The organism is Amycolatopsis eburnea, from assembly GCF_003937945.1.
GTDB lineage: Bacteria > Actinomycetota > Actinomycetes > Mycobacteriales > Pseudonocardiaceae > Amycolatopsis > Amycolatopsis eburnea.
In genome coordinates this window covers 1-102,937 of the sequence record NZ_RSEC01000009.1, presented here as the reverse complement: position 1 = coordinate 102,937, position 102,937 = coordinate 1, and the positions used below count along the sequence as shown (strand labels likewise).

The 102,937-nt window shown below is 71.7% G+C and carries 91 protein-coding genes; 52 read left to right on the top strand and 39 right to left on the bottom strand.

Annotation, left to right across the window (positions count from 1 at the left end; genetic code table 11):
- Nucleotides 1-420 precede the first annotated feature (420 nt).
- Together EIY87_RS02910 and EIY87_RS02905 are read left to right on the top strand one after the other, a co-directional pair.
- Complete coding sequence (locus EIY87_RS02910) at nucleotides 421-1,209, top strand: alpha/beta fold hydrolase (RefSeq protein WP_125306102.1); 789 nt, start codon at nucleotides 421-423, stop codon at nucleotides 1,207-1,209.
- Entirely contained in the window at nucleotides 1,206-1,964 is a 759-nt protein-coding gene (locus tag EIY87_RS02905) for an SDR family oxidoreductase (protein WP_125306101.1), read from the top strand. Before EIY87_RS02910 ends, EIY87_RS02905 begins: the two co-directional genes overlap by 4 nt.
- Here the strand turns inward: EIY87_RS02905 and EIY87_RS02900 are convergent.
- Nucleotides 1,949-3,496, bottom strand: coding sequence for an IS1634 family transposase (locus EIY87_RS02900; RefSeq protein WP_125306108.1), 1,548 nt, complete (start codon nucleotides 3,494-3,496; stop codon nucleotides 1,949-1,951). The genes EIY87_RS02905 and EIY87_RS02900 overlap by 16 nt on opposite strands.
- 153 nt (nucleotides 3,497-3,649) lie before the next feature.
- On the opposite strand from EIY87_RS02900, the gene EIY87_RS02895 reads away from it, so the two are divergent.
- From EIY87_RS02895 to EIY87_RS02875, 5 genes are all read left to right on the top strand, one after another.
- Entirely contained in the window at nucleotides 3,650-6,247 is a 2,598-nt protein-coding gene (locus EIY87_RS02895) for a bifunctional FO biosynthesis protein CofGH (protein ID WP_191983925.1), read from the top strand.
- A 43-nt stretch (nucleotides 6,248-6,290) separates the two neighbouring features.
- Nucleotides 6,291-6,824, top strand: a complete 534-nt coding sequence (locus tag EIY87_RS02890; RefSeq protein ID WP_225439653.1) for a DUF4232 domain-containing protein — start codon at nucleotides 6,291-6,293, stop codon at nucleotides 6,822-6,824.
- 140 nt (nucleotides 6,825-6,964) lie between these two features.
- The gene (locus tag EIY87_RS02885) at nucleotides 6,965-7,795 is read left to right on the top strand and encodes a HalD/BesD family halogenase (protein ID WP_191983924.1); all 831 of its coding nucleotides are present in this window, start codon (nucleotides 6,965-6,967) and stop codon (nucleotides 7,793-7,795) included.
- Between the two features lie 19 nt (nucleotides 7,796-7,814).
- Nucleotides 7,815-8,636, top strand: a complete 822-nt coding sequence (locus EIY87_RS02880; protein ID WP_125306098.1) for a class I SAM-dependent methyltransferase — start codon at nucleotides 7,815-7,817, stop codon at nucleotides 8,634-8,636.
- Nucleotides 8,633-10,390 carry a choline/carnitine O-acyltransferase gene (locus EIY87_RS02875; RefSeq protein WP_191983923.1) on the top strand — a complete coding sequence of 586 codons (1,758 nt, stop codon included), beginning with the start codon at nucleotides 8,633-8,635 and terminating at the stop codon, nucleotides 10,388-10,390. Before EIY87_RS02880 ends, EIY87_RS02875 begins: the two co-directional genes overlap by 4 nt.
- Nucleotides 10,391-10,697: 307 nt before the next feature.
- Here the strand turns inward: EIY87_RS02875 and EIY87_RS02870 are convergent, their stop codons facing one another.
- Both EIY87_RS02870 and EIY87_RS02865 read right to left on the bottom strand, forming a co-directional pair.
- Nucleotides 10,698-11,621, bottom strand: coding sequence for an alpha/beta hydrolase fold domain-containing protein (locus tag EIY87_RS02870; protein ID WP_125306096.1), 924 nt, complete (start codon nucleotides 11,619-11,621; stop codon nucleotides 10,698-10,700).
- The gene (locus tag EIY87_RS02865; RefSeq protein ID WP_125306095.1) at nucleotides 11,618-12,400 is read right to left on the bottom strand and encodes a class I SAM-dependent methyltransferase; all 783 of its coding nucleotides are present in this window, start codon (nucleotides 12,398-12,400) and stop codon (nucleotides 11,618-11,620) included. The genes EIY87_RS02870 and EIY87_RS02865 overlap by 4 nt, the downstream gene beginning before the upstream one ends.
- 146 nt (nucleotides 12,401-12,546) lie before the next feature.
- On the opposite strand from EIY87_RS02865, the gene EIY87_RS02860 reads away from it, so the two are divergent.
- The 6 genes from EIY87_RS02860 (at nucleotide 12,547) to EIY87_RS02835 (ending at nucleotide 21,113) form a co-directional block, all read left to right on the top strand.
- Complete coding sequence (locus EIY87_RS02860) at nucleotides 12,547-14,814, top strand: discoidin domain-containing protein (RefSeq protein WP_125306094.1); 2,268 nt, start codon at nucleotides 12,547-12,549, stop codon at nucleotides 14,812-14,814.
- A gap of 86 nt (nucleotides 14,815-14,900) precedes the next feature.
- On the top strand, nucleotides 14,901-15,908 hold the full coding sequence (locus EIY87_RS02855; protein ID WP_125306093.1) for a LacI family DNA-binding transcriptional regulator: 1,008 nt from the start codon (nucleotides 14,901-14,903) through the stop codon (nucleotides 15,906-15,908).
- Nucleotides 15,909-16,318: 410 nt separating this feature from the next.
- Nucleotides 16,319-17,695, top strand: coding sequence for an ABC transporter substrate-binding protein (locus EIY87_RS02850; RefSeq protein WP_125306092.1), 1,377 nt, complete (start codon nucleotides 16,319-16,321; stop codon nucleotides 17,693-17,695).
- A complete protein-coding gene (locus EIY87_RS02845; protein ID WP_125306091.1) occupies nucleotides 17,673-18,638 on the top strand; it encodes a carbohydrate ABC transporter permease in 966 nt (321 codons plus the stop codon). Before EIY87_RS02850 ends, EIY87_RS02845 begins: the two co-directional genes overlap by 23 nt.
- Entirely contained in the window at nucleotides 18,635-19,504 is an 870-nt protein-coding gene (locus EIY87_RS02840) for a carbohydrate ABC transporter permease (RefSeq protein WP_125306090.1), read from the top strand. Before EIY87_RS02845 ends, EIY87_RS02840 begins: the two co-directional genes overlap by 4 nt.
- A gap of 31 nt (nucleotides 19,505-19,535) precedes the next feature.
- Entirely contained in the window at nucleotides 19,536-21,113 is a 1,578-nt protein-coding gene (locus EIY87_RS02835; RefSeq protein WP_125306089.1) for a glycoside hydrolase family 13 protein, read from the top strand.
- A 59-nt stretch (nucleotides 21,114-21,172) separates the two neighbouring features.
- On the opposite strand, the gene EIY87_RS02830 is transcribed toward EIY87_RS02835, so the two are convergent.
- Nucleotides 21,173-22,507 (bottom strand): LVIVD repeat-containing protein, encoded by a 1,335-nt coding sequence (locus tag EIY87_RS02830; RefSeq protein ID WP_125306088.1) that lies wholly within the window; start codon nucleotides 22,505-22,507, stop codon nucleotides 21,173-21,175.
- A gap of 104 nt (nucleotides 22,508-22,611) precedes the next feature.
- Between EIY87_RS02830 and EIY87_RS02825 the strand changes: the two genes are divergently transcribed.
- Both EIY87_RS02825 and EIY87_RS02820 read left to right on the top strand, forming a co-directional pair.
- Nucleotides 22,612-24,060: a peptide ABC transporter substrate-binding protein gene (locus EIY87_RS02825; RefSeq protein WP_125306087.1), complete on the top strand. Its 1,449-nt coding sequence runs from the start codon at nucleotides 22,612-22,614 to the stop codon at nucleotides 24,058-24,060.
- The gene (locus EIY87_RS02820; protein ID WP_125306086.1) at nucleotides 24,057-24,626 is read left to right on the top strand and encodes a nucleotidyltransferase domain-containing protein; all 570 of its coding nucleotides are present in this window, start codon (nucleotides 24,057-24,059) and stop codon (nucleotides 24,624-24,626) included. Before EIY87_RS02825 ends, EIY87_RS02820 begins: the two co-directional genes overlap by 4 nt.
- 102 nt (nucleotides 24,627-24,728) lie before the next feature.
- Here the strand turns inward: EIY87_RS02820 and EIY87_RS02815 are convergent, their stop codons facing one another.
- On the bottom strand, nucleotides 24,729-25,607 hold the full coding sequence (locus EIY87_RS02815) for a LysR family transcriptional regulator (protein ID WP_125306085.1): 879 nt from the start codon (nucleotides 25,605-25,607) through the stop codon (nucleotides 24,729-24,731).
- A gap of 70 nt (nucleotides 25,608-25,677) precedes the next feature.
- Between EIY87_RS02815 and EIY87_RS02810 the strand changes: the two genes are divergently transcribed.
- Entirely contained in the window at nucleotides 25,678-26,682 is a 1,005-nt protein-coding gene (locus EIY87_RS02810; protein WP_125306084.1) for an SDR family oxidoreductase, read from the top strand.
- On the opposite strand, the gene EIY87_RS02805 is transcribed toward EIY87_RS02810, so the two are convergent.
- The gene (locus EIY87_RS02805; protein WP_125306083.1) at nucleotides 26,679-27,413 is read right to left on the bottom strand and encodes an SDR family oxidoreductase; all 735 of its coding nucleotides are present in this window, start codon (nucleotides 27,411-27,413) and stop codon (nucleotides 26,679-26,681) included. The genes EIY87_RS02810 and EIY87_RS02805 overlap by 4 nt on opposite strands.
- Before the next feature lie 21 nt (nucleotides 27,414-27,434).
- Here EIY87_RS02805 and EIY87_RS02800 point away from each other — a divergent pair, with 21 nt between their 5' ends.
- Nucleotides 27,435-28,064 (top strand): class I SAM-dependent methyltransferase, encoded by a 630-nt coding sequence (locus EIY87_RS02800; RefSeq protein ID WP_191983922.1) that lies wholly within the window; start codon nucleotides 27,435-27,437, stop codon nucleotides 28,062-28,064.
- Nucleotides 28,065-28,110: 46 nt separating this feature from the next.
- On the opposite strand, the gene EIY87_RS02795 is transcribed toward EIY87_RS02800, so the two are convergent.
- From EIY87_RS02795 to EIY87_RS02785, 3 genes are all read right to left on the bottom strand, one after another.
- A complete protein-coding gene (locus EIY87_RS02795) occupies nucleotides 28,111-30,015 on the bottom strand; it encodes a S8 family serine peptidase (RefSeq protein WP_125306082.1) in 1,905 nt (634 codons plus the stop codon).
- A 121-nt stretch (nucleotides 30,016-30,136) separates the two neighbouring features.
- Nucleotides 30,137-31,024, bottom strand: a complete 888-nt coding sequence (locus EIY87_RS02790; RefSeq protein ID WP_125306081.1) for an NADP-dependent oxidoreductase — start codon at nucleotides 31,022-31,024, stop codon at nucleotides 30,137-30,139.
- A gap of 22 nt (nucleotides 31,025-31,046) precedes the next feature.
- A complete protein-coding gene (locus tag EIY87_RS02785; RefSeq protein WP_125306080.1) occupies nucleotides 31,047-31,619 on the bottom strand; it encodes a nucleotidyltransferase family protein in 573 nt (190 codons plus the stop codon).
- Between the two features lie 22 nt (nucleotides 31,620-31,641).
- Between EIY87_RS02785 and EIY87_RS02780 the strand changes: the two genes are divergently transcribed.
- A complete protein-coding gene (locus EIY87_RS02780; protein WP_125306079.1) occupies nucleotides 31,642-32,082 on the top strand; it encodes a GNAT family N-acetyltransferase in 441 nt (146 codons plus the stop codon).
- Here EIY87_RS02780 and lpdA read toward each other — a convergent pair.
- From lpdA to EIY87_RS02765, 3 genes are all read right to left on the bottom strand, one after another.
- On the bottom strand, nucleotides 32,072-33,463 hold the full coding sequence (gene lpdA, locus EIY87_RS02775; protein WP_125306078.1) for a dihydrolipoyl dehydrogenase: 1,392 nt from the start codon (nucleotides 33,461-33,463) through the stop codon (nucleotides 32,072-32,074). The two genes, EIY87_RS02780 and lpdA, sit on opposite strands and share 11 nt — an antisense overlap.
- Nucleotides 33,464-33,512: 49 nt before the next feature.
- Nucleotides 33,513-34,277: a lysophospholipid acyltransferase family protein gene (locus EIY87_RS02770; RefSeq protein WP_125306077.1), complete on the bottom strand. Its 765-nt coding sequence runs from the start codon at nucleotides 34,275-34,277 to the stop codon at nucleotides 33,513-33,515.
- A 77-nt stretch (nucleotides 34,278-34,354) separates the two neighbouring features.
- The gene (locus EIY87_RS02765; protein WP_125306076.1) at nucleotides 34,355-34,759 is read right to left on the bottom strand and encodes a nitroreductase family deazaflavin-dependent oxidoreductase; all 405 of its coding nucleotides are present in this window, start codon (nucleotides 34,757-34,759) and stop codon (nucleotides 34,355-34,357) included.
- Between the two features lie 217 nt (nucleotides 34,760-34,976).
- Between EIY87_RS02765 and EIY87_RS02760 the strand changes: the two genes are divergently transcribed.
- From EIY87_RS02760 to EIY87_RS02715, 10 genes are all read left to right on the top strand, one after another.
- Complete coding sequence (locus EIY87_RS02760) at nucleotides 34,977-36,017, top strand: LacI family DNA-binding transcriptional regulator (RefSeq protein ID WP_125306075.1); 1,041 nt, start codon at nucleotides 34,977-34,979, stop codon at nucleotides 36,015-36,017.
- 82 nt (nucleotides 36,018-36,099) lie between these two features.
- Entirely contained in the window at nucleotides 36,100-37,233 is a 1,134-nt protein-coding gene (locus EIY87_RS02755) for a dihydrodipicolinate synthase family protein (RefSeq protein ID WP_125306074.1), read from the top strand.
- Entirely contained in the window at nucleotides 37,233-38,045 is an 813-nt protein-coding gene (locus EIY87_RS02750) for a sugar phosphate isomerase/epimerase family protein (protein ID WP_125306073.1), read from the top strand. Before EIY87_RS02755 ends, EIY87_RS02750 begins: the two co-directional genes overlap by 1 nt.
- 325 nt (nucleotides 38,046-38,370) lie before the next feature.
- Nucleotides 38,371-39,042, top strand: a complete 672-nt coding sequence (locus tag EIY87_RS02745) for an IclR family transcriptional regulator (protein ID WP_125306072.1) — start codon at nucleotides 38,371-38,373, stop codon at nucleotides 39,040-39,042.
- A gap of 47 nt (nucleotides 39,043-39,089) precedes the next feature.
- The gene (locus EIY87_RS02740) at nucleotides 39,090-39,800 is read left to right on the top strand and encodes a response regulator transcription factor (protein WP_125306071.1); all 711 of its coding nucleotides are present in this window, start codon (nucleotides 39,090-39,092) and stop codon (nucleotides 39,798-39,800) included.
- Nucleotides 39,801-39,802: 2 nt separating this feature from the next.
- Entirely contained in the window at nucleotides 39,803-41,122 is a 1,320-nt protein-coding gene (locus EIY87_RS02735; RefSeq protein ID WP_125306070.1) for a sensor histidine kinase, read from the top strand.
- A gap of 74 nt (nucleotides 41,123-41,196) precedes the next feature.
- A complete protein-coding gene (locus EIY87_RS02730; protein ID WP_125306069.1) occupies nucleotides 41,197-42,588 on the top strand; it encodes an amino acid permease in 1,392 nt (463 codons plus the stop codon).
- The gene (locus EIY87_RS02725; RefSeq protein WP_125306068.1) at nucleotides 42,585-43,325 is read left to right on the top strand and encodes a carbon-nitrogen hydrolase family protein; all 741 of its coding nucleotides are present in this window, start codon (nucleotides 42,585-42,587) and stop codon (nucleotides 43,323-43,325) included. Before EIY87_RS02730 ends, EIY87_RS02725 begins: the two co-directional genes overlap by 4 nt.
- Nucleotides 43,322-45,013, top strand: a complete 1,692-nt coding sequence (locus EIY87_RS02720; RefSeq protein WP_125306067.1) for a flavin monoamine oxidase family protein — start codon at nucleotides 43,322-43,324, stop codon at nucleotides 45,011-45,013. The genes EIY87_RS02725 and EIY87_RS02720 overlap by 4 nt, the downstream gene beginning before the upstream one ends.
- A gap of 250 nt (nucleotides 45,014-45,263) precedes the next feature.
- The gene (locus EIY87_RS02715) at nucleotides 45,264-45,911 is read left to right on the top strand and encodes a TetR/AcrR family transcriptional regulator (protein ID WP_125306066.1); all 648 of its coding nucleotides are present in this window, start codon (nucleotides 45,264-45,266) and stop codon (nucleotides 45,909-45,911) included.
- A gap of 126 nt (nucleotides 45,912-46,037) precedes the next feature.
- Here the strand turns inward: EIY87_RS02715 and EIY87_RS02710 are convergent, their stop codons facing one another.
- A complete protein-coding gene (locus EIY87_RS02710; protein WP_125306065.1) occupies nucleotides 46,038-46,763 on the bottom strand; it encodes a TetR/AcrR family transcriptional regulator in 726 nt (241 codons plus the stop codon).
- 67 nt (nucleotides 46,764-46,830) lie between these two features.
- Here EIY87_RS02710 and EIY87_RS02705 point away from each other — a divergent pair, with 67 nt between their 5' ends.
- Nucleotides 46,831-47,697, top strand: coding sequence for an alpha/beta fold hydrolase (locus EIY87_RS02705; protein ID WP_125306064.1), 867 nt, complete (start codon nucleotides 46,831-46,833; stop codon nucleotides 47,695-47,697).
- 81 nt (nucleotides 47,698-47,778) lie between these two features.
- Nucleotides 47,779-48,168: a hypothetical protein gene (locus EIY87_RS02700; protein WP_125306063.1), complete on the top strand. Its 390-nt coding sequence runs from the start codon at nucleotides 47,779-47,781 to the stop codon at nucleotides 48,166-48,168.
- A gap of 173 nt (nucleotides 48,169-48,341) precedes the next feature.
- Here the strand turns inward: EIY87_RS02700 and EIY87_RS02695 are convergent, their stop codons facing one another.
- Entirely contained in the window at nucleotides 48,342-49,184 is an 843-nt protein-coding gene (locus EIY87_RS02695; protein ID WP_125306105.1) for an SGNH/GDSL hydrolase family protein, read from the bottom strand.
- A 111-nt stretch (nucleotides 49,185-49,295) separates the two neighbouring features.
- Between EIY87_RS02695 and EIY87_RS02690 the strand changes: the two genes are divergently transcribed.
- Nucleotides 49,296-50,537: a PucR family transcriptional regulator gene (locus tag EIY87_RS02690; protein WP_125306062.1), complete on the top strand. Its 1,242-nt coding sequence runs from the start codon at nucleotides 49,296-49,298 to the stop codon at nucleotides 50,535-50,537.
- Between the two features lie 116 nt (nucleotides 50,538-50,653).
- On the opposite strand, the gene EIY87_RS02685 is transcribed toward EIY87_RS02690, so the two are convergent.
- The 5 genes from EIY87_RS02685 to EIY87_RS02665 are packed head-to-tail and all read right to left on the bottom strand — an operon-like array spanning nucleotide 50,654 to nucleotide 56,510.
- Nucleotides 50,654-51,172 (bottom strand): pyridoxamine 5'-phosphate oxidase family protein, encoded by a 519-nt coding sequence (locus tag EIY87_RS02685; protein WP_125306061.1) that lies wholly within the window; start codon nucleotides 51,170-51,172, stop codon nucleotides 50,654-50,656.
- A gap of 2 nt (nucleotides 51,173-51,174) precedes the next feature.
- Entirely contained in the window at nucleotides 51,175-52,158 is a 984-nt protein-coding gene (locus EIY87_RS02680; protein WP_125306060.1) for an LLM class F420-dependent oxidoreductase, read from the bottom strand.
- The gene (locus tag EIY87_RS02675) at nucleotides 52,155-53,342 is read right to left on the bottom strand and encodes an acetyl-CoA acetyltransferase (protein WP_125306059.1); all 1,188 of its coding nucleotides are present in this window, start codon (nucleotides 53,340-53,342) and stop codon (nucleotides 52,155-52,157) included. Before EIY87_RS02675 ends, EIY87_RS02680 begins: the two co-directional genes overlap by 4 nt.
- Nucleotides 53,343-53,346: 4 nt before the next feature.
- Nucleotides 53,347-55,038: a class I adenylate-forming enzyme family protein gene (locus EIY87_RS02670; protein WP_125306058.1), complete on the bottom strand. Its 1,692-nt coding sequence runs from the start codon at nucleotides 55,036-55,038 to the stop codon at nucleotides 53,347-53,349.
- Nucleotides 55,035-56,510 (bottom strand): carotenoid oxygenase family protein, encoded by a 1,476-nt coding sequence (locus EIY87_RS02665; protein ID WP_125306057.1) that lies wholly within the window; start codon nucleotides 56,508-56,510, stop codon nucleotides 55,035-55,037. Before EIY87_RS02665 ends, EIY87_RS02670 begins: the two co-directional genes overlap by 4 nt.
- A gap of 139 nt (nucleotides 56,511-56,649) precedes the next feature.
- On the opposite strand from EIY87_RS02665, the gene EIY87_RS02660 reads away from it, so the two are divergent.
- Nucleotides 56,650-57,606: a winged helix-turn-helix transcriptional regulator gene (locus EIY87_RS02660; protein ID WP_125306056.1), complete on the top strand. Its 957-nt coding sequence runs from the start codon at nucleotides 56,650-56,652 to the stop codon at nucleotides 57,604-57,606.
- A gap of 71 nt (nucleotides 57,607-57,677) precedes the next feature.
- Nucleotides 57,678-57,863: a DUF5302 domain-containing protein gene (locus EIY87_RS02655; RefSeq protein WP_004559232.1), complete on the top strand. Its 186-nt coding sequence runs from the start codon at nucleotides 57,678-57,680 to the stop codon at nucleotides 57,861-57,863.
- 71 nt (nucleotides 57,864-57,934) lie between these two features.
- Here EIY87_RS02655 and EIY87_RS02650 read toward each other — a convergent pair whose 3' ends face one another.
- Nucleotides 57,935-58,855 carry an MBL fold metallo-hydrolase gene (locus EIY87_RS02650; RefSeq protein WP_125306055.1) on the bottom strand — a complete coding sequence of 307 codons (921 nt, stop codon included), beginning with the start codon at nucleotides 58,853-58,855 and terminating at the stop codon, nucleotides 57,935-57,937.
- Nucleotides 58,856-58,939: 84 nt separating this feature from the next.
- Here EIY87_RS02650 and EIY87_RS02645 point away from each other — a divergent pair, with 84 nt between their 5' ends.
- On the top strand, nucleotides 58,940-59,884 hold the full coding sequence (locus EIY87_RS02645) for a LysR family transcriptional regulator (RefSeq protein ID WP_125306054.1): 945 nt from the start codon (nucleotides 58,940-58,942) through the stop codon (nucleotides 59,882-59,884).
- A 60-nt stretch (nucleotides 59,885-59,944) separates the two neighbouring features.
- Here the strand turns inward: EIY87_RS02645 and EIY87_RS02640 are convergent, their stop codons facing one another.
- The 5 genes from EIY87_RS02640 to EIY87_RS02620 all read right to left on the bottom strand — a co-directional run bounded on the left by EIY87_RS02640 (nucleotide 59,945) and on the right by EIY87_RS02620 (nucleotide 64,823).
- The gene (locus tag EIY87_RS02640; protein WP_225439648.1) at nucleotides 59,945-60,763 is read right to left on the bottom strand and encodes a serine hydrolase; all 819 of its coding nucleotides are present in this window, start codon (nucleotides 60,761-60,763) and stop codon (nucleotides 59,945-59,947) included.
- Nucleotides 60,760-61,833, bottom strand: coding sequence for a Glu/Leu/Phe/Val dehydrogenase dimerization domain-containing protein (locus tag EIY87_RS02635; RefSeq protein ID WP_125306053.1), 1,074 nt, complete (start codon nucleotides 61,831-61,833; stop codon nucleotides 60,760-60,762). The genes EIY87_RS02640 and EIY87_RS02635 overlap by 4 nt, the downstream gene beginning before the upstream one ends.
- 193 nt (nucleotides 61,834-62,026) lie before the next feature.
- On the bottom strand, nucleotides 62,027-63,220 hold the full coding sequence (locus EIY87_RS02630) for a kynureninase/PvdN C-terminal domain-containing protein (RefSeq protein WP_125306052.1): 1,194 nt from the start codon (nucleotides 63,218-63,220) through the stop codon (nucleotides 62,027-62,029).
- On the bottom strand, nucleotides 63,217-64,011 hold the full coding sequence (locus EIY87_RS02625; protein WP_125306051.1) for a tryptophan 2,3-dioxygenase: 795 nt from the start codon (nucleotides 64,009-64,011) through the stop codon (nucleotides 63,217-63,219). Before EIY87_RS02625 ends, EIY87_RS02630 begins: the two co-directional genes overlap by 4 nt.
- Nucleotides 64,008-64,823, bottom strand: a complete 816-nt coding sequence (locus tag EIY87_RS02620; RefSeq protein WP_125306050.1) for a PaaX family transcriptional regulator — start codon at nucleotides 64,821-64,823, stop codon at nucleotides 64,008-64,010. The genes EIY87_RS02625 and EIY87_RS02620 overlap by 4 nt, the downstream gene beginning before the upstream one ends.
- Before the next feature lie 48 nt (nucleotides 64,824-64,871).
- On the opposite strand from EIY87_RS02620, the gene EIY87_RS02615 reads away from it, so the two are divergent.
- Genes EIY87_RS02615 through EIY87_RS02600 form a run of 4 tightly spaced genes read left to right on the top strand, consistent with a single transcriptional unit; the run spans nucleotide 64,872 to nucleotide 68,641 of the window.
- Nucleotides 64,872-65,624 (top strand): creatininase family protein, encoded by a 753-nt coding sequence (locus EIY87_RS02615; RefSeq protein ID WP_125306049.1) that lies wholly within the window; start codon nucleotides 64,872-64,874, stop codon nucleotides 65,622-65,624.
- Nucleotides 65,617-67,128 carry a benzoate-CoA ligase family protein gene (locus EIY87_RS02610; RefSeq protein WP_125306048.1) on the top strand — a complete coding sequence of 504 codons (1,512 nt, stop codon included), beginning with the start codon at nucleotides 65,617-65,619 and terminating at the stop codon, nucleotides 67,126-67,128. The genes EIY87_RS02615 and EIY87_RS02610 overlap by 8 nt, the downstream gene beginning before the upstream one ends.
- Nucleotides 67,125-67,817, top strand: a complete 693-nt coding sequence (locus EIY87_RS02605) for an SDR family NAD(P)-dependent oxidoreductase (protein WP_125306047.1) — start codon at nucleotides 67,125-67,127, stop codon at nucleotides 67,815-67,817. The genes EIY87_RS02610 and EIY87_RS02605 overlap by 4 nt, the downstream gene beginning before the upstream one ends.
- Nucleotides 67,814-68,641, top strand: coding sequence for an enoyl-CoA hydratase family protein (locus tag EIY87_RS02600; RefSeq protein ID WP_125306046.1), 828 nt, complete (start codon nucleotides 67,814-67,816; stop codon nucleotides 68,639-68,641). Before EIY87_RS02605 ends, EIY87_RS02600 begins: the two co-directional genes overlap by 4 nt.
- A gap of 145 nt (nucleotides 68,642-68,786) precedes the next feature.
- Here EIY87_RS02600 and EIY87_RS02590 read toward each other — a convergent pair whose 3' ends face one another.
- The 4 genes from EIY87_RS02590 to EIY87_RS02575 are packed head-to-tail and all read right to left on the bottom strand — an operon-like array spanning nucleotide 68,787 to nucleotide 72,175.
- A complete protein-coding gene (locus tag EIY87_RS02590) occupies nucleotides 68,787-69,704 on the bottom strand; it encodes an SMP-30/gluconolactonase/LRE family protein (RefSeq protein WP_125306044.1) in 918 nt (305 codons plus the stop codon).
- A 10-nt stretch (nucleotides 69,705-69,714) separates the two neighbouring features.
- Nucleotides 69,715-70,371: a histidine phosphatase family protein gene (locus EIY87_RS02585; RefSeq protein WP_125306043.1), complete on the bottom strand. Its 657-nt coding sequence runs from the start codon at nucleotides 70,369-70,371 to the stop codon at nucleotides 69,715-69,717.
- The gene (locus tag EIY87_RS02580; RefSeq protein ID WP_125306042.1) at nucleotides 70,371-71,426 is read right to left on the bottom strand and encodes a phosphotransferase family protein; all 1,056 of its coding nucleotides are present in this window, start codon (nucleotides 71,424-71,426) and stop codon (nucleotides 70,371-70,373) included. The genes EIY87_RS02585 and EIY87_RS02580 overlap by 1 nt, the downstream gene beginning before the upstream one ends.
- On the bottom strand, nucleotides 71,423-72,175 hold the full coding sequence (locus EIY87_RS02575) for an SDR family oxidoreductase (RefSeq protein WP_125306041.1): 753 nt from the start codon (nucleotides 72,173-72,175) through the stop codon (nucleotides 71,423-71,425). The genes EIY87_RS02580 and EIY87_RS02575 overlap by 4 nt, the downstream gene beginning before the upstream one ends.
- A gap of 358 nt (nucleotides 72,176-72,533) precedes the next feature.
- On the opposite strand from EIY87_RS02575, the gene EIY87_RS02570 reads away from it, so the two are divergent.
- From EIY87_RS02570 to EIY87_RS02560, 3 genes are all read left to right on the top strand, one after another.
- Nucleotides 72,534-73,457 carry a hypothetical protein gene (locus EIY87_RS02570; RefSeq protein ID WP_125306040.1) on the top strand — a complete coding sequence of 308 codons (924 nt, stop codon included), beginning with the start codon at nucleotides 72,534-72,536 and terminating at the stop codon, nucleotides 73,455-73,457.
- Nucleotides 73,458-73,852: 395 nt separating this feature from the next.
- Nucleotides 73,853-74,179: a PadR family transcriptional regulator gene (locus EIY87_RS02565; protein WP_225439647.1), complete on the top strand. Its 327-nt coding sequence runs from the start codon at nucleotides 73,853-73,855 to the stop codon at nucleotides 74,177-74,179.
- A 1-nt stretch (nucleotide 74,180) separates the two neighbouring features.
- On the top strand, nucleotides 74,181-75,047 hold the full coding sequence (locus EIY87_RS02560) for an HD domain-containing protein (protein WP_125306039.1): 867 nt from the start codon (nucleotides 74,181-74,183) through the stop codon (nucleotides 75,045-75,047).
- 5 nt (nucleotides 75,048-75,052) lie between these two features.
- Here the strand turns inward: EIY87_RS02560 and EIY87_RS02555 are convergent, their stop codons facing one another.
- A complete protein-coding gene (locus EIY87_RS02555; RefSeq protein ID WP_125306038.1) occupies nucleotides 75,053-76,687 on the bottom strand; it encodes an acyl-CoA synthetase in 1,635 nt (544 codons plus the stop codon).
- A gap of 152 nt (nucleotides 76,688-76,839) precedes the next feature.
- On the opposite strand from EIY87_RS02555, the gene EIY87_RS02550 reads away from it, so the two are divergent.
- On the top strand, nucleotides 76,840-78,528 hold the full coding sequence (locus EIY87_RS02550) for a bifunctional 3'-5' exonuclease/DNA polymerase (protein WP_125306037.1): 1,689 nt from the start codon (nucleotides 76,840-76,842) through the stop codon (nucleotides 78,526-78,528).
- A 367-nt stretch (nucleotides 78,529-78,895) separates the two neighbouring features.
- Here EIY87_RS02550 and hrpA read toward each other — a convergent pair whose 3' ends face one another.
- The 3 genes from hrpA to EIY87_RS02535 all read right to left on the bottom strand — a co-directional run bounded on the left by hrpA (nucleotide 78,896) and on the right by EIY87_RS02535 (nucleotide 84,423).
- Nucleotides 78,896-82,780 carry an ATP-dependent RNA helicase HrpA gene (gene hrpA / locus EIY87_RS02545; protein ID WP_125306036.1) on the bottom strand — a complete coding sequence of 1,295 codons (3,885 nt, stop codon included), beginning with the start codon at nucleotides 82,778-82,780 and terminating at the stop codon, nucleotides 78,896-78,898.
- Between the two features lie 103 nt (nucleotides 82,781-82,883).
- Nucleotides 82,884-83,141 carry a hypothetical protein gene (locus EIY87_RS02540; RefSeq protein WP_125306035.1) on the bottom strand — a complete coding sequence of 86 codons (258 nt, stop codon included), beginning with the start codon at nucleotides 83,139-83,141 and terminating at the stop codon, nucleotides 82,884-82,886.
- A 118-nt stretch (nucleotides 83,142-83,259) separates the two neighbouring features.
- Nucleotides 83,260-84,423 (bottom strand): lactate 2-monooxygenase, encoded by a 1,164-nt coding sequence (locus EIY87_RS02535; RefSeq protein ID WP_125306034.1) that lies wholly within the window; start codon nucleotides 84,421-84,423, stop codon nucleotides 83,260-83,262.
- Between the two features lie 110 nt (nucleotides 84,424-84,533).
- Here EIY87_RS02535 and EIY87_RS02530 point away from each other — a divergent pair, with 110 nt between their 5' ends.
- The 3 genes from EIY87_RS02530 to EIY87_RS02520 all read left to right on the top strand — a co-directional run bounded on the left by EIY87_RS02530 (nucleotide 84,534) and on the right by EIY87_RS02520 (nucleotide 88,898).
- Nucleotides 84,534-85,694 (top strand): saccharopine dehydrogenase family protein, encoded by a 1,161-nt coding sequence (locus EIY87_RS02530; protein ID WP_125306033.1) that lies wholly within the window; start codon nucleotides 84,534-84,536, stop codon nucleotides 85,692-85,694.
- A 127-nt stretch (nucleotides 85,695-85,821) separates the two neighbouring features.
- On the top strand, nucleotides 85,822-87,906 hold the full coding sequence (locus EIY87_RS02525; RefSeq protein ID WP_125306032.1) for a M4 family metallopeptidase: 2,085 nt from the start codon (nucleotides 85,822-85,824) through the stop codon (nucleotides 87,904-87,906).
- A 77-nt stretch (nucleotides 87,907-87,983) separates the two neighbouring features.
- Nucleotides 87,984-88,898, top strand: coding sequence for a hypothetical protein (locus EIY87_RS02520; protein WP_125306031.1), 915 nt, complete (start codon nucleotides 87,984-87,986; stop codon nucleotides 88,896-88,898).
- 71 nt (nucleotides 88,899-88,969) lie between these two features.
- On the opposite strand, the gene EIY87_RS02515 is transcribed toward EIY87_RS02520, so the two are convergent.
- Both EIY87_RS02515 and EIY87_RS02510 read right to left on the bottom strand, forming a co-directional pair.
- Entirely contained in the window at nucleotides 88,970-89,815 is an 846-nt protein-coding gene (locus EIY87_RS02515; protein ID WP_125306030.1) for an SDR family oxidoreductase, read from the bottom strand.
- Complete coding sequence (locus tag EIY87_RS02510) at nucleotides 89,802-91,274, bottom strand: flavin-containing monooxygenase (protein WP_125306029.1); 1,473 nt, start codon at nucleotides 91,272-91,274, stop codon at nucleotides 89,802-89,804. The genes EIY87_RS02515 and EIY87_RS02510 overlap by 14 nt, the downstream gene beginning before the upstream one ends.
- Nucleotides 91,275-91,340: 66 nt before the next feature.
- Between EIY87_RS02510 and EIY87_RS02505 the strand changes: the two genes are divergently transcribed.
- The 3 genes from EIY87_RS02505 to EIY87_RS02495 all read left to right on the top strand — a co-directional run bounded on the left by EIY87_RS02505 (nucleotide 91,341) and on the right by EIY87_RS02495 (nucleotide 93,841).
- A complete protein-coding gene (locus EIY87_RS02505) occupies nucleotides 91,341-91,931 on the top strand; it encodes a TetR/AcrR family transcriptional regulator (protein WP_125306028.1) in 591 nt (196 codons plus the stop codon).
- Nucleotides 91,932-92,326: 395 nt separating this feature from the next.
- Nucleotides 92,327-93,166: a chitosanase gene (locus tag EIY87_RS02500; RefSeq protein WP_125306027.1), complete on the top strand. Its 840-nt coding sequence runs from the start codon at nucleotides 92,327-92,329 to the stop codon at nucleotides 93,164-93,166.
- A 39-nt stretch (nucleotides 93,167-93,205) separates the two neighbouring features.
- The gene (locus EIY87_RS02495; RefSeq protein ID WP_125306026.1) at nucleotides 93,206-93,841 is read left to right on the top strand and encodes a L,D-transpeptidase family protein; all 636 of its coding nucleotides are present in this window, start codon (nucleotides 93,206-93,208) and stop codon (nucleotides 93,839-93,841) included.
- Here the strand turns inward: EIY87_RS02495 and EIY87_RS02490 are convergent.
- The 3 genes from EIY87_RS02490 to EIY87_RS02480 are packed head-to-tail and all read right to left on the bottom strand — an operon-like array spanning nucleotide 93,831 to nucleotide 95,980.
- Nucleotides 93,831-94,817, bottom strand: coding sequence for a PHP domain-containing protein (locus tag EIY87_RS02490; protein WP_125306025.1), 987 nt, complete (start codon nucleotides 94,815-94,817; stop codon nucleotides 93,831-93,833). The genes EIY87_RS02495 and EIY87_RS02490 overlap by 11 nt on opposite strands.
- A 9-nt stretch (nucleotides 94,818-94,826) precedes the next feature.
- Nucleotides 94,827-95,330 (bottom strand): metallophosphoesterase family protein, encoded by a 504-nt coding sequence (locus tag EIY87_RS02485; protein WP_125306024.1) that lies wholly within the window; start codon nucleotides 95,328-95,330, stop codon nucleotides 94,827-94,829.
- Nucleotides 95,327-95,980: a GntR family transcriptional regulator gene (locus EIY87_RS02480; protein WP_125306023.1), complete on the bottom strand. Its 654-nt coding sequence runs from the start codon at nucleotides 95,978-95,980 to the stop codon at nucleotides 95,327-95,329. The genes EIY87_RS02485 and EIY87_RS02480 overlap by 4 nt, the downstream gene beginning before the upstream one ends.
- Nucleotides 95,981-96,057: 77 nt before the next feature.
- Here EIY87_RS02480 and araD point away from each other — a divergent pair, with 77 nt between their 5' ends.
- The 3 genes from araD (at nucleotide 96,058) to EIY87_RS02465 (ending at nucleotide 100,922) form a co-directional block, all read left to right on the top strand.
- The gene (gene araD, locus EIY87_RS02475; protein WP_125306022.1) at nucleotides 96,058-97,770 is read left to right on the top strand and encodes an L-arabinonate dehydratase; all 1,713 of its coding nucleotides are present in this window, start codon (nucleotides 96,058-96,060) and stop codon (nucleotides 97,768-97,770) included.
- A 128-nt stretch (nucleotides 97,771-97,898) separates the two neighbouring features.
- Nucleotides 97,899-99,680, top strand: coding sequence for a VanW family protein (locus EIY87_RS02470; protein ID WP_125306021.1), 1,782 nt, complete (start codon nucleotides 97,899-97,901; stop codon nucleotides 99,678-99,680).
- 51 nt (nucleotides 99,681-99,731) lie between these two features.
- Nucleotides 99,732-100,922, top strand: coding sequence for an MFS transporter (locus tag EIY87_RS02465; RefSeq protein ID WP_125306020.1), 1,191 nt, complete (start codon nucleotides 99,732-99,734; stop codon nucleotides 100,920-100,922).
- Between the two features lie 138 nt (nucleotides 100,923-101,060).
- On the opposite strand, the gene EIY87_RS02460 is transcribed toward EIY87_RS02465, so the two are convergent.
- Nucleotides 101,061-101,306, bottom strand: a complete 246-nt coding sequence (locus EIY87_RS02460) for a hypothetical protein (protein WP_125306019.1) — start codon at nucleotides 101,304-101,306, stop codon at nucleotides 101,061-101,063.
- Nucleotides 101,307-101,515: 209 nt separating this feature from the next.
- Between EIY87_RS02460 and EIY87_RS02455 the strand changes: the two genes are divergently transcribed.
- Complete coding sequence (locus EIY87_RS02455; protein ID WP_125306018.1) at nucleotides 101,516-102,790, top strand: GGDEF domain-containing protein; 1,275 nt, start codon at nucleotides 101,516-101,518, stop codon at nucleotides 102,788-102,790.
- Nucleotides 102,791-102,937: the final 147 nt, after the last annotated feature.

The following is a 102,937-nucleotide window of genomic DNA, read 5'->3' as shown; positions in this document are numbered from 1 at the left end:
CTTGCTCTCAAAGGAAACCCCGACGAGGGGGTTTCAAATATAAGCTCTACTGGCTTAGTTCACTAGCACACTGTTGAGTTCTCAAGCAACACACCCCGAGTCGCGCCGCCGTCAAGCGGCCTTACTCGAAGCGAGTTATTTCTAGCAGTTTTTGTGGGCCACCCACTCAATCGCTTCTGCGAGAGCTTGGTTCGTGTCCCCGCCGCCCGGTTTCCCTGGCGACTTGGAGAACTTTACATGCCCCGAAAGGGCCCGAAACAGGGGGGTCCCTTAACAAGATCAGCGCAGGTCAGACCCCATGACGAAGCCCGTCCACGGCCCAGTCTGCCCCGAACCGCCCGGGAGCGCCAGGCAAGAACATTGCTCCGAGTACATTGCACCGTATTGCACCGCGTCAGTGCTCCGCTTAGCGTCGGCGGCATGAACCTCGCGCACGACGACCTCGGCCCGCGGGACGGGCAGCCGGTCCTGCTGGTCCACGGCCACCCCTTCGACCGCTCCCTGTGGCGCCCCCAGGCCGAGTACCTGGCCGGCCGCGGCTACCGGGTGGTGACCCCGGACCTCCGGGGCTACGGCGACTCGAGCACCGGCGACACCACGACCGGCCTCGACGTCTTCGCGAACGACCTCGTCGAGCTGGCCGACCGGCTCGGGCTGGACCGCTTCGTGCTCGGCGGCCTCTCCATGGGCGGCCAGATCGTCATGCAGCTGATGACGGACCACCCGCAGCGGGTGCAAGCCCTCCTACTCGCCGACACCTTCGCCGGCCTCGACACCCCGGCGGCCAAGCAGGCCCGCTACGACACCGCCGCGAGGATCACCGAAGAGGGCATGGAGCGCTACGCCGACGAGCTGCTCCCCAAGATGATCTCGAAGCAGACCCGCGCGACCAGGCCCGACGTCGAAGCCCACGTCCGCCGCATGATGCGCGAGGCGCCGAAGGAAGGTGCCGCGGCGGCGCTCAGGGGACGCGCCGAGCGTCCCGACTACGTGCCGGTGCTCAAGGACATCGACGTTCCCACGCTGGTCGTCGTCGGCAGCGAGGACGAGTTCACGCCGGTCGCCGACGCCGAACTGATCCACCGGGAGATCGCGGGTTCGACCCTGGTGGTGGTCGAGGGCGCGGGCCACCTGCCTAACCTGGAGCGCGAGACCGAGTTCGACGACGCCCTCAGTGCGTTCCTGACCGGAAAAAGGTTCACCCCATGACCCAGCAGACCGTGTTCGTGACCGGCGCCAGCGCCGGCTTCGGCGACGCCATCGCGCGCCGGTTCGTCGCCGAGGGCGCCCGCGTGATCGCCGTCGCCCGCAGCGAGGACAAGCTCGAGAAGCTGGCCGGCGAGCTGGGCGACGCCGTCCTCCCGCTCACCCTCGACGTCAGCGACCCCGAAGCGGTCCGGCAGGCCGTGAACGACCTCCCGGACGACTGGAAAAGCGTCGACGTCCTGGTCAACAACGCCGGCCTCGCCAAGGGCCTCGAGCCCGCGCACAAGGCCGACCTGGACGACTGGGACCAGATGATCGCGACCAACGTCCGCGGCCTCGCGCACGTCACCCGCGCGCTGCTGCCCGGGATGGTCGAGCGCGGCCGCGGCCACGTCATCAACATCGGCTCGATCGCCGGCACCTACCCTTACCCTGGCGGCAACGTCTACGGCGCGACCAAGGCGTTCGTCCACCAGTTCAGCCTCAACCTGCGCAGCGACCTGCACGGCACCGGCGTGCGCGTCACCAACGTCGAGCCCGGCATGGTCGGCGGCACCGACTTCTCGAAGGTCCGCTTCGACGGCGACGCGGCGAAGGCCGAGAAGGTCTACGAGGGCACCACCCCGCTGACCGCCGAAGACGTCGCCGAGTCCGTCTACTGGGCGGCCAGCCAGCCGGAGCACGTGAACATCAACGTCATCGAGCTGATGCCGGTGGTCCAGAGCTTCTCGGCGCTGCAGATCTACCGCGAGAGCTGAAACAGGTCCAGCAACGCCTGCTGACCCGGCTCGGGCGAGGTCAGCAGGCGCTTGGTGCGCGGCCGCCCGCCGGTGGACGGGTAGCGCAGGACCAGCTCGCCGATGCCCGCGAGCTGGTCCAGCAGCTCCCGCACCGACAGGTTCATCCCCGCCCGGTCGGCCTCGCGCCGCATCAGGTGCGTCACCGTCGCGGCGAGCACCGAGACCAGGCCGTGCGCGGCGATCCGCTGCCGCGTCCACTCCCAGCGCGGGGTCGGGCCGGTGACGGCGGGCCCGGTCAGCCAGCGGAACGTCGACTCCAGGTGGGTGCGCGCGCGGTAGGCGGTGACGACGTCGCCGATCGGCCAGTCGCGGTCGGTGACCAGCACCTGCTTGCCGAAGAACTCCTCGTCCAGGCGGGCCAGCGCGGCCGGGTCGATCCGCCGTTCCAGCCGGATCTCCCCCGGCCGGTTGCCGCTGAGCACGGCGGTGAGCACGCGCTCGATGCGCCGGCCGCGCGTCACCCGGCCCAGCTCGGCGTGCACCTGCGCGCGGTCGCCGCGGTGGGTGCCCGCGGCCAGGGCCCCGGCCAGGCCGTCCAGCTCGCGGGTCGCGGTGGCCAGCTCGTCGGCGAACGCGCGGGACTGCGCCGCGTGCAGCGTCGCCGAGTGCGTCAGGATCACCCGCCGCCGGACGCCGTCGACCACCGCGTGCGTGTCCAGCGCGGTGAGCCCGGCGAACCGCTCGGGGTCGACGCGCTTGCGGGCGGACGCGGGCTGGGTCAGCAGCTCGGGGTGGTCGGTCAGCGGGAGCGAGCCGACGAACCCGCTGCGTGAGCCGAGGTCCAGCTGGGCGGCCTGGCCGGCGTGGAAGACGAGCGTCGCCGGGCCCAGCCCTTCGGTCAGCGCCGCGAACGTCGGCGCCGTGCCGTCGTCGCGCCGGTACAGCCGCGAGGACAGCGGGATGGCACCGTCGCGGGTCACGCGCAGGCCGACGCCGGCGAGCACCTCGCGGCACGCCGAGGGCAGCGTGCAGTCGGCCGGCGCGAACACCGCGAACTGCGGGACGTCGACCGCCAGCGCCTCGTGGTCGTCGAGGGTGGCGAGGACGGCGGTGGCGACCGCGTCCTCGATCCCGGCGACGCGCTCGGGCGTCAGCCGGTCCAGCGCCCGCCACGCGCCGTCCACTGTGGACAGCCGGGGGCGCACGAGATCCGCCGCCGCGCTCGTGGCCCACCACTCGCCGATCGGCGTCTCCGGCGCGGTCGCGCGGTGCAGCACCGCGACGGCCAGCGTCGATCCCAGCGACGGCTTCGAGCGCACGACGTCGTCGACGCGGCGGACGAAGTCCAGCCGGGACAGCGTCGCCCACACCGCCGCGACGTCGCCGTACGTCCGGTGCGAAGCCGAGGCCGGTTCGCCGCCCGGGACGGCACGGGCGATCTCGTCGGCCGTGCCGAGATAACGCTGCGTCACCACCCGGGGCTTGCCGTCGACCCGGGCGGACTCCGCCAGGTAGTAGTACGTCCGGCCGCCGATCTTCTTGCCGACCACAGATGCCACCCTTTAGGTAATACACGCCGAACCGGTGATCGACAACCCACCGAGCGCGCTGACCTGCGACGACGATCACGTTCGCGTCCAACCCCAGCCAGGTGCGGAACGCACACTGGCTGGTCGCGCGAGGACGGTCCTAGCGTGGGTGGAATGGGACCCGAACCCGACGCCACCACCCCGACCGCCTCCGCGATGCGCCGCGCGCTCGCCCGGGCACGTGACGGGAAGACACTGGACGTCACCGAAGCGGCCGTCCTGCTGCACGCCCGCGGCGACGACCTCACCAAGCTTTCCGAGTACGCCTCCCGCATCCGGGACGCCGGCCTGGCCGAGGCCGGGCGCGCCGGCATCATCACCTACAGCCGCAAGGTGTTCATCCCGCTGACCCGGCTGTGCCGCGACCGCTGCGGCTACTGCACGTTCGTCACGGTGCCGGGCCGGCTCGAATCGCCGTTCCTCTCGCCGGACGAGGTGCTCGACATCGCCCGCAAGGGCGCCGAGATGGGCTGCAAGGAAGCCCTCTTCACGCTCGGCGACCGGCCGGAGGACCGCTGGAAGGCCGCGCGCGAGTGGCTGGACGCGCACGGCTACGACGACACGCTCTCCTACGTCCGCGCGATGGCGATCCGCGTCCTCGAAGAGACCGGCCTGCTGCCCCACCTCAACCCCGGCGTGCTGACCTGGCAGGACTTCCAGCGGCTCAAGCCGGTCGCGCCGTCGATGGGCATGATGCTGGAGACCACCGCGACCCGGCTGTGGAGCGAGAAGGGCGGCCCGCACTACGGCTCGCCCGACAAGGATCCCGCGGTCCGGCTGCGGGTGCTCGAAGACGCCGGGCGCAGCTCGGTGCCGTTCACCACGGGTGTCCTGATCGGCATCGGCGAGACGTTCGAGGAACGCGCGGACGCGCTGTTCGAGATCCGCAAGGTCGCCAAGACCTACGGCGGCATCCAGGAAGTCATCGTGCAGAACTTCCGGGCCAAGCCGGACACGAAGATGCGCGCGACGCCGGACGCCGACCTCGAAGAACTCGCCGCGAACATCGCCGTCGCACGGCTGGTGCTCGGCCCGAAGATGCGCATCCAGGCGCCGCCGAACCTGATCGGCAGCCAGTACGACCTGATGATCCGGGCCGGCATCGACGACTGGGGCGGCGTCTCGCCGCTGACCCCGGACCACGTCAACCCGGAACGCGCGTGGCCGCAGATCGACGAGCTGGCCCGCCGCACCGAGAAGGCCGGCTTCGAGCTGAAGGAACGGCTGACGATCTACCCCGAGTACGTCAAGGCCGGCGAGCCGTGGCTAGACCCGCGGATCACGCGGCACGTCGCCGCGCTCGTCGACTACGACACCGGGATGGCGCGCGAAGGCGCGATGCCGGTCGGCATCCCCTGGCAGGAGCCGGACGGCGGCTGGCAGGAGTCCGGCCGCACCGACCTGCACACCGAGATCGACACCAGCGGCCGCACCGAAGACCGCCGGAGCGACTTCGACTCGGTGTACGGGGACTGGAAGGAGATCGGCGACCGGATCAAGACCGGGCCGGCCAAGTTCGACACGGACATCCTGGAAGCCTTGCGCAGCGCGGAAAAGGACCCGGCCGGGCTGTCCGACGACGCCGCGCTGGCGTTGCTGCACGCGGACGGCCGCGAGCTTGACGCGTTCACGAAGCTCGCCGACGACCTGCGCCGCGAGACCGTCGGCGACGACATCACGTTCGTCGTCACGCGGAACATCAACTTCACCAACGTCTGCTACACGGGTTGCCGCTTCTGCGCCTTCGCCCAGCGTCGCACCGACGCCGACGCGTACACGCTCTCGCTGGAGCAGGTCGGCGACCGCGTCGACGAGGCGTGGGCCGCGGGCGCGACCGAGATCTGCATGCAGGGCGGCATCCACCCGGACCTGCCGGGCACCGCGTACTTCGACCTCGCGGCCGAGGTCAAGCGCCGTCAGCCGGGCATCCACCTGCACTCCTACAGCCCGATGGAGGTCGTGAACGGCGCTTCGCGGACCAACCTGTCCCTGCGCGACTGGCTGATCGCGGCGAAGGAGTCCGGCGTGGACTCGCTGCCCGGTACCGCGGCGGAGATCCTCGACGACGACGTCCGCTGGGTGCTCACCAAGGGCAAGCTGCCGACGTCGGAGTGGATCAAGGTCGTCACGACCGCGCACGAGGTCGGGCTGCCGACGACGTCGACGATGATGTACGGCCACGTCGACACGCCGTCGCACTGGGTCGCGCACCTCAAGCTCCTCGCGCGGCTGCAGCGCGAGGGCCTGGAGAAGCACGGCAAGCGCGGGTTCAGCGAGTTCGTGCTGCTGCCGTTCATCCACCAGAGCGCGCCGATCTACCTGGCCGGCCTCGCCCGGCCCGGCACGACGCTGCGCGAGAACCGCGCGGTGCACGCGCTGTCCCGGCTGCTGCTGCACGGCATGATCGACAACATCCAGAGCTCGTGGGTGAAGCTGGGCGAAGAAGGCAGCCGCGCGGTGCTGCAGGGCGGCGTCAACGACATCGGCGGCACGCTGATGGAGGAGACGATCAGCCGGATGGCGGGCGCGTCGAACGGGTCCTACAAGACGATCAGCGACATGCGCGCGATGGTCGAGCCGCTGGGTCGCCCGCTGGTGCAGCGGACGACCGGGTACGGGCGGCCGAGCGCCGAACGGCTCGCCGCGGCGGAGGCTTCGGACGGCGTCGCGACGGCGGTGCGCAAGCCGCTCCTGCCGCTGCTGACCCCGTGAGGCGGCGGGCGCCGGGAGACCGGCGCCCGCTAACCTCCGGCGCATGGGGGTTTATCGCATAGTGCCGTTGTTCGTGCTCGCGTTCCTGGCCGGCTGCGACAGTCCGCCGCCGCCCGCTCCGGTGCCCACAGTGACACCGAGCCCGAGCCCGACCTACGCGCCGCCGCCGTCGAGCGGGCTGTCCCTTTCGGTCGGACCGGTCGAAGCCGGCCTCGGGCACCGCGCCAGCGTGCTCACGCTGACCAACCGGGACACCCGCCCGCGGAAGGTCACCGGCTACCCGGACCTGAAAGTCCTGGCGGGTGACGGAACGCCGCTGGACGTCAAGGTCGAGCACGGAACTTCGTACTTCGCGCGGGACCTCGGACCGCAGGACCTGACCGTCCAACCCGGCGCGACGGTGGTGGCCGTGCTCGCCTGGTCGGCCACCGTCACTTCCGGCGACACGCGCACGGGTGCGGCAATCTCGGTCGTCCCCGTCCCCGGCGAACCTGAGCAAAAGCAGCCCCTCGACACCGACCTGGGCACCACGGACACCGTCACGCTCAGTTCGTGGGCGGCCGGAATCGGCGGCTGATGACTTTGTGTCACCGCTCACAAACGCCCGGGTGAGCGGTCGCGATCTGTGCTAACTCTTTCCTTTCACGACCAGGGCAAGCACCGAAGCTTCACCTGCCGAAAGGGACTTCGTTGAGCACCTCCGTGGATACCTTGGGCATGGTCGACACCGAGCGCTACCCGCTCACCGAGCCGGGAAGCGCTGCCTGGCGGGCCGCCGTCGACCGCACGCGCGCGGACCTGGCCGAGGTCGGCTGCAGCGTCCTCGCCGACTTCATCCGGCCGGAACTGCGGGAGGTCCTGCGCACCGAGTGCGCCGAACTCGAACCGCACGCCTACACGAAGATCGAAAAGGTCAACGCCTACAACACCGCGATCGACGAGCCGCTACCCGAAGACCACCCGGGCCGGACGATCATGGAACGCGGCAACGCCTTCGTCGCGCGCGACCGCATCCCCGCGTCGTCGCTCATCGACCGGCTCTACACCAGCCCGCTGTTCCAGCGGTTCGTCGCCGACTGCTTCGGCCTGCGGGAGCTGCACGAGCTGGCCGACCCGCTCGCCGGGCTGACGCTCAACGTGATCGCGCCCGGCCGCGCGCACCCGTGGCACTTCGACACGAACGCCTACACCGTCAGCATGCTGACGCAGGCCGCGGAAGCGGGCGGCACCTTCGAATACTGCCCGGGCATCCGGTCCACGACGGACGAGAACTTCCCCGCGGTCCGCGCGGTGCTCCGCGAGGACGGCACCCACCCGGTCCGGCGCCTCGACCTCCGGCCGGGCGATCTCCAGCTCTTCCAAGGTCGCTTCGCCTTGCACCGGGTCAGTACGGTGGAGGGCGCGATCGCGCGGCATTCCGCGATCTTCGCCTACAGCGAGCGCCCGGGGGTGATCGGCAGCGCGGAGCGGACCAGGCAGCTGTTCGGCCGGACCCTGCCCGTGCACGTCACCGGACGCACCGTCCGCGGCGACGAACTGCTCGACTGAGAGATCAGGAGCCTGGCCCGTGCCCTTCGACTCGACCGGCAAGATCTCGTTCGACCACATCTACACCGCACCCGACCCGCGCCCGTTCTTCGGGACGCTGCGGCGCGTCGACTACCACATCCCGCAGCTCGCGAAGCCGTACTTCGCGAAGCTGATCGCCGAACACCCCGCGGAACGGCCGACCGTGCTCGACGTCGGCTGCTCCTACGGGGTCAACGCGGCGCTCGTGCGCTGCGACGCCACGATGGACGACCTGTACGCCCACTACACCGACCCGGCCGTGACCGCGCTGGACCACGCGTCGCTGCTGGAGGCCGACCGGCGCCGGATCGTCGACGACGGCGGCCCGCGCTTCTACGGTCTGGACGCGTCCGCGCCCGCGCTCGAATACGCGCTGTCCGCCGGCTTCCTCGACGAGGCGATCCACGCCGACCTCGAGCGCGAGGACCCGGACAGCACCCAGCGGAAGCTCCTCGACGACGTCGACCTCGTCGTCTCCACCGGCTGCGTCGGCTACGTCACCGAGAAGACCATCTCGCGGATCGCGCGCGGCGCGCGGCCCTGGATGGCGCACTTCGTGCTGCGGATGTTCTCCTACGAGCCGGTCGCCGACAGCCTGGCCGAGCTGGGCTACGAGACCGCCGAAGTCGGCGGGGTGTTCCGGCAGCGGCGGTTCGCCTCCGCCGAAGAGCAGGCCCAGATCCTCGATACCCTCGACGCCGTCGGCGTCGACCCGGCCGGGCTCGAGTCCGAAGGGTGGCTCTACGCCCGGTTGTTCGTTTCCCGTCCCGAAGGCGCGGACGCCCTGGCCGCCGCGCTCGAAACCCGCGAAGAAGGATGATCGTGAGCAGTCCGGACTGGTCCACCCGCACCTTCGGCAACGAGGAGCGGCTCCCCCGCGTCCCCGTGCCCACGCTGGAGGACAGCGGCCGCCGCTTCCTCGAGTGGTGCGCCCCGCTGCTGACCCCGGACGAGCTGGCCGAAACCGAAGCGGCGCTCGCGGAGTTCCTCGCGGGTCCCGGGCCCGAACTGCAGGCCGCGCTCGAGGAGTACGACCGCTCGCCCGGCGTGCGCAGCTGGCTCGACACGTTCTGGCCGTACCGCTACCTCGGCCGTCGTGACCGGATCGCGCTCAACGCCAACTTCTTCTTCCTGTTCCAGGATTCGCCGCTGGGCCAGGTGGAACGCGCGGCCGAGCTGACCGCGTCCGCCGTGGACTACAAGCTGAAGCTCGACGAGGAGCAGGTGCCGCCGGTGCTGCTGCGCGGCGTGCCGCAGTCGATGGTGCAGCACAAGTACCTGTTCTCGGCGACGCGCATCCCGGGCCAGGTGCTGGACACCGCGCGCACGCCGTACCGCGAAGGCTGGGAAGGGCCTTCTCGGGAGCGGCACATCGTCGTGTTCCACCACGACACCCCGTTCCGGATGGACGTCATCGCCGGCGACGGCCGTCCGTACTCACCGGCGCAGCTGGCGGAAGGGCTGCGCGCGATCCTCAAGGACGACCGCGTCGCCGAGGTCCCGGCCGGCCACTTCACGACGAAGGCGCGCGCGGAGTGGGCGGACTCGCGGACGGCGCTGATCGACGCGGGCAACGCGGCCGCCCTCGAGACGATCGAGACCGCTTTGTTCTGCCTGTGCCTCGACGACTTCGCGCCGTCGGACACCCTGGAGGCGAGCGACCGGCTGCTGTACGGCGACAACCGCTGGTACGACAAGGCCGTGTCGCTGATCGTGTTCGAGGACGGCACCGCGGGGATCAACGTCGAGCACTGCGAACTCGACGGCACCACGATCCTCGGCTTCACCGACGCGCTGCTGAGCGGCACGCGGGCGGACCGCGAGCCGGCCACAGGGATCCCCGGGTACGAACCGGTCGAATTCACGCTGACCGACTCCCTTCGCGAGGACGCGCTCGCGGCCGGGATCGCGTTCCGGGCGTACGCGGACGCGACGGCGACGCAGACGGTGTCGTTCGACTTCGGGGCGAACCGGGCCAAGCAGCTGGGGATGTCGCCGGACGCGTTCGCGCAGATGGCCTACCAGCTGGCGCACCGCCGCGCGAAGGGCCTGACGGGGGCGACGTACGAGTCGATCGCCACCCGCCAGTTCCAGAACGGCCGCACCGAGGCGATGCGGGTCGTCACGCCGGAGGTCGTGCGCTTCGCCGACGTCCTGACCGACCCCGCGGCGTCCGCCGAGGAGAAGCGCACCGCGTTCCGCGCGGCGGCGGAGAAGCACGTCGCCCGCGCGAAGGAGTGCCAGGCCGGGGACGCGCCCGAGCAGCACCTGTGGGAGCTGCAGCTGATCGGGAAGCGCCGCGGGGACACTTCGGAGCCGGCCCTGTATTCGTCGCCGGGCTGGCTGAAGCTGCGCGACGACTACCTGAGCACCAGCTCGGCGCCGTCGGTCAACATCCAGTACTTCGGGTTCGGCTCGACGAGCCCGCAGTGCATCGGCATCGCGTACGTGCTGCTGCCGGACCGCTGGAACATCTACCTGAGCACGCCGAAGCACGTGTCGGCGGAGATGCACCGCTTCGCCGACGAGCTGGCGATCGCGGTGCGGGAACTGCAGGAGCTACTGGCCGAGTAGGCAAGCGCCCCAATGGGGTCTTCTCAGTAGCGGCTGGGTGAGCGCGGGCGTGCCGGGGGCCCGGTCGGCTGCGGCTGCGCTGGCGTCTTGAATGAGTCATTCAGGACGTGGGAGGTCCTGAATGACTCATTCAAGACATCACCACCCCACCGCGACGGGGGACGACCGGGGTCGCGAGGCAACGCGGGCCCGGCCGGACCTCACCATGGCAATCAGCGCGGCTACCAAGAAAACCCCAATGTGGCGTTGGTTGCGTCCAACGCACCGAACGCCACATTGGGGCGCTTGAGGCGGGGCCGTGCGGGAGCTACTGGCCGAGTAGGCGGTGCAGCCACGTCAGCCGGGCGGCCCGCGCCGCCCGGCTGATGCGCGCTTTCGGGGCCAGGGAGTCGAAGCCGTGGAAGCCGCCCGGCCACACGTGCAGCTCCGCCTCGCCGCCCGCCTGCCAGAGCCGGGACGCGTACGTCACCACCTCGTCGCGGAACGTCTCCGCCGTGCCGACGTCCAGGAACGCTGGGGGCAGGCCGGACAGGTCTTCCGCGCGGGCCGCGGCGGCGTACGGCGGGACGTCGGCCGTGCCGCGGCGGTCGCCGAGGTACGCGGTCCAGCCGACGTTGTTCGCCGTGCGGTCCCACAGACCTCGGCCGTCGAGCTCGATCGCCGACGGGGTGTCGTTGCGGTCGTCCAGCATCGGGCAGAGCAGCAGCTGGCCGGCGAGCGCCGGGCCGCCGCGGTCGCGGGCCAGCAGCGCCGTGGCCGCCGCGAGGCCGCCGCCCGCGCTGATGCCGCCGATCAGCAGCCGGCCCGGGACGTGCTCGGCCGCCCAGCGCAGACCGGTGTAGCAGTCCTCGACCGGCGCCGGGTACGGGTGCTCCGGCGCCAGCCGGTAGCCCGGCGAGACGACGGTCAGGTTCGCCTCGCCCGCCCAGTCCAGCAGGTTCGGCACGTCCGCGCCGAGGTGGCTGCCGACGATCGTGCCGCCGCCGTGGACGTAGTAGAGGACGCCCGCGCTCGACGCCGGTGCCAGCACCAGCAGCGGGACGTCCCCCGCGTGCTCCTCCGAAACCCGGTACGCCGGGTACGCGGCGGCCAGCTCCTCGACCGTCTTGTGCTCCGCGGCGTTCAGCTCGCGGCGGGCCGGGATGTCGGCCGCGGACGCCAGCGGCGGGCGCAGGGCCCGGAGTTCCTCGACGACCGGCGCCAGCTCCGGGTCGAACGGCGGCGGCGTCACGCGGCCGGGTCCGAGACCACGAGCACCAGCGAGCCGTCGAACGACGGCTGCTCGCGCAGCTTCCCGTAGCGGCGGTCCCACGTGCCGTCGTCGAGGTCGTGTTGCAGCTCCGCGGCGAAGCGGTGGTGCACGCGGTCGTCGACGAAGCTCCACGCCGAGCACGACAGCCGCGCGCCCGGGTCCAGCAGCCGTTCGGGCCGCGCGTAGTAGGCCTCGTTGAAGCCGTCGGTGCAGTCGCTGGGGATGGGCACGCCGATGACCGACGTGTGCCCGCCCAGGCCGTCGGCGATGTCGTCGACCGACGGGTAGCGCCGGGCCTCGGTCTCGATCACCTCGGGCGCGTAGTCGAGCAGCCAGAAGCGGCGCAGCAGCGCCGGGTCGCAGGTGAGGATCGCGACCGGGCCGCGGGTCACGCGGCGCACTTCCTTCAGCCCGGCCCACAGGTTGTTCCACTGGTGCACGCTGAACGTGCTCATCGCGCCCTCGAACGCGCGGTCTGGGAACGGCAGCTTCTCGGCGACGGCGTCCACCGCGGGCGGCAGGCCCGCCGGCCGCTGCGCGCGCATCGACGCCGACGGCTCGACCGCGGTCACTTCCCGGTCTTCCGGCTCGTACGCCCCGGCGCCCGCGCCGACGTTGAGCACGGTCCGCGCGTCGCCCAGCGCGTCGAGGAGGTACTGGCCGATGCGCGGGTCCGGCTTGCGGTAATCGGTGTACACGCCACCGATCGCGCCGTAGTCCGCGTCCCCTGCGCTGCCGTCGGCGCGTCGCTGGCTCATGCCCAGAAACTATCAGCGCGCCCGCAGTCGTCAGAAGCTGTCGCAAATTTGCGTAAGTTCGTTCATCTATTGCGGTTTCTTGTCCGAGATTCGTATGATCCCCGTCACAGAGGTCCCCACCTGCTGCGGAAAGGCCAGTGCCGCCCATGTCTCCCAGCTCTGTCTTCAACGCGCCCGAAAAGGCGAGGTACGGCGCGTTCGCCGCCGCCGTCCTCGCCGCCGCCGGACTCACGATCGCCGCCGCACCCGCGGAAAGCACGGCGCTCGGGGCCGGTCGCGGCGCCAGCGTCCCCTTCCTGGAACAGGAAGCCGAAACCGCCGCCACCAACGGCTCGGTGATCGGCCCGAACCGCGCCGCCGGCACCCTCGCCGGCGAAGCGTCCGACCGGAAAGCCGTGACGCTCTCCGGCCAGGGCCAGTACGTCGAGTTCACGCTCACCGCACCGGCGAACTCGATCGACTTCCGCTACAGCGTCCCGGATTCGGTGACCGGCACGATCTCGCTGTACGTCGGCGGGACGCACGACCGGGACATCGCGCTGACGTCGAAGTGGGCCTGGTACTACGGCTCGTACCCCTTCACGAACAACCCCGCCGACGGCCACGCGCACCACTTCTACGACGAAACCCGCGCGCTGCTCGGCACGTCGTACCCGGCCGGTACCAAGATCAAGCTGCAGGTCGACGCCGGCGATGTCCCGGCGACGATCGACCTCGCCGACTTCGAGCAGGTCGGCGCCGCGGCGACGCGGCCGGCCGACTCGGTGTCCGTCACCGACTACGGCGCCACCGCGGGCGACACGAGCGACGACGCGAGCGCGTTCGACTCCGCCGTGGCGGCCGCGAAGAGCCAGGGCAAGGAGGTCTGGATCCCGGCAGGCACCTTCACCCTCGGCCACCACATCACCGTCGACCAGGTGACGATCCGCGGCGCCGGGCCGTGGTACTCGGTGCTCACCGGCCCGCGCGCCGGGATCTTCGGCAAGGGCGAACCGGCGAGCTGCGGGACGCCGACGTACCCGGGCAACCCGGCCGTGCCCGGCACGAGCAGCGCGGTGACGCTCTCCGACTTCGCGATCATCGGCCAGGTCGACGCCCGCGTCGACTGCGACCAGTCCAACGCGATCGGCGGCGCGCTGGGCGGCGGCTCGGTCGTGCGGAACCTGTGGCTGCAGCACACGAAGGTCGGGCTGTGGCTCGACGGGCCGTTCGACGGGCTCACCGTGTCCGGCAACCGGATCCTCGACCAGACGGCCGACGGGCTGAACCTGCACCAGGGCATCAGCAACGCCGTGGTGACGAACAACTTCCTGCGCAACACCGGCGACGACGGCCTGGCGATGTGGTCCGAGCACGACGCCGACCACCACAACACGTTCTCCTTCAACACGGTGCTGCTGCCGATCCTCGCCAACAACATCGCGATCTACGGCGGGCACGACAACACCGTGTCCGACAACGTCGTGGCCGACAACCAGGACCAGGGCGGCGGCATCCACATCGCCAACCGGTTCAGCGCGGTGCCGCTCTCGGGCACCACGACGGTCGCGCGCAACACCGCGATCCGCACCGGCGTGCTCGATTCGAACTGGCAGTTCGGCGTCGGCGCGCTGTGGTTCGACGGCCGCGACTCGGCCATCACCGGCCGCGTCGACGTCACCGACCTCGACCTGCAGGACAACAACTACGAGGCCATCCAGTTCATCGACGGCGCCACCACGGACGTGCACTTCGACGGCGTCCGGATCACCGGCGCCGGGACGTTCGCCTGGCAGCTGCAGTCGAAGCCTTCAGGTTCGGTGAAGAACGTCGTCGCGACCGGGATCGGGCGCGCGGGTGTCTACAACTGCCTGGGCCCGGACGCGCTGGCGGGCCTGGCCGACCAGGGCGGCAACTCCGGCTGGACGACGACGTTCTGCGGCTCGTGGCCGTCGCCGGTGTACGGCTCGGACAACGGCGGCACGACCACGCCGCCGCCGACCACCACGCCCCCGAGCGGCAACCTCGCCCTGCGCAAGACCGTCAGCGCGTCCGGCTCGCAGGGCGGCTTCCCGCCGGCCAACGCGGTCGACGGGAACGCGAACTCCTATTGGGAGAGCGCGAACAACGCGTTCCCGCAGACGCTGACGGTGGACCTCGGCGCGGCGGCGTCGATCACCAAGGTGACGTTGAAGCTGCCGCCGTCGTCGGCATGGGGCGCACGGACGCAGACGGTGACGATCTCCGGCAGCACGGACGGCGGGACGTACACGACGCTGGTGGGATCGCGTGGCTACGCGTTCGACCCGGCTTCCGGCAACACGGCGTCGGTGTCTTTCCCGGCGACGTCCCAGCGTTTCGTGCGCCTGACGTTCACCGGCAACACCGGCTGGCCCGCGGGCCAGGTGTCCGAGTTCGAAGTGGCGGCTTCGTAGCCCGGCGTCCGGCAAGTCCGTACCGGTGGATGACACCGGTACGGACTTGTCATACTTTTGCGCCCGGTTGCTGTAAAGTTTCACCTATGACGCGTCGTCTTGCCGAAGTCGCCCGCCAGGTCGGGGTCAGCGAAGCCACGGTCAGCCGGGTGCTCAACGGCCGGTCCGGGGTGTCCGCGAGCACTCGCGCCGCCGTGCTCACCGCGCTGGACGTGATGGGGTACGAGCGGCCCACCCAGCTGCGCGGGGAGCGCGCCCGGCTGGTCGGGCTGGTGCTGCCCGAGCTGCAGAACCCGATCTTCCCGGCGCTGGCCGAGATCATGGGCAACGCGCTCGCCCAGCAGGGGTTCACGCCGGTGCTCTGCACGCGGACCGCGGGCGGGGTGTCCGAGGCGGAGTACGTCGAGCTGCTCCTGCAGCAGCAGGTGTCGGGCGTGGTGTTCGCCGGCGGGCTGTACGCGCAGGCGGACGCCGTCCACTCGCACTACCACCACCTCGTCGAGCGGCGGCTCCCGACGGTGCTGATCAACGCGGCGGTCGAGCACCTCGGCCTCCCGCAGGTGTCGTGCGACGACGCCGTGGCCGTCGAGCAGGTCGTCGGGCACCTGAGCTCGCTGGGGCACGAGAAGATCGGCCTGGTGCTGGGGCCGTCGGACCACGTGCCGTCACAGCGCAAGCTGGCGGCGTTCCAGTCGTACGCGGCGAAGCTGGGGTTGCCGGTACTGGACGAGCTGGTCGAGCACGGCATGTTCTCGATCGAGGGCGGGCACGCGGCGGCGGCCCGCCTCTACCCCCGCGGCGCGACGGCGGTGCTGTGCGCGAGCGACCTGCTGGCGCTGGGCGCGGTCCGGGCGGCGCGGCGGCAGGGGTTGTCGGTGCCGGAGGACATCTCGGTGGTGGGTTACGACGACTCGGCGTTGATGAACTGCACGGATCCGCCCCTGACGACCACCCGCCAGCCGATCGAGGCGATGGGCCGCGCGGTGGTGGAGCTGCTGGTGAAGCGCATCAACGGCGGTGAAGTGGCGGCGGAGGAGCTGCTGTTCGCGCCGGAGCTGGTGGTCCGCGGCTCGACGGCCCGCCGCACCACCTGACCCCCGGCCTCAAGCGCCGATTGCCTCGTCGAGGTCCGGTCAGAAGTCGGGCAGCACGGCCGCTCCAGCCATCCGCGATGTCATGAAAGGGTCGTTCACCTCGTCCGACGACATAAACGACCCTTTCATGACATCCCCGCGACGCACGCGCTCACCCAGCCGCTACTGAGAAATCCCCCTTGGGGCGCCACGGCCCCGCCCTGCTGAGCGACGGGTTCCGGACCCGTCGCTCACTTCGGCGTGCCCGCTGCACAGCGCCTTGCGCACCCTCCCGCCCTGCCGGGCACCAGCCAGCCGCAGCCTGTTCGTAAGTTGCAACTTCTCGTCGGGTTATTGCGTCGATCTGGTCCACCCCTTTATGGTGACCGCAATCACGTGACAGCCGTCGCGACCCCGAGAAGAGGCTTGAGATGAGCAGTCCCTGGTCCCGAACCGTGTCCCGCCGGATGTTGTGCCTGCTCACCGCGGGCGGCCTGGCGCTCACCCTGGCCGCCTGCGGTGACGGCGACAACGCCGCGCAGAGCGGCGGGAAGGTGAAGATCACGGTCACCGGGCAGCCGCCGACCAGCCAGCCGTTCGAGCGCGGTGTGTTCGACGCCGACGTCAAGGAGTTCGAGGCGGCCCACCCGAACATCGACATCGAGCCGCACGAAGGCTTCATGGACCCGAAGACCTTCTCCGCGAAGCTCGCCGGCGGGCAGCTCGAAGACGTCTACTACGTCTACTTCACCGACCCCGCGCAGATCATCGCGCGCCACCAGGCCGCCGACATCACGGAAGCCGCGAAGAGCGTTCCGCACGTCAACGACATCAAGCCGGAACTGCTCGACAACTTCCGGGACGCGAACGGCAAGCTCTACGGCCTGCCGACGATGAACTACACGATGGGTCTCGTCTACAGCAAGCCGCTGTTCCAGAAGGCCGGCCTCGACCCGGACAAGCCGCCGCAGACGTGGGACGAGGTCCGCGAAGCCGCGAAGAAGATCTCCGCGCTGGGCAACGGCGTCGTCGGGTACGCCGACTACAGCAAGAACAACCAGGGCGGCTGGCACCTGACCGGCTGGCTCTACTCGATGGGCGGCGACATCGCCCGCAAGGACGGCGACAAGTGGGTCGCCGACTTCAACAACGACAAGGGCAAGAAGGCCCTCCAGTACCTGCACGACATGCGCTGGACCGACAACTCGATGGGCGCCAAGCAGCTCCTCGAAGCCACCGACGTGCAGCGCATGATGGGCTCCGGCCAGCTCGGCATGTACATGGCCGCCCCGGACAACGTGCCCGTGCTGGTCAAGCAGTTCAACGGCAAGTACGAGGACTACGGCATCGCGGGCATGCCCGGCGGCCAGGGCACCCTCCTCGGCGGCGAGGGCTACATGGTGAACCCGAAGGCGTCGCCCGAGAAGATCAAGGCCGGCCTCGAGTGGATCCAGTGGAAGTACCTGAACCCGGACCGCTTCGAGAAGCACATCCAGCAGTACGTCGACGGCAAGCAGCCGGTCGGCCTGCCCGCCGAGCCGACCCCCGACGTCTGGACCGGCGCGGTCCGCGAGCAGCAGCTGGCGCTGAAGGCCAAGTACGCCAACGTTCCCGCGCAGAACTTCCAGTCCTACGTGGACACCACCAGCAAGATCAAGGGCAGCATCGAGCCGCCGAACGCGCAGCAGATCTACGCCGCGCTCGACAGCGTGATGCAGGCCGTCCTGACCGACCAGAACGCGAACATCGACCAGCAGCTCTCGTCCGCCGAGTCGAAGGTCAACAGTGTCCTCGCCCAGGTCAAGTAGCCTCCTCGCCTGGCCCGCGGCGAAACCGTCGCGGGCCGGGCGCCCGGCCGCCACTGGGGAGAACACCAAACTCCGCCGCAAGCTCAAGGAAAACCTCACCGCGTACGGCCTGCTGTGCGCCGCACTGGTGGTGTTCGCCCTGTTCTCGTGGTACCCGATCGTGCGTGGCGTGCTGCTGAGCTTCCAGCAGGTCGACTTCGTCAACGCGCCGACGTGGGTCGGGTTCGACAACTTCGCGAAACTGTTCGAGGACCCGCTGTTCGGCGTCGCCTGGCGCAACACGCTGCTGTTCACCGGGCTGGCGCTGGTCTTCGGGTTCGCCGTCCCGTTCCTGACCGCGGTGCTGCTCAACGAGATCCGGCACGCGAAGGCGTTCTTCCGGCTCGCCGTCTACCTGCCGGTGATGCTGCCGCCGGTGGTCACGGCACTGATGTGGAAGTGGTTCTACGACCCGGGTCCCGGCCTGTTCAACTCCGCGCTCGGCGCGGTCGGCCTGCCCGGCGGTCAGTGGCTCGACTCCAGCGGCACCGCGATGCTGTCGCTGGTCTTCGTCTCGACGTGGGCCAACATGGGCAGCACCACGCTGATCTACCTGGCCGCGCTCGGCACGATCCCCGGCGAGCTCTACGAAGCCGCGGAACTGGACGGCGCCGGGCTGTGGAAACGGTTGCGGCACGTCACTTTCCCGCAGACGCGGTTCGTCCTGCTGGTGCTGCTCCTGCTGCAGATCGTCGCGACCATGCAGGTGTTCACCGAGCCGTACGTGATGACCGGCGGCGGGCCGGACGACTCGACGGTCACCGTCCTCCTGCTCCTGTACCGCTACGCCTTCGTCTACAACGACTTCGGCTCGGCGAGCGCGATGAGCCTGCTGCTGTTCGTGGCGCTGGGCGTGTTCTCGGCGTGGTACGTCCGGCTGACCCGGAAGGCGGACCAGTCATGAGGACCCTCGTTTCGCCCAGCGCGCTGCGCAGCCCGCGCGGAAAAGTCGTCTACGGCGTCGTGTTCGCGTGCACGCTCCTGATCTTCATCCTCGCCTTCATGTTCCCGCTCTACTGGGCGGTGACGGGCGCGATGAAGTCACCGCAGGAACTGGCCGCGACGCCGGCGACGCTCGTCCCGCACGAGTGGCACCCGGAGACCTTCGGCGACGCGTGGAGCCAGCTGAGCCTGGGCAAGTACTTCCTCAACACGCTCGTCGTCGCCGGCGGCGCGTGGCTGGCGCAGCTGGCCATCGACGTCCCGGCCGCGTTCGCGCTGTCGAAGCTGCGCCCGAAGTTCGGCAACGTCGTGCTCGGGCTGATGCTGGCGACGCTGATGCTGCCGGCGACGGCGCTGCTCGTGCCGACGTACGTGACGGTGACGGACCTGCCGCTGCTGCACCTGAACCTGATCAACTCGCCGACGGCGGTCTGGCTGCCCGCGGCGGCGAACGCGTTCAACATCTACCTGCTGAAGCGGTTCTTCGACCAGATCCCCGACGAGCTCATCGAAGCGGCGCGCATCGACGGCGCCGGGCCGGTGCGCACGCTCTGGCGGATCATCCTGCCGATCTCGCGGCCGATCCTGGCCGTGGTCTCGATCCTCGCGGTCGTCACCGCGTGGAAGGACTTCATCTGGCCGCTGCTGGTGTTCCCGGACACCGAAAAGCAGACGCTCTCGGTGATGCTGCAACGGGTGGCGATCGACATGCCGCTCAACGTGCTCGTCGCCGGGATGGTGCTGGCCAGCCTGCCGATGGTGGCGCTGTTCCTGGCGTTCCAGCGGCAGATCCTCGCCGGGCTGACCGCCGGCAGCATCAAGGGCTGACCTTTCCACAACAAACAGGAGGGGCACTTTCGTGACCGACAAGACCGGCTGGTGGCGGAGCGCGGCCATCTACCAGATCTACATCCGCAGCTTCGCGGACGGCAACGGCGACGGCATCGGCGACCTCGCCGGCGTCCGCGCCCGGCTGGACCACCTGGCCGACCTGGGGATCGACGCGATCTGGTTCACGCCGTGGTACCCGTCGCCGATGGACGACGGCGGCTACGACGTCGCCGACTTCCGCGACATCGAGCCGTTGTTCGGCACGCTCGGCGAGGCCGAAGAGCTGATCGCCGAGGCGCACGCCCGCGGCATCCGGGTGATCATCGACATCGTGCCCAACCACGCCTCCGACGAGCACCGGTGGTTCCAGGCCGCGCTGGCGGCGGGCCCGGGATCGCCGGAGCGGCAACGGTTCTGGTTCCGGCCCGGCCGCGGCCCGGACGGGTCCGAGCCGCCGAACAACTGGAAGTCGCGCTTCGGCGGCTCCGCGTGGACGCGCGTCCCGGACGGCGAGTGGTACCTGCACCTCTACAGCTCGCGCCAGCCCGACTTCAACTGGGACAACCCGGAGATCCGCGCGGAGTTCGAGGACGTGCTGCGGTTCTGGTTCGACCGCGGGGTCGACGGCTTCCGCATCGACGTCGCCGACGGGCTGGTCAAGGACCCGCGCCTGCCCGACGTCGAAGAGGGCGACGAGACGCCGTTCTCCGACCAGGAGGGCCTGCACGAGATCTACCGCTCGTGGCGCAAGATCACCGACAGCTACCCGGGTGAGCGGGTGCTGGTCGGCGAGATGTGGCTGGAGGACATGTCGCGGGCCGCGCGCTACCTGCGCCGCGACGAGCTGCACTCGGCGTTCAACTTCGACTTCCTGGTCTGCCCGTGGGACAGCAAGCGCTTCCGCGACGTCATCGACCGGACGCTGAAGGCGCACGACGAGGTCGGCGCGCCCGCGGCGTGGGTGCTGTCGAACCACGACGTCACGCGGCACGTCACGCGCTACGGCCGCGAGGGCGACACGGGTTTTTCGTTCGCCAACCGGCTGCACGAGCTGCCGGTGGACCTCGAGCTGGGCACCCGGCGGGCGCGGGCGGCGGCGCTGCTGACGCTGGCCCTGCCCGGCGGGTTGTACGTCTACCAGGGCGAGGAGCTGGGGCTCTGGGAGGTCCTGGACATCCCCGACGAGCTGCGCCAGGACCCGGTGTGGGCCCGCACGAACGGCGCCGACCCCGGCCGCGACGGCTGCCGCGTCCCGATCCCGTGGTCGGGTGCTGCGGCACCGTTCGGCTTCGGTCCGGGTGGGACGTGGCTCCCCCAGCCGGCTGCCTGGCGGGACTACACGGCGGAAGCGGAGGCGGCGGACCCGTCGTCGATGCTGTCGCTGTACCGGGAAGGCCTGCGCCTGCGGCGGGACCTCCCCACCGGCGCGCTGGAGTGGCTCGACCTCGGTGAGGGGGTGCTGGCGTTCCGGATCGGCGCGGAGTTCACGTTCGCGCTGAACTTCTCGGACTCCCCGATCCCGCTCCCCGCCGGAGAAATCCTGCTGACCAGCAACCCTGTCGACAGCGAGCTGCCCACAGACACCGCGGTCTGGCTCCGCTCCTGAAAGCCGTGAAGGCCTCCTTACCGGCTCTTATGACCGGTAAGGAGGCCTTCACGGAATTGCTACTTCGTCAGCTGCAGGACGTCTACGCCGCGGGTGTTGTCCGCGACGTAGACGTACTTGCCGTGCCAGTACGGGGCCCACGCGCTCGCGTCGCCCGGCCGGTAGTACGCGATCTGCCGCGGGTTCGTCGGGTCGCTGACGTCGAGGAACCGCGTGCCCTGCGCGTAGAACGACTGCACCAGGATCTTCCCGCGGACGTCGAAGTAGTGCGCGGAGCAGTCGTCCGACGCCGGGTCGCTGCCCTCCTGGCCGTTGACGCTCCAGGTGCCGACGCTCTCCAGGCGGAACGGCTGCGACGGCGTCGAACGCCAGCCTTCGCCGTTGTACGAGCCCTTGAGCGACGAGATCGTCAGGACGCCGTCGCCCGCGCAGCCGTCGACGAAGTTCTCCTCCGTCGCGTAGATCAGGTCCTGGCCGCGCCAGGCGCCGTCGCCGACGCGGTGGCCGGCCGGGTGGAAGCTGTTGTGCATGAACCTCGACGGCGCCGCTGTCTCGGCGATGCCGCCGCCGGCGTACGGGATCGGCTCGTGCGCGGTGGCGCGGCGGACCTTCCCGGCGACCGGGTCGCGGTGGATCCCGGAAGTCCAGTAGCCGCGCACGCCGCCGCGGCCGGACACCCAGGCCACGCCGTTGTCGTCGACCTGGACGTCGTGCACGTAGTCGGTCTTGCCGTCGTTGCGGGCCAGCTCGATCGGCTCCGGGTCGACCTTCGGGTGCTTCGGGTCGCGGATGTCGGTGACCCAGATCGGGCGGCCCCCCCAGTCGGCGGGCTGGTCGTCGGCCTTCGCCGGGCCGCCGGTCCAGAGGTAGCGGCAGCCGTCGACGCAGCTGGTGGTGTGGCCGGCGGGCACCTTGACGTAGCTGAGGATCGCCGGGGCCTCGGGCTTCGAGACGTCGACGACGTAGATGCCGGACTCGCCGGTGTGCGTGGTGCCGCCGTACGCGCGCGGGTCGCGGGAGAGGAACACCAGCTTGCGGTCCTGGTCGACCTCGGTGTCTTCGGTCTCCCAGAGGCCCGGCAGGCTGACCTGGCCGACCAGCTTCGGCGCGGCCGGGTCCTTCGTCAGGTCGTAGACCTTCAGCCCGAACTCGCCGGACACGACCATGACGTCGCGGCGGCCGTAGTCGAGGAAGTTGATCGAGATGGCGCCGGCCGCGTCGGGGACGTTGCCGACGGCCTTGACGTTCTTGATCGCCCCGGGGTCGCCCAGCGTGCGGGCGGCGGGGGTGGCGGGTTTGTCGTCCTCGCCGCAGGCGGCGGCCGGGAGCCCGGTCGCGACCAGCGTGGCGCTGACGGTGACGGCGGCGAAGCACGACCGCAACCAGGTGCGCACGCGAAACCTCCCAGAACGCTCGAAGCGTGACCACGGGAACGCTACGACGGAGATCAACCGGACACAACCGTCTTTTGTTGGCTCTTGGCTGGTAGGACTGGCGCATGCGTTTGCTCGCCCTGCTCGCCGTCCTCGCCCTCGCCGTCACGGGCTGTTCCGGTTCCGACGCGGCCCGTCCCGGCGTGCTGTCCGTCGGCATCCGGGAGCCCGCGACGCTGCTGCCCGCCGACCTCGCCGACCAGGCGGGCCGGCTGGTGACCGGCGCGCTGTGGACCCCGCTCGCCGACTACGACGCGGCGTCCGGCAAGGTCACGCCGCGCGCGGCCGAGTCGATCGAAAGCACCGACCGGGTGCACTGGACGGTCAAGCTGCGGCCCGCGACCTTCCACGACGGCACCCCGGTGACCGCCCGGTCCTACGTGGACACCTGGGCCGCGATCGCCGCGGCGCACTGGGTTTCCTCCCCCGTGCTGACGAAGCTCCTGCGCGCCCGCGAGATCACCGCGCCCGCGCCGGACACCATCGCGCTGACGCTCGACCGCCCGTCCGGCCAGGTCCCCGCGCTGCTTTCGGCGCCGGGCCTGGTGCCGCTGCCGACGTCGGTGCTCACTTCGCGTGACTGGAACGGCTTCGCCAAGGCGCCGGTCGGCAACGGCCCGTACCGCTTGGACGGCGGCTGGCACCCGGGTTCGGGCGGCACGCTCAAGCGCGTCGGCGCCGGCAAAACCGAGGAGATCGAGCTGCGCGTCGGCGAGCCGGGCGCCCAGTACGACGCGGTCAAGGCGGGCACCCTCGACCTCGCGACCGAGGTACCCGGCGATCGGCACGAAGCCATGCACACCGACTTCGGCGCCGACCGCCACGCGACGTGGGCGCTGCCGCAGGCGGGCTACCTGGCGTTCCCGGTGGCGAACCCGCGGTTCGCCGACGCGACGGTCCGCCACGGCTTCGCCCTCGGCGTGGACCGGGCGGCGCTGGAGGCGGGCCCGCTCGCGCACCAGGTCGACCCGGCCAAGGCCCTGCTGCCCCCGGCGGACGCGCCGGGCGAGCGCTCCGGCACGTGCCGCCCCTGCAGCTTCGACGCGGCGGCGGGCAAGGCCCTCCTGAAGCAAGCGGCCTTCCCCGGCGGCGCGACCGTCTACTTCGGACCCGGTGCGGAGGCGTGGACACGGACGCTGGTGGTCGGACTCCACAAAGCACTGGACGTTTCCGTGACGGCGCAAGCGTCCCCGAACACCGGCCCGCTCGACGGACCGTCCACCTTGGACGTCAAGCTGGCGACGGCGAGCCCGTACGAGCTGCTGTCGACTTTGGCCTCGGAGTCGGGGTACGCCGACGCGGTCTTCCGCCAGAACCTGGCGCTGGCCGACGCCGCGGCGACCCCGGAGGAGGCGGGCGAGCTGTACCGGCTGGCGGAGAACCAGCTGCTGCGCGACCTGCCGGTGGCCCCGCTGTGGTCGGGCCACGGCCACGCGGTCTGGTCGGCGCGCGTGCACGACGTGGCGACGACGCCGTTCACCGGCCCGGTGCTGACCGGGATCGCGGTCTCGTGACCTGGGACCCGGCCACGCCGGCCGAAGTGGCGGCGCTGTTCTCGCGGGTGACGGCGCCGTGGTGGATCGCGGGCGGCTACGCGATCGAATTCGCCGTGGGACGGGAGTTCCGCGAACACGCCGACGTCGACGTCCTGTTCCTGAGGCGCGACCAGGCGGCGGTGCAGGCGGCGCTCCCGGCGTGGGAGTGGTGGGCGGCCGACCCGCCCGGCACGCTGCGGCCGTGGCGCCCCGGCGAGGTCCTGCCGCCCGGGGTCGACGACGTCTGGTGCCGCCCGGGACCGTCGGCGCCGTGGCGGATCCAGATCATGCTCGACGAGACCGAGGGCGACGAGTGGGTCTCCCGCCGCGACCCCGCGGTGCGGCGGGCCGTCGCCGAGCTGGGTGCCGTCACGGCGGACGGGATCCCTTACCTGGCCCCGGAAGTGCAGCTGTTCGTCAAGTCCCGGGGCGTCCGGCCGAAGGACGAGCAGGACTTCGCCGCGGCGTTGCCGGTGCTCGACGCGGCTCAACGCCGCTGGCTGGCGGACGCCCTGCCGGACCACCCCTGGCGCGCCCGCCTCTAGCCCGCGCCCGAGCGCCCCAAGGTGGCCTTGGTTGCGTCTGACGCACCGAAGGCCGCCTTGGGTGCGTCTGACGCACCGAAGGCCACATTGGGGCGCTTGGGGCTAGACCGTCGCGTGCTCGGTGAGGGTCTCGATGAACGCGCTGGTCAGCGGGTCCGGCGTCCCGCGCGTGTACGCCGCCAGCGTCCGGCGGACCGGCACGCTCGGGCGCAGCACGCGCCCCTCGAAGCGGGCGGGCAGGACGTTCGCGGGGACCAAAGCCGGGCCGAGGCCGGCCGCCGCCAGGGTGGGCGCCGCCGCCGTCTGCTCGGTGCGGACCGCCGCGCGGGGGCGGAAGCCCGCCGCCGCGCAGGTCGCGTCGACCAGCTCCGCCAGGCCGTTGCCCGGGGCGTAGTGCACCCACGCGCAGTCCGCGAGCGTCGCCAGGTCGACCACGCCCGTCTCGTCGTCCTCCGAAGCACCGTCGGCGGGCAGCACGACGACGAACTCCTCGACGCCCAGCTCCCGCACCGGCCCGGGCCAGTCCGCCGGCCGCGGCCCGAGCGCGACGTCGGCTTCGCCCGCGGCCATCGCTTCGCGCAGCTCGTCGGCGTGCCGGAACTCGATCAGCCGGACGTCGACCTCCGGCCTGTCGCGGCGCCACACACGCAACGCGGGCGGCAGCACGCCGAGGCTCACCGAGTAGACCGTCGCGACCTGCAGTTCGCCCGCCGTCGTCCCGGACGCGAGCCGGGCGGCGCAGCGCGCGCGTTCGGCGTCGGCCAGCGCCGCCCGCGCGTGCGGGAGCATCGCCCGGCCCATCGGCGTGAGCCGGACGGCGCGGGGCAGCCGTTCGAGCAGCGGCCCGCCGAGGCCGCGTTCGAGCGCGCGCATCTGGTGCGACAACGCCGGCTGCGTCACGTGCAGCTGCTCGGCGGCGCGGGTGAACGAGCCGGTGTCGACCACCGTGACCAGGTATTCCAGCTGCCGCAGGCTTGTCATGAACTCAGTTCATCGAATTGGTGACAAGGATGCCTTGGACTTATCCACCACGCCGGGCGAGCCTGGGATCATGAAGCGCAAGACAGCACTCGTCGCCGGAGCCAACGGGATCATCGGCCGGAACCTCGTCGAACACCTGCGAGCGGACGGCGGCTGGGACGTCCTCGGCCTGTCCCGCCGGAGCGGTCTGGCCGTCGACCTGCTCGACCCGGCCGACACCCGGGCCAAGGTCGGCGCCCTGACCGGCGTCACGCACCTCTTCTACGCGGCGTACCAGGACCGGCCGACGTGGGCGGAACTGGTCCCGCCGAACCTGGCGATGCTGACGAACCTGGTCGAGGCCCTGGACCCGGCGGCGCTGGAGCACGTCAGCCTGATGCAGGGCTACAAGGTCTACGGCGCCCACCTCGGCCCGTTCAAGACCCCGGCGCGCGAAACCGACGCGGGACACATGCCGCCGGAGTTCAACGTCGACCAGCAGCAGTTCCTCGAACGCCGCGCGGGCTCGTGGACGTGGTCGGCGATCCGGCCGTCGGTGGTCGGCGGCACGGCGCTGGGCAATCCGATGAACCTGGCGCTGGCGATCGCGGTGTACGCGTCGATCTCGAAGGAACTGGGCGTGCCGCTGCGGTTCCCGGGCAAGCCCGGCGCGTACGACAGCCTCCTGGAGATGACCGACGCCGGGCTCCTGGCCTCGGCCACGGTCTGGGCGGCCGACCGCCAGGGCCCGTTCAACATCGCGAACGGCGACCTGTTCCGCTGGCGCGAACTGTGGCCGAAGCTGGCCGCGTACTTCGGCCTGGAAACCGCTCCGCCGCTACAGATGTCCCTTGTGGACGTCATGGCCGACAAGGCTCCACTGTGGACTTCGATGGCGGCCCGCCACGGGCTTTCCCCGTCCTACGAGCAGGTTTCCACGTCCTGGGCGTTCGCCGACTTCGTGTTCGGCTGGGACTACGACGTGTTCGCGGACACGTCGAAGTCGAGGCGGGCCGGGTTCCACGAGTACGTGGAGACGGAGCAGATGTTCTACCGGCTGTTCGACGAGTTCCGGAAGGCGCGGGTGATCCCCTAGCCGCGGCCGATGAACGGCATCGTCGTCGCCGTGACGGTGAGGAACTGGACGTTTGCGTCCAGCGGCAGCCCCGCCATGTACCGGACCGCGTCGGCCACGTGGCGGACGTCGAACGTCGGTTCCGCGAGGACCCGGCCGTCCGCCTGGGGGATGCCCGCCGCCATGCGTTCGGTCATCTCCGTGGCTGCGTTGCCGATGTCGATCTGGCCGCAGGCGACGTTCCAGGCGCGGCCGTCCAGCGAGATCGAGCGGGTCAGGCCGGTGACCGCGTGCTTGGTCGCCGTGTACGCGACGCTCGCGGGCCGCGGCACGTGAGCGGAGATCGAGCCGTTGTTGACGATCCGGCCGCCGCGGGGGTCCTGGTCCTTCATCAGCCGCACGGCCTGCCGGGCGCAGAGGAACATCCCGGTCAGGTTGACGTCCACGGTCCGCTTCCAGTCCTCGACGGACAGGTCGGCGATCGTCCCGGCCGCGCCGATGCCGGCGTTGTTGACGAGCAGGTCGAGCCGCCCCCAGGCGTCCCGGACAGCCGCGAACAGCGCGTCGACCGACTGCTCGTCGGCGACGTCGGTGGGGACGACGAGCGCGCTCTCGAAGCCCTCGGCGGTTTCCTCGAGGGCGGCGGCGCGGCGTCCGGCCAGCGCGACGGACCAGCCGTCCTCGAGCAGCGCCCGCGCCACCGCGCGCCCGATCCCCGAGCCGGCCCCGGTGACCACCGCCGTTTTCGCCATTCCGCCTCCTAGACTGCTCGCATGGGACTTCGCGAGAGATTCCGAGCGGGGCTCGCCCGGCAGCTCGGCCACCCTAGCGGCCTGCGGGGGCGGGTCGTCGGCGCGATGCTCAACCGCCGCAACCGCGAGGCGGTGGAGAAGGCCGTCGCCGCCCTCGGGCTGACCGGCGGCGAAACCGCGCTGGACATCGGGTTCGGCGGTGGCCTCGGGCTCCGCCTGCTGCTGCCGGCCGCCGCGCGCGTGCACGGCGTGGACATCTCGGCGACGATGCTCGAGCGGGCCCGGGCGACCTTCCGCGAGGAGCTGGCGGCCGGGCGGCTCGTGCTCGACGAGGGCTCGATGACGGCGCTGCCGCTGGCGGACGGCTCGGTCGACGCGGTCGTTTCGACGAACACCATCTACTTCGTCGAGGACCTCGACGCCGCGCTCGCCGAGGTCGCGCGGGTGCTCGCGCCCGGTGGGCGGTTCGTGCTCGGCATCGGCGACCCGGACCTGATGGCGCGGGTGCCGATGCTGACCGACAACGGCTTCCGCATCCGGCCGGTCGCCGACGTCGAAGCCGCGCTGGCCGCCGCCGGGCTGAGCTTGCGCAAGCACGAGCGGTTCACCCACGGCGGGCTCGGCTTCCACCTCCTGAGCACCGCGAAATGACGAAGAGGGCCCGGCGCGTGCCGGGCCCTCTTCGCGGAACGGAACCTTACTTCGGCTGGACACCCAGCGCGGCCAGGGCCGGGCCCGCCATGATCACGCCGGTGCCGGTCACGGTGTCGAAGCCGGGCGTGCCCAGGTCGATCGCCGAGGACACCAGTGCCGAGCGGATCTGCGCCGGGGTCGCCGTCGGCTTGCCCGAGAGCAGCAGGGCCGCGATCGCCGCCGCGTGCGGGGCCGCCGCCGACGTCCCGAAGAACGGCTGGAAGCCGGCCACCGAGGTCGCTACGCCGTCCGCCGCCGTGATGTCCGGCTTGTTGCGGGTCGTGCCGCCGGTCGAGGAGACGTTGCCCGGGGTGATCGCCGTGCCGTCGGCGTTGTAGAACAGCTTGCGCTTGCCGTCGGAGGAGAACCGCTCCCACTTGCTCGAAGCGGTGTACAGGCCCGGGTACGGGCCGGCCGGGTTGGCCGGGTCACCGGTCTCCAGCGGGCGGCCGAACGCGGCCGCCGCCGGGGCCGCCGCGACGCTGAACGCGTTCGCCGCCGCCGAGTGGCCGTTGGTGACACCGTTGGTGCTGAAGACCTTCAGCGAACCGGAAGCCACGAAGCGGCCGCGGATGACGTTCAGCGCGATGAACCGGTCGGCACCGCTGTACTTGACGACCGCGACCTTGTAGCCCGAGCCGGTGGTCGGCACGCTCGCGATCTCGTACGGGTTCTGCGAGCCGGACTGGCCGTTCTCGCTGGAGGCCACGACGCTGCCCGACGAATTCAGGATGAACAGGTCGTAGTCGTTGGCGGACTTGCCCCACGGGTCGGACCAGAACAGCGTCACCGGCTTGCCGAGCGAGCCGGCCGAAAGCGCGTCGAAGTTCTGCGTGGTGCTGCTCGGGTCGAAGTCGTGCGGGGTCCCGGTGACGCCGCTGATCTTCGTCGGCGAGGCGCGGAAGTCGCCTTCGTAGTACCCGCTGGTGCCGTCGGTCGCGTTGCCCGAGTTGCCGGCCGAGGAGAAGTACAGGACGCCGGCCGCGGTCACGTCGTTGACCGCCTGCGCGACCTGCGTGTCCTGGAACGGCGACTCGTCGAAGTAGGAGACGTCGTCGACGATGATCTGGCACTTGCCGGTGGTGCGCAGCGCGCGGATGTTCGCGGCGAAGCTGGCCTCGCTGGTGAACGCGGTGGCGAAGCCGAGAGTGGCGTTCGGCGCAAGGTCGTGGATGATCTCGAGCATCGCGGTGCCCTCGTCGCCGCTGCCCTTCTGGCCGGACAGCACGTCGACCGCGGGCAGTTCGCCGGCGCTCTGCGACTTCGCGAGCGAGTCGACGCCGTCGGAGAGCACGCACACCTTGACGCCGGAACCGCTGACGCCGTAGGTCGTGCGGGCGGCGTCGGCGCCGTGCGCCTTGTCCCCTTCGGACACCTGCGTCGCGGCGGCGGCCTTCGCGGCCACGGCCTGGCGCAGGTCCCGGTTGCCCGGCTCGCTCCAGGTGGTGGCCTGCGCCGCGGGCTTCACTTCGGCGACGTCGGCGCGGCCGGCGATCGCGTCCACCGCGGACAGCGGCAGGTCGGCGCGGACGGCGCCGTCGGGCGCGGTGTAGCGGACGGTGCCGCCGGCGGCCCGCACCGCGTTCGCGACGGCCTTGCCCGACGCGGCGATGTCGACCGCGACGGTGCCGGCGCCGCTGACGCCCACGCCCGAGCGGTAGTCGGGCAGCTTCGCGGCCAGCGACCGGTCGGCCCGCAACCGCTTCTCGACGACCAGCTGGCTCGATTGCTTGCGCTCCGCGGGGCTCAGGCTCTTCTTGATGCTCTGCAGGGCGCTGATGCCGGCCTCGGTGCGCGCGGTCGCCGCGTCCACCGTGGACGGCTGCGCCGCCGAGACGCCCGTGGTCAGCAGCAACGCGCCGACCGTCAGCGGAGCCGCGTGCGCGGCAACCCGGCTGAATCTCACCATCGATGTCTCCCTGTGATCCTCGGTCACTCGACCGGGTGTAATGGGGAGAATCTAAGGAGTGACTGAGCGGGGAACCACCGACCAAAGTCTGAATCGCGCGACCGTCCACATCCTGGAACGGTCAGGGAAACGTGAGAACGATTTTTCCCCGCCCGTGCCCGGTCTCGATTTCCCGGTGGGCCGCGGCCGCCTCGGTGTACGGATAGGCGCGGCGCACGTGGAAGCGCAGATCCCCCTTGGCGTACAGCGCGGCCAGCTCGGCGAGACGCGCGGCGGAGCGTCCGGACTTCGAGACGAGCACCCCGAGTTCCGCGGCTCGTTCGTGCTCGACCAGCGTGAGGATCCGCGACCGGTCCTTCACCAGTTCGAGTGAGAGGTCGAGCGCTTCGCCGCCCGCACCGTCGAGCACGACGTCGACGCCCAGCGGCGCCACCCGCTCCTTGAGCCCTTCGCCGTACACGACGGCGGTGGCGCCCAGCGACCGGACGTAGTCCTGATTGGACGCACTCGCGGTGCCGACGACCTCGGCCCCCGCGAGCCTCGCGAGCTGAACGGCGGCGGTCCCGACCGAACCGGCGGCGCCGTGCACGAGCAGCGTCTCCCCCGCCCGGAGTTTCAACGCCTCCAAGGCGATCGACGCGGTCTGCGTCCCGGCGGTGAACCCCCCGGCGACCTCCCACGGCATCTCGGGCGGCTTCGGGGTGACGTCGGAGGCGGGCACGACGATGTACTCGGCCGCGGCCCGGACGGCGGTGAAGCCGAGAACTTCGGTACCCGCCTCGAGTTCGCCTTCGTCGACGACCCCGGCGAACTCGTTCCCGGGCACGCGAGGCCACCCGAGTACGAGCCCGGGCGGCTCCCACCCGGCCCGCACGGCCGCGTCGTACGGCTGCACGCCGGCGGCCTTGACCCGCACCCGCACCTCGCCGGGTCCGGCGTGCGGTTCCGGGAGGTCGAGGACGCGGAGCACTTCGGGCCCGCCGAATTCGGTGAACGCCACTGCTTTCATGGCGCCAGTCTGATACTTCGAGTTACCTGGAGGTCAAGACCGTGAGTTCGGGCCACCGGCCCAGCCAGCGGGCTGCTTTCCGTTCGAAGACCGCACGCGGAGCGAGCACGGGGTTCGCCCGGACGATCATCGCGAAGAGGTCGTCGAGGCCGTGCGGCGCGTAGAGGCGCCAGCGTCCATCGGGTTCGAGCCGGACACCGACGCACGAACAGATCGCTGGGAACGCGTCGATCGCGGCCTCGGTGCTCGCGAAGGGCGGGCAAGGAACGCCGAACTTGGCTTCATACCAGAGGTGCACCCGAGCCTCGTTGCGCACTTCGACGTCGACCGCGAGATCCGCGAACGTCTCGGCCGCCGCCCGGATGACCCGGTCTTCGCCGGCCCAGCTCAGGTCGGCGCCGTCGAAGTAGACGAGGTCGTAATCCGCGATGCCCGCCGTGGGCTCACGACCGGTCAGGACGTTCCAAACGGTCTGCACGACACACCCGGCGGCGAGGTACCACTCCGGCAGGCCGAGCCCCCGCGCCCGGTCGAGGACGTCGACGAGGACTTCGTTGCGCACCAGGACGTCGCGGAGCCGGTCGAGGTCCGTCATGCCGTCATCGTAGGCTGCGGCCATGGTCGAGATCGTCCGCGCCACCCCGGATCAAGCCGCCACCCTGACCGCACTCGTGCTCGCGTCCTCGGCGTACCGGGGCGACTACGCCACCATCCTCGACGGTTACGAAGTCACACCCGCTTACGTCGCGGCCAACCCCACCTTCACCGCCACGGACGACGGCGCCATCCTCGGTTTCTACGCGCTCGTGGCAGCGGAACTCGACCTGCTCTTCGTGGCCGACGCCGCCCAGGGACTCGGCGTCGGCCGCCGGTTGATCGACCACATGCGGGGTGAAGCGCGAACGCGGGGGCTGCGCGACATCCGCGTCGTCGCGCACCCGCCCGCGCTCGAGTTCTACCTCCGCATGGGCGCGCGGCGCACCGGCACGGTCCCGCCGAACCCGCCCAAGGTCCGCTGGGAGCGGCCGGAGCTCCGCTTCGCCGTCCCTACATGTTGATCATGTGCCCGGCCAGCCCGTGCACGGCTTCCTTCACCGCTTCACCCAGCGTCGGGTGCGCGTGCACGTTCCGGGCCACCTCGTGCACCGTCAGGTCCCACTGCTGCGCCAACGTCAGCTCCGGCAGCAGCTCGGTGACGTCCGGCCCGATCAGGTGCCCGCCGATCAGCTCGCCGTGCGTGCCGTCGCTGATCAGCTTCACGAACCCGCCCGCGTCGCCGAGGCCCTGTGCCTTCCCGTTGGCCGTGAAGGGGAACTTCGCGACCCGGACGTCGAAGCCCTTCTCCCGGGCCTGTTCCTCGGTCCAGCCGAAGCTGGCGATCTGCGGCTGGCAGTAGGTCGCGCGCGGGATCATCGGGAAGTCGAGTTCCATCGTCTCGGCGCCGGCGATCGTCTCCGCCGCGACCACGCCCATCGACTCCGACGCGTGCGCCAGCATCAGCTTCGCCGTCACGTCACCGATCGCGAAGATGTGCGGCACGTTCGTCCGGCCGCGGCCGTCGATCGCGATCGCGCCCCGGTCGGTCAGCGCGACGCCGGTCTTCTCCAGGCCGTAGCCCTCGACCCGCGGCTGGAACCCGATCGCCTGCAGCACCTTGTCCGCGGTGAGCACCTGCTCGCCGTCCTTCTTGGACGAAACCGTCACCCGCACCGACGCACCCGAGTCGTCGATCGACTCCACCCGGGTCGAGGTCAGCACCTTGATGCCGAGCTTCCGGTACCGCCGGGCCAGCTCCGCCGAGACCTCGGCGTCCTCCAGCGGCACCATCCGGTCGAGGAACTCGACGATCGTGACGTCGACGCCGTAGTTGTGCAGCACGTAGGCGAACTCGACACCGATCGCGCCCGCGCCGGCGATCACGATGCTCGACGGCAGCTCGCTGGACAGGATCTGCTCTTCGTACGTCACCACGCGCTCACTGCGCGAGGTCCCCGGCAGCAGCCGGGTCGTCGCACCCGTCGCGATGATGCAGTGACCGAAGGTGATCCGCTCGCCGTTGACCTCGAGCGTGTGGTCGTCGAGGAACGTGCCGTGCCCGTCGAACTCGGTGATCTTGTTCTTCTTCATCAGGAAGTGCACGCCCTTGACTCGCCCGTCGGCGACCTTCCGGCTGCGCTCGTACGCGGCCGTGTAGTCGACGCGGATCGGGCTGTCGGACGAGATGCCGAACGCCTTCGCCTCCTGCGTCACGACGTGCGCCAGCTCGGCGTTGCGCAGCAGCGCCTTCGACGGGATGCACCCGACGTTCAGGCAGACCCCGCCCCAGTACTTCTCTTCCACGACCGCGACGCTGAGCCCCAGCTGCGACGCGCGGATCCCCGCGACGTAACCGCCGACTCCCGCCCCCAGGACGACGACATCAAAGTGTTGTGCACTCATACGCCAGAAACTACCCCTTCGGCCAGGTGCGGGCGGGGTGACGCGGAACTCAGGCCGCCAGCGGCCGTTGCTCGCCGCGGATCGACTCCAAAAGCGTCGTCACCTCACCCATGATGCGGGCCGTCGCCTCGTCCAGCACCTCGCGGGTGAGCGGGCGGTCACGCAGGTCGGACAGGTCGACCGGCGGCCCGGCGACCAGCTCGACCGTCTTGCGCGGCAGCACGCGCGGGAACCACGCCGTCGAGGGCAGCAGGTGGTGGGTGCCCCAGTTGGCCACCGGGATCACCGGCGCGCCGGTCTCCAGCGCGGCGCGGACGAGGCCGGTCTTGCCGCGCATCGGCCAGCCGTCCGGGTCCTTCGAGAACGTGCCTTCCGGGAAGACCGCGACGCACTCGCCCGCGCGCACCGACGCCACCAGGTCGCGGTAGGCCTCCGCGGCCGTCGCCGCGCCGCGGTAGACCGGGATGTGGCGGCCCGAGCGCATCACGCGGCCGACCACCGGCAGGTTCCACAGCGAGGCCTTGGCCAGGTAGCGCGGCACGCGGCCGGCGGCGAGGCAGAACGCCGTGAGCGTCGTCGGGTCGGCGAAGGAGAGGTGGTTCGACGCGACCAGCACCCCGCCGGTCTTCGGGATGTGGCGGGAGCCCCGCACGCGGAACCGCGTGGTCTGCGCGAGGAACTGCCAGACCACTTCGATCGCGAAGCTGTACCAGGCGCCACGGCCGGCGCGGGCGAAGCGCCGGCCGTAGGCGATCATCTGGCGTCGGGTGAGCAGCTCACCCTCGAGGTCCAGGGCGGTCCAGCGGTCGGTCATGGCTGTTATTCGTAGCCGACGACCGGCCGGTTCGGCCCCGGTGCGCGCCGAACGCGGCGCAGATCACAGTGCCGATTTCACTGCCGCTCGAGAACCACCACGGGAATCTCACGGTCCGTCTTCTTGGCGTACTCGTTGTAGTCCGGCCAGACGGCGGCGAGCTTGTCCCACAGCTTCGCGCGCTCCTCGCCCTCGGCCGTGCGGGCGACGGCCTTGAACTTGTCCGCCTTCACCTGGACGCCGACCTCGGGCGTCTCGACGAGGTTGAAGTACCAGCCCGGGTGGTTCGGCGCGCCGCCCTTGGACGCGACGATCACCGGGTTGCCGTCGACTTCCTGGTAGATCAGGGCGAACTTGCGCTCCTGCCCGGTCTTGCGGCCCTTGGTGGTCAGCACCAGCGTCGGGACGCCTTCCTTCCACTCGTGCCCGACCTCGCCGTCGGTCTCCTCGTAGCGGCGGACGTGCTCGTCACCGAACAGCATGCGTGTTCCTTTCGCGGTCGATCAAGCCGTGGCGTACTCACTGCTTGAAGGTTCTCCTTGTTTGCAACACACGTGCCACGGCCGATCTTCCCGGCCGGTTTCACTCGAACGGGTCAGGTCCCCCGAGCAGCGGCTTCTCCGGAGACACCCTCCTCCCAGTAGATTGCACCGACCGAGCACGCGGAGACACCCGAAACCGATCTTGGAGGAGCCAGCCATGAAGGCCCGGCCGCACGTGACACTGGAAGACGTGGCACGCAGCGCGAACGTCTCGCTCGCGACGGCGTCGCGGGTGCTCAACGGCACCGCGTCCGTCCGCGCCGACCTGCGGGAGCGGGTGTCCGCCGCCGCGGCCGAGCTGGCCTACGCCCCCAACGCGCACGCGCAGGCCCTCGCCGGCGGCACGCACCGCACGGTCGGCGTGATCTGCCACGACGTCAGCGACCCGTACTTCGCCGCGATCGCCGGCGGCGTGATGCGGGTGGCGACCGACAACGGGCTGCTCGTGATGCTGGCCGGCACGTTCCGCGACCCCGACCGCGAGGTCGCCTACGTCTCGACGCTGCGCGCGCAGCGGGCCGCGGCGATCCTGCTGATCGGCTCGGCGTTCGAAGACCGGACGTGGGAGCGCGCGATGGCCGCCGAGCTGGAGCCGTACCGCCGTGGCGGCGGCCAGGTCGCCGCGGTCAGCCGCCACCGCGGGCTCAAGATCGACACCGTGCAGCCGGACAACAAGGGCGGCGCGGCGGCGCTGGCCGACGCGCTGGTGGGCCTCGGCCACAAGCGGTTCGCGGTGCTCGCCGGCCCGCGGCGGCTGAGCACCGTCATCGACCGGCTGGCCGGGTTCACCGACGCGCTCGCCGCGCACGGCATCACCCTGCACGAGGACGACGTCGTCGAGGGCGCCTTCACCCGCGACGGCGGCTACGAGGCGACGAAGCAGCTGCTCGCCGGCCGCAAGCGCAAGCTGCCGACCTGCGTCTTCGCCGTCACGGACGTGATGGCGATCGGCGCGATGACGGCGTTGCGCGAAGAAGGCCTCTCGGTGCCGGGCGACATCTCGGTGGCCGGCTTCGACGACATCCCGGTCGTCCGCGACCTCGCCCCGGCGCTGACCACCGTGCGGCTGCCGCTGGAGGAGCTCGGCGAGCGCGCGATGGACCTGGCGATCAAGGGGTCCGCGGGCACCCGGCCCCGGACGGTCCGGCTGTCCGGCGAAGTCGTCCTGCGCGAAAGCACCGGACGCCCCAAGCGCTGACCCGGTCGGGCCTTGTCGTGCTCCGGCACAGGCCCTACCGTGGATTCGGGAAAGCGCTTTCTGGATGCTCCGGAGGTCTGCGATGCTCGTGCTCCCGGTGCCCGGCGGCGGACTGCTGGACTGGACACCGTCCGGACCGCCTTGCCCGGAACCGGCCGGAACACCGCCGTCGTCGCGGATCGCCTACGCCGCCGCGCACGTCGTGGCGGACGCACTGGCCGACGAGCCCGGCACCGTCGACTGGGACACGACGCTCGCCTTCCGCGAGCACCTCTGGGCGTGCGGCTTGAGCGTCGCGGAGGCGATGGACACCGCGCAGCGCGGGATGGGCCTCGACTGGGCGACCACCCAAGAGCTCGTGACGCGCACCGGCGCGGCCGCGGCCGGACGGCGGTGGTGCGCGGGCGTCGGCACCGACCAGCTGCCACCGGGGCCGGCGACCATCGCGTCCATTGTGGACGCCTGGCGCGAGCAGCTCGACCTGGTCGGCGGCGCGGGCGCGATCCCGGTCGTGATGGCCAGCCGGGCGCTCGCCGCCGCGGCCACCGGGCCGGACGACTACCACGCGGCGTACGGGAAGCTGCTGTCCGAGGCGGGCGGGCCGGTGCTGCTGCACTGGCTGGGCGAGCAGTTCGACCCGGCGCTGGCCGGCTACTGGGGCCACGACGACGTGCGCGCGGCCGCCCGCGAGCTGGCGGCGCTCTGCACCGAGCACGCCGGCACGATCGCCGGGGTGAAGGTCTCCGTGCTGGACGCCGAGGTGGAGACGGAGTTCCGGCGCGCGCTGCCCGCGGGCGTCGCCTGCTACACCGGCGACGACTTCAACTACCCCGGGCTGATCGCCGGCGACGACCACGGCCACAGCGAAGCGCTGCTCGGCATCTTCGACGCGATCGCCCCGGTGGCCGCGGCGGCCCTGCGCCGCCTGGACGACGGCGACCGCGCCGGGTTCCACGCCCGGCTCGACCCGACCGTGCCGCTGTCGCGCGAGATCTTCCGCGCGCCGACCCGGCACTACAAGACCGGCGTCGTCTTCCTGGCGTACCTGAACGGCCACCAGCGGCACTTCCGGATGATCGCCGGCCAGGAGTCGGCCCGCACGATCACCCACCTCGCGACGCTGCTGCGGCTCGCCGACGAAGCGGGCGCGCTGGCCGACCCCGACCTGGCCACCGCCCGGATGCGGCCGCTGCTGCGGGCCGCCGGGGTGGCGTGATGGACGAGCGGCTCAGCCTCAACCAGATCACCACGAAGTCCTGGTCCCTGCCCGAAGCGGTGGCAGGCTGCGCGGCGGCGGGCGTCGGCTGGATCGGGCTCTGGCGCGACAAGGTCGCGGAAACCGGCGTCGCCGAAACCGCGCGGCTGCTCAAGGAGCACGACGTCCGGGTGTCTTCGCTGTGCCGCGGCGGGTTCTTCACCGGCGTGACCCCGGAAGGGTCCCCTGTGGACGGTGTCGCGCAGACCCGCGAGGCGATCGACGAAGCGGCCGCGCTCGGCGCCGGCGTGCTGGTGCTGGTGGTCGGCGGCATCGCGGACGGCGACCTGGCCGCCTCCCGCCAGCGTGTCGCGGACGCCGTCGGCGAGCTGGCCCCGTACGCGGGCTCGCGCGGTGTGCGGCTCGGCTTGGAGCCGTTGCACCCGATGCAGTGCGCGGAGCGATCGGTGCTGTCCACTGTGGACCAGGCGCTGGCGATCGCGGCCGAGCACCCGCCCGAGCAGGTCGGGGTGATCGTCGACGAGTTCCACGTCTGGTGGGACCCGCGGATCGAGTCCTCGATCGCCGCGGCGGCCGGCCGGATCGCGGGGTTCCACGTGTGCGACGTCCTGGTGCCGCTGCCGGACCCGCTGCTGGGCCGGGCTCTCCCCGGGGACGGGCCGGTCGACCACCGCCACCTGCGGTCCTGCGTCGAGGCGGCGGGGTACGACGGGCCGATCGAGGTCGAGGTGTTCAACGCGGAGTTGTGGGCGCGGCCGGGTGCGGAGGTGCTGGCGGCGACGATCGCGGCGTTCGAGCGCCACGTGACCTGAGCCCGGGATGTCATGAACGACCCTTTCATGTCAACCGGCGAGATGAACGAGTCGTCCACGACACCCCCGACCGCCGAAACCGGCGCCACCAGAGGTCCTGAATGACTCATTCAGGTCTCCAGACGTCCTGAATGACCCATTCAAGACACGGAGCCCAGCAACGTCCGAGCCCCGCCCACCCTCAGCCCGAACAGCCCGGAACGCCATGAACGACCCTTTCATGTCATCCGGCGAGATGAACGACCCTTTCATGTCATCCAAACCACCCACTCAGTCCACAGCGCGGTACACTTGGTCCGTCCAGCGGACTTGGGGAGGTCGCGCGATGACGACGGAACAGCAAGGCGACGACGGGGCCGTCCGCAGTGTGCTGCGGGCCTTCGATCTGCTCACCCTCTTCACCGAACACCGCCGGACCTGGGCGGTCAAGGATCTCACCGCCGCCAGCGGCCTGGCGAAGACCACCGTGTTGCGGCTCGTGGCCACCTGCGAACAACGCGGGCTGCTCTGGACGCGGCCGGACGGGCGGATCACCGTCGGGCCCGGGATGCTGCGGTGGGCGCAGCTGGCGAACACCGCCTGGCAGCTGCCCGAGCCCGTCCGCCAGGTGCTGCGGGACCTCGCGCGGGAATGCCGGGAAACCGTGAACCTCTACGTCCGCAGCACCTCCGTGGTGGTCTGCGTGGCCCAGCAGGAGGGGCCGCTCGCCATCCGGCACGTCGGGCGGGTCGGGGACGAGCTGCCACTCGGGTTCGGGGCCGCCGGGCGGGTGCTCGACGGGGCCGAGGGGGCCGCCGTCAGCCACGGTGAGCCCGAGACCGGGGCGTCCAGTGTGGCCGCGCCCGTGCACGACGGGGATGGGCGGGTGCTGGCGGCGCTCGCCGTCACCGGTCCCACCAGCCGGTTCGGGGCGGCCGAGGTTGCTGCGTTTACCGAAGCCGTCGCCGGGGGTTCGCGGCGGATATCGCAGATCGGCCTCGGCACCCGGACGGAATAGGCCACAGTCGTCCGGAATCCGGCCGGTCGTTGGTTAGGCTGCCCGGCATGCCGAACCTGCTGGTGGTGGAAGACGACGCGGCGATCGGCAGCGTGCTCGAATCGACCCTGCGCCTGCACGGGTACCAAGTGTGCTGGCGGCGGGACGGGCGGACGGCCCTGCAGGCCGCCGACGCCGGGGAATTCGACCTCGTGCTGCTCGACCTCGGCCTGCCCGACCTCGACGGCGTCGAGGTCTGCCGCCGGCTGCGGAGCGCGCTGCCCGCCGCCGTGCTGGTCATCCTCACCGCCCGGCAGGAGGAGATGGACGTCGTCGTCGGCCTCGACGCCGGGGCCGACGACTACCTCACCAAGCCGATCCGGCTGGGCGAGCTGCTGGCCAGGGTGCGCGCGCACCTGCGCCGCGGCGCGCCCGCCGGGGCGCGGCCGCCGGTGACCGTCGGGGGCCTGACCGTGGACATCGCGGGCCGCCGCGCCACCCTGCACGGCCGTGAGGTCGTGTTGCGCGCGAAGGAGTTCGACCTGCTGGCGCGGCTGGCCGAGCAGCCCGGCGTCGCGGTCAGCCGCGAGACGCTGATGGCCGAGGTCTGGGACGCGCACTGGTACGGCTCGACCAAGACCCTCGACGTGCACATCGCGGCGGTGCGCCGCAAGCTCGCGTCGGTCGCCGGCCCCGACGCGGAGGTGCCCCGGATCGCCACCCTGCGCGGCCACGGCTACCGCTTGGAGGACCCGGCCCGCTCCGCGGCCGAAGGCTAGCCGTGCGCCGCCGGATCACCACGCTGACGGTGCTGGCCGCACTCGTCGCCACCGTGCTGTTCGCGCTGCCGCTGGGCATCGCCGTGTGGCAGTACTACCACGACGACGCGAAGGGCGACCTCGAGCGGGCCGCGGACGCCACGGCGCTCGCCGTGTCGGTGGACCTGAGCACCGGGCGGCGGCCGATCGTGCCCCCGCTCGACGAGGAAGACGACGAAGCCGGGGGCGAGGTCGGGGTCTACGCCCCGGACGGGCGGTTGCTCGCCGGGACCGGACCCGCCGTCGCCGGCCCGGTCGAGCGGCAGGCGGCCAAGGCCGTCGTGGACGTCGTCGTCGGGCGCGAAGGCGACGAGATGGCGCTGGCGGTGCCGGTGGTCAGCGGCTCCCGGATGACCGGCGTGGTCCGCGCCGCGCTGCCGCTGTCCGAGCTGCGGCTGCAGATCCTGCTGACGTGGGTCGCCATGGCCGGGCTCGCGGTCGCGACGACCGGGGTGAGCTGGCTGATGGCCCGGCGGGCCACCAAGCGGCTGGTGCGCCCCCTGGAGGAGCTCGCCGCCGCGGCCGAACGGCTCGGCGACGGCGACTTCACGGCCCGCTCCCCCCGCGCGGGCATCGCCGAGATCGACCAGGTCGGCGAGGCGCTCGGCACCACGGCCGCCCGGATCGGCCAAACGCTCGAACGCGAGCGCGCGTTCTCCGCGGAGGCGTCGCACCAGCTGCGGACCCCGCTGACCGGGCTGCGCCTGCAGCTCGAAGCCGCGCTGGAGACCCCGTCGGCGGACCCGTACGCGGCGATCCGCGCCGGGATCGCGTCGACCGACCGGCTGGAACGCACCATCGAGGACCTCCTGGCACTGGGCCGCGAACGCCGGGCCCCGCGCGCGGAACTCGACCTCGACGCGCTCCTCGACGAAGTCCGCCAGGCCGGCGAGGCCCTGCTCGCCCCGCACGGCCGGGCGCTGCGGATCACCCGCGAGGACCCGCCGCCGACCCGGGTGGCGGCCGCGGCGGTCCGCCAGGTGCTCGGCGTCCTGCTGGACAACGCGGCGACGCACGGCCGCGGCACGGTCACCGTGGTGGCCCGCGACGCCGGCGACGCGCTGGCCATCGACGTCGCCGACGAAGGCCCGGACCTGGGCGAAACCGATCCGTTCGCGACCCCGCCGAGCGACCACGGGATCGGCCTGCCGCTGGCCCGCAGCCTCGCCGAAGCCGAAGGGGGACGGCTGCGCCTGAGCCGGCCCGCCCCGCCCACCTTCACCCTGCTCCTGCCCGCGGCCGAGCAGAACGAATCGCCACGATCCGTTCAGTCTGTGCAATGAATCACCTGTGATTCATCTGTACGCGCAATGTTCCCCTGTTTTGCCTGCTGGAAACGGCAGATACGGTCGTCGGCATGACTCTGCGAGCCGCGACGGTGCGGCGGAAACCGGTCGCCGACCTCGTCGCCGAAGGTGATCATGGCACGCTGAAGCGGTCGCTCGGCCTCGGGCAGCTCACCATGCTCAGCATCGGGGCGACGCTGGGCAGCGGCATCTTCGTCGTGCTCGGCGAAGCCGTCCCGGTGGCCGGGCCGGCGGTGGTGCTTTCGTTCGTGCTCGCCGGGATCACCGCGCTGTTCTCGGCGCTCTCCTACGCCGAGCTGGCCGGCATGATCCCGCTGTCCGGTTCGTCGTACTCCTACGCGTACGCCACGCTCGGCGAGCTCGTCGCGTGGGTCTGCGGCTGGTGCCTGATCCTCGAATACGGCGTCTCGGTGGCGTCGGTGGCCGTCGGCTGGGGCCAGTACGTCAACGAACTGCTGCGGCTGGCCTTCGGTTTCACCATCCCGGACGCGCTCAGCCAGCCGCCGGGCTCGGGCGGGCTCGTCAACGTGCCCGCCATCGTCGTAATGCTCTTGGCGATGGTCCTGCTGCTGTCCGGAGCGAAGGAGAGCGCGCGGGCCAACGCGGTCATGGTCGCGGTCAAGATCGGTACGCTGGTGCTGTTCTGCGCGATCGCGTTCACCGCGGTGCGGGCGAAGAACTTCACGCCGTTCCTGCCGCTCGGGCTGGCCGGGCTGAGCGCCGGCGGGGCCAAGCTCTTCTTCTCCTACATCGGTTTCGACGCCGCCTCGACCGCCGGCGAGGAGGCGAAGAACCCGCAGCGCGACCTGCCGCGGGCGATCCTGCTCTCGCTCGGCATCGTCACCGTCCTGTACTGCCTGGTCGCCGTGGCCGCGGTCGGCGCGCTGCCGTGGCAGGAGTTCGACGGCCAGGAAGCCGCGCTGTCGCACGTCCTCGGCGTCGTGTCGGACAACCCGCTGTGGGCCGCGCTGCTGGCCGTCGGGGCGATCGTGGCCATCTCCAGCGTCGTGCTGACCGTCCTCTACGGACAGACGCGCATCCTGTTCGCGATGTCCCGCGACGGGCTCGTGCCGGGCGTGCTGTCCAAAGTGGATCCCAAGAGCGGGTCGCCGCGGGTCAACACCCTGGTGGTGTCCGGCTTCGTCGCCGTGCTGGCCGCGTTCATCCCGCTGGGCAAGCTGGCCGACGCGACCAGCATCGGCACGCTGTTCGCGTTCGGGCTGGTGAACGTCGCCGTCCTGCTGCTGCGCCGCCGCCAGCCGGACCGGCCGCGCTCGTTCCGCGTGCCGTTCTCGCCGGTGACGCCGATCCTGGGCGTGCTGTGCTGCGCGTACATGATGCTCAGCCTCGACGGCGCCACCTGGGTCGTCTTCGGCGGCTGGATGGCGCTCGGCCTGGTCCTCTACTTCGGCTACGGGATCCGGAAGTCGAGGCTGGCATGAGGGTCGCGATCCACCAGGGCCCGTTCGAAGCCCTGCCCCGCGTCGACGCCGACCTCCTCGTCACCGCGGAGATGAGCACGACGGGCTACCACATCGGCGCGCGCACGCACGAACTCGCCGAACCCGCCGACGGACCCACCGCGGCCCGGATGGCCGCGCTGGCCGGGGAAACCGGGACCGCGCTCGCGTACGGCTACCCGGAAACCGACGGCAAGCACGTCTACAACAGCGTGCAGCTCATCGATCCGGCCGGACGACGGACGAACTACCGCAAGACGCACCTGTTCGGCGACCTCGACAAGGCGTGGTTCACCCCGGGCGACGAGCCGGTCGTGCAGGCCGACGTCGCGGGCGTCCGGGTCGGGCTGTTGATCTGCTACGACGTCGAATTCCCCGAGCTGGTCCGGGCGCACGCGCTCGCCGGCACGGAACTGCTCGTCGTGCCGACCGCGCTGATGACGCCGTACGAGCTGGTCGCCGACACGCTCGTGCCCGCGCGGGCCTACGAGAGCCAGCTGTTCGTCGCCTACGCGAACCGCTGCGACACCGAACAGGAACTGACCTACTGCGGCCGCTCCTGCGTGGCCGCCCCGACCGGGGAAGTCCTGGCCCGCGCCGGATCCGGGCCCGAACTGGTCACCGCCGACGTCACGCGGGAAGCGCTCGCCGCGTCCCGCCTCGAGAACACCCACCTGGCCGACCGACGGCCCGAACTGTACCGGGGAACCACCGCATGACCTCCGCCGTCCCGACCGCGATCCACCACGAAGAACCGCCGGGCCGCCCGATCACGATGTTCGGCCCCGACTTCCCGTTCGCCTACGACGACTACCTCGCCCACCCGGCCGGGCTGGGCTCGGTCCCGGCGGAGCGGTACGGCAGCGAAGTCGCGGTGATCGGCGGCGGCCTGTCCGGCATCGTCACCGCGTACGAACTGATGAAGCTCGGCCTGCGGCCGGTCGTCTACGAAATCGACGAAATCGGCGGGCGGCTGCGCACCGTGCGCTTCCCCGGCTGCCCGGACGACGTCGTCGCGGAGATGGGCGCGATGCGCTTCCCGCCCGCGTCGACCGCGCTGTACCACTACATCGACAAGGTCGGCCTCGAAACGGTCCCGTTCCCGAACCCCTTGGCGCCCGGGACGCCGAGCACGGTCGTGGACCTCAAAGGACAGAGCCACTACGCGCGCACGCCCGCGGACCTGCCCGGCGTCTACGCCGAGGTCGCCGCGGCCTGGGACCGGACGCTCGCCGAGCACGCGTCCTTCGCCGAGATGCAGACGGCGATCCGCGACCGCGACGCGAAGACGATCAAGCGGCTGTGGAACGAGCTCGTGCCGCGGCTGGACAACCAGACGTTCTACGGCTTCCTCTGCGACTCCCCCGCGTTCGCCTCCTTCCGCCACCGCGAGATCTTCGGCCAGGTCGGCTTCGGCACCGGCGGCTGGGACACCGACTTCCCGAACTCCATCCTCGAAATCCTGCGCGTGGTCTACACCGGAGCCGACGACGAGCACCGCAGCATCGTCGGCGGCAGCAGGCAGCTGCCGCTGCGGCTGTGGGAGCACGCGCCGGAAGAGATCGCTTTCTGGCCGGCGGGCACCAGCCTCGGCTCGCTCCACGGTGGACGGCCGCAGCCCGGCGTCGCGCGGCTGCACCGCACCGCGCCGAACAACATCACGGTGACCGACACCGAGGGCCACATCCGGACGTTCCCCGCGGCGGTGTTCACCGCGCAGAGCTGGCTGCTGCTGTCCAAGATCGAATGCGACGCCGAGCTGTTCCCGATCGACCACTGGACGGCGATCGAGCGCACGCACTACATGGCGTCGTCGAAGGTGTTCGTGCCGGTCGACCGCCCGTTCTGGCTGGACCGCGATCCGGTGACCGGGCGTGACGCGATGAGCATGACGCTCACCGACCGGATGCCGCGCGGCACCTACCTGCTCGGGTCCGCGCCGGACTCCCCGGCGGTCATCTGCCTGTCCTACACCTGGGCCGACGACTCGCTGAAGTGGCTGCCGCTGTCGGTGTCCGAGCGCGTCGAGGTGATGCTGCAGTCCCTGCGCGAGATCTACCCCGGCGTCGACGTCCGGCGGCACATCATCGGTGACCCGGTGACCGTGTCGTGGGAGGCGGAACCGCACTTCATGGGCGCGTTCAAGGCCAACCTGCCCGGCCACTACCGCTACCAGCACCGGCTGTTCACGCACTTCGCGCAGGACCAGCTGGAGCCGCGGTACCGGGGCCTGTTCCTGGCCGGCGACGACGTCTCGTGGACGGCGGGCTGGGCCGAGGGCGCGGTGCAGACGGCGCTCAACGCGGTGTGGGGCGTGCTGCACCACTTCGGCGGCCGCACCGATCCGGTGAACCCGGGGCCCGGGGACGTCTTCGACGACCTCGCCCCGATCACGCTCCCGGACTGACCGTGCCCCCGTGCGCTGAAGGGGACTCTCCTCGCATCAGACGAGCTGAAAGTCCCCTTCAGCGCGCCACATGCACCCAACGGGCCCTTCAGCCCGGCGCCCGGCTCCGAACCGGCCGTCGTGCCCGACGAGTGACCCACGACCTCGCCCCGATCACGCTCCCGGACTGACCGTGCCCCGATCGTGGCACCGCGTCCGGCAACGTGCGGACCGAGCTGCCCGGCTCAACCCGCCGTGCGACGATGGGACCATGAACACCGAGCCGGCGCCGAGATGGCGAAGACTGGAACCGGACGAACGGAAGGAACAGATCTACGCCTGCGCCGCGCGGCTGTTCGGTGACCGTCCCTACTCCGAAGTGTCCACTTCGGACATCGCCGCCGCGGCGGGCGTCGCGCGCGGGCTGATCAACCACTACTTCGGCACGAAACGCGAGCTGTACCTGGAAATCATCCGCCGCGCGCTGACCGTGCCGCGGCTGGCCGTCGAGATCCTCCCGGACGGGCCGCTCGAACTGCGTGCCGACGTCGCCATCGAGTGGTTCCTCGACATGGTCACCAGCCAGGAGCGGATGTGGCTGGCCGCGATCGCGCCGGAGGGCATCGGGCGCGACCTCGAAGTGGAACGGATCCTCGAGGAAGCCGACCGCGAATCGGCCGACCGCGTGCTCGAAGCCGTCGGGCTGTCGAGCGAAAGCGACCACGGGCCGGAGCTGAACGCGCTCGTGCGCGCGTTCGGCGGGATGGTGAAGGCGGCCGGGCGGGAATGGCTCGTGCGCGGGTCGCTGACGCGGGACCAGGTGCACCTGCTGCTGTCGAAGTCGCTCGTCACCCTCGTCGGCGAGGTCTTCCCGGCGATCCGGGCCGTGCCGCCGGCACCGCGCCAGGGTCGCGAGTAGAGCGTGGACAGACCGGAGCCCCCGACGCCACGAGGGGGAGGAGGGCGCCGGGGGCTCCGGGTCGATGGGCGAACCACCGACGCACGTCCACGGTACGCCGGGGCGCTGTCAAGTCGCTGTCAACCCTCAGCTGTCCGCTTCGCGTAGTTCGTCCAGGCGGTGGGCGAGGCCGTCGAGGCAGCGGCCGACCGCGTAGTCGTAGAGCTGGGCGTAGTAGCCCGCGGCGAGCTCGGGATCGCCCATCAGGTCGTGCATCGCGTTGCCCAGCTCGGCCATGCCCGGCAGGTCGGCCCGCTCGCGGTAGCTCGCGTACTCCTCGGTGTTGTCGATCCGCAGGGCGAGCGCGCCGTCGCGGTCGTCCTCCATCGCGACGAACTGGCACGCGGTCATCAGCAGCAGGTTGTAGGCCAGCACGCTCTCGCGGCCGAACCCCGCCCGCAGCAGCACGCCGATGCCGGCGTCGATGCTGCGCGTCGCGGCCTTGACGGACGGGCCGAAGAGCGCGAGCCGCCGCGCACAGCCCGGGTAGGTCCGCAGCAGGGCGCGCAGGCCGGCCAGCAGCTCGGTGAACCACTCGGCCCACGGCAGCTCCTCGTCGGGCAGCTCCAGCAGGCCGACCACCCGGTCGACGACGGCGTTCACCACGGCGTCGCGGTCGCCGACGTGGTGGTAGATCACCGCCGGGTAGGCCTCGACCGCGCGGGCGAGCTCGCGCAGCGTCCAGTTGTCGAGGCCGCGCTCCGCGGTCAGCGCCGTGGCCGCCGTGACGATGCGGTCGGCCGTGAGCGCCGGCAGGCCCGCCGCGGCCCGCGACCGGGGCCGCTGGCCCGTGCCCGAGGTTGAAGGAGGCATGGGGCGTAACGGTAACCGCACCGCCCGTGCCGGTGCCAGCTTCGAACGGGTACGGCAGGATCGGGGTATGGCACGCGCACAGGCCAACGGTCTCGAGCTCGAGTACGACACCTTCGGCGACCCGGCGGCCCCGCCGCTGGTCCTGGTGATGGGCCTGGGCGCCCAGATGATCACCTGGGAGGACGACTTCTGCGCGCTGCTGGCCGGCCGCGGGTTCTTCGTCGTGCGCTACGACAACCGGGACGTCGGGCTCTCCACCTGGCTCGACCACCTGCCCGCGCCGGACCTGGCCGCGCTCGCCGCGGGCGACCTGGCGACGGCGCCGTACCTGCTGTCCGACCTGGCCGACGACGCCGTCGGGCTGTTCGACGCGCTCGGCATCGGCCGCGCGCACGTCGTGGGCGCGTCGATGGGCGGGATGATCGTGCAGCAGCTGGCCATCGACCACCCGGACCGGCTGCGGTCCGTCACGTCCATCATGTCGACCACCGGCGACCCCGGCGTCGGCCAGGCCGAGCCGTGGGCGCTGGGCCTGCTGGCGCGGCCGCCGGCGTCGACCCGCGAGCAGGCGCTCGCCGACAGCGTCGAGGGCTACCGGCGGCTCGGCTCCCCCGGCTACCCGGACGACGAGGCGTTCCTGCTGGCCAAGGCCACGCTGCACTACGACCGCGCCCGCCACCCGGTCGGCACGCTGCGCCACGCGGCCGCGGTGGTGGCCTCCGGCGACCGCACGGCCGGCCTGCGCGAGGTCCGGCTGCCGGCACTGGTCATCCACGGCGACGCCGACCCGCTGATCAACGTCAGCGGCGGCAAGGCGACGGCGGCGGCGATCCCGGGCGCGGAGCTGCTCGTCATCCCGGGCATGGGCCACAACCTGCCGCGCGCGGTCTGGCCGGAGATCGCCGACGCGATCGGGCGCGTGACGGGTCAATAGCGCGTCAAGATCCGGCGCCGGGCTGTAGGAAAGGTGTCCTGGCTCACGTTCTCGCCCCGGTTCGGCGGTCTTACTGGGGGCATGAGTGGTGGCTTCGGATTCCCGGCGGGGTGCGTGGCCGCGGTCGTCGCGGTGGCGCTGGCCGACGTCGCCGGCGCGACCCGGTTCCCGTGGTACGCGCTGGTGACGTTGGGTCTGGTGGTGCTCCTGACGGCGTTCTGGAGCACGGCCGCCGCCGCGATCGGGGTCGCGGCGGTGGCGTGGGCGCTGGATTCGGGCTTCGTGCTCGGCCGCGCTGGCGAGCTGCGGTTCGACGCGGCTTCGGCGGTGGCTGCGGGCGTGCTCGGGGTGACGGTCTTGGTGGGGCTCGTGGCCCGGGTCAGGCCGCGGCGGATGCCGGTGCGGGTACCTGCGCCGCGCCGTCCGGCGGAGGTCACCGCCCGGCCGCGCCTGACCCGGGCCGGGATGTAGTTCACGACTTCGGGGTTCGCGCCGACCGGAACGGCCAACACAACGACCGGAGCGGCCAACACGTCCGGGTTTGCGGTGTGTTGGCCACTCCGGTCGATCCGCCGCCACACCGGCACCGGCCGGACCGGCTGCGCCCGTGCCCGGCCTCGCGGAGCCGGCGACGAACCCCCTCCTCAGCCGCCGATCGTCGCGGCCACCAGGGCGCCGATGTGGCGCATGCCGGTCGCGTTCGGGTGCAGCGGCGCCGCGACCGCGGTCGGGATCACGCTCTCGAACCACTTCACGCCGGGCAGCTTGCAGACGTCGTGCCCGATCGAGGCCGTCCGGACGTCGACGTACCGCGCGTCGTGCGCGGCCGCCTGGCGGGCCAGTGCCGCGTTCGTCTTGTCGATGCTGCCCTGGATGTAGTTCGCGTCGCGCGGGGTGAGTGGCGCGATCGGCCAGCACCCGTTGTGCGGCAGGTAGGTGCCGTAGCCGGCGAGGTAGACGTCCGCGTTCGGGGCCTTCGCGTGGATCGCGTCCAGCAGCGCGCCCCACGTCGGTTCGAACGCGGCGATCTTCTCGGCCAGCTGGTCGTGGCCGCCGGCGGTGTACCGGTCGACGCAGTCCGGGTTGATGCCGGGTAGCAGGTTGATGCAGCTGGTCGCGGCGCCGACCAGGCCGACGTCGTTGCCGCCGATCGTCACGGTCACCGTCCGCGTGGCGGCGCTGAGCGCGTCCAGCTGCGGCGGCACCGGGCCGGTCTCCGTCGACTGCGGCGCGTACATGTCCGCGGTCGTCGCCCCGGAGCACGTCACGTCCTTGAGCGGCACGCCGAGCTGCGACGCGGCGACGTGCGGGTAGTCCGCGAGCGACCGGAGGCAGCCCGGGGACGAGAGGTCCGGGGGCAGGATCAGCGGGCCGGCCGCGGCCGAGTCCCCGAGCGCCACGTACTCGCCGCTCGCGGCGGTCGCGGTGCCCGCCGTCGTGAGCGTCAGCGCGGTGACCAAGATCGTGATGAACGCCGGTGTCCTCACTCGCACGCCGTCCTCCTTGACGTTGTGCCGATGGCTGGTCTCCGTGACACCATCGGCACCGCGGGTGGCCGGATTGACTGGGAATCCGGGCAGAGAACGAGGGGATCGGTTGTGACGGAGCACAAAACCGGCGCGGACCTGGCCCTCGGCGGGCAGCGCGTGCACGAACGGCTCACCCGCGACGAGCCCGAGCTGATCGCCCGGGTGCTGACGCGCATCCAGGCCGAGGTCGCCGACTACCGGCGGCTGCCGGTCGAGGAGCTGGCCGGCGACATCGCGGGCATCACCCGGCAGGCCGTGCGGGCGTTCGCGCGGACCCTGCGCGAGGACCGCGAGCTGAACGACGCCGAGCTGCGGCAGATCGGCGCGTCCGCGGTCCGCCGGGCGGAGGAGGGCTTCCCGCTGGAAGCGGTGCTGAACGCCTACCACGTCGGCGCGCGGGAGATCTTCGCCGTCGGCTCGGCCGAGGCGAGCGGCTCGGACGTCGCCGACCTGCTCGAAGTGGCCGACCGGGTGCTGGCGTGGGTCGGCACGGTCACCGGCGCGGTCACCCGGGGCTACCTGGAGGAACTGCGCACGAAGGTCGGGCAGGAGCACACGGCGCGGCGCACACTGCTGTCGGTGCTGGCCGACGGCGGCCCGGTCGACGTCGTCGCCCGCAGCGCCGGGATCACGCTGCCGGCGCGGTACCTGGTGCTGAGCGTCGAACTCGGGCCGCACGCCGACGAGGCGTCACCGGGGGTGGACGCCGAAATCGCGGTCCGCCGCAAGCTGCGCCGGTTCCTGGCGGCGTTCGAGCACGCCTGCGGCGACGGCGTGCTGGCGTCCCTGGACGGCCCGGGCGGCCTGGTCCTGCTCCCGCAGACGGGCCGGCTGACGGACATCCCAGGCTGGCACGCGGTGCTCGACGCGGCCGGGCGGGCGGCGGGCGTCGCCGTGCTCGCGGCGGCCGAGACGGCGACGCCCGCGGAGGTCCGGGTGGTGGCCGGCCGGACGGCCGAGGTACTGGACGTCCTGCGCTGGTTCGGCCGCGAGCCGGGCCTGTACCGCCTCGACGACGTCCTGGTGGAGTACCAGCTGACCCGCCCCGGCGCGGCGCGCGACCGCCTGGCCGCGGTGCTCGCCCCGCTGGAGGCGCACCCGGAGCTGGTGGAGACGCTGTCGGCGTACCTGGAGCTGGACACGAACCGCCGCCGCGCGGCGGCCCGCCTGCACGTCCACCCGAACACGGTCGACTACCGCCTGCGGAAGGTCCGCGACCTGACGGGCATCGACCCGCTCCACCCGGCGGGCTTGCCCCGCATCATCGCGGCGCTCGCGGCCCGCCGCGCCTCCCTGCCGCCGAGCCGCTGAGGAGTCCGCCGATGCGCCCCAATGTGGCGTTGGTTGCGTCCAACGCACCGAACGCCACATTGGGTGCGTTGGACGCACCGAACGCCACATTGGGGCGCTCGTCCCGGGGCCGGCGGTCAGTGGGCGAAGTCCCAGCGGCTGGCGCCGTACGGTTCCGCGCCCGCGACGCCGATCGCCCGGTGCAGCTCCAGCCGGTACAGGTGCCACGGCGGCGGGCCCGCGCTCGGTGCCGTGAACGGCGCCGCCAGGCCGTCGCCGACCACGGTCGCCGGCCAGCCGCCCTCGCGGAAGACCGCGGCGACCTGCTCCAGCGTTGCCGCGTCGGTGACGCGGTGGGCCTCGCCCTCCATCGTCAGGTCCAGCCCGTTCAGCCGCACCGACACGGTGCACGCCGGGTTCGCCGCGAGGTTGCGGGAGCGGCGCGTCCCCGGGCCGCCCTTGAAGTACAGCGCGCCGTCCACCCAGATGGCGCCGACACCGGCGGCGTGCGGGCGGCCGTCGGGGCGGACGGTGCCGACGAAGAACGTCAGGTTTTCGTGCGGGGTCTGGGTCGCGAGGAGGTCGCGCGCCCTGCTCCACGGCAGCGCCGCGGACCCGTTCTGGTCGAGGTTCTCGGTGTGCGTCGGTTCGCTCATGCCTACGCGTCGAACGGGACGACCGCGGATCGACACACTTCGAGGGTTTTCGCGCCGCCGGGGTCGTCGTCGCTGGTCGCGGGCACGATCGCCAGCTCGTCGATCCCCGCTTCCGCGTACTCGCGCGCCTTCGCAGCGATCTCCGACGACGAGCCCAGCAGCCCGACCACGGCGATCGCCTCCACCGGCACCGCGGACAGCAGCTCACGCGGGTGCGGCCGGGTGCGCGCGAAGTCGACGAGGTCGCCGAAACCGGCCGCGCGGAACATCTCGCTGTAGCCCGGTGCCGCGAGGTAGCCGACCACGCCGCGACGCAGCTGTTCGAGCGACGCCGCGTCCGGGTCCGCCGCGCCGACGACCCACGCGGCCACCGGCGGCGGCGTCACCCCTGCCCGCGAAGCCGCCTCCCGCAGGCCGCGCACCAGGGTCCCGGCCGCGGCCGGGCTGACCAGGTTGATCACCATCCGGTCGGCGTGCCGCGCCGCGACGTCGAGGGCTCGCGGGCCGAACGCCGCGATCGTCACCGGCGACTTCGGGGCGGCCAGCCGCAACCGGTAGCCCCGCGAGCCGACGACCGAGCCGTCCACAGTGGACTTCTCGCCGGAGACCAGCTGCCGCACGGCGATCGCCGACTCTTCGAGCGCGGTCGCCGCCCGCGCGCGCGACCGGCCGTGCCAGCCGCGCACGACGACGTCGCTGGACGTGCCCAGCGCGACCCCGGTCGGCCGGCCGGTCAGCGCCGCCACCGACGCGACGCCCATCGCGATCGTCGCCGGGTCCCGCACGGTCACCGCGAGCGGCCCGAACGTCAGGGCGAGCGACGAGGTCGCCGCGCCGATCGCGGTCCCCAGCGCGAACGCGTCCCACGTCGCCATCTCGCCGATCCACAGCTCCGGGTACCCGGCGGCCTCGGCGGCGCGCGCCGTCTCCAGCGCCTCCTCCGGCGGGCGGTCCTGCCAGAGCCCCAGCGACACCGACAGCCTCATGCGGTGACCACCATCGTGACGACCGTGGTGAACGAGCCGCCGACGTTGAGCGTCAACGCCGTCCGCGCGCCCTCGACCTGCGTCTCGCCCGCTTTCCCGGTCACCTGCCGGGAAACGTCGTGCAGCATCCGGACACCGGTGGCGCCGACCGGGTGGCCGAGGCCGATCAGGCCGCCGCCCGGGTTGATCCCGGCCGCGTCGAGGCCGCCGTCGGCGACGAACCGGCCGCCGTCCCCGGGCGGGGCCGCGCCCAGGTGCTCCAGCGCCACCAGCCCGGTGATGGTGAAGCAGTCGTGCAGCTCGACGACGTCGAGCGCGTCCGGCCCGGGCACCCCCGCGCGCTCGTAGGCGTCGACGACCGCGCCGCGCAGGTGCGGGAACAGGTATTCGCCGCCGGCGGAAAGCTTTTCGGCCAGCCCGATGTGGGACGTGCGGTGCCCGAAGCCCGCGATGCGCGGGAAGCCGCCGCCGAGCCGCTCGGCGAACGCGGGCGAGGCCAGCACGACCGCCGCGGCGCCGTCGGTGATCCGGCCGCAGTCCTGCTTGCGCAGCCGGCCCTCGATGACCGGGTTCAGCTCGTCGTCGGGCCCGAACGCGCCGGCCGGGAAGCGCCAGTCGCGGGCCTGGGCGAGCGGGTTCCGCGCCGCGCGGTCGAAAGCGTGCGCGGCGAACTGCCCGAGGTGCTCGGGATCGAGCCCGTACCGCTCCTCGTAGGTGGCGGCGACCTCGGCGAAGAGCGCGGGCCACGGGAACTTCGCGCCGACGGCTTCGTGCCCGGCCCACGCGGCGGACCCGAGGTGCTCGGCCGCGCGCTGCCCGTCGACGTTCCGCATCAGCTCGACGCCGACGACCAGCGCGACGTCGTAGCGGCCTGCCTCGAGGTCCGCGCACGCGGCGAGCACGGCGGTGCTGCCGGACGCGCACGCGGCTTCGTGCCGGGTCGAGGGCACCCCGTCCAGCGCCGGGACGGCGGCCACCAGCAGCCCGCCGAGCTGGGCCTGCCCGGTGAACAGCTCGGCCGCGAGGTTCCCGACGTGCGCGACCTCGACGTCTTCGGGCGCGACCCCGGCGTCCGCGAGCGCGGCGGGCACGACCTCGGCGAACAGGTCGACGATCCCGCGCCCCTCCTTGGCGTAGTTGCGCGCGAAGTCGCTTTGCGCCCCGCCCAGCACGAACACCGTCATGGCCTCACCCCAGACTTTCCCGCAGCTTCCGCTTCAGGATCTTCCCCACCGGGTTGCGGGGCAAGGCGTCGGTATATTCGAGCCGTTCCGGCAGCTTGAACGCGGCCACCTGCTTCTCGCGCAGGTACGCGACCAGCTCGTCCAGCGACGGCTTGCGCGCGCCCGGCACGACGACCGCGCACACCCGCTCCCCCATGACGTCGTCGGGCACGCCGATGACGCCGACGTCCGCGACGTCCGGGTGCCCGGCGAGCAGGCCTTCGACCTCGGCGGGCGAGATGTTCACCCCGCCGCGGATGACCAGGTCCTTCGTCCGGTCGACGTACCGCAGGAACTCCCCGCGCTCGCCCGCGATCTCGAAGACGTCGCCGGTGCGGAAGTGCCCGTCTTCGTCGAACGATGAGGTGTCGAGCGGCTCGCCCACCGCCGTCAGGTAGCCGGCGAACACCGTCGGCCCGGCGATGTGCAGCTCGCCGGGCCGCCCGGGTTCGGTGACGTGCTCGCCGGTGACCGGGTCGTGCAGCCGCACCGACGTCCAGCCGGCGACGGGCGTCGACCACGTGACGTCGGAGGCGTAGTTCGGGAAGTAGCTCGCGCGCTGATCGGGGTCCGGGATGTCGACCGGACCGGACAGCAGCGCGGTCCCTTCGTTGGAGCCGAAGAAGTTGATGATGTCGATGCCGTACCGCTCGGCCCAGGTGCGCACGAGCCACGGCGACAGCGGCGCCGAGCCGGACCCGATCTTGCGCACGCTCGAAACGTCCACTCCGGACAGGATGTTCTCGTTGTGCAGCAACATGGTCAGCAACGCCGGTGGCGCGAGCGTGTACGTCACGCGTTCGGCCGCGAGCTGGCCCAGGAACACGGGCAGGTCGAACGGGTGGTGCGGGACGAACACCGCGCCGGTCAGCAGCCACGGCAGGAACATCCCGCCGATGCCCGCCATGTTCGTCATCGGGAACGGCGACAGCAGGACGTCGTCACGCGTGATCCCCGCGGCCTGGACGCAGCCGCGCGCGGTCGCGAGCCAGTCGCCGTGGCAGCGCGGAACCGCTTTCGGCTCGGCTTCGGTGCCGGACGTCCAGCAGATCGTCACGCAGTCGTTCACGTCCGCTTCGGTCAGCTGTACGTCCAAAGCGGACTTCTCCACTTCGGACAGCGGGGCTTCGGGCCAGGCCAGGGCGCCGGCCGGTTCGTCGTCCCCCCGGGCGACGACGAACCGGACCGACGGCGCCGCAGCGCCGATGAGCCCAAGGGCCGCCCCGGCGAGCTCGTGCTCGCCGTATCTGGTGGCGGTCACCACGGCGACGGCTCCGGTGCGCCGGCACATCGGACCCATCTCGTGCTCCCGGTAGGACACCGGGAACGGCGTGACCACCGCACCGATCCGCACGATCGCGAGGAACGCCTGGACCAGGGCCGAGCAGTTCGGCAGCTGCACGGCCACGACGTCACCTGCTCGCACCCCTCTGGCGAGCAGGAACGCGGCCAGGACGTCGACGCGTTCGTCGAGCCGGTTCCAGGTCCACCGCACCGGGTCGCGTCCGACCAGTGCGGTGGTGTTCGGTGGATCGACCAGCGCGAGACCCTCCGGGTCGGCACTGACCCGCTCCTTCACGAGCCGGTCGATCGTCTCCGCACTCCACCATCCCCGCGCCCGGAAGTCCCGGGCGCGACCCTCTCGATGGCATCTCATGAACGGAGGTTTTCCAGCTGGTCCGCCCGGACCCAGGTCGCGTGAAAACCGAGCGGGACCCGCTGGGGCAACAGGACCCTGGCCACGGGTCCGGCAGCGAGATCGGCGGCGTCGAAGATGTCCAGTTCCGAGCGTCCCTCGCGCTCGTCCTGCACGAACGTCACCAGATGACCGTCCGCCGAATCGGCGGCCGCTCCTTCGCGGGGTGCGAACGGAGCCTCACTGCCCCACCGGCCGGGACCGAACCGGTATTCGGTCTTGGTGCCGGCAAGATTGTCGTAGCGCACGAGCCCGTCGAACTTCAGCGTCGACTCGGGCGAGATGTGCACCGCGTAGGAGTACCGGTTCCGCCTGCCGACGCCGCGGGCGTCGACGGTCGGGAACTCGGTGTTGGCGTCGTCGAGCGCCTCTTCGTGGCACGCGCCGGTCCGCAGGTCGAAGCGGTAGCGGTGCAGCTGGGCGTCCAGGCGCAGGTAGGAGAGCATCTTCGCGAGCGGCGTGCGCGCGTCGGCCCGCGGGGCCGGCTTGCGCACGCGGCAGACGTCGAGGCGGACTTCGTCGCCCTCTTCCCAGGCGTTCACGACGTGGTAGATGTAGCACGGGCTCGCTTCGAACCAGCGGATCTGGCTACCGTTGCCGTAGCGTGGCATGACACCGAAGCGGCTCGGCATCGAGCGGTCGAAGTGCAGCTTGTGGCGGCCCAGCTTCGCGGCTTCCAGGTCCTGGACCAGCGGCAGGTCCATCAGCACGGCGTAGCGCTCGGTGATGGCCATGTCGTGCGGCAGGCGCGGGCCGGGCAGCTCGATCTCGGTGGTGTGCACGACCTCGCCGTCCGCGCTGATCACGCCGTAGCGCAGGTACGGCGGCCGCGGGCCGTAGTCGAACCAGAACAGCTCGCCGGTCGCCTCGTCCACCTTCGGGTGGGCCATCATGTCGCCGACCAGCGTGCCGAGGAAGTCGTCGGCGCCCAGCGTCTCCAGCGAGAGCGGGTCGACCGCGTACGGCGAGCCGCACAGGTACCAGGTGGCGAGGATCCGGCCGCGGTGGAAGACGACGTCGGTGTTGGCGTTGTCCTTGAGGCCGAGGCCGTGCGCGTTGCCGAACGGGTTGCCCGCCGGGTTCTCCATGACGCCGGTCCAGAGCGCCTTGCCGGCCGCGGACTCGGCCTCGAAGGCCTTGGTGCGGACCCAGCGGTTGCGGTAGCGGGCCTTGCCGTTCTCCAGGTGGACGGCGTGGATCATGCCGTCGCCGTCGAACCAGTGGTAGCGGCCTTCCGGGGCGAACCGCGGGTTGGGGCCGTTGCGCAGGTAGACGCCGTTGAGGTCCTTCGGGATCTCGCCGATGACCTGCAGGTCCTCCGCGTCGATCTCGGTGCCGACCGGGGCGTAGACGCCGAGCAGGTAGGGGTTGGGCTCCCCGGCCGCGTCCGCCGCACGGGCCACCATCAGCGGCTGTTCGGAGGTGCTGGTCATCGGGCTGCTCCCTGACTTGTCGGGCTCACCGCGCTGGCTGATGGGGACGAGACTATGATTTGTGTACCCAGGTGTCAATAGGCTTCTTTTGGTGTAGTCAGGTGTTACGCTGAGGCCGCTGAGAATGAGGGGGAAGACGGTGACCGAGGCGACCGCGCACCGCGTCCGGCCGGCGGGGGATCCGCTCCGCAGAGCGCTGGAGCTGGTCGGCGACCAGTGGACGCTGCTCATCCTGCAGAGCCTGTTCCTGCGCTTCCGGCGCTACGAAGAGCTGCGGCTGCGCCTGGGCATCTCGCCGACGGCGTTGTCGGGACGGCTACGGGACATGGTCGAGGCGGGCATGCTCACGCGCGTCCCCTACCGCGACGCGCGCCGCACGCGGCACGAATACCGGCTCACCGAACGCGGCCTGGAGCTGTGGCCGCTGCTGATCTCGATCTGGGCGTGGGAGCGCGAGTGGGTCGAAGGCCGCCGCGAGGTGCTGCCGACGCTGATCCACCTCGACTGCGAGCTGGCTACATCAGCGCCCCTCGGCTGCGGGGCCTGCGGCCGCCGGGTCGACGCCCGTGACGTGCGGGCCGAGCGCCTCGACAGCACCGGCGTCGCGGCGGCGACGGCGTCCAAGCGCTTCCGCCGCAAGGACGCCGAGTCGCTGGCCGGCGACCCGATGATGTTCTTCCCCGACACGATGGAGCTGCTCGGCGACCGCTGGTCGACCGGGCTGCTGGTGTCGGCGCTGCTGGGCTGCCGGCACTTCTCGGAGTTCGAGCGCGAGCTGGGGATCGGGCCGAGCGTCCTGTCGGGCCGGCTGAGCAAGCTCGTCGAGGTCGGCGTGCTGCGCACCGGCACCGCGGCCACCCGCGCGGACGCGCGCGACTACCGGCTGACCGCGAAGGGCCTGGCGTTCTTCCCGGCGCTGGCGTTCATCGCGGAGTGGTCGCGCGGCTTCGAGGTGGTGGGCCAGGAGCCGGACATCACGCTGCACCACGTCGAATGCGGCAACCGGCTGCGGCCGATCCTGCTGTGCGACCACTGCGGCCGCCCGCTGCTGCGCAAGTCGGTGCAGTTCGGCGGGGTTCCCTCCCCGAAACGCTGAAATCGACTCGCCAAGCGGGTGCGCGGCTGACAGGCTGGAGCGGTCACACGTCGTCGTTTTCGGAGGTAGGCATGAGTGAACCGAACCCGTCGCCCAGCGGCGAGGAGGACGACGTCAAGCGCAAGTTCCGCGAGGCGCTGGAACGCAAGCAGGCCCACGCCCGTTCGGGCGCGTCCCACGAGAACGGCGGCGGCAAGAACCAGCACGCCCACGGCCCGGCGGCGAACAAGCGGACCTTCCGCCGCAAGAGCGGCTGAGCCCCTTCCGGCCCCATTCGTGAAGGCCACCTTCAGGAACTCTACGTTCCTCAAGGTGGCCTTCACGGCTTTCAGGGGACGAACGAGCCGAGGTGGTCGAGGACCACGAACGCGCTCGCCGGGCTCGCCGCTGCGACGGCGGTGCGCAGGGGTTCCAGCCCGCCCGCGTCCTTGACCTGGCCCAGCGGCAGGTCGAAGTCGTCCCAGTGGGTCGCGGCCACGTACCGCGGGTTGCCCAGGGCGCGCAGCAGGCGCGGGACGTACTGCGTCACCTTCGCGCCGCCCGCGGGGAGGCAGACCACGTCCGGGCGGAGGCCCGCGAGTTCGCCCTCGATGTAGTTCGAGCCGCCGAAGTTCAGCACGCTCGCGCCGGCACCGGTCACCTGGTAGGCCAGCGTGCCGCCCTCCACCAGGTCCTCGATCACGCGCGGCCGGTCCCGGCGCGACAGCGGCCGCGAACCCGGGAACGGCACCTGCGCCCGCGCGCCCACGGCCGAGTGCAGTGACCGCAGGACGCGGATCGAGTAGCCGTCGAACGTCAGGTCCTCGCCGCCGGACGCGACCGCCAGCTGGTCCTCCGGGGCGCCGAGCGCGGCCATGAGACTCAAATGGGTCTCGGTGCCGATGACCGTCGCGCCGGTGCGTTTGGCCAGGTAGGGGACGTCGGTGAGGTGATCGTAGTGGCCGTGCGTGACGAGGATGTGGTCCGCGCGCAGCTCGCCGCGGTCGAGGAAGCCGTCGATCAGCGCGCGGTTCACCGACAGCGGCGTCTTCGGGTCCGCGCCCGCCGGGGTGTAGGTCCCGGTCTTGAACCGCGTCAGCCAGGGGTCGATCAGGACCGTCTTCGGCCCGATGCGGATCTCCCAGCCGTTGTTCCCCCACCACCGAAGCGTCATCCCCGACGCGGCCGCCGCCGGTCCCGCGCCCGCCAGGATGGCCGCCGCCGCGGCCCCCGCGCCGAACAGCCCGCGCCTGCTGAATCCCATGTCCATACCGGACACCCGACCACGAACCGCGGACCGCTGTCCAAGATCGATCCGTCGGCATGTCGATACGGGAACGGCTATCGTCGCAGCGTGGACCACCTCCGTTCGCTGCGGTACTTCCTCGTCGTCGCCGACGAACTGCACTTCGGCCGCGCGGCGGAGCGGCTCGGGATCGCGCAGCCGCCGTTGAGCCAGCGCGTCAAACGGCTCGAAGCCGAGCTGGGCGCGAAGCTGTTCGACCGCGGCCGCCGCGTCACACTCACCGAAGCGGGCGAAGTCCTGCGTGCCGAAGCCCGCGACCTGCTCGCCCGGTGGGACCGCATGACGTCGCTGGTCGCGAAGGCCGAGCGCGGTGAGCTGGACGCGCTGCGCGCGGGCGTGCCCCCGGAGCTGCCCGGCCCGGTCCTCGCCGCGATCCTGACGGCGTTCGCCGAGCGGCACCCGGCCGTCCGGCTCGACCTGCAGGAGCTGACGACCGCGGAGCAGGTCCGGCTGCTCGCCGACCGGTCGCTGGACGCGGGGCTGCTGCACCTGCCCGTCGACGTGGCCGACCTGGAGCTGGGCCCGGTGCTCGACACCCCGCTGGGCGTGGTCCTCCCCCGCGACTCACCGCTGGCGCGGCGCGCGTCGCTGTCACTGGCCGACCTCGCGGGCGAAGGCCTGGTGCACGCGCCCCGCGCGGCGGCGCCGGGCAGCTACGACGCCCTCCTGCGCACCTGCTGGGACCACGGCTTCCGGCCGGCCTCGATCCGCCACGCGCGCAACCCGGAGTTCGCGCTGGGCCTGGTGCTCGCCGGGCACGGCGTCGCGTTCGAGCCGGGCCCGCGCAAGGAACCCCGCGTGGTGTGGCGGCCCCTGGACGGCGAGGTGCTGCGGTCCCGGATGGCGTTCGCATGGCCTTCGCCGAGCCCGCACCCGCAGGCGGCGAAGCTGGCCGAGCTGGCGGCGATGGTGCTCGAGGGAGATGGGGTGTCGCGGATCGTGCCGCCCGCACAGGGCCCGCGCCCGTGGGACGTGTTCTACGACCGGACCTGATGCCGTTAAGGCCACCTTACGGGCGTCTGACGCCCGTAAGGTGGCCTTAACGGCATTCGGCTAGCCCGACCGGACCTCGTGAAGCTGCTCCACCGCCGCCCGGGCCGCGTCCCCGATGGCGCGGTCGATGTCCGGACGCCGCAGCGTCTCCGAGCCGCCCACCGTGAACACGGCGATCGCGTACGAAACCCCATCCGGGTACGTCGCCACCCCGATCTCGTTGCGGATCCCGGGCATCGTCCCCGTCTTCCCCGCCACCGCGACCTCCGGCGGGAAGCCCGCGGTCAACCGGTGCCAGCTGACCTGCGCCGACATCCACTCGCGCACCGGCTCCCCCGCCGGGTCGGCCCAGATCGCCGCCAGCAGCGCGGTCATCTCCCGCGGCGTGGTCGCCGAAGTCCGCAAGGGATCCAACGCCCGCAACGGCCGCCCTGCCTCGGTGTCCTCGATGATCGTGCGCAGCAGGTCACGCGGCGCGCCGATGACCGACGTCCGCGTCAGGCCCAGCTCGGCCAGCAGCGAGCGCACGTTCGCCACGCCCACCCGGTCGAACAGCAGGTCCGCCGCGGTGTTGTCGGACACCGAAAGAGCCAGCCGGGCCGCGTCGCGGAGGCTGTACGAGACGTCGTCCTCGAAGCCCGCCGAGCCGGTGCCGCCCAAGCGGTCCGCCGCGGTCGCGCGGACCCGGTCCGCCGGGTCGAGCAGTCCCGCCGCGACCTGGCGGGCGAACTCGTACGCCAGCGGCACCTTCACCACCGACGCCAGCACGACCGGCGAGTCGGCACCGATACCCGTCGAGGCGGGGGAACCGAGACGGCGGACGTGCAGGAAGCCCCGCACGCCCGCCGTCGCGAAGATCTGTTCTGGGGTGGGACTCACCCGGCCATGATGGACCGCAGCCTGCCGATCTCCGTCATGCGTCGCTCCGCGAGCCGGTCCGCCGCCGTCGCCGGGGGCACGCCCTCGGTCTCGGCCAGCTTGAACACGGCCTTCGTCGTGTCGAAGATGGCGGTCGTCTTGCGCTTGGCGCGGTCGAAGTCGAAGCCGTGGCGCTCGTCGTCGACCTGGATCACGCCGCCCGCGTTGACCAGGTAGTCCGGCGCGTACAGGATGCCGCGGTCGGCCAGCTGCTTGTCGATGCCCGGGTGCGCGAGCTGGTTGTTCGCCGCGCCGCAGACGACCTGGGCCGACAGCAGCGCCACCGTCTCGTCGTTGAGCGCGCCGCCGAGGGCGCACGGGGCGAAGACGTCCAGCTCGGTGCGCAGCAGGGCGTCCACATCGGACACGACCCGGACGTCGGGGTAGACCGACCGGGTGCGCTCGATCGCCGGCTCCCACACGTCGGTGATCGTCACCTGCGCGCCGGCCGCGACGAGGTGCCCGACCAGGATGTGGCCGACCTTGCCGACGCCGGCCACGCCGACGCGCTTGCCCGCCAGCTCCGGGCTGCCCCAGAGGTGCTCGGCCGAGGCCCGCATGCCCTGGTAGACGCCGAACGCGGTGAGCACCGACGAGTCGCCCGCGCCGCCGTCCTCCGGCGAGCGGCCGGTGACGAAGCGGGACTCGCGGGCCACGATGTCCATGTCCTGCACGTACGTGCCGACGTCGCACGCCGTGATGTAGCGGCCGCCCAGCGACTGCACGAACCGCCCGAACGCGCGCAGCAGCGCTTCGGACTTCAGCGTCTTCGGGTCGCCGATGATGACGGCCTTGCCGCCGCCGAGGTCGAGGCCGGCCAGCGCGTTCTTGTAGGCCATGCCCTTGGACAGCGCGAGCACGTCGTCGAGCGCGTCCGCTTCGGTGGCGTAGGGGTGGAAGCGCGTCCCGCCCAATGCGGGGCCGAGCGCCGTGGAGTAGATGCCGATGATGGCCTTGAGGCCACTGGCTTCGTCGTGGCAGTACACGACCTGTTCGTGCCCGGTGCCCCGGGCGAACACTCCTTCGGTCACGGTGGTGACTCCTTTGTCTCCCGCGCCTGGTTCGTGGCCAGGACGCGCTCCAAGGTTTCCAGGGGCGCGGGGCGGAGGTCGTCCGCCCGAGTGCGATTTCCCCGGGATCAACCTAGATCCCCGCCGTCCGCCGGACCAGGGCAGGTCCCGCGATACGGACCGGTAACCCCCGGGTTAGGGGGTGGATGAGGGGTCAGCCGCGGACCACCGACCCGAGGGTGGCCATCGCCGTCTCGAGCTGGGTGTCCGAAAGGTACGGTGCCGGGCCGAAGCGCAGGTACGGCCCGCGGCTGTCGGTGCGGACGCCCTGCGCGGCCAGCGCGGCCTGCAACCCGGCCGCGTCGGCGCAGCGCAGCGACAGGAAGCCGCCGAGCCGCTCCAGCGGCGTCTCGCGGTCCCGCGTGACGACGTCGGCGGGCAGCGCGAGCTTGTCGAACACCGACGCGAGCAGGCCCACCTGGTGCTGCGAGACCTCGCGCAGGAACTCGGGCGTGAGGCCCTGCTCGGCGAAGAACCGCTGGACCCGGGCGCCGCGGTAGTGGCTGGCCGGGTCGTAGGTGGCGCCGGCGAAGCGGTCGCCGCCGGTGGCGTACGGGACCGCGCCCGGGTGGCGCTCGTCGGCCAGCGCGCCGAACTCGGCGTACCAGCCGGTGATCACCGGCCGCAGCTCCTGGGCGTGCGCGGGCAGCCGCAGGAAGCAGTTGCCCTCGCCGAGCTGCAGGTACTTGTAGCCGCCGCCGAGCACCCAGGCGTTGGTGAGCCCGAGGTCGTGCAGCGCGAACGGCACGACACCGAGCGCGTGGTAGGCGTCGACGACCAGCTCGATCGATCGGCTGCGGCAGGAGTCGGCGAGGTGCGCCAGCCCGGGCACCAGCCTCGACGTCTCGAAGAGCACGGCCGAGACGAGCACCGCGGCGGTGTCGTCGGTGACCTCCGCGGCGACGCGCTCGGCGAGCGTGGGCACCGGGTCGAGCGGCACGCGCACGATCTCGACGCCCTCCTCCTCGAGGCGGGCGAGCTGGCGGCGCAGGGTGTGGAACTCGCCGTCGGTGGTGACCAGCCGTGGTCTTCGCGGCAGCTCCATCGCGGACAGGAACCGCAGCACCAGGTCGTGGGTGCTCGCGCCGAGCGCGTACTCGCCGTGCGGGTCGCCGAGCAGCTGCCGGAACCCGGCGCGCAGCTCGTCGGCCTTCGCGAAGGCGCGCTCCCACTTCTCGTCGACGTCGCGGGCGGCGTCCGCGAAGGACTCCAGCAGGCCCTCCTCCGCGACGTCCGGCCAGGCCTGGTGGGAATGCCCGGACAGCAGCAGGCGATCGGCCACCGCGAACCGGGAGTAGTGCGCGGCCAGTGCGTTGTGGTCCGCGCGGACGTCGTCGAGGGTGGTCACAGTCGGCTCCGTACTGCCCAGAGATCGGGGAACATCGGCTGGAAAAGCGTGGTGCGCAGGTAGGTCGCGCCGGAAGATCCCCCCGTCCCGGTCTTGTCGCCGATGGTGCGTTCGACCATCTTCACGTGCCGGTAGCGCCACTCCTGCATCCCTTCGTCGAGATCCACCAGACATTCCGCGACGACCGACGGTCCGCCGTCGTCGCTGTACACGTCCAGCAATATCGCCTGCAGGGCCGGCGACGGCTCCACCGGTCGAGTGACGTCTCGATCACACTCGACGGAATAGCCAGAAGCCTTGAGGTACGCCAAAAAAGAGTCGAACAACGACGGCCGCGCCATCGCGTCGGCAATGCGTTTCCGCTGCTCGCCACCTTCCGGGTAGTGCGCGAAGACGCGCTCGTCGCGCCGCCCGAGCACCGCTTCCAGCTCGCGGAACTGGGCCGACTGGAAGCCGCTGGAGGCGTCCAGCCGGGCGCGGAAGCTCGTGAACTGGCTGGGGGTCATGGTTTCCAGCACGTCGATCTGCGCGACCGCGACCTTGAGGATGGTCAGAATCCGGCGCAGCGTGCGGATCGAGTGCGCGGTGTTGCCCGCTTCGAGGTTCTGCTGCAGGAACTCAGCCTCGTGCAGGATCTGCTTGAACCACAGCTCGTACACCTGGTGGATCACGATGAACAGCAGTTCGTCGTGTTCGTCCGACCGCAGGCGCTGGGCGCCCAGCACCTCGTCCAGCGCGAGGTACGAGGTGTAGCTCAGGGCTTCCTGGGTCGCGGAGCTGGTTTCGGTCATCCCTTGGTCACCTCGTCGAAGTGGCGCTGCGCGGGTTTCGCGAGCGCGGTGTACAGATCGTGGAACAACTCGACCGCGGCCGCCCGGCGATCCGGTGCGGGCACCAGGTCGGCGGGCAGTTCCGGGTCGAGGGACGGGAACGCGCGGAAGGTGTGCACCAGGCGGGTGCGGACTTCGAACGCTTCGGCGTCCGGCGGCTCGCTCCCCGCGTACCCGCCGAACTGCTCGACGAACCCGGTGTAGCGCGCGGCCAGGTCGTCGAGGTCCCAGGCCCGGCCGGCGAACCGGCGAACGTCCAGCGCGGCCGACGGGCGGCCGAGCAGCAACCCGGCGTGCTCGGCGACGTCCAGCTCGCCGAGCAGCGCGAGCACCTCGGCTTCGCGGTCGTGCGGAGCGATCCAGGTGCCGTCCTGGTAGGGCCCGAAGCCGAGGAACCGCAGCCGCCGGACCAGGCGCTCCCGGGCTTGGCGGCGGCTTTCGGGGATGCTCTGCCAGAGCACGGTCCACTCGCCGGCGGCGCGCTCGCGGCGGCCGAGGGAGAAGATCCGCTGGTCGCCGTCGGCGAGCAGGGCGATGCTGCGCCGGGTCAGCGAGTAGTGCACGGTGCGGCCTTCGCGGTGGCGCTGGAGCAGGCCGCGGCGCACCAGCCGGGTCAGCGCGATGCGGGCCGCGCCGTCGGAAAAGCCCAGCTCGGCGAGCACCGCGACCAGGCCGCCCGACCACACCCGGCGGCTCTCGCGCGGGTGCACGTAGCTGCCCAGCAACGTCACGACCAGGTCCTGGGGACCGGTTTCGAAGGCGTCGGCGGGCATGGGCGCAACTCTATACACCTCAGGCCGCTGCGGTGTAGCTTGATTTGCGTGACGTACTTCGCGGACCTCACCTCGCGGCAGGTCGCGGCCCTGCCGGACGGCGACCGCGTCCCGGTGCTGCTGCTCCCGGTCGGCGCGGTCGAGCCGCACGGCCCGCACGCGCCACTGGGCACGGATCCGCTGATCTCGCGCGGCATGTGCGAGCGCGCGGCCGACCGGCTGGCGGCCGACGAGGACGTCCACGTGCTGGTGCTGCCCGAGATCCCGTACGGCGTCACGCGGTTCGCGACCGGGTTCGCCGGCGGTGTCCACATCGGCGAGGAGACGCTGCACTCGCTGCTGGTGGACATCGGCGCCGCGCTGATCGGCCAGCGGTTCCGCCGGATCCTCCTGGTCAACAACCACTTCGAGCCCGCGCACCTGGTCACGCTGCGGCGGGCGGTGGAGACGCTCAACTTCGCCTACGACGGCCGCGCCGCCCTGCTCGACCTGGTGCGGCGGCGGCACGCGCAGCGGCTGACCGAGGAGTTCCGGTCCGGTGAGTGCCACGCCGGGCGGTACGAGACGTCGCTGGTGCTGGCCGACCGGCCCGAGCTGGTGGACCAGGCCGTCATGCGGACGCTGCCGCACGTGCCGGTGAGTCTTGCTTCGGCCCCTTCCGACGGCGGCTTTCTCGCGATGGGGATGTCCGAGGCGTACTGCGGCAAGCCCGCCGAAGCGACGGCGGAAGAAGGCGCGGAGACCTTCTCGACGTTGACCGACCTGCTGGTGGAAGCGATCCGGGAGCTGGCCCGTGAGTGAGCCGTTCAACCTCGCCACGCACTTCCTCGACCGGCACGTGGCCGCGGGCCGCGGTGACCGCACCGCCCTGATCGTGGGCGACCGCACGATCAGTTACGCAGCGCTCGCCCGGCTGGCCAACCAGGCCGGGCACGTCTTCCGTGACGCGGGTGTCCGAAGAGGACAGCGGGTGCTGCTGGCGCTGAGCGACGGCGAGGAGTTCGTCGCGGCCTGGTACGGCGCGCAGAAGATCGGCGCGGTCACCGCCGAGGTCTACCCCTTCCTGCAGCCCAAGGACTACGCGTACTACCTCGGCTACACCGAAGCCGTCGTGGTGCTCGCCGACGCCGTCACGCTGCCCGCGTTGCGCGCGGCGGGCGCCCGGAACCTGCTGGTCACCGGGGTGCCGGAGGACGAACTCCAGCCGGGCGAGCGTCCTTTCCGGACGTTGCTCGACGCCGCACCGGACGTCTTGGAAGCCGCACCGACCACTTTGGACGACATCGGGATCTGGAAGTTCACCACGGGCAGCACCGGCGCGCCCAAGGCGTGCGTGCACCCGTTGCGCAGCCCGAAGGAGAGCTTCGAGCGGTACGCCGTCGGAGTGCTCGGCCTGCGCGAGGACGACCGGATCCTTGCCGTACCCAAGCTGTTCTTCGGCTACGCGCGCGATCTGGTGGCGATGTTCCCGTTCGGTGTGGGCGCGGCCGGGATCGCCTTCCCCGAGCGCAGCACCGCCGACCTGATCTTCGAGCTGATCGCCCGGTACCGGCCGACGGTGCTGGTCAACGTGCCGACCATGATGAGCGCGATGGTCGCCCACCCGGCCGCGGCGGAGCAGGACCTCAGCTGCCTGCGGATGACGACGTCGGCGGGCGAGGCGCTGCCCTCGGAACTGCACCGCAAGTGGGACGCGGCCTTCGGCGTGCCGGTGGTGGACGGGATCGGCTCGTCCGAGGCCTACCACATCTACCTGTCGAACCGGCCGGGGCAGGCCCGCACCGGCACGCTGGGCACGGCCGTCCCCGGCTTCACCGCCGAGGTCGTCGACGAGCTGGGGAACCCCTTGCCCGACGGGGAAATCGGGCCGCTGCGGGTGACCGGCCCGACGATCGCGCTGGAGTACTTCGGCGACCCGGAGAAGTCCGCGCGCACGTTCGACGGCGACACGCTGACCACCGGCGACCTCTTCAGCCGGTCCGACGGTTTCTTCCGCCACCACGGCCGCGCCGACGCGCTGCTCAAGGTCGGCGGGGTGTTCGTCGCGCCCGGCGAGATCGAGGATTGCCTGCTCGGTCATCCGTCCGTGGTGGACTGCGCGGTGGTCGGCCACGAGGTCGACGGCCTGGTCGTGCCGCGCGCGTACGTCGTGGTGCGGTCCCCGGTGCCCGCCGACGAGCTGAAGGACCACGCGAAAGCCCACCTGGCCAAGCACAAGTACCCCCGCGAGGTGGTGTTCGTGACCGAACTTCCCCGTACCGCCAACGGAAAGCTCGACCGGCGCGCGCTGGCGGCCCGCCCGTGAGCCGCCTGGTCGTGGTCACCGGCGGCACCCGCGGCATCGGCGCGGCGATCGCCGCGCGGTTCCGCTCCCTCGGCGACACCGTGCTGGCACCCGGCCGCGCCGAGTGCGACGTGACCGACGAGGACGCCGTCGCGGCGTACTTCGCGGCGGCGGGGCCGGTCGACGTCCTGGTGAACAACGCCGGGATCTCGTCCAGTGCCCCGGTCGCGCGGACCACTGTGGACGATTGGCGCGGTCAGTTCGAAGTCAACGCGACCGGCGCCTTCCTGTGCACCCGCGCGGTGCTGCCGGGGATGCGCGAGCGCGACCGCGGCCGCGTCGTCACGGTGGCGTCGACGGCGTCGCACGTCGGCTACCGCTACACCGCCGGGTACACGGCGTCGAAACACGCGGCCGTGGGCCTCATGCGCGCGGTGGCGGCGGAGCTGGCCGGCACCGGCGTCACGGCGAACGCGGTCTGCCCGGCGTTCGTCCGCACCGACATGACGGCGACGTCGGTGGCGCGGATCCAGGAGCGCACCGGCCGCTCGACCGACGACGCCGAAGCGGCGCTGGCGGCGGCGTCCCCGCTCGGCCGGCTGCTGGAACCTTCGGAGGTGGCGTTCGCCGTCTCCTTCTTCGCGGCGCCCGAAGCCGCCGCGATCAACGGCCAGACCCTCGTACTCGACGGCGGAGGAATCCAGTCATGAGCCCGTTCCGCGCGACCGCACCGCTGACGAAGGAGTGGGAGCACTTCGAGTTCACTGTGGACGACGGCGTCGCCACGGTGACCTTCACCCGGCCGGACAAGCTGAACGCGCTGACCTTCGACGTCTACGCCGACCTGCGCGACCTGGTGCTGGAGCTGCCGCACCACGAAGACGTCCGCGTGCTGGTGATCACCGGGCAGGGCCGCGGCTTCTGCTCCGGCGGCGACGTCGAGGAGATCATCGGCGAGCTGCAGAAGTTCGACACGGCGCGGCTGCTGGAGTTCACGCGCATGACGGGCGCGGTGGTGAAGGCCCTGCGCGAGTGCCCGATCCCGGTGATCGCGGCGGTCAACGGCGTCGCGGCGGGCGCGGGTTCGGTGCTCGCGCTGGCCAGCGACTTCCGCCTGCTGGCCGAGTCGGCGAAGTTCGCGTTCCTGTTCACGAAGGTCGGCCTGGCCGGCGCGGACATGGGTTCGGCGTACCTGCTCCCCCGCCTGGTCGGCCTCGGCCGCGCGACGGAACTGCTGATGCTGGGCGACAAGCTCCCGGCGGCTCGCGCGCTGGAGATCGGCCTGGCTTCGCAGGTGGTGCCGGACGCCGACCTGGCTTCGACGGCCTCGGCCCTGGCCCGCCGGCTCGCGGACGGCCCGGCGCTGGCGTACGCGACGACGAAGGTGCTGCTGACCCGCGAGCTGGACATGGACCTGGGCAGCGCGATCGAGCTGGAAGCGATCACGCAGGCGTTGCTGATGACGGCGAAGGACCACAAGGAGTTCTACGCGGCCTGGTCCGCGGGCCGCGAGCCGCGCTGGACGGGCCGCTAGCGCCACTCACCCTCGCCCGGCTCAAGCGCCCCAATGTGGCCTTCGGTGCGTCAGACGCACCGAAGGCCGCCTTGGGTGCGTCTGACGCAACCAAGGCCACATTGGGGCGCTCGGGTCGATCGCGCGCGTGACCGTGCCGTAGTGGTCACCCGACGGCGGCGGTCACCGCGATCGCGTTCTCCTCCAGCGAGCCGAAGTACAGCTGTCCCTGCCACTCCCGGACGCCCACCAGCATGTGGAAGCCGTCGATCTCGCCGCGCAGCTCACGCACCACCGCACCCTCGGCGTCGACACCCAGCACACCCACTTCGCGGCCCGGGCTCGGCTGCAGCGCCGTCGGCAGCCGCCGGACGCCCGCCCGCACGAACGCCGGAAGCCGGCGCACCACGTCCAAGGCCGCGACCTTCGGTGACGCCTGCGTGATCCAGATCAGCCCGTCCGTGCCCGTCGAGATGTTGTCCGGGAAGCCCCACAGCCCATCGACCAGCACATCCGCTCGACCGTCCGAAAGGGACACCCGCGACACCCGGCACGCGCCCGTTTCCGCCACCGCCACGAAGGACTCGTCCGGAGCCAGCGCCACGCCGTTCGCGAACTGGAGGCCGTCCAGGAGCAGGTCGATCGAGCCGTCCGGGGCGCGGCGCAGCAGGCGGCCGCCCGCGGTCTGCTCGATCAGGTCGTCGCGCCAGTTGTCGATGCCGAAGCGGCGGGACGAATCCGTGAAGTACACCGTCCCGTCCGACGCCACCGCCGCGTTGTTGCAGAACACGAAGTCCAGGCCCAGCGCGGAAGTCGCCAGCACCGACGGCGTCCCGCCGGCCAGCGGGACCACCAGCAGCCCGGCGCGGGCGTCGCAGATCAGCAGCTCGTCCTCGCCGTACAGCTCCAGCCCGAGCGGGCGGCCGCCGGTGTCGGCGAGGACGTCGATGCGCTTGCCGTCCGGGGACAGGCGCAGGATGCGGCCGTCGTCGACGCCGGTGTAGGTCCGGCCTTCGCCGTCGACCACGACGTCTTCGGGGCCGTGGCCGTTCACCGGGTGGATCGTGACCTCGCCGAACCGCATCGGACGCCTCCTACCGGTAGGTGAGCAGCGAAGCCGCGTCGGCTTCGAAGTGCGGGTGTTCGTTGAAGGACAAGAGAGTCACGCCGCCGCGGCCCGACACGAGCTTCGTGATGCCGCCGTTGACGGTGACGCGGTTGAGCTTCAGCAGCCCGGCTTCGGGCGTGCCCATCAGCAGGCCGCAGACCGTCGCGATCACGCCACCCGAGGTGAACACGAGCGCGTTCTCCCCCTTGCCGAGGGACGCCACCAGGTCCGAAAGCGCGTCACGGCACCGGGCGAGGAACGCGGGCCACGTCTCGGCGCACGGGCCGCCGGTGCCCGCGGACGTCCACGCGGTCAGCGCCGCGTCGAGAACTCCTTGGTACGCCCGGGAATCCTCCTGTGGCGCGCCGCCGGCGTGGTACCGCGCGATGTCGACGTGGTCGTACTCGTTCCAGCGCGGGTCCTCGACCACCGGGACGTCGCTGCCGAGCACCTTCAGCGCCGTCGCCGCGGTGTCCCGCTGCCGCGCGAGCGAGCCGGACCGGATCTGACTGAAGGATACGTTGCGGCGCAACAGCTCCGCACCGACCACAGTGGACTGTTCGAAGCCCCGCGGCGACAGGGCGTCGTAGTCGGCCGCGCCGAACGAGGCCTGACCGTGCCGGACCAGGTAGATCGCGCCCACTACACGCTTCCCTTCGCGATGATTTCCCGGCAACGCCAGTCCAGGTAGCCGACGAACTGCCAGAAGTTCTTGAACGCCGGATTGCGGGTGGCGCCCTCGCGGTAACGCCGGTACAGCTGCTGCAGCACCGCCGCGAGCCGGAACAGGCCGTAGACCTCGTAGAACCGCCAGTCGCCCACGGCCAGCCCGGTCTTCTCCGCGTAGCGCGAGACGAACTCTTCGCGCGTGAACATCCCGGGCAGGTGCGTCGGCTGGCGGCGGCTCGCCTTCATCACGTCGTCGTCATCGGCCTGGACCCAGTAGGCCAGCATGCTGCCCAGCTCCATCAACGGGTCGCCGAGGGTGGCCATCTCCCAGTCGAGCACGCCGGTGATGTTCAGCGTCGCCGGGCCGTCCAGCACCAGGTTGTCGAGCCGGTAGTCGTTGTGGATCAGGCAGATCTTCACCTCGGCGGGCTGGTTCTCCGCCAGCCACGAGCGCACCTCGGCGAAGTCGCCGACGTTGTCCGTGCGCGCCGCGACGTACCGGTCCGACCAGCCCCGGATCTGACGCTCCACGTAGCCCGCCCCCTTGCCGAGGTCGGCCAGCCCCGCCGCCCCGACGTCGACCGCGTGCAGGTCGACCAGCCGGTCCACGACCTTGCCGGACAGCTCGCGCGCCTGCTCCGCGCTCAGGTCGAGCCCGGCGGGCAGGTCGCCGCGCAGAATCAGGCCTTCGAGCTTCTCCATGACGTAGAAGTCGCCGCCGAGCACGCTCTCGTCGTCGCCGAAGGCAAGCATCCGCGGCACGTACGGGAACACCGGCTTCAGCGCGTGCTGCACCCGGTACTCGCGCCGCATGTCGTGCGCCGACGCGGCCTTGTGCCCGGCCGGCGGGCGGCGCAGGATCAGCTCGCGGTCCGGGTAGGTCAGCAGGTACGTCAGGTTCGACGCACCCCCGGGGAACTGCCGGACGTGCGGCGGCTCGGCGCCGAGCCCGTCGACCTTGGCCGTCAGCCAGGCGTGCACCGCGGTGACGTCGAAGGCGTCCTCCTCGCGCACCTCGACGGTGGTCATGCGAACTTCCGCAGCACCGAGGCGGGCACGACGCGCATGGCGACGCTCAGCGGCACCCAGGGCCAGGCCGGGACGTACGCGCGGCGCGGTTCGGCCTCGATCGCCTTCACCAGCGCCCGGGCGCCGCTCTCCGCCCTGGCGAGCAACGGGTTCTTGCCGAGCCGGTCGTTCATCTCCGACTCGATGTAGCCCGGCCGGACGTCGGTGACGGTGATGCCCTTGCGCTTGAGCTCGAGGCGGGTGCCGTCGACGAAGGCCGAGATCCCGGCCTTCGAAGCGGCGTACGCGGTGAGGTTGCCCGGCAGCCCGCGGATGGCGCTGAACGACGAGACCACCGCGAGGTGCCCGGCGCCCTGCTCCCGGAAGATCCCGGCGGCGGCTTCGATCTGGGCCGCGGCCGCGACGAAGTTGACTTCGAGGGTCTGGCGGTTGGCGTCGAACCGGCCCTTGCCGATCGGCTGCCCCTTCCCGAGCCCGGCGTTCACAATCACCCGGTCGAGGGATCCCAGCTCGGCGCGGAACTCCTCGAAGACGGCGAACACGCGGTCGTGCTCGGTGACGTCGAGGGTGCGGGTGACGACCTTGATCCCGGGGTGCGCTTCCTCGAGCTCCTTGGCCAGGTTTTCGAGGCGCTCGGTGCGCCGGGCGCACAGCGCGAGGTTGCGCCCCTTCGCCGCGAACTGCCGGGCCATGCCCTCGCCCAACCCGCTGCTGGCGCCGGTGATCAGGATGTTCTTCCGGAGAACCATGCCCGGATGCTACCCGTTGGTAATAAGACCGGTGGCCCGGCGCTGGGGGCGTCGCCGGGCCACCGGTCATCGCGCGGCCACACCGGCCGGTCGCACAACGCGGCCGGGTGAACCGGAGCCGTTCCGCACGGCTGTTCGGCCCGCGCCGGGGTGGTCCGTGAGGGGGAGGCGGGGCCACCGGCGCAGGCAAGTCATGAAAGCGTGTCCGGCCTGGCGGGGGCAATGGTTCACAGTTGCCAGTACTAGCCCGTTCGACCCAGCGGACCGCCCGGCGATCAGGGGCGCGGACGGGGTGGGTAATCCTGCTAACGTGCTCCGTGTCGGGGATCGTCGGGGGACGACACGGGGCGGATCGGCAATGGCGGGCAGCACGGCGGGCGACGAGAACGGGCGCACCGCGTTCGCCACGCAGCTGCGCGCGGCCATCGCGACGAGCGGGCTCTCGCTCGACCGGATCCAGGCCCGGCTGCGGGCGCGCGGGGTCGTCGTCAGCGTCACCGCCCTCAGCTATTGGCAGTCCGGCAAGCGCCAGCCCGAACGGCAGAGTTCGCTGTCCGCGGTCCGGACCCTGGAAGAGATCCTCGACGTCCCGGCCGGCGCGCTGCTCGGCCTGCTGCCCCCGCCGCGGCCCCGCGGCGGCGCCGGGAAGCGCCACGCGGGCGGCGAGCCGATGTCGTTCCCGCGCGAGGTGCTGCAGCCGTTGCTGGACAAGGTCGGCGCCCCGAACGCGCTGGAGCGCCAGCACCCGCTGAAGCTGGTCGGGCTGCACGACCTGTGCGAGATCGCCGCGGACGGCGGCCAGCGCGCGGTGACCGCCCGCGCGGTCTTCCAGGCGGTCTCCGACGGCCAGGACCGCTGGCTGCTCGTGTACACCCAGGACGACCCGGCGGCGGGCGCGCCGGACCTGCACGCGGTCCGCAACTGCCGCGTCGGCCGCGCCGAGGTCGACGAGGCCCACGGCCTGATCGTCGCCGAACTGCTCTTCGACCAGCCGATCAACCGCGGCGAGACGCACCTGATCGAGTACACCCTGACGAACAGCGGGCCGCCGTACCCGGAGTGCCGCAACACCCACTACCGCGAGTTCCGCCGCCCGGTGCGGGAGTACCTGCTGGAGGTCCGGTTCGCGCCGGGCACCGCGCCGGAGCGGTGCTGGCAGTACTCGCACAACGGGTCGACGGATTCCCTCACGCGCCGCCCGCTGAAGCTCGACGGCGGCGACGGGGTGCACGCGGTGGCGCTCGACTTCGGGCCCGGGGTCTTCGGCATCGACTGGGATTGACCCGTTCGGCCGCCGGCAACGTCATGAAAGGGTCGTTCACCTCGCCAGACGACAGGGCTCCGGCAAAGTCACTTGAGCGGCCGCGCTACCGGTGTCGATCAGATGTGGCGGCGGATCGTCCGAAACGGCCAACTCAACGCCCGGAACGGCCAGTTCAGCGACCGGAGCGGCCAACACACCGGAGACCCGGACGTGTTGGCCGCTCCGGTCGTTGTGTTGGCCGCTCCGGTCGGCATGGTGGCCACTCCAGTCGGCGCGAACCCCGACGTCGCCAACAGCATCGTCAGAGGAGATGAAAGGGTCGTTCATGGCGTCTGGTGAGATGAACGACCCTTTCATGACATCCCCCGTTCGGACGCGTTTCCGCAGCTCGCCAGCTATGTAAAATAAGAGCTATGCCGAGGATGACACTCCAGACCGCCCTGGTCCTCGACGAGCTGGTCAAGGACCCCGCCGAAGCGCGGTACGGGCTCGACCTGATGCACGCCGTCGGGCTGAAATCCGGGACGGTGTACCAGATCCTGGCCCGGCTGGAGGGCGCCGGCTGGCTGACGAGCGAGTGGGAAGACCCCGCCGTGCACGAGTCGGAGGGCCGTCCGCGGCGGCGGCTGTACCGCCTCACGGCGGACGGCGTCTCGGCGGCGCGGCGAGTGCTTTCCCAGGCCGCATACCGGCGCCAGAGCGGCCGCGCCCGGCGGTTGCTGACCGAGGGAGGGTTCTGACGTGGAGCTGCCCGACCCCCTGGCCGCGGCGGTGTCGGCGTACCTGCCCGCCGAAGACGTGCGCTTCCTCGAAGGCGCTTACCGGTACGCCGCGGAGGTCCACCGCGGGCAGCTGCGCAAGAGCGGTGACCCCTACCTCACGCACCCCGTCGCCGTCGCCACGATCCTGGCCCGGCAGCGCGGCAGCCGGGACCTCGTCTGCGCCGGGCTGCTGCACGACGCACCCGTCCCCGGGCCGTTCGGCGCGCCGGTGGCCGCGCTGCTCGCCGGCCTGGACCGGCTCGAAGCCACGCAGGACCTCGAGTCCGCTTCGGACGGCGTGCTGCGGCTGAAGCTGGCCGACCGCCTGCACAACCTGCGCACCATCCAGCACCTCGACCCCGCCAAGCGGCGCCTCAAGTCGGCCGAGACGCTGGAAACCCTCGTCCCCATCGCCGTGCGGCTCGACCTGCCCGACGTCGGCCGCGAGCTGTCGGCACTGGCGTCCGGGGTGCTCGCCCGCCCACCGCGGGTGCTGGCGGTCAGCGCCCTCCTGCTCCCGAAAGCCGCGCGGTCCCGGTGGCTCGCCGAATGGGCGGGCGAAATCGCCACGCTGCCCACGCGACGCCGCCGGGCCGGGTTCGTGGCCGGGCTGGCCGTCGCGATGCCCGGTCTGGCTTGGACACTCCGGAGACGCGGACGAGCCGGTCAGAGCACCGCCCTGTCCCTGGGCGCGGTCGCCGCCACCTTCCTCAACACCGGAGTCACGTGGCCGGCCGCGATCGTCGCCGTGGCCGCCCTCGGCGTGCTCGCCGCCGTGCTCTTCGCCCGCGACGGCGCCGCCGCGCGGCGCCTGCGCGAGCTGATCGAAGCCTGGCGCCGCCGCTGACGACGTCAGGAAAGCTTGGTGCGCAACACCTTCCCGGTCGCGTTGCGCGGCAGCTCGTCGAGGAACTCGACGTCCCGCGGCACCTTGTACCGCGCCAGGTTCGCCTTCACGTAGTCCCGCACCTCGTCGGCGTCCAGCGAAACGCCGTCGGCGAGCACCACGAACGCCTTCAGCCGCTGGCCGAACTCCGGGTCCTCGACGCCGATCACCGCCGCCTCGAGCACGTCTTCGCGCTCCACCAGGAGGTTCTCCACCTCGATCGGGAAGACGTTCTCGCCGCCGGAGACGATCATCTCGTCGTCGCGGCCGTCGATGAAGAGCAGGCCGTCCTCGTCGAAGTGGCCGACGTCGCCGCTCGAGAGCAAGCCGTCGATGATCTCCTTGTGGCGGCCGTCGGTGTAGCCGCCGAAGCTCAGGCCGCTGCCCACGAACACGCGGCCGGTCACGTGCGGCTCGGTGATCTTGCGGCCCTTTTCGTCGTACAGCGCCACTTTGCAGCCGACCGGCGCGCGGCCGACCGTGCCCGGGGCCTTCCGCCAGTCCTCCGGCGTCGCGACCGTCGCCACCGCGACCTCGGTCGAGCCGTACAGGTTGTGCACCACGGGCCCGAACGCCTCGTTCGCGCGGTTGCCCAGGTCCGGCGACAGCGCCGAGCCGGCGACGAAGATGATCCGCAGCGACGACGTGTCGTACTTCTCGCGGATCTCCTTCGGCAGGTCGACGATCCGCTGCAGCATCGTCGGCACCAGCACGAGCGCGGTGCACCCGTGCTCGGCGACGCCGCGCAACGCCTCCTCCGGGCTGAACTTGCGGCGCATCACGACCGTCGAGCCGAGCGCGAAGGACAGGATGAACTGCGAGAGCCCGGTGCCGTGGAACAGCGGCGCGCCCATGTAGGTGGCCTCGTTGGCACGCAGCGGGATCCGGTCGAGGAACTGCGCCGACGCCAGCGCCGAGGTGTGCGGCCGCGGCGCGCCCTTCGGCGTGCCGGTGGTGCCGCTGGTCAGCAGGACGAACCCGCCCGGCTTGGCCGGCGCCGGCCACGGCCGGTCGTCGGTGCTGGCGATGATCTCGCTGAGCACCGGCACGGTCCGGTCGGTCAGGTCGCTGTCCGGGTCGACCCAGGCGAGGTAGCGGTCGACGCCCTCGGGCATCGCGTCGAGCAGCCCGGTGAACTCCTGGTCGTAGATCAGCGCGGTGACGCCTTCGCGCTTGGCGACGTCGGCCAGCTGCGGCTTGGCGAACCCGGTGTTCATCAGCAGCAGGCGGACGCCGAGCTTGCCGGCCGCCGCCATCGTGAGGACCAGGCCGCGGTGGTCGCGGCAGAGCGCGGCGACGACCTGGCCGGGCTCGATACCGCGCTCCGACCACGCCCTGGCCAGCGCGTTCGACTGGTCGTCGAGCTGCTTGTAGGTGAGCGGGCCGAGCTCGTCGACGATGCCGACGGCGGTCGGGTCGCGGCGCGCGGAGATGTGGTTCGCGCCGGCGAAGGGCCCGAACTTGCGGATCGCCACCAGCGAGCGGACCCCCTCGTCGAGCCGGGGGAAGGGGACGAGCCCCGCGCGCCGCATCACGTCGACGCTGCGGGCCGTTTCGGCCACCTTGTCCGCCATCTGCGTGGCGAGCTCGACCAGGCTCATCCAGGCACCTCCGTTGCTGCGGGGAAGAGAGCCCACGCCGACGGCGGGCGTACCGGCGGTATGGGAGCTACTGGAGAGTAAACCAACCGTGGGCCGAACGCACCACTCGCGAGCGCGCGGAAACTGTCGGTGGTGGTCGGCACAATGTCTTCGTGCAGGTGATCGCGGGACGTGAGGAGGACGGGACCTTCACCGTGCACACGCCGTCGTCGACGCTGACGGGGCTGGACGAGGCGGGTTTCGCGAGGTCGGCGCGGGAGCTGGAGGCGTCGCTGGAGCCCCGGTGGGTGTTCCCGTCGGCGGAGTCGACGTACCCGGTGCTCGTCGCGGCCGGCGTGCGGGTGCGCCGCTGCTACGACGTCGCGCTGGCGGAGGGGCTGCTGCTGGCGTACGAGGGCGCGGAAGAGCAGTCGCGAAGCCTGCGCGCGGCCTGGGCCAGGGCGAACGGCGAGGAACCGCCCCCGGATTCGGCGGCCGTCGAGTCGGCCCAGCCGACGCTGTTCGAGACCAGGGTGCCGACGCTGCCCGAGGGCGTGACGGTCGTCACGGCGGTCCGGCGCGTGCTGGCCGAGCAGGAGCGGCGGGTGGCCGCGACCGAGCACCCCGACCGGATGCGGCTGCTGCTGGCGGCCGAGTCGGCGAGCGCACTGGCCGCGGTGGAGATGTCGGCCGACGGGCTGCCCTGGCGGGCCGACCTGCACGAGGCGCTGCTGGTCTCCCGGCTCGGGCCGCGGGTGCGCCCCGGCGAGCGGCCGAAGGCATTGGTGGAGCTGGCGGCGAAGATCAGCGAGGCGTTCGGCGGCCGGCCGGTGAACCCGGACTCGCCGCCGAGCGTGGTCCGCGCGCTGGCGCGGGCCGGGATCGAGGTGCCGGCGGCGCGGAAGTACCTGCTGAAGGGGATCGACCACCCGGCGGTCGGGCCGCTGCTGGAGTACAAGGAGCTCTCGCGGCTGTTCACGGCGAACGGGTGGGCGTGGCTCGAGGAGTGGGTCACCGACGGGCGGTTCCGCCCGCACTACGTCGTGGGCGGGGTGGTGTCCGGGCGCTGGGCCAGCCGGGGCGGCGGAGCACTGCAGATCCCGAAAGTGCTGCGCACGTGCGTCCGGGCGGACCCGGGCTGGAAGCTGGTGGTGGCCGACGCGGCCCAGCTGGAGCCCCGGGTGCTCACGGCGTTGTCGGGCGACCGGCGCCTGGCCGACGTCGCGGCGGCGACGGACCTGTACGCGCGCCTCGGCGAGGCGCTGTTCTCGGGCGCCCGCTGGGTCCCGGCCACCGGCGACGACCGGGACGACCGGGCCCGCGCGAAGATCGCGATGCTGTCGGCGATGTACGGCGGCACGTCCGGCGAGGCGGGTCCGCTGCTCGGCCTGCTGCGCCAGCGGTTCCCGGCCGCGGTGTCCTATGTGGAGCGAGCCGCCCAGGCGGGCGAACGCGGCGAGCGCGTCCGCTCCCGCCTGGGCCGCACGTCCCCGGCCCCGTCCGCGGCGTGGCGCGCGCTGACCGGCGGCCTGGCTTCGGACGAGGCAGCGGAGCTGAAGGCCCGCCGCGCCTCCCGCGGCTGGGGCCGCTTCACGCGCAACTTCGTGGTCCAGGCCAGCGCGGCCGACATGACGGCGGTCATGCTGGCGACGCTGCGGCAACGCCTCCCCGCCCCCGCGCACCTGGTGTTCTTCCAGCACGACGAGGTCATCGTCCACACCCCGGCGGAGCTGGCGGAGGAGGTGACAACGGCGATCACCGACAGCGTGGCGGAAGCCGCGCGCATGCTGTTCGGCCCGGCCTGCCCGGTGCGGTTCCCGCTGCACATCGCCCCGGTGGACACGTACGCCGACGCGAAGTGACGGCACATGTTCGCCGAAACGAACCGCGGCTGCCGGAATCATCCGCGCGGGACTGTCGGCCTTGCTCTCCAACGAATAGTTCGAACAACACGAGGCGGACGCGTCGGCAGAAGGAAGCTGATTCGGCAGTGGTGGCCGGAGCCGCCGTCGTGCTGATCTCGTGGCTGGTGCCCGACATCGACCGTCGCGTCGTGGCCGTGGCATCAGCGGCGGAAACGAGACCTCGTCCGCACACGCGCCTATTGGTCCGGCCCAGCCCGAGGACAGTACAGCAGACCGCGAGGAGCAGTGGCCCTTTACCTGGCCGCAGCGGCAATGGCTTCGGCTTTCATCGCACTGGCATTCGCCGTCATCACCTGAGTGCAGCTCACGCGAGAGCGTCGTCGATCGCCTTCGTGATCCGCTTCAGCGACACCGGGTGCGCGGTCCCCAGCGTCTGCGCGAAGAACGAAACCCGCAGCTCCTCGATCATCCACCGCACCTCGCGCAACGCCGGCGACGACGTCCCTGGCGGCAGCGAAGCCAGCGCGTCGGCGTACTCGGCCTGGATCCACGCGACGTCGGCCGTCCGCTGCAGGTCGCGTGTCGGCTCCGTGGGCAGCTTCTCCAGCCGGCGCGAAATGCCCTGCAGGTACCGGACCACGTTCCGCAGCCGGGCCGCGCCCGTCTCCGTCACGAAGCCGGGGTAGACCAGCGCGGCGAGCTGCGCGCGGATGTCGGCGAGCGACTCCGCGGGGCCGCGCGTGGCCGGGAGCAGGACCTCGACGTCGTTCGCCGCGCGCAGGATCTTCTCGACGTCCGTCAGCACCCCGAGGACCTCCGGGTGCAGGCCCGCGCGGACCTTCTCCAGCAGCACCTTGAACCCGGTCTCGTCCCAGGCCGGGCCGCCGCCTGCCGCCATCAGGGCGTCCACCGCGCAGTCGACGCAGTCCTCGAGCAACGCCGCGACGCTGCCGTGCGGGTTGCGGTTCAGCACCAGCTTCGAGGAGTTGGACAGCGACCTCGTGATGAACTTCATCGGCGAGTTCAGGTTCAGCCGCAGCATCCGCCGCGTGCCCGCCCACATCGCGTGGGTCTGCTGGCCCGGCGTGTCCAGCATGCGCACCGCCACCGACGTGCCCTCGTCGACCAGCGCCGGGTACGCCTTGACGTCGTGGCCGCGCTGCGTCGACTCGAACACCTTCGGCAGCGACCCGAACGACGGCTTCGTCAGCCCGGCCTTCTCCAGGGTGTTGGCCGCTTGGGAGATCGTCGCGCGGACCTTCGGCGCCAGCCGCCGCTGCAGCTCCTCGACGTCCTTGCCTTCGGCCACCTTCTTGCCGCGCTCGTCGACCACCCGGAACGTCATCTTCAGGTGTTCGGGCACCGACGAAAGGTCCCAGTCCGCGTAGGGCACCGTGATGCCGCGCAGCGCCCGGAGTTCGCGCCCGAGCACCTCCAGCAGCGGACCGTCCGAAGGGGACACTCGCGAAAGGACGTCGCGGGCGGTGTCGGGCGCCGGGACGAAGTTGCGCCGCAACGCCTTCGGCAGCGACTTGATCAACTGGGTGACCAGCTCCGCGCGCAGACCCGTTACCTGCCAGTCGAAGCCGTCCGGCGTCACCTGGTTGAGCACCGGCAGCGGGACGTGCACGGTGACGCCGTCGGCGTCCGCGCCCGGCTCGAACTGGTAGGTCAGCTTGAAGACCTGCGTGCCGTGGGTCCACGAGTCGGGGTAGTCCGACTCCCGCACGCCGCCCGCGGTTTCGTTGATGAGCATGGACTTCTCGAACGACAGCAGGTCCGGCTGCTCGTGCCGGGCCTTCTTCCACCAGCTGTCGAAGTGCCGCACCGAAACGACGTCGTCCGGGACGCGGGCGTCGTAGAACTCGTACAGCGTCTGGTCGTCGACGAGGATGTCGCGCCGCCGCGCGCGGTTTTCGAGGTCCTCGACCTCTTCCAGCAGCGCCCGGTTCTCGGCGAAGAAGTGGTGCCGCGTCTGCCAGTCGCCCTCGACCAGCGCGTGCCGGATGAACATCGCCCGCGACACTTCCGGGTCGATCCGGCCGTAGTTGACGCGCCGGTCGGCGATCAGCGGGACGCCGTACAGCGTCACCTTCTCCGTCGCCATCACCGCGCCCTGCTTGCGTTCCCAGTGCGGCTCGGAGTAGGTCCGCTTGACGACGTGCTGGGCCAGCGGCTCGACCCACTCGGGTTCGATGCGCGCGTTGACCCGCGCCCACAGCCTCGACGTCTCGACCAGCTCGGCCGACATCACCCAGCGCGGCTGCTTCTTGAACAGCGCCGAGCCGGGGAACACGCCGAAGCGGGCGCCGCGCGCGCCCAGGTAGTCGCCCTTCGCGGGGTCCTTCAGCCCGATGTGCGAAAGCAGCCCGGCGATCAGCGACGTGTGCACGCGCTGCGGGTCCACCGGCGCCGTGTTCGTGTTCAGCGAGATGCCGAGCGGCTTGGCCAGCTGGCGGAGCTGGCTGAAGATGTCCTGCCACTCGCGCAACCGCAGGTAGTTCAGGTACTCGGTGCGGCACATCCGGCGGAACTGGTTGCCGGACAACGCCTTCTGCTGCTCGGCGACGTACTCCCAGAGGTTGAGGTAGGCGAGGAAGTCCGACGTCGGGTCGGCGAAGCGCGCGTGCTGGGCGTCGGCCGCCTGCTGCTTCTCCGCCGGCCGCTCGCGCGGGTCCTGGATGGACAGTGCGGCGGCGATGATCATGACCTCGCGGACGCACCCGTTCTTCGCCGCTTCCAGGACCATCCGGCCCATCCGCGGGTCGACCGGCAGCTGCGCGAGCTTGCGGCCGATGTCGGTCAGGCTGCGGTCGGCGCCGGCGGAGGAGAACGCGCCGAGCTCCATCAGCAGGCCGATGCCGTCGGTGACCTGGCGGCGGTCCGGCGGCTCGACGAACGGGAACGCGGCGATGTCGCCGAGGCCCAGCGACGTCATCTGCAGGATGACCGACGCCAGGTTGGTCCGCAGGATCTCGGGGTCGGTGAACTCGGGACGGCTCTCGAAGTCCTCTTCGGAGTAGAGCCGGATGCAGATGCCGTCCGAGGTCCGGCCGCAGCGGCCCTTGCGCTGGTTCGCCGACGCCTGCGACACCGGCTCGATCGGCAGCCGCTGCACCTTGGTCCGGTGGCTGTAGCGGGAGATCCGCGCGGTGCCGGGGTCCACGACGTACTTGATGCCCGGCACGGTCAGCGACGTCTCGGCGACGTTGGTCGCGAGCACCACCCGGCGTCCGGTGTGGGACTGGAAGATGCGCTGCTGCTCGGCGGCCGAGAGCCGCGCGTACAGCGGCAGGACCTCGGTGTTGCGCAGGTTCGCGCGGTTCAGGACGTCCGCGGTGTCGCGGATCTCGCGCTCGCCGGAGAGGAACACGAGGATGTCGCCGGGACCCTCGGCGCACAGCTCCTCGACGGCGTCGAGGATGCCCTGGGTCTGGTCGCGCTCGTCGTCGCCTTCGGGGTCGTCGGGATCGACCAGCGGCCGGTAGCGCACCTCGACCGGGTACGTCCGGCCGGAGACCTCGACGATCGGCGCGTCGTCGAAGTGCTTCGAGAAGCGCTCCGGGTCGATGGTGGCCGAGGTGATGATCACCTTGAGGTCGGGGCGGCGCGGCAGCAGCTGCTTGAGGTAGCCGAGGATGAAGTCGATGTTGAGGCTGCGCTCGTGGGCCTCGTCGATGATGAGCGTGTCGTACTGGCGCAGCGACCGGTCGGTCTGGATCTCGGCGAGCAGGATGCCGTCGGTCATCAGCTTGACCAGCGTGTCCTGCCCGGACTGGTCGGTGAACCGGACCTTGTAGCCGACGGCGTCGCCGAGCTCGGTCTTCAGCTCGCTCGCGATCCGGTCGGCGACCGTGCGCGCGGCCAGCCGGCGGGGCTGGGTGTGCCCGATCTGGCCCCGGATGCCGCGGCCCAGTTCGAGGCAGATCTTCGGCAGCTGGGTGGTCTTGCCCGAGCCGGTCTCCCCCGCGACGATCACCACCTGGTGCTTGCCGATGGCGGCGGCGATCTCGTCCTTGAGCTTGCTGACCGGCAGCTCTTCGGGGTACTCGATCTTCGGGACGCTCTCGCGCCGCGACTGCACGCGCAGCTCGGCCTTTTCGACGTCGGCGGCGATCCGCGCGAGGGCGGCGTCGCGGTCACGGGCTTTGCGGGCGCCGTCGAGCCGGCGGCGCAGACGGTGTTCGTCGCGCGGCATCAGCTCGGGCAGGCGCGCCCGCAGCGCTGCGAAGGGGGATGGCGTGGACATGCTCGGTCCGAGGATAGCCGTGCGTGACGAACCCGGCCTCCCAATATCCCGCTCGCGTGACCGGCCCCACCCCGAGCGCCCCGAAGGGCGCCCGGGTCAGGCGTCAGCCGGGCCGGCCGGGCTGCTGCGGGTACTGCTGCTGCGGCGCGGCGGGCTGCGGCGGCGTGGCCTTGGCGCGGCCGGCCAGCGCCGAGACGCCGCACAGCGCGAGGCCGACGACGCCGAGGGCGATGCCGAACCACGGCTGCATGTCCGACGCCCAGGCGATCAGCCGGAACTCGTAGTCGAACTGCTCGAGGATCAGCGAGCCGAAGCCCAGGACGGCGAAGACGACACCGATGCGCATGGCGATTCCGGCCATGGAAAACCCCCAACGGGAAAAGGGAAACGGGAGCCGGCCGCCCCCGACGGCCCGCGATTGGGATCCGAACGGTAGCGACCGGGACCGCGCTTGTCCCGTGGTTTCCCGATTCGTTACCTCAGCTCCGCCGGAGCGAGTCCGGACCCAGGTCCGCGAGGCTGCGGTGACCGGACAACCCCATGGTCAGGTCGAAGTCCGCCAGCAGGCTCCGCAGCACGTGCCGGACGCCGTCCTCGCCCGCGTGCGCCAGGCCGTAGACCCACGGGCGGCCGACCAGCACCGCCCGCGCGCCCAGCGCCAGTGCCTTGAGGACGTCCGCGCCGGTGCGGATGCCCGAGTCGAAGAGCACCTCCAGCCGGTCGCCGACCGCCGCGACGATGCCGGGCAGCGCCTCCAGCGCGCCGACCGCGCCGTCGACCTGGCGGCCGCCGTGGTTCGACACGACGATGCCGTCCACCCCGGCCTCGGCCGCGCGGCGCGCGTCGGCGACGTGCTGGATGCCCTTGAGGACGATCGGGCCGTCCCAGTGCTCGCGCAGGAACGGCAGCTGGTCCCACGTCCGGTCGGTGCCGGTCAGCATGCCGATCCAGCGCAGGATCGCCATGCTCGGCTCCTCTTCCGGGGTCTTCTCCAGCAGGCCGCGGAACACCGGGTCGGTGAACGGGACGGCGCACCCCTCGCCCTTGAGGAACGGCAGGTACGCCTGGTCCAGATCGGACGGCCGCCAGGCGAGCGTCCACGTGTCGAGCGTGACGACCAGCGCCGTGTAGCCCGCGCTCTTCGCCCGGGACAACAGGCTCGCGCACACGTCCGCGTCGCCGGGCCAGTACAGCTGGAACCAGCGCGGGCCGTCGCCGTTGGCCGCGGCGACGGCTTCGATGCCGGTCGAGGACGCCGTGGACAGGATGAACGGCAGCCCGACCGACGCGGCGGCGCGGGCGGTCGCGGACTCGGCGTCCGGGTGCACGATCGACTGGACGCCGACCGGCGCGACGGCCACCGGGGCGGGCAGCCGGGTGCCGAGCACCGTCGTGGCCAGGTCGCGGTCGGTGGCGCCGGTCAGCATCCGCGGCACGATCCGCCAGCGGTCGAACGCCTCGCGGTTGGCGCGCGCGGTCGCGCCGGAGCCGGCCGCGCCGGCGACGTAGGAGAACGGACCGGGCGCCATGAGTTCGCGGGCCGACGCCTCGAGCTTCGTCGGGTCGGTCGAGCACGGCGGCAGCTGACCACCGAGTCCTTGCAGGTAGATCTCGTTCTGGTAGCTGCCGAAGCGTTCGGTCACGGGTTGCCTCCTCGCGTTCGAGGGGACTGTACTCGCCGGTACCTTCACCCGGCGCCCCGAAGTGACCGGCGGGTAACCTGGGCGGGCCCGACGTCGGAGGAGGAGAAGCGATGCGCGCGCACGACGTGGTCCTGTTCGGTGCCACCGGGTTCACCGGCGGGCTGACCGCCGAGTACCTGGCCCGCCATGCGCCCGCCGGCCTGCGCTGGGCACTGGCCGGGCGCAACCGCGGCAAGCTCGAAGCCGTCCGGGCGCGCCTGGCGGGGATCGACGACCGGTTCGCCACTCTCGACCTGCTGATCGCCGACTCCGCGGACCCCGCGTCGCTGAAGGCCGTAGCTGAATCAGCGAAAGTGGTCATCACGACCGTCGGGCCGTACCTGACGCACGGGGAACCGCTGGTGGCGGCGTGCGCCGAGGCCGGCACGGACTACGTCGACCTGACCGGCGAACCCGAGTTCGTCGACCGGATGTACCTCGCGCACGACCGGCGTGCCCGCGAGACCGGGGCCCGGCTGGTGCACGCGTGCGGGTTCGACTCGATCCCGCACGACCTCGGCGTCCGCTACACCGTGCGGCAGCTGCCCGAGGGCGTGCCGCTGAAGGTCGACGGCTACGTGCGGGCCGGCGCGGTGCCGTCCGGCGGCACGTTCCTCAGCGCGCTGACCATCATGTCCCGGCTGCCGGCCGGCGCGCGGGTCGCGAAGGAGCGGGCGGCGGCCGAACCGCGGCCCGCCGGCCGGTTCGCGCGGGCCCCGCTCGGGCGCCCGCACCGGGTCACCGGGGCCGGCTGGTGGGCGGTGCCGCTGCCGACCATCGACCCCGAGGTCGTCCGCCGCTCGGCGGCCGCGTCCGAGCGCTACGGGCCGGACTTCACCTACCGGCACTTCGCCGCGGTCAAGCACCTGCCGGTCCTGGCAGGCGGCGTGGCCGGCGCGGGTGCTCTGCTGGCCGCGGCGCAGGTGCCGCCGGCGCGGCGGGCGCTGTCGCGGCTGCTCGCCCCCGGCGACGGGCCGAGCCCCGAACGCCGCGCGCGGTCGTGGTTCTCCGTGCGGTTCGTCGGCGAAGGCGGCGGCCAGCGGGTCGTCACCGAGGTGTCCGGCGGCGACCCCGGCTACGACGAAACGGCGAAGATGCTCGCGGAATCGGCGTTGTGCCTGGCGACCGACGCGCTCCCGGAAACGGCGGGCCAGGTGACCACGGCGACCGCGATGGGCGACGCGCTCATCGACCGTCTCGTCAAGGCGGGCCTTCGCTTCGAGACGCTCTGAGGTTTTCACGCTTTCACAGCACCGGGCGTGAAAATCCGGTGCTGTGATGAATCTTCTGACGCCCCCGCTCCGCGATTAGCGTCGATCGGGTTCTCCCCTCCCCTTCGCGTTTTTCCCAAGGAGCGTCATGAGATTGCCGCAACGCTTCGCCGCGCTCGGCGGCGCCACGGCGGCGGGCATGGTGGTGGTCGGCATCGCCGTCGCCGCGCCCGCCCAGCCCACGCCCGAACCGCCGCCCTCCGCCGCGCAGGCGCAGGCCAACGCCACCGGCGCCGCCGCGAGCCTGGTCGCGGCCCGCCCCGCCGCGTTGTTCGCCGGCGCGCACGACGAGTTCGTCCAGCGGGACGTGCGGTCCGCCGGCGGGCTGTCGTACGTCGTCTACGACCGCACCTACGACGGCCTGCCCGTGGTCGGCGGCGACCTGGTCATCGCCACCGACGCGGCCGGGACGGTGAAGACCACGTCCGTCGCGCAGCAGCAACCCCTCGGCGACCTCGACGTCCACGGCGCCAAGCTGTCCGCGCGGCAGGCCGAGGCCGTGGCGCGCAAGCAGGTCCGCGGGCCGAAGAGCCTGCCCGGCGGGAAGCTCGTCGTCGTCGCCGACGGCGCCGGGCGGCTCGCCTACGAAAGCAACGTCGAAGGCACCGACGAGCACGGCGAGCCGAGCAGCCTGAGCGTCTACGTCGACGCCGTGGACGGCCGCGTCCTGCGGACCGTGCAGCACGTCGCCGCGGGCACCGGCACCGGCAAGTGGAACGGCCCGTCGCCGCTGGCTCTGAACACGACGCAGTCGGGCAGCACTTACTCGATGGCCGACCCGAACACGGCCAACCTGGACTGCCGCAACTACAACACCGACGCCGTCCTGACCGGGCCCGACGACAGCTGGGGCAACGGCTCCGGCACGAACATCGAAACCGGCTGCGCGGACGCGCTGTTCGTCGCGCAGACCGAGAAGAAAATGCTTTCGGAATGGGTGGGCCGCAACGGCTTCACCGGCAACGGCGGCGCGTGGAAGATCCGCGTCGGCCTCGACGACGAAAACGCGTACTACTACAACTCGCGCCCGGCCTACGTGAACCTCGGGCACAACCCGAGCGGCGAATGGGTCGGCTCGCTCGACATCCTGGGCCACGAAATGGGCCACGGCATCGACGACTACTCCGGTTCCGGCGGCTTCTCCGGCGGCGGCACGCAGGAGTTCATCGCCGACACCTTCGGCACCGCGACGGAGTTCTACGCGAACGAGCCGTCGCAGTACGACCCGCCGGACTACGCGATCGGCGAAGAGGTCAACCTGGTCGGGACCGGCGCGATCCGCTACATGTACGACCCGTCCAAGGTGGGCGACCCGAACTGCTACTCCAGCTCGACGCCGAACGCGGAGGTGCACAAGGCGGCCGGGCCCGGCGACCACTGGTTCTACCTGCTCGCCGAGGGCAGCAACCCGACGAACGGGCAGCCGGCCAGCTCGACGTGCAACAACACGACGATCACCGGCCTGGGCATCCGCAAGGCGATCAACATCATGCACGGCGCCGTCCAGCTGAAGACGTCCGGCAGCAGCTACCTGCGCTACCGCACGTGGACGCTGCAGGCCGCGAAGAACCTGTACCCGGGCAGCTGCACCGAGTTCAACACCGTGAAGGCGGCGTGGAACGCGGTGAGCGTGCCGGCGCAGGCGGGCGACCCGACGTGCACGGACACCCCGCCGACCACCACCACGCCCCCGACGACCACGACGACGCCTCCCCCGGGCGGGTGCAGCGGGCAGCAGGTGCAGAACCCGGGCTTCGAGTCCGGCAAGGCGTCGTGGAGCGACCCGAACACCACGATCGGCCAGTGGGGCAGCCAGGCGCCGGCGCGCTCGGGCAGCTACGACTCGTGGCTGGGCGGCTGGGGTTCGGCGCACACCGACACGGTTTCGCAGTCGGTGACGATCCCCGCGAACTGCCGCGCGAGCCTGACGTTCTGGCTGCGCGTGTGGACCGGTGAGACCGAGAACGTCGCCTACGACAAGCTCGTCGTGTCCCTCGGCTCGACGACGCTGGCGACGTACTCGAACCTCGACCGGAACTCGGCGTACGTCCAGAAGACGATCGACGTGTCGTCGTTCGCCGGGCAGACGGTGACGCTGAAGTTCGCCGGGACCGAGGACCAGTCGCTGCAGACGTCGTTCGCCGTCGACGACACCGCGCTCACGGTCAGTTGATCCCCCGGCGAGGCCTGTCACCTACTTTGGTGGCAGGCCTCGTTGCGCGCTGTTCCGCGAGAATTCATGCTTACCCGATGGGAACGCTGCCGTCCGAGGTCGCCACCGCGGTCCGGGAAGGACCGTTCGCCGTGGCGTTCGACGCGGCGATCCGGCACCGCGGCCTGAGCCTGGAGGCCCTGCAGCGCCGGATGGCGACGCACGGCGCCCAGGTCAGCCTGGCGACGCTGAGCTACTGGCGCCGCGGCCGCCGCCACCCGGAGGGGCACCGCTCGCTGCACGCGGTCGGCGTCGCGGAAGGCTGCCTCGGCCTGCCCGCGGACGCGTTGACGACGTTGGTCGCACGCCCCCGCTCACCGTGGCCCGGCGGCGTCAGCCTGGCCAGCGCACTGGGGTCCGAGCCGACGGAGCTGGCCTCGTGCGACGGCATCGACCTCGACGGCAACGCCCGCCTGGCACTGGCCTCGGTCCACCAGCGCGCGACGCTCGGCCCGGACCGCACCGAGCGCTCGGTCCGCTCGGAGCTGGTGGTGACCAGCCGCGAGGACGGCGTCGACCGCTGGGTCTCGTTCTTCCGCCCCCAGACGGGCGGCGGCCACCGGCCGGAGCTGCGCGCGACGAACTGCTGCCGCCCCGGCCGCGTCCGCCGCGACCCGGCGTCCGAGCTGGTGGCCGTGGAGCTGCGCTTCGACTACCCGCTGCGCGCGGGCGAGACGTACGTGTTCGACTTCGAGTTCGGGTACGAAGGGGCGCCGCCGGAGACGAGCTATCTGCAGTTCGGCGTCCGGGCGCCGGCGCGGCAAATCGTGCTGCAGGCGGCGTTCGACCCGGCGGCGGTGCCGGTGCGGTGCTACCGCTACCACCACCCGCGTGAGGGTTCCCCCGGCGGGGAGCGGTCGCGGGAGCTGCCGGTGGGGCCGAGCTTGACCAGCCACATCGCGGTGCTGGACGCCGAGCCGGGGGTGTACGGGATGGTGTGGGAGTGGGACTGAGCCCAGGCCGCCGGTTGGTGTGTGGTCAGGTCGTCGTGAGTGTTTAGGGCGGTTAGAACCGCCCTAAACACTCACGACCCCGCTCGCGACCGCACCTGCGCCGCGACCCGGCCCACGTAGGCCGACCTGCCCGCCGGGTCCAGTTCCGTCAGCGCCCGGTCGTCGCCGATCACACCGCGGGCCCACGTCATCACCCGCTCCGGGGTGAGCGCGGCCAGCAGGTCCCAGCCCGCCAGCCACCTCGGCACCGCCGTCTCCGCGCGGCGGGTCCGCAGCGTGCCCGCGATCGCCTTCGCCACGTCCTCCGGGTCCACTGTGGGCAGTGCGCCGCCGAGCCGCACGCCCGAGGACAGCTCGGTCCGCACCGCGCCGGGCAGGACCGCGCTGACGCTCACCCCCGTCGCCGCGTACTCGCGGCGGACCGCCGCCGTCAGGCCGACCGCCGCGAACTTGCTCGCGTTGTACACCGCCATGCCCGGCAGCGGGATCTTGCCCGCCATCGACGCCACGTTCACCACGTGCCCCCGCCCGCGCGCGATCATCCCCGGCAGCACCGAGCGCAGGCCGTGGACCAGCCCCTGCACGTTGACGTCCAAAGTGGTCCGGCCAACCGCGTCCGGTTCCTCCAGGAAGTCCCCGAGCGGCATCACGCCGGCGTTGTTGACCAGCACGTCGATCCGCCCGAACCGCGCGGTCACCCCGGCGGCGAACGCGTCGAAGGACGCGCGCACGGTGACGTCCAGCGGGAAGCCGTGCGCGTCGGGGATCGGCACGGTGTCCAGGTCGCCGACGCACACCGTGGCCCCGCGCGCGGCGAACTCCGCCGCCGTCGCGCGGCCGATTCCCCTTGCCCCGCCGGTGATCGCGACGACCGCGCCGCGCGGGTCGATCGCCGGGTAGCCGTTACCGAACCGCATGGGCCCTCCGGATTTCGTAGTCCGCTTCGTCGAACGAACCCACCTGCGAGCGCAGCCGTCCGGTCGAGAACGGCCAGCTGAAGCTGTTGCGCCCGTTGACGTCCGTGTAGTAGCTCGAACACCCGCCGGACTGGTAGACCGTCCCCGGCAGCGCCGCCTGGACGTCCGCGTTGAACGCCTGCTGTACGTCCGGGCGCACCGACACCGACGCCCACCCCGAGCGCAGCGTCCGGGTCACCGCGGCCACCGTGTGCCGCAGCTGGGCTTCCATGATCATGAACGCCGACGAGTGCCCGGTGCCGAGGCTCGGGCCCAGCAGCAGGTAGAGGTTGGGGAAGCCGGCGACGGTCGTCCCGAGGTACGCCGTCGGGCTGCCCTTCCAGTGGTCGTCGAGGCTGCGGCCGTCGCCGTCGAACACGCGCGCCGACACCGGCATGTCGAGGATGTGGAAGCCGGTGCCGAAGATGATCGCGTCGACCTCGGCGGACGAGCCGTCCGCACCGAGCACGCGACCGTCCCGCACGGCCGAAACGCCCGTCGGGTGCACGTCCACATGGGACGCGGTGAGCGAGCGGTAGTACGTGTTGGACATCAGGAGCCGCTTGCAGCCCAGCGTGTAGTCCGGCGTCAACGCCTTGCGCAGCACCGGATCCCGCACGGTCAGCCGCAGGTGCGCGAGCCCGATCTTCTGCACCTGCCGCAGCAGCCACGGGTGCCGGAAGCCGAACCCGAGCGCCTCCATCGCGCCGTATTCGGCACCGCGCAACGCCCGCTGCAGCGCCGGGAACCGCCGCAGCAGGAACCGTTCGACGCCGGGGACGTGGTGGTCCGGCTTCGGCAGCACCCACTGCGCGGTGCGCTGGAACAGGTGCAGTTCCGCCACGCGCGGCACGATCTCGGGCACGAACTGCACGGCGGACGCGCCGGTGCCGATCACCGCGACGCGCTTGCCCGCCAGGTCGTAGCCGTAGTTCCAGCGCGCGGAGTGGAAGACCTCGCCCGGGAAATCGGCGAGGCCGGGCAGATCCGGGATCTTGGGTTCGTGCCACGGCCCGGTGCCGGCGACCAGGATCCGCGCGGTGTACGGCCCGGCCGTGGTCTCCAGCTCCCACAACGATTCCCGCGGGTTCCACTGCGAGCGCGTGACCTCGACGCCGTACCGGATCTTCCCCGTGACGCCGAACCGCTCGGCCGTCTCGCGCAGGTACGCGCGGATCTCCGGCTGCCCGGCGAACGCGCGCGTCCACTCCGGGTTCGGCGCGAAGGAGTACGAGTACAGCGCGGACGGGACGTCGCACGCGCAGCCGGGGTAGGTGTTGTCACGCCAGGTGCCGCCGAGCGCGTCCGCCTTCTCCAGCACGGCGAGGTCGGTGACCCCGGCCTGGCCGAGGCGGATGGCGGCACCCAGCCCCGAGGCCCCGGCTCCGACGACGAGGACTTCGAAGTGGCGTTGGTCCATTTTCGGAGACTAGCAGTATCTCGATACTAGCGGTACCCCGATTCCGGACGTGGCTAGAGTGCACCCATGGCCCGACTCACCCGCGCGGAAAGCCAGGCGCGCACCCGGCAGCAGCTCATCGACACCGCCAAGCAGCTCTTCCTGCGCGACGGCTACTCGGTGACGTCGCTGGAGAAGGTCGCGGACGAGGCCGGCTACTCGAAGGGCGCGGTGTACTCGAACTTCCGCAGCAAGGACGAGCTCTGCCTCGCAGTGCTCGACCTGATCCACGACGAACAGGTCGCGCTGGTCGCCGAAGCGCTGTCCGGCGCGGACGGGATGGACGGGCTGCTCACGGCGTTCCAGGCGTGGGCCGAGCGCAGCATCGGCGACGAGGCGTGGACCGCGCTGGAGGTCGAGTTCGCCACCAACGCCCGCCGCGATCCGCATGTGCGCGCCGAGCTGGCCGCGCGCGACAAGGCGATCCGCGAGACCATCGCCGGCCTGCTCACGGGGTACGCCGAGCGCTTCGGTATCACGCTCCCGATGTCGGCCGACGACGCCGCGACGGCGCTGCTCAGCCTGGGCATCGGGCTGGGCGTGCAGCGGGCGATCGACCCGACGATCCCGGTGAGCGTGCTCCCGGACGTGATCCGCCTCTTCGCCGGGGCCCGCTGACCCCTCGCGCGCCCAGCTCGGCTGTCAGGGCTCCGGCAGCGCCGCGCCGGGTGGGTCCGCGGTGTCACCAGGCGACAGGGCCCCGGCAAAGTCGGGCAGCGTGGCCGATCCGCCCATCCGAGATGTCATGAAAGGGTCGTTCATCTCGCCAGACGACATGAACGACCCTTTCATGGCATCCCCGCGACGCCGGACAGACCACGCGGCCGGTCACCCGCTCGCCGTCCTTTCCGGACCGGACCCGGTGGTCTGGACCGTTCACGAACATGAACGAATTCCGCCTCTTGTGAACCCCGCTGACTCTTCGCTACCGTGTCGCTACGCCGCAGCTCCACCCGCATCACCCGTACCCGCCGTGATCCCCCACGGCGCACCCGCGGAAAGGGTCTCCTCCCATGAGCAAGAAGTTGCGGCCGGTTCTCGTCGGCGCGCTCGGCGCGGCCTCCGTCGCCGCCCTCGTGATCACCACTCCCGCGATCGCCGCGAACGAAGCACCCGGCACGGTCAGCGCGAGCGTCCGGGCCGTCGGCGACCTCTCGGCGCCGGCCAAGAAGGAGATCGCGATGAAGCTGGTCTCCAGCGCGGAAAACTCGTCGCTGGACTGGAAAGCGCAGTACAAGTACATCGAGGACATCGGCGACGGCCGTGGGTACACCGCCGGCATCATCGGGTTCTGCTCCGGCACCGGCGACATGCTCGAACTCGTCGAGGCCTACACGAATTCCGTGCCCGACAACCCCCTCGCCAAGTTCCTTCCCGCGCTGCGCAAGGTGAACGGCACCGACTCCCACTCCGGCCTCGGCTCGGCCTTCGTGAGCGCGTGGAAGCAGGCCGCCGCCACCAGCGCGTTCCAGACCGCGCAGAACAACGAACGCGACCGCGTCTACTTCAACCCCGCGGTGAACCAGGGCAAGTCGGACGGCCTCAGCAACCTCGGCCAGTTCGCCTACTACGACGCGATCGTCATGCACGGCCCCGGCGACAGCTCCGACAGCTTCGGCGGCATCCGCAAGGCCGCGATGAAGAAGGCGAAGACCCCGGCCCAGGGCGGCGACGAGGCGACGTACCTCAAGGCGTTCTTCGCCGCCCGCAAGGTGATCATGAAGCAGGAAGAGGCGCACGCCGACACCTCCCGCGTGGACACCGAGCAGCTGGTGTTCCTCAACGCGGGCAACTTCGACCTGCACACGCCGCTGAAGTGGAAGGTCTACGGCGACTCCTACACCATCAACTGAGCCCGGCGCGGCCCGCGTGGCACCGCTAGGCTCTCCGGCATGCGCAGGAGATCCCTCGGTGTCACGCTGGCCGCGGCCGCGCTGCTGACCAGCGGCGCCGCCTCACCGGAGCAGCCCGAGCCGGAGCAGCGCATCACCGTCCAGGCCGATTCGGCGGGCGCGACCACCGCCGTCCTCACCGCTTGGCAGCGCACCAAAGGCGAGTGGACGAAGGCGTACGGCCCGGTTTCCGCGCACATCGGGAAGAACGGCGTCGGGCAGGCGAGCGAGTCGACGTCCCGCACCCCGGCCGGCGTCTGGCCGCTCACCGAAGCGTTCGGCACCGAACCGGCCGAAACCCGGCTGCCCTACCGCGAAGTCACCACCTCGGACTGGTGGGTCTCCGACGTCGGGTCCCCGCACTACAACACGCACTACGCGTGCGCACCCGGCACGTGCCCGTTCGACGAGGCCGCCGGGGAGAACCTCGGCAAGGCGGGTCCGGTCTACGCCAACGCCGTCGTCATCGACTACAACCGCTCGCCGGTCGTGCCGGGCGCGGGCTCGGCGTTCTTCCTGCACGTCACCGACGGGAAGCCGACCGCGGGCTGCGTCGCGGTCGACGGCGCGGACCTGACGGCGCTGCTGCGCTGGCTCGACCCGGCGCGGCACCCGGTCATCGAGATCAGCGGCTGACCAGCTCGTCGGCCGTGCGGGTGTTGAGGATCCGCTCGGGGCCGATGCCCGCCTTGATCGCCCGCTCGCAGCCGTAGCCCAGCCAGTCGAGCTGCCCCGGCGCGTGCGCGTCGCTGTCGATGGTGAAGTCGCAGCCGATCTCCGCCGCCAGCCGCAGCAAGCGCATCGGCGGGTCGAGCCGCTCCGGCCGAGAGTTGATCTCGACCGCGACGCCGTTCTCGCGGCACGCGGTGAACACGGCTTCGGCGTCGAACTCCGACTCGGGGCGCCCGCGGCCGACGACCAGCCGCCCGGTGCAGTGCCCGAGCACCCTCGTACGCGGGTTGCGGACTGCCGCGACCATCCGCCGGGTCATGTCCCTGGCGGGCATCTTCAGCTTCGAGTGCACGCTCGCGACGACGAAGTCCAGCTGCCCCAGCAGTTCATCCTCCTGGTCGAGCGAGCCGTCGTCGAGGATGTCGACCTCGATGCCGTGCAGCAGCCGGAAGGGCGCCATCAGCTCGTTGGCCTTCGCGACGATCTGCATCTGCGTCCGCAGCCGGTCCGGCGAGAGCCCGTTCGCGACGGTCAGCCGCGGCGAGTGGTCGGTCAGCACCATCCACTCGTGCCCGAGGTCGCGCCCGGCGACGGCCATCTCGCCGATCGAGCTGCCGCCGTCCGACCAGTCCGAATGGGTGTGGCAGTCCCCGCGCAGCGCCGAGCGCAGCGGCTCGCCGTCCGGCAGCTTCTTCTCCACGAGCTTGGCGCGGTACGCCGGATCGCGCCCGGCCAGCACGTCCTCGATGACGCCGGCGGTCGCCTTCCCGATACCGGGCAGCGAGGTCAGCGTGCCGTTCTCCGCCATCGAAGCCAGCTGCGAGGCGTCGGTCTTGTCGACGGTCGCGGCCGCGTTCCGGAACGCCCGGACGCGGTAGGTCGGTTCCCCCGCGCGTTCGAGCTGGAACGCGATCTCCCGCAACGCCCATGCCGGATCCATGGGACCTGTCTACCCCCTCCGGGGCAGGTGGTGCAGCTCGACGTCCACCAGCGCGCCGTCCTCGACGCGCGCGGTCTGGTACGTGCAGGTCGGCTGGCGGCGCCGGTCGGTCGGCGAACCGGGGTTGAGCAGCCGCAGGCCGGACGGCGCCACCGTGTCCCACGGGATGTGGCTGTGGCCGAAGACGAGCACGTCGGTGTCCGGGAACAGCGCGTCGCACCGCTGCTCACGGCCCTGCTTCGCGCCGGTCTCGTGGATCACGGCCAGCCGCACGCCGCCGAGGTCCGCCCGCGCGATCTCGGGCAGCCGCGCCCGCAGGTCCGCGCCGTCGTTGTTGCCGTACACGCCGATCAGCCGCTTGCTGCGCGCTTCCAGCTCGTCGAGCAGGGCGACCTCGACCCAGTCGCCCGCGTGCACGACGACGTCCGCGGCCGCGACCTCGTCCCACACCTGCGCCGGCAGCTCGCGGGCGCGGGCCGGCAGGTGGGTGTCGGAGATCAGCAGGAGCCTCATCCGATGGCCTTGAGCACCCGTTCCAGGAACCCGCCGATGTGGTCGCGCAGCAGCGCCGCGGCGCCGTCGGCGTCGCCCTTCTTGGCCGCCGCGAGCACCGCCTTGTGCTCGTTCCACTCCTTCTTCCAGCTGGGGTTGGCCTCCCAGCCGACGACGCTGATCAGCGCCGCGCGGTCCTTCAGGTCGTCGAGGATGCTGACCATGAGCGGGTTGCCGCAGCCGCGGTAGAGGGCGCGGTGGAACCGGCGGTTCAGCAGGCTGAGCGCGGCCTGGTCCTTGTCCGCGATCGCCGCCGACGCCTCCTTCAGCGCCTCCGCCGCGTCTTCGAGCAGAGCGGGGTCGCGCTGCGCCACGGTCCGCCGGACGGCTTCCGGCTCGAGCACCGTCCGGACGTCGTAGACCGACTTCGCCAGCTCGGCGTCGACCGTGACCACGGACGCGCCCTTGTACGGGCTGAACGTCACGAGGCCGGAGTTCGAGAGCACCTTGAGCGCCTCGCGGACCGGCGTCTTGGACACGCCGAGGCGCGCGGCCAGCTCCGCTTCGACCAGCGGCTGGCCGGGCACCAGCTCCCGGGTGAGGATGCCGCGCCGGATCTCCTCGAGGACCACTTCGGTCCGCGAGGCCGGCAAGCTGAACGTCCCGGTCATGGCGCACTCCCTAGCTGGTGTCGGATCCCATTCAACCAGGCCCGCGAGATCATATATCAGATGCCATACTGGATCGCATGAAACGACCCGAGGAGCTCCGCAGCCACCGGTGGTTCGGCGGCGGCGAACTGCGCAACTTCAGCCACCGCGCCCGCAGCCGTCAACTGGGCTACAACCCGGAAGAGCACCTCGGCAAGCCGGTCATCGGCATCCTCAACACGTGGTCGGACATCAACCCCTGCCACATGCACCTGCGCGAACGCGCCGAGCAGGTCAAGCGCGGCGTCTGGCAGGCCGGCGGCTTCCCGCTGGAGTTCCCGGTCGCGACACTGTCGGAGACCTACCAGAAGCCGACGCCGATGCTCTACCGGAACCTCCTCGCCATGGAGACCGAGGAGATCCTCCGGTCCTACCCGATCGACGGCGCCGTCCTGATGGGCGGCTGCGACAAGACGACGCCGGCGCTGCTGATGGGCGCGGCGAGCGCCGGGCTGCCCGCGATCTTCGTGCCGGCCGGGCCGATGCTGCGCGGGCACTGGCGCGACGAAGTCCTCGGCAGCGGCACGGACATGTGGAAGTACTGGGACGACAAGCGCGCCGGGCTGATCGGCGACGCCGAAATGTCCGAATTGGAGCGAGGTCTCGCGCGCTCGCCCGGCCACTGCATGACGATGGGGACGGCCTCGACGATGACGTCGGCCGCGGAGGTGCTCGGCGTGACGCTGCCGGGCGCCGCGTCGATCCCCGCCGTCGACTCGGCGCACCACCGGATGGCCGCGGCGAGCGGCGCGCGGATCGTCGGCATGGTCTGGGAGGACCTCACGATCACGCAGGTGCTGGACAAGCGCGCGTACGCCGACGCCATCACCACCGTGCTCGCGCTCGGCGGCTCGACCAACGCCGTGATCCACCTGATCGCGATGGCCGGGCGCAGCGGGATCCCGGTCAGCCTCGCCGACTTCGACGCGATCGCGCGGCGCGTGCCGGTGCTGGCGAACATCCGGCCCGGCGGCGACTGGCTGATGGAGGACTTCTACTACGCGGGCGGCTTGCCCGGGCTGCTGTCGCGGCTGACCGGCCTGCTGCACCCCGAACGCCTCACCGTCACCGGCCGCACCCTCGGCGAGAACCTCGCCGGCGCGCAGGTGCACGACGACGACGTCATCCGGCCGCGGGACAACCCGGTCGCCGCCGAGGGCGGGGTCGCCGTGCTGCACGGCAACCTGGCGCCGTCGGGCGCGGTCATCAAGCACATCGCGGCCGAGCCGCACCTGCTCACGCACACCGGCCCGGCCGTGGTGTTCGAGGACTACGCCGACCTCAAGAAGCGGATCGACGACCCGTCCACCACCGCGGATTCCGTGCTCGTCCTGCGCGGCTCGGGTCCGCTCGGCGGCCCGGGCATGCCCGAGTACGGGATGCTGCCGATCCCCGCGCACCTGCTGGCGCAGGGCGTGCGGGACATGGTCCGGATCTCGGACGCGCGGATGAGCGGCACCAGCTACGGCGCCTGCGTGCTGCACGTGGCCCCGGAGTCGCACGTCGGCGGCCCGCTCGCGCTGGTCCGCGACGGCGACCTGATCACCTTGGACGTTCCTTCGCGGGTACTGCGCCTGGAGGTGTCCGAAGAGGAACTGGACCGGCGCCGTGCCGAGTGGACACCGCCGGCGCCGCGGTTCGAACGCGGCTACGGCGCGCTCTACAGCGAACACATCACGCAGGCGGACGAGGGCTGTGACTTCGACTTTCTGGCGCGGGCCGGGCACAATCCGGAACCGGACGCGCGTTGAGGTTGCTTCGGTTAACCGTTCCGTGACCGGTTCATCCCCCGTTAGGGCGAGTCGTACGGCTTGTCCGGCTGCCCCGTACGCTGACGTCGTCACCGGCGCAAACCGGTGCCGCGTTGAAGGGGTGAGAGTTGCCGTACGAACCGCGCTGGCCCGAGTCACACGGTGAGCAGACGGACGTCCTGCCGGTCGTCCGGCCCGAACCGGAACCCACTCCCCCGAAGCGGCGCGACCTGCGCAAAGCCGGCTGGATCGCCGGCGGGGTCTTCGGTTTCCTCGTCGTGGTCTACGGCATCGACCTGCTGGTCAGCCAGGGCAGCGTGCCACGCGGGGTGACCGTGGCCGGCGTCGACGTCGGCGGGATGGACCGCGACGCCGCCGAGCAGGAGCTGCGCGGCCGGATCGAGCCGCGGCTCACCCGTCCGCTGGCCGTGACGGCCGGCGACGTCCAGGGAACGCTGTCGCCGACCCTCGCCGGGCTGAAGCTCGACTGGCCGCAGACCCTCGACCAGGCGGGCGAGCAGCCGCTGAACCCGTTCACGCGCCTGTCGTCGCTGTTCTCCACCCGCGAGGTCGGCGTCGTCAGCCACGCCGAGGACGCCAAGCTCACCACCGCGCTGGAGCAGCTGCGCGGCCAGGTCGACCGCGACCCCGTCGAAGGCACCGTGAAGTTCGAGGGCGCGAACCCGGTCGCCGTGCCGCCGAAGCCCGGGCAGAAGCTCGACGTGCCGGCCGCGAGCGCCGCCGTCATCGAGCACTGGGCGCGTGGCGAGACCCTTGCGCTGCCGGTGACGAGCACGCCGGTCCGCACCACCCCGGAAGGCGTCCAGGCCGCGTTGGACCAGTTCGCGCGCCCCGCCGTTTCGGGTCCGCTGGTGGTCAAGGGCGAGGGCAAGAACGCCACCGTGCCGCCGGAGGCCATCGCCGCGGCGATCACGTTCGAGCCCGGCGAAGGCGGCGGGCTCAACCCGAAGATCGACAACGCCAAGATCGTCGAAGCGGCCGGGCCGCAGCTGAAGTCCACCGAGAAGGAGGGCAAGGAGGCGACCATCGTCTTCGAGGGCGGCAAGCCCACGGTCGACCCCTCCACCGACGGCCGGACGATCGACTGGGACCCGAGCCTCAAGCCGCTGCCCGACGTCCTGAAGAAGACCGACGGCCGCGAGGTGCCGGCGATCTACAAGGACGCGCCGGCGAAGGTGACGACCGAGCAGGCGAACCAGCTGGGCGTGAAGGAGGTCGTCGGCGAGTTCACCACCGGCGGCTTCGCGCCCGACTCCGGCACCAACATCCGCGTCGTCGCGCAGAAGGTGAACGGCGCCATCGTCAAGCCGGGGGAAACCTTCAGCCTCAACGGGTTCACCGGCCCGCGCGGCAAGGCGCAGGGCTACGTCGAGGCGGGCGTGATCAAGGACGGCGCCCCCGGGCGCGAGGTCGGCGGCGGCATCTCGCAGTTCGCGACCACGCTGTACAACGCGTCCTACTTCGCGGGCATGAAGGACGCGGGGCACAAGGAGCACAGCTACTACATCAGCCGCTACCCCGCCGCGCGCGAGGCGACGGTGTTCCAGAACCCCAACGGCTCCAGCGTGATCGACCTCAAGTTCACCAACGACTCGCCGACCGGCATCGCGATCCAGGCGATCTGGTCGCCGTCGTCGATCACCGTGAAGCTGTGGGGCACCAAGCGCTACACGGTCGAGTCGATCCCCGGCGGCCGTTCGAACCCGAGCGACCCGCAGGCCAAGCCGGGCCCGAAGGAGAACTGCCACGCGTCCAACGGCGCGCCCGGGTTCACCACGACCGACACCCGCGTGCTCAAGGACGCCGCCACCGGCCGCGAGGTCAGCCGGTCGACCCGGACGGTCCACTACAACCCGCAGCCGAAAATCACGTGCGGCGAGGGGCAATGACCTCCTAACGGACGTTCACGCTGAGCGTTCGCGGCGGTACCCTGGGTGTCCATGACGGCACGCGCGGTCGGCTTCCGGGACGTCCTCGGCGTGACCGAGTTCCGGGCGCTGTTCTCCGCCCAGCTGGTCTCGGTCACCGGTGACCAGCTGGCGCGCGTCGCGCTGTCGATCCTGGTCTACGACCGCACGAATTCGCCCGGCTGGGCCGCGCTGACGTACGCGCTGACGTTCCTGCCGGACCTCGTCGGCGGGCCGCTGCTGTCCGGGCTGGCCGACCGGTACCCGCCGCGGACGGTGATGGTCGCGGCGGACGTCCTGCGCGCGGTCGCGGTGGCCGTGATGGCGGTGCCCGGTCTCCCCCTGCCGTCGGTGGCGGCGCTGCTGGTCGGCGTCCAGCTGCTCAACCCGGTCTGGAACTCCGCGCGCGCGGCGCTGCTGCCGCAGGTGCTGCCCGGCGAGACCTTCGTGCCCGGTATGGGGTTGCTGATGATGCTGGTGCAGGCGGGCCAGGTCGCCGGCTTCGCGCTGGGCGGGGTGCTCGTCGCGGGCGTCGGCACCGGCGGGGCACTGCTGGCGGACGCGGCGAGCTTCGCGGTGTCGGCGCTGTTCCTGGCCACCGGCGTCCACCCGCGGCCGCCGCACGAGTCGTCCGGCGTCCGCTGGTGGCGGCACGTCCGCGCGGGCTGGACGGTCGTGACTGGCGACCGGCGGCGGCTCGCGCTGGTGGCGCTGGGTTGCGTGTCGGGCTGCTACATCGCGGGCGAGGCGATCGCCGCGCCCTACGCCGCCGAACTCGGGGACGGCGCGGCCGTCGTGGGGCTGCTGCTCGGGGCGTACGCGCTGGGGAACGTGCTCGGGATGGCGGCGCTGTCCCGGATCCCGCCTGCCCGCCGTGCCCGGCTGCTCGGGCCGCTGGCCGTGCTCGCGTGCGCGGCGCTGCTGGGCTGCGCGCTGCGGCCGGACCTGGCGGGCACGCTCACGCTGCTGACGCTGTCGGGGGTGGCCAGTTCGTACAACCTGATCGCGAACACGACGTTCGTCCAGCTGACCCCGGACGCCCAGCGCGCGCAGGCGTTCGGCTTCGCGCTGACGGCGCTGCGGGTGTCGCAGGGGCTGGGCGTGGTGCTGGCCGGGCTCGCGGCCGAGCGCGTGGCACCGCACGCGGTGGTCGCCGGCGCGGGCGCGATCGGCGTGGTGGCGGCGTTCGGGGCAGCCCGGCTGTGGCACCGGGCTCCCCGGTGACCGGCCGATGCGGCCGGTCACCGGGGTACCGGTCAGGGCCACGTCCAGTGAGGCATGTTCAGCCGTCGGCCGCCGCATGACTCCCGCACCGAACCGGCGGCGGGTGCGGCGGCCGTGGCGGCCTAACCAGAACAAGCCTCAGTCGGTCGGGCACTCCGGCAGAGCTGGCGAGACGCCGGGGCGGGTCCAATCCGTCGGGAGCTCGCGGACGGTCCAGTCGGTGGGCAGTTCGCGCGCGGTCCAGTCGGTCGGCAGCTGCCGCGGGGTCCAGTCGGTCGGGATCGCGCGGGTCCAGTCGGTGGGGAGCTGCCGCGTCCAGTCGGTCGGCCGCTGCGCGCGCCGGCGGGCCGGGACGATGTGGTTCGCGGGCAGGAAGTGCGACATGGTTTTCTCCTGTTCGTGAGGGATCTTGCACGGTGCGTGACCGGACGGTAGCCTGACCGGCCTAGTGACACACCGCGTTCATTCGATTACAGTGACGATTTCCGCGAAGAGTTCCGTCCTGGGAAGAGGGGCGTTTCGTGGGATTGTCCGGGTCCCAAGGGCGAAAGCCCAGCTCAGAACGTCCACGATCAGGTCTCCGTACGTGGGCGATGTGGAAGCTGGCCACTCCGGTGCTCGGCTACGTCCTCGTCGTCGACGCGCTGGCGCTGATCGCGGTCGCCGCCACGGCGTCGCTCGTGCCGATCACCACCCAGTCGATGCTCTGGTGTGGACTGATCCTCGCGGGTGAGGTCGTGCACCTCGAAGCGGCGCAACGCATCGAGCGCATCCGCGAGCTGGCCGCCGACGGCAGGCCGCACATGCACCTGCAGTCGATCTGGATCTTCGCCGGGCTGCTCCTGCTGCCCCCGCCGCTGGCCACACTCGTCATCGTCGTCAGTTACGCCCATTCCTGGGTGCGCGTTTACCAGCGCCGCGGCGTGATTCACCGGAAAGTGTTTTCCGGGGCCACCGTCATCCTCGCCTGTTTCGCCGCGGGCGCCGTCCTCTGGGCGGGCACCGGGCACCTCGCGCCGTACGTCCCCCATTTGGACGGCTTCGGCGGGATGACGGCGTTGCTGGCGGCCGGCCTGGTGTACTTCGGGCTCAACTACGTGCTGGTGATCCTCGCGATCCTGATGAGCAACCCGGGCAAGCCGCCGCGGCGGGCGTTCGGCAACCCGTCCGACGTGCTGATCGTGCTGGCGGCGGTCGGTGTCGGCTGCGGCATCGCGCTGGTGATGACCGTCCGGCCGTGGCTGCTGCCGGTGCTGATGGTGACGCCGGTGGCGCTGCACATCGGCCTGCTGCTGCCGCAGTTCCAGGCCGCCGCGCGCACCGACTCCAAGACCGCGCTGCTCGCCCCGGAGTTCTGGGTCCAGCTGGCCCGCAACGAACTGGCCCGCGCGGCGGAGCTGTCGTCGACGGCGGGCGTCCTGATGATCGACATCGACCACTTCAAGGCCATCGACGACGGCAACGGCCACCTGGCGGGCGACGAGGTCCTCCGCGCGGTCGCGGCGGCCATCCAGGGCGCGGTCCGCGGCGGCGACTACGTGGGCCGCTTCGGCGGCGACGAGTTCGTGGTCCTCCTCCCGGGCACGACGAGCGCGGAGATCGTGGCGATCGCCGACCGCATCCGGACGGCGATCGCCCGCATCGAGGTCGCGGTCCCGGTGATCCGCCCGGGCAAGCCCGAGGTGATCGCCGGCCTGACCGCGTCGATCGGCGCCGCGGTGTACCCGGAAACGGCCAAGGACTACACGATCCTGCTGCAGGCAGCGGACGACGCGCTCTTCGAAGCCAAGGCGGCCGGCCGCGACCGCGTCACCTTGGCCACCCCGCGCACGGAACTCACGCGCCCCGAAATCCCCGACGTCCTCTGAAGTGCCGTTAAGGCCACCTTACGGGTGTCTGACGCCCGTAAGGTGGCCTTAACGGGCTCTTTGTACCGATGTGTGGGTGGTTGAGCGTGGCGTGGGGGCGCACGCCGTTGTCCGGCTTAGTTTCTGGCTTGTCGAGAGTCAGGAACG

What these genes read in the sequence shown, in the direction of transcription:
- EIY87_RS02680 (WP_125306060.1), bottom strand. Translation starts at nt 52,158, where the DNA reads ATGAGGCTGTCGGTGTCGCTGGGGCTCTGGCAGGACCGCCCGCCGGAG.
- EIY87_RS02555 (WP_125306038.1), bottom strand. Translation starts at nt 76,687, where the DNA reads ATGAGCCTGGTCGAGCTCGCCACGCAGATGGCGGACAAGGTGGCCGAA.
- EIY87_RS02675 (WP_125306059.1), bottom strand. Translation starts at nt 53,342, where the DNA reads ATGACGGTGTTCGTGCTGGGCGGGGCGCAAAGCGACTTCGCGCGCAAC.
- EIY87_RS02805 (WP_125306083.1), bottom strand. Translation starts at nt 27,413, where the DNA reads ATGGCGAAAACGGCGGTGGTCACCGGGGCCGGCTCGGGGATCGGGCGC.
- EIY87_RS02455 (WP_125306018.1), top strand. Translation starts at nt 101,516, where the DNA reads ATGTGGAAGCTGGCCACTCCGGTGCTCGGCTACGTCCTCGTCGTCGAC.
- EIY87_RS02570 (WP_125306040.1), top strand. Translation starts at nt 72,534, where the DNA reads ATGGCGGGCAGCACGGCGGGCGACGAGAACGGGCGCACCGCGTTCGCC.
- EIY87_RS02740 (WP_125306071.1), top strand. Translation starts at nt 39,090, where the DNA reads ATGCCGAACCTGCTGGTGGTGGAAGACGACGCGGCGATCGGCAGCGTG.
- EIY87_RS02785 (WP_125306080.1), bottom strand. Translation starts at nt 31,619, where the DNA reads ATGACGGACCTCGACCGGCTCCGCGACGTCCTGGTGCGCAACGAAGTC.
- EIY87_RS02795 (WP_125306082.1), bottom strand. Translation starts at nt 30,015, where the DNA reads ATGGTGAGATTCAGCCGGGTTGCCGCGCACGCGGCTCCGCTGACGGTC.
- EIY87_RS02745 (WP_125306072.1), top strand. Translation starts at nt 38,371, where the DNA reads ATGACGACGGAACAGCAAGGCGACGACGGGGCCGTCCGCAGTGTGCTG.
- EIY87_RS02700 (WP_125306063.1), top strand. Translation starts at nt 47,779, where the DNA reads ATGAGTGGTGGCTTCGGATTCCCGGCGGGGTGCGTGGCCGCGGTCGTC.
- EIY87_RS02510 (WP_125306029.1), bottom strand. Translation starts at nt 91,274, where the DNA reads ATGGACCAACGCCACTTCGAAGTCCTCGTCGTCGGAGCCGGGGCCTCG.
- EIY87_RS02840 (WP_125306090.1), top strand. Translation starts at nt 18,635, where the DNA reads ATGAGGACCCTCGTTTCGCCCAGCGCGCTGCGCAGCCCGCGCGGAAAA.
- EIY87_RS02590 (WP_125306044.1), bottom strand. Translation starts at nt 69,704, where the DNA reads ATGCGGTTCGGCGAGGTCACGATCCACCCGGTGAACGGCCACGGCCCC.
- EIY87_RS02825 (WP_125306087.1), top strand. Translation starts at nt 22,612, where the DNA reads ATGCGTTTGCTCGCCCTGCTCGCCGTCCTCGCCCTCGCCGTCACGGGC.
- EIY87_RS02650 (WP_125306055.1), bottom strand. Translation starts at nt 58,855, where the DNA reads ATGGACATGGGATTCAGCAGGCGCGGGCTGTTCGGCGCGGGGGCCGCG.
- EIY87_RS02750 (WP_125306073.1), top strand. Translation starts at nt 37,233, where the DNA reads ATGGACGAGCGGCTCAGCCTCAACCAGATCACCACGAAGTCCTGGTCC.
- EIY87_RS02490 (WP_125306025.1), bottom strand. Translation starts at nt 94,817, where the DNA reads ATGGATCCGGCATGGGCGTTGCGGGAGATCGCGTTCCAGCTCGAACGC.
- EIY87_RS02760 (WP_125306075.1), top strand. Translation starts at nt 34,977, where the DNA reads ATGAAGGCCCGGCCGCACGTGACACTGGAAGACGTGGCACGCAGCGCG.
- EIY87_RS02565 (WP_225439647.1), top strand. Translation starts at nt 73,853, where the DNA reads ATGCCGAGGATGACACTCCAGACCGCCCTGGTCCTCGACGAGCTGGTC.
- EIY87_RS02670 (WP_125306058.1), bottom strand. Translation starts at nt 55,038, where the DNA reads ATGAGATGCCATCGAGAGGGTCGCGCCCGGGACTTCCGGGCGCGGGGA.
- EIY87_RS02500 (WP_125306027.1), top strand. Translation starts at nt 92,327, where the DNA reads ATGAGCAAGAAGTTGCGGCCGGTTCTCGTCGGCGCGCTCGGCGCGGCC.
- EIY87_RS02855 (WP_125306093.1), top strand. Translation starts at nt 14,901, where the DNA reads ATGACGCGTCGTCTTGCCGAAGTCGCCCGCCAGGTCGGGGTCAGCGAA.
- EIY87_RS02505 (WP_125306028.1), top strand. Translation starts at nt 91,341, where the DNA reads ATGGCCCGACTCACCCGCGCGGAAAGCCAGGCGCGCACCCGGCAGCAG.
- EIY87_RS02770 (WP_125306077.1), bottom strand. Translation starts at nt 34,277, where the DNA reads ATGACCGACCGCTGGACCGCCCTGGACCTCGAGGGTGAGCTGCTCACC.
- EIY87_RS02705 (WP_125306064.1), top strand. Translation starts at nt 46,831, where the DNA reads ATGGCACGCGCACAGGCCAACGGTCTCGAGCTCGAGTACGACACCTTC.
- EIY87_RS02850 (WP_125306092.1), top strand. Translation starts at nt 16,319, where the DNA reads ATGAGCAGTCCCTGGTCCCGAACCGTGTCCCGCCGGATGTTGTGCCTG.
- araD (WP_125306022.1), top strand. Translation starts at nt 96,058, where the DNA reads ATGAAACGACCCGAGGAGCTCCGCAGCCACCGGTGGTTCGGCGGCGGC.
- EIY87_RS02765 (WP_125306076.1), bottom strand. Translation starts at nt 34,759, where the DNA reads ATGCTGTTCGGTGACGAGCACGTCCGCCGCTACGAGGAGACCGACGGC.
- lpdA (WP_125306078.1), bottom strand. Translation starts at nt 33,463, where the DNA reads ATGAGTGCACAACACTTTGATGTCGTCGTCCTGGGGGCGGGAGTCGGC.
- EIY87_RS02715 (WP_125306066.1), top strand. Translation starts at nt 45,264, where the DNA reads ATGAACACCGAGCCGGCGCCGAGATGGCGAAGACTGGAACCGGACGAA.
- EIY87_RS02905 (WP_125306101.1), top strand. Translation starts at nt 1,206, where the DNA reads ATGACCCAGCAGACCGTGTTCGTGACCGGCGCCAGCGCCGGCTTCGGC.
- EIY87_RS02540 (WP_125306035.1), bottom strand. Translation starts at nt 83,141, where the DNA reads ATGGCCGGAATCGCCATGCGCATCGGTGTCGTCTTCGCCGTCCTGGGC.
- EIY87_RS02525 (WP_125306032.1), top strand. Translation starts at nt 85,822, where the DNA reads ATGAGATTGCCGCAACGCTTCGCCGCGCTCGGCGGCGCCACGGCGGCG.
- EIY87_RS02655 (WP_004559232.1), top strand. Translation starts at nt 57,678, where the DNA reads ATGAGTGAACCGAACCCGTCGCCCAGCGGCGAGGAGGACGACGTCAAG.
- EIY87_RS02790 (WP_125306081.1), bottom strand. Translation starts at nt 31,024, where the DNA reads ATGAAAGCAGTGGCGTTCACCGAATTCGGCGGGCCCGAAGTGCTCCGC.
- EIY87_RS02495 (WP_125306026.1), top strand. Translation starts at nt 93,206, where the DNA reads ATGCGCAGGAGATCCCTCGGTGTCACGCTGGCCGCGGCCGCGCTGCTG.
- EIY87_RS02890 (WP_225439653.1), top strand. Translation starts at nt 6,291, where the DNA reads ATGGGGGTTTATCGCATAGTGCCGTTGTTCGTGCTCGCGTTCCTGGCC.
- EIY87_RS02685 (WP_125306061.1), bottom strand. Translation starts at nt 51,172, where the DNA reads ATGAGCGAACCGACGCACACCGAGAACCTCGACCAGAACGGGTCCGCG.
- EIY87_RS02810 (WP_125306084.1), top strand. Translation starts at nt 25,678, where the DNA reads ATGAAGCGCAAGACAGCACTCGTCGCCGGAGCCAACGGGATCATCGGC.
- EIY87_RS02720 (WP_125306067.1), top strand. Translation starts at nt 43,322, where the DNA reads ATGACCTCCGCCGTCCCGACCGCGATCCACCACGAAGAACCGCCGGGC.
- EIY87_RS02885 (WP_191983924.1), top strand. Translation starts at nt 6,965, where the DNA reads ATGGTCGACACCGAGCGCTACCCGCTCACCGAGCCGGGAAGCGCTGCC.
- hrpA (WP_125306036.1), bottom strand. Translation starts at nt 82,780, where the DNA reads ATGTCCACGCCATCCCCCTTCGCAGCGCTGCGGGCGCGCCTGCCCGAG.
- EIY87_RS02710 (WP_125306065.1), bottom strand. Translation starts at nt 46,763, where the DNA reads ATGCCTCCTTCAACCTCGGGCACGGGCCAGCGGCCCCGGTCGCGGGCC.
- EIY87_RS02895 (WP_191983925.1), top strand. Translation starts at nt 3,650, where the DNA reads ATGGGACCCGAACCCGACGCCACCACCCCGACCGCCTCCGCGATGCGC.
- EIY87_RS02725 (WP_125306068.1), top strand. Translation starts at nt 42,585, where the DNA reads ATGAGGGTCGCGATCCACCAGGGCCCGTTCGAAGCCCTGCCCCGCGTC.
- EIY87_RS02800 (WP_191983922.1), top strand. Translation starts at nt 27,435, where the DNA reads ATGGGACTTCGCGAGAGATTCCGAGCGGGGCTCGCCCGGCAGCTCGGC.
- EIY87_RS02865 (WP_125306095.1), bottom strand. Translation starts at nt 12,400, where the DNA reads ATGAGCCAGCGACGCGCCGACGGCAGCGCAGGGGACGCGGACTACGGC.
- EIY87_RS02485 (WP_125306024.1), bottom strand. Translation starts at nt 95,330, where the DNA reads ATGAGGCTCCTGCTGATCTCCGACACCCACCTGCCGGCCCGCGCCCGC.
- EIY87_RS02520 (WP_125306031.1), top strand. Translation starts at nt 87,984, where the DNA reads ATGGGAACGCTGCCGTCCGAGGTCGCCACCGCGGTCCGGGAAGGACCG.
- EIY87_RS02515 (WP_125306030.1), bottom strand. Translation starts at nt 89,815, where the DNA reads ATGCGGTTCGGTAACGGCTACCCGGCGATCGACCCGCGCGGCGCGGTC.
- EIY87_RS02860 (WP_125306094.1), top strand. Translation starts at nt 12,547, where the DNA reads ATGTCTCCCAGCTCTGTCTTCAACGCGCCCGAAAAGGCGAGGTACGGC.
- EIY87_RS02460 (WP_125306019.1), bottom strand. Translation starts at nt 101,306, where the DNA reads ATGTCGCACTTCCTGCCCGCGAACCACATCGTCCCGGCCCGCCGGCGC.
- EIY87_RS02480 (WP_125306023.1), bottom strand. Translation starts at nt 95,980, where the DNA reads ATGACCGGGACGTTCAGCTTGCCGGCCTCGCGGACCGAAGTGGTCCTC.
- EIY87_RS02465 (WP_125306020.1), top strand. Translation starts at nt 99,732, where the DNA reads ATGACGGCACGCGCGGTCGGCTTCCGGGACGTCCTCGGCGTGACCGAG.
- EIY87_RS02755 (WP_125306074.1), top strand. Translation starts at nt 36,100, where the DNA reads ATGCTCGTGCTCCCGGTGCCCGGCGGCGGACTGCTGGACTGGACACCG.
- EIY87_RS02600 (WP_125306046.1), top strand. Translation starts at nt 67,814, where the DNA reads ATGAGCCCGTTCCGCGCGACCGCACCGCTGACGAAGGAGTGGGAGCAC.
- EIY87_RS02910 (WP_125306102.1), top strand. Translation starts at nt 421, where the DNA reads ATGAACCTCGCGCACGACGACCTCGGCCCGCGGGACGGGCAGCCGGTC.
- EIY87_RS02625 (WP_125306051.1), bottom strand. Translation starts at nt 64,011, where the DNA reads ATGACCGAAACCAGCTCCGCGACCCAGGAAGCCCTGAGCTACACCTCG.
- EIY87_RS02780 (WP_125306079.1), top strand. Translation starts at nt 31,642, where the DNA reads ATGGTCGAGATCGTCCGCGCCACCCCGGATCAAGCCGCCACCCTGACC.
- EIY87_RS02530 (WP_125306033.1), top strand. Translation starts at nt 84,534, where the DNA reads ATGCGCGCGCACGACGTGGTCCTGTTCGGTGCCACCGGGTTCACCGGC.
- EIY87_RS02815 (WP_125306085.1), bottom strand. Translation starts at nt 25,607, where the DNA reads ATGACAAGCCTGCGGCAGCTGGAATACCTGGTCACGGTGGTCGACACC.
- EIY87_RS02575 (WP_125306041.1), bottom strand. Translation starts at nt 72,175, where the DNA reads ATGGTTCTCCGGAAGAACATCCTGATCACCGGCGCCAGCAGCGGGTTG.
- EIY87_RS02665 (WP_125306057.1), bottom strand. Translation starts at nt 56,510, where the DNA reads ATGACCAGCACCTCCGAACAGCCGCTGATGGTGGCCCGTGCGGCGGAC.
- EIY87_RS02580 (WP_125306042.1), bottom strand. Translation starts at nt 71,426, where the DNA reads ATGACCACCGTCGAGGTGCGCGAGGAGGACGCCTTCGACGTCACCGCG.
- EIY87_RS02730 (WP_125306069.1), top strand. Translation starts at nt 41,197, where the DNA reads ATGACTCTGCGAGCCGCGACGGTGCGGCGGAAACCGGTCGCCGACCTC.
- EIY87_RS02875 (WP_191983923.1), top strand. Translation starts at nt 8,633, where the DNA reads ATGATCGTGAGCAGTCCGGACTGGTCCACCCGCACCTTCGGCAACGAG.
- EIY87_RS02620 (WP_125306050.1), bottom strand. Translation starts at nt 64,823, where the DNA reads ATGCCCGCCGACGCCTTCGAAACCGGTCCCCAGGACCTGGTCGTGACG.